The organism is Catellatospora sp. NPDC049133 (genome assembly GCF_040648455.1).
Classification (GTDB): Bacteria; Actinomycetota; Actinomycetes; order Mycobacteriales; family Micromonosporaceae; genus Catellatospora; species Catellatospora aurea.
In genome coordinates this window covers 1-111,902 of record NZ_JBEZDT010000008.1, presented here as the reverse complement: position 1 = coordinate 111,902, position 111,902 = coordinate 1, and the positions used below count along the sequence as shown (strand labels likewise).

At 71.1% G+C, this 111,902-nt stretch carries 113 protein-coding genes, 3 tRNA genes and 2 pseudogenes (1 of these 118 running past the window's edge); 76 read left to right on the top strand and 42 right to left on the bottom strand.

Annotation, left to right across the window (positions count from 1 at the left end; all coding sequences use genetic code 11):
* The 6 genes from AB0B35_RS11290 to thpR form a co-directional block, all read left to right on the top strand.
* Positions 1-966, top strand: partial view of an NCS2 family permease gene (locus AB0B35_RS11290; protein WP_361043602.1) — the 3' portion only. It extends 474 nt beyond the left edge of the window; the window shows 966 of its 1,440 coding nt (coding positions 475-1,440); its start codon lies beyond the left edge, outside the window; it ends in the stop codon at positions 964-966.
* Between the two features lie 85 nt (positions 967-1,051).
* Positions 1,052-1,483: a MarR family transcriptional regulator gene (locus tag AB0B35_RS11285; RefSeq protein ID WP_360538125.1), complete on the top strand. Its 432-nt coding sequence runs from the start codon at positions 1,052-1,054 to the stop codon at positions 1,481-1,483.
* Positions 1,484-1,655: 172 nt separating this feature from the next.
* Positions 1,656-2,951 carry an MFS transporter gene (locus AB0B35_RS11280; RefSeq protein ID WP_361043599.1) on the top strand — a complete coding sequence of 432 codons (1,296 nt, stop codon included), beginning with the start codon at positions 1,656-1,658 and terminating at the stop codon, positions 2,949-2,951.
* 167 nt (positions 2,952-3,118) lie between these two features.
* Positions 3,119-3,571 (top strand): RDD family protein, encoded by a 453-nt coding sequence (locus tag AB0B35_RS11275; RefSeq protein ID WP_361043596.1) that lies wholly within the window; start codon positions 3,119-3,121, stop codon positions 3,569-3,571.
* A gap of 95 nt (positions 3,572-3,666) precedes the next feature.
* On the top strand, positions 3,667-4,215 hold the full coding sequence (locus AB0B35_RS11270; protein ID WP_361043594.1) for a hypothetical protein: 549 nt from the start codon (positions 3,667-3,669) through the stop codon (positions 4,213-4,215).
* On the top strand, positions 4,215-4,757 hold the full coding sequence (gene thpR / locus AB0B35_RS11265; RefSeq protein ID WP_361043591.1) for an RNA 2',3'-cyclic phosphodiesterase: 543 nt from the start codon (positions 4,215-4,217) through the stop codon (positions 4,755-4,757). Before AB0B35_RS11270 ends, thpR begins: the two co-directional genes overlap by 1 nt.
* A gap of 111 nt (positions 4,758-4,868) precedes the next feature.
* Here the strand turns inward: thpR and AB0B35_RS11260 are convergent, their stop codons facing one another.
* The 5 genes from AB0B35_RS11260 to AB0B35_RS11240 form a co-directional block, all read right to left on the bottom strand.
* A complete protein-coding gene (locus AB0B35_RS11260) occupies positions 4,869-5,855 on the bottom strand; it encodes an aldo/keto reductase (RefSeq protein WP_361043588.1) in 987 nt (328 codons plus the stop codon).
* Between the two features lie 54 nt (positions 5,856-5,909).
* Complete coding sequence (gene sepH, locus AB0B35_RS11255; RefSeq protein ID WP_361043585.1) at positions 5,910-6,929, bottom strand: septation protein SepH; 1,020 nt, start codon at positions 6,927-6,929, stop codon at positions 5,910-5,912.
* A gap of 192 nt (positions 6,930-7,121) precedes the next feature.
* Positions 7,122-8,270, bottom strand: coding sequence for an acyltransferase family protein (locus AB0B35_RS11250; RefSeq protein ID WP_361043583.1), 1,149 nt, complete (start codon positions 8,268-8,270; stop codon positions 7,122-7,124).
* A 281-nt stretch (positions 8,271-8,551) separates the two neighbouring features.
* On the bottom strand, positions 8,552-9,676 hold the full coding sequence (gene serC, locus AB0B35_RS11245) for a phosphoserine transaminase (RefSeq protein ID WP_361043580.1): 1,125 nt from the start codon (positions 9,674-9,676) through the stop codon (positions 8,552-8,554).
* A gap of 319 nt (positions 9,677-9,995) precedes the next feature.
* Positions 9,996-11,099 (bottom strand): citrate synthase 2, encoded by a 1,104-nt coding sequence (locus tag AB0B35_RS11240; RefSeq protein ID WP_360538127.1) that lies wholly within the window; start codon positions 11,097-11,099, stop codon positions 9,996-9,998.
* Positions 11,100-11,361: 262 nt separating this feature from the next.
* On the opposite strand from AB0B35_RS11240, the gene pdxH reads away from it, so the two are divergent.
* From pdxH to AB0B35_RS11210, 6 genes are all read left to right on the top strand, one after another.
* Positions 11,362-12,027: a pyridoxamine 5'-phosphate oxidase gene (pdxH, locus tag AB0B35_RS11235; RefSeq protein WP_361043904.1), complete on the top strand. Its 666-nt coding sequence runs from the start codon at positions 11,362-11,364 to the stop codon at positions 12,025-12,027.
* Between the two features lie 23 nt (positions 12,028-12,050).
* Complete coding sequence (locus AB0B35_RS11230; protein WP_361043577.1) at positions 12,051-12,974, top strand: aldose 1-epimerase family protein; 924 nt, start codon at positions 12,051-12,053, stop codon at positions 12,972-12,974.
* A gap of 2 nt (positions 12,975-12,976) precedes the next feature.
* Positions 12,977-13,636 (top strand): nitroreductase family protein, encoded by a 660-nt coding sequence (locus tag AB0B35_RS11225; protein WP_361043576.1) that lies wholly within the window; start codon positions 12,977-12,979, stop codon positions 13,634-13,636.
* A gap of 38 nt (positions 13,637-13,674) precedes the next feature.
* On the top strand, positions 13,675-13,968 hold the full coding sequence (locus tag AB0B35_RS11220; RefSeq protein ID WP_203695662.1) for a type II toxin-antitoxin system VapB family antitoxin: 294 nt from the start codon (positions 13,675-13,677) through the stop codon (positions 13,966-13,968).
* Positions 13,969-14,000: 32 nt separating this feature from the next.
* Positions 14,001-15,161, top strand: coding sequence for an acyl-CoA dehydrogenase family protein (locus AB0B35_RS11215; RefSeq protein ID WP_361043901.1), 1,161 nt, complete (start codon positions 14,001-14,003; stop codon positions 15,159-15,161).
* A 108-nt stretch (positions 15,162-15,269) separates the two neighbouring features.
* The gene (locus AB0B35_RS11210) at positions 15,270-16,040 is read left to right on the top strand and encodes a DUF4230 domain-containing protein (RefSeq protein ID WP_361043573.1); all 771 of its coding nucleotides are present in this window, start codon (positions 15,270-15,272) and stop codon (positions 16,038-16,040) included.
* 2 nt (positions 16,041-16,042) lie between these two features.
* On the opposite strand, the gene AB0B35_RS11205 is transcribed toward AB0B35_RS11210, so the two are convergent.
* Positions 16,043-17,623: a N,N-dimethylformamidase beta subunit family domain-containing protein gene (locus AB0B35_RS11205; protein ID WP_361043570.1), complete on the bottom strand. Its 1,581-nt coding sequence runs from the start codon at positions 17,621-17,623 to the stop codon at positions 16,043-16,045.
* Between the two features lie 210 nt (positions 17,624-17,833).
* Between AB0B35_RS11205 and AB0B35_RS11200 the strand changes: the two genes are divergently transcribed.
* The 4 genes from AB0B35_RS11200 to AB0B35_RS11185 all read left to right on the top strand — a co-directional run bounded on the left by AB0B35_RS11200 (position 17,834) and on the right by AB0B35_RS11185 (position 23,693).
* Positions 17,834-19,192: an L-serine ammonia-lyase gene (locus AB0B35_RS11200; RefSeq protein ID WP_361043567.1), complete on the top strand. Its 1,359-nt coding sequence runs from the start codon at positions 17,834-17,836 to the stop codon at positions 19,190-19,192.
* 103 nt (positions 19,193-19,295) lie between these two features.
* Positions 19,296-21,476, top strand: a complete 2,181-nt coding sequence (locus AB0B35_RS11195) for a bifunctional glycosyltransferase family 2 protein/CDP-glycerol:glycerophosphate glycerophosphotransferase (RefSeq protein WP_361043565.1) — start codon at positions 19,296-19,298, stop codon at positions 21,474-21,476.
* Positions 21,477-21,771: 295 nt separating this feature from the next.
* On the top strand, positions 21,772-23,082 hold the full coding sequence (locus tag AB0B35_RS11190; protein WP_203695653.1) for an ABC transporter ATP-binding protein: 1,311 nt from the start codon (positions 21,772-21,774) through the stop codon (positions 23,080-23,082).
* Between the two features lie 146 nt (positions 23,083-23,228).
* Positions 23,229-23,693, top strand: coding sequence for a DUF4442 domain-containing protein (locus AB0B35_RS11185; RefSeq protein WP_361043562.1), 465 nt, complete (start codon positions 23,229-23,231; stop codon positions 23,691-23,693).
* Positions 23,694-23,887: 194 nt separating this feature from the next.
* Here the strand turns inward: AB0B35_RS11185 and AB0B35_RS11180 are convergent, their stop codons facing one another.
* Positions 23,888-25,135: an MFS transporter gene (locus AB0B35_RS11180; RefSeq protein WP_361043561.1), complete on the bottom strand. Its 1,248-nt coding sequence runs from the start codon at positions 25,133-25,135 to the stop codon at positions 23,888-23,890.
* A 132-nt stretch (positions 25,136-25,267) separates the two neighbouring features.
* Here AB0B35_RS11180 and AB0B35_RS11175 point away from each other — a divergent pair.
* Positions 25,268-25,340 (top strand) — tRNA-Arg (locus AB0B35_RS11175).
* A 142-nt stretch (positions 25,341-25,482) separates the two neighbouring features.
* Here the strand turns inward: AB0B35_RS11175 and AB0B35_RS11170 are convergent.
* A complete protein-coding gene (locus tag AB0B35_RS11170) occupies positions 25,483-26,481 on the bottom strand; it encodes a hypothetical protein (RefSeq protein WP_361043558.1) in 999 nt (332 codons plus the stop codon).
* Between the two features lie 225 nt (positions 26,482-26,706).
* Entirely contained in the window at positions 26,707-27,267 is a 561-nt protein-coding gene (locus AB0B35_RS11165; protein WP_361043555.1) for a barstar family protein, read from the bottom strand.
* A 159-nt stretch (positions 27,268-27,426) separates the two neighbouring features.
* Here AB0B35_RS11165 and AB0B35_RS11160 point away from each other — a divergent pair, with 159 nt between their 5' ends.
* Positions 27,427-27,957, top strand: a complete 531-nt coding sequence (locus AB0B35_RS11160) for a hypothetical protein (protein ID WP_361043552.1) — start codon at positions 27,427-27,429, stop codon at positions 27,955-27,957.
* On the opposite strand, the gene AB0B35_RS11155 is transcribed toward AB0B35_RS11160, so the two are convergent.
* The 3 genes from AB0B35_RS11155 to AB0B35_RS11145 form a co-directional block, all read right to left on the bottom strand.
* The gene (locus tag AB0B35_RS11155; RefSeq protein WP_361043550.1) at positions 27,883-28,503 is read right to left on the bottom strand and encodes a hypothetical protein; all 621 of its coding nucleotides are present in this window, start codon (positions 28,501-28,503) and stop codon (positions 27,883-27,885) included. The genes AB0B35_RS11160 and AB0B35_RS11155 overlap by 75 nt on opposite strands.
* Before the next feature lie 15 nt (positions 28,504-28,518).
* Positions 28,519-29,007 (bottom strand): hypothetical protein, encoded by a 489-nt coding sequence (locus AB0B35_RS11150; RefSeq protein WP_361043547.1) that lies wholly within the window; start codon positions 29,005-29,007, stop codon positions 28,519-28,521.
* Positions 29,008-29,099: 92 nt separating this feature from the next.
* Positions 29,100-29,654 (bottom strand): hypothetical protein, encoded by a 555-nt coding sequence (locus AB0B35_RS11145; protein ID WP_361043544.1) that lies wholly within the window; start codon positions 29,652-29,654, stop codon positions 29,100-29,102.
* A 135-nt stretch (positions 29,655-29,789) separates the two neighbouring features.
* On the opposite strand from AB0B35_RS11145, the gene AB0B35_RS11140 reads away from it, so the two are divergent.
* The gene (locus tag AB0B35_RS11140; protein ID WP_361043542.1) at positions 29,790-30,206 is read left to right on the top strand and encodes a hypothetical protein; all 417 of its coding nucleotides are present in this window, start codon (positions 29,790-29,792) and stop codon (positions 30,204-30,206) included.
* 48 nt (positions 30,207-30,254) lie between these two features.
* Here AB0B35_RS11140 and AB0B35_RS11135 read toward each other — a convergent pair whose 3' ends face one another.
* Entirely contained in the window at positions 30,255-31,346 is a 1,092-nt protein-coding gene (locus AB0B35_RS11135) for a sigma-70 family RNA polymerase sigma factor (RefSeq protein ID WP_361043539.1), read from the bottom strand.
* A 108-nt stretch (positions 31,347-31,454) separates the two neighbouring features.
* Here AB0B35_RS11135 and AB0B35_RS11130 point away from each other — a divergent pair.
* Both AB0B35_RS11130 and AB0B35_RS11125 read left to right on the top strand, forming a co-directional pair.
* Positions 31,455-31,649: pseudogene (locus AB0B35_RS11130) on the top strand (DUF5701 family protein); the annotation flags it as partial.
* A gap of 209 nt (positions 31,650-31,858) precedes the next feature.
* Positions 31,859-32,020, top strand: a pseudogene (locus tag AB0B35_RS11125) (DUF5701 family protein); the annotation flags it as partial.
* A 4-nt stretch (positions 32,021-32,024) separates the two neighbouring features.
* On the opposite strand, the gene AB0B35_RS11120 reads toward AB0B35_RS11125, so the two are convergent.
* Both AB0B35_RS11120 and galE read right to left on the bottom strand, forming a co-directional pair.
* Complete coding sequence (locus AB0B35_RS11120; protein ID WP_361043537.1) at positions 32,025-32,894, bottom strand: aldo/keto reductase; 870 nt, start codon at positions 32,892-32,894, stop codon at positions 32,025-32,027.
* 94 nt (positions 32,895-32,988) lie between these two features.
* A complete protein-coding gene (gene galE, locus AB0B35_RS11115) occupies positions 32,989-34,041 on the bottom strand; it encodes a UDP-glucose 4-epimerase GalE (protein WP_361043535.1) in 1,053 nt (350 codons plus the stop codon).
* Between the two features lie 202 nt (positions 34,042-34,243).
* On the opposite strand from galE, the gene AB0B35_RS11110 reads away from it, so the two are divergent.
* The gene (locus AB0B35_RS11110; protein WP_361043532.1) at positions 34,244-35,383 is read left to right on the top strand and encodes a glycosyltransferase family 2 protein; all 1,140 of its coding nucleotides are present in this window, start codon (positions 34,244-34,246) and stop codon (positions 35,381-35,383) included.
* Between the two features lie 148 nt (positions 35,384-35,531).
* Here the strand turns inward: AB0B35_RS11110 and AB0B35_RS11105 are convergent, their stop codons facing one another.
* Together AB0B35_RS11105 and AB0B35_RS11100 are read right to left on the bottom strand one after the other, a co-directional pair.
* Positions 35,532-36,815, bottom strand: a complete 1,284-nt coding sequence (locus AB0B35_RS11105) for a nucleotide sugar dehydrogenase (protein ID WP_361043529.1) — start codon at positions 36,813-36,815, stop codon at positions 35,532-35,534.
* 199 nt (positions 36,816-37,014) lie between these two features.
* Positions 37,015-38,478, bottom strand: coding sequence for a glycosyltransferase family 4 protein (locus AB0B35_RS11100; RefSeq protein WP_361043527.1), 1,464 nt, complete (start codon positions 38,476-38,478; stop codon positions 37,015-37,017).
* A 191-nt stretch (positions 38,479-38,669) separates the two neighbouring features.
* On the opposite strand from AB0B35_RS11100, the gene AB0B35_RS11095 reads away from it, so the two are divergent.
* Positions 38,670-39,779 carry an acyltransferase family protein gene (locus AB0B35_RS11095; protein ID WP_361043525.1) on the top strand — a complete coding sequence of 370 codons (1,110 nt, stop codon included), beginning with the start codon at positions 38,670-38,672 and terminating at the stop codon, positions 39,777-39,779.
* A 115-nt stretch (positions 39,780-39,894) separates the two neighbouring features.
* Here the strand turns inward: AB0B35_RS11095 and AB0B35_RS11090 are convergent, their stop codons facing one another.
* The 5 genes from AB0B35_RS11090 to AB0B35_RS11070 form a co-directional block, all read right to left on the bottom strand.
* On the bottom strand, positions 39,895-42,393 hold the full coding sequence (locus AB0B35_RS11090; RefSeq protein WP_361043522.1) for a glycosyltransferase: 2,499 nt from the start codon (positions 42,391-42,393) through the stop codon (positions 39,895-39,897).
* Between the two features lie 119 nt (positions 42,394-42,512).
* Positions 42,513-43,517 (bottom strand): Gfo/Idh/MocA family oxidoreductase, encoded by a 1,005-nt coding sequence (locus AB0B35_RS11085; protein WP_361043520.1) that lies wholly within the window; start codon positions 43,515-43,517, stop codon positions 42,513-42,515.
* Positions 43,514-44,620, bottom strand: a complete 1,107-nt coding sequence (locus AB0B35_RS11080) for a DegT/DnrJ/EryC1/StrS family aminotransferase (protein ID WP_360536920.1) — start codon at positions 44,618-44,620, stop codon at positions 43,514-43,516. The genes AB0B35_RS11085 and AB0B35_RS11080 overlap by 4 nt, the downstream gene beginning before the upstream one ends.
* An 82-nt stretch (positions 44,621-44,702) precedes the next feature.
* The gene (locus tag AB0B35_RS11075) at positions 44,703-45,470 is read right to left on the bottom strand and encodes an ABC transporter ATP-binding protein (protein ID WP_360536922.1); all 768 of its coding nucleotides are present in this window, start codon (positions 45,468-45,470) and stop codon (positions 44,703-44,705) included.
* A complete protein-coding gene (locus AB0B35_RS11070; RefSeq protein ID WP_361043517.1) occupies positions 45,463-46,362 on the bottom strand; it encodes an ABC transporter permease in 900 nt (299 codons plus the stop codon). The genes AB0B35_RS11075 and AB0B35_RS11070 overlap by 8 nt, the downstream gene beginning before the upstream one ends.
* A gap of 152 nt (positions 46,363-46,514) precedes the next feature.
* Between AB0B35_RS11070 and AB0B35_RS11065 the strand changes: the two genes are divergently transcribed.
* The gene (locus tag AB0B35_RS11065; protein ID WP_360536926.1) at positions 46,515-47,111 is read left to right on the top strand and encodes a TetR/AcrR family transcriptional regulator; all 597 of its coding nucleotides are present in this window, start codon (positions 46,515-46,517) and stop codon (positions 47,109-47,111) included.
* A gap of 76 nt (positions 47,112-47,187) precedes the next feature.
* Here the strand turns inward: AB0B35_RS11065 and AB0B35_RS11060 are convergent, their stop codons facing one another.
* On the bottom strand, positions 47,188-47,724 hold the full coding sequence (locus AB0B35_RS11060) for an acyltransferase (RefSeq protein WP_203698665.1): 537 nt from the start codon (positions 47,722-47,724) through the stop codon (positions 47,188-47,190).
* A 120-nt stretch (positions 47,725-47,844) separates the two neighbouring features.
* Positions 47,845-48,189 (bottom strand): hypothetical protein, encoded by a 345-nt coding sequence (locus AB0B35_RS11055; RefSeq protein WP_360536930.1) that lies wholly within the window; start codon positions 48,187-48,189, stop codon positions 47,845-47,847.
* A gap of 37 nt (positions 48,190-48,226) precedes the next feature.
* On the opposite strand from AB0B35_RS11055, the gene AB0B35_RS11050 reads away from it, so the two are divergent.
* The 7 genes from AB0B35_RS11050 to AB0B35_RS11020 all read left to right on the top strand — a co-directional run bounded on the left by AB0B35_RS11050 (position 48,227) and on the right by AB0B35_RS11020 (position 55,133).
* On the top strand, positions 48,227-49,021 hold the full coding sequence (locus AB0B35_RS11050) for an inositol monophosphatase family protein (RefSeq protein WP_361043514.1): 795 nt from the start codon (positions 48,227-48,229) through the stop codon (positions 49,019-49,021).
* 142 nt (positions 49,022-49,163) lie between these two features.
* Positions 49,164-50,201, top strand: a complete 1,038-nt coding sequence (locus AB0B35_RS11045) for a hypothetical protein (RefSeq protein ID WP_361043512.1) — start codon at positions 49,164-49,166, stop codon at positions 50,199-50,201.
* Positions 50,202-50,366: 165 nt separating this feature from the next.
* Positions 50,367-51,593, top strand: coding sequence for a substrate-binding domain-containing protein (locus AB0B35_RS11040; protein ID WP_361043509.1), 1,227 nt, complete (start codon positions 50,367-50,369; stop codon positions 51,591-51,593).
* Positions 51,594-51,686: 93 nt separating this feature from the next.
* Positions 51,687-52,430, top strand: coding sequence for an ABC transporter ATP-binding protein (locus AB0B35_RS11035; RefSeq protein WP_361043898.1), 744 nt, complete (start codon positions 51,687-51,689; stop codon positions 52,428-52,430).
* Positions 52,427-53,191, top strand: a complete 765-nt coding sequence (locus tag AB0B35_RS11030; RefSeq protein ID WP_361043507.1) for an ABC transporter ATP-binding protein — start codon at positions 52,427-52,429, stop codon at positions 53,189-53,191. Before AB0B35_RS11035 ends, AB0B35_RS11030 begins: the two co-directional genes overlap by 4 nt.
* On the top strand, positions 53,191-54,081 hold the full coding sequence (locus tag AB0B35_RS11025; RefSeq protein ID WP_361043504.1) for a branched-chain amino acid ABC transporter permease: 891 nt from the start codon (positions 53,191-53,193) through the stop codon (positions 54,079-54,081). The genes AB0B35_RS11030 and AB0B35_RS11025 overlap by 1 nt, the downstream gene beginning before the upstream one ends.
* Positions 54,078-55,133, top strand: a complete 1,056-nt coding sequence (locus tag AB0B35_RS11020) for a branched-chain amino acid ABC transporter permease (protein WP_361043501.1) — start codon at positions 54,078-54,080, stop codon at positions 55,131-55,133. The genes AB0B35_RS11025 and AB0B35_RS11020 overlap by 4 nt, the downstream gene beginning before the upstream one ends.
* 111 nt (positions 55,134-55,244) lie before the next feature.
* On the opposite strand, the gene AB0B35_RS11015 is transcribed toward AB0B35_RS11020, so the two are convergent.
* A complete protein-coding gene (locus tag AB0B35_RS11015) occupies positions 55,245-56,210 on the bottom strand; it encodes a C40 family peptidase (RefSeq protein WP_361043498.1) in 966 nt (321 codons plus the stop codon).
* 137 nt (positions 56,211-56,347) lie between these two features.
* On the opposite strand from AB0B35_RS11015, the gene AB0B35_RS11010 reads away from it, so the two are divergent.
* The 5 genes from AB0B35_RS11010 to ddaH all read left to right on the top strand — a co-directional run bounded on the left by AB0B35_RS11010 (position 56,348) and on the right by ddaH (position 61,147).
* The gene (locus tag AB0B35_RS11010) at positions 56,348-56,650 is read left to right on the top strand and encodes a metal-sensitive transcriptional regulator (RefSeq protein WP_361043495.1); all 303 of its coding nucleotides are present in this window, start codon (positions 56,348-56,350) and stop codon (positions 56,648-56,650) included.
* Positions 56,651-56,667: 17 nt separating this feature from the next.
* Positions 56,668-56,886 carry a heavy-metal-associated domain-containing protein gene (locus tag AB0B35_RS11005; protein WP_360536946.1) on the top strand — a complete coding sequence of 73 codons (219 nt, stop codon included), beginning with the start codon at positions 56,668-56,670 and terminating at the stop codon, positions 56,884-56,886.
* Positions 56,879-57,859, top strand: coding sequence for a hypothetical protein (locus tag AB0B35_RS11000; RefSeq protein WP_361043492.1), 981 nt, complete (start codon positions 56,879-56,881; stop codon positions 57,857-57,859). The genes AB0B35_RS11005 and AB0B35_RS11000 overlap by 8 nt, the downstream gene beginning before the upstream one ends.
* Positions 57,860-57,872: 13 nt before the next feature.
* Complete coding sequence (locus AB0B35_RS10995) at positions 57,873-60,149, top strand: heavy metal translocating P-type ATPase (protein ID WP_361043489.1); 2,277 nt, start codon at positions 57,873-57,875, stop codon at positions 60,147-60,149.
* Positions 60,150-60,319: 170 nt separating this feature from the next.
* Positions 60,320-61,147, top strand: coding sequence for a dimethylargininase (gene ddaH / locus AB0B35_RS10990; RefSeq protein ID WP_361043895.1), 828 nt, complete (start codon positions 60,320-60,322; stop codon positions 61,145-61,147).
* A 254-nt stretch (positions 61,148-61,401) separates the two neighbouring features.
* On the opposite strand, the gene AB0B35_RS10985 is transcribed toward ddaH, so the two are convergent.
* Positions 61,402-62,355 (bottom strand): CoA ester lyase, encoded by a 954-nt coding sequence (locus tag AB0B35_RS10985; protein WP_191840206.1) that lies wholly within the window; start codon positions 62,353-62,355, stop codon positions 61,402-61,404.
* Between the two features lie 101 nt (positions 62,356-62,456).
* Between AB0B35_RS10985 and AB0B35_RS10980 the strand changes: the two genes are divergently transcribed.
* Positions 62,457-63,269: an SDR family NAD(P)-dependent oxidoreductase gene (locus AB0B35_RS10980; protein ID WP_361043487.1), complete on the top strand. Its 813-nt coding sequence runs from the start codon at positions 62,457-62,459 to the stop codon at positions 63,267-63,269.
* A 100-nt stretch (positions 63,270-63,369) separates the two neighbouring features.
* Here AB0B35_RS10980 and AB0B35_RS10975 read toward each other — a convergent pair whose 3' ends face one another.
* Entirely contained in the window at positions 63,370-63,921 is a 552-nt protein-coding gene (locus AB0B35_RS10975; RefSeq protein WP_361043485.1) for a DUF4190 domain-containing protein, read from the bottom strand.
* Between the two features lie 12 nt (positions 63,922-63,933).
* A complete protein-coding gene (locus AB0B35_RS10970; protein WP_361043482.1) occupies positions 63,934-64,476 on the bottom strand; it encodes a DUF4190 domain-containing protein in 543 nt (180 codons plus the stop codon).
* Positions 64,477-64,638: 162 nt separating this feature from the next.
* Between AB0B35_RS10970 and AB0B35_RS10965 the strand changes: the two genes are divergently transcribed.
* On the top strand, positions 64,639-65,838 hold the full coding sequence (locus AB0B35_RS10965; protein WP_361043480.1) for an acyl-CoA dehydrogenase family protein: 1,200 nt from the start codon (positions 64,639-64,641) through the stop codon (positions 65,836-65,838).
* A 5-nt stretch (positions 65,839-65,843) separates the two neighbouring features.
* Here the strand turns inward: AB0B35_RS10965 and AB0B35_RS10960 are convergent, their stop codons facing one another.
* Positions 65,844-66,527: a hypothetical protein gene (locus tag AB0B35_RS10960; protein ID WP_361043477.1), complete on the bottom strand. Its 684-nt coding sequence runs from the start codon at positions 66,525-66,527 to the stop codon at positions 65,844-65,846.
* 79 nt (positions 66,528-66,606) lie between these two features.
* Between AB0B35_RS10960 and AB0B35_RS10955 the strand changes: the two genes are divergently transcribed.
* Entirely contained in the window at positions 66,607-67,014 is a 408-nt protein-coding gene (locus AB0B35_RS10955) for a hypothetical protein (RefSeq protein ID WP_360536962.1), read from the top strand.
* Entirely contained in the window at positions 67,011-67,334 is a 324-nt protein-coding gene (locus tag AB0B35_RS10950; protein ID WP_361043475.1) for a DUF3817 domain-containing protein, read from the top strand. Before AB0B35_RS10955 ends, AB0B35_RS10950 begins: the two co-directional genes overlap by 4 nt.
* Here AB0B35_RS10950 and AB0B35_RS10945 read toward each other — a convergent pair.
* On the bottom strand, positions 67,321-69,372 hold the full coding sequence (locus AB0B35_RS10945) for an intein-containing Rv2578c family radical SAM protein (RefSeq protein ID WP_361043472.1): 2,052 nt from the start codon (positions 69,370-69,372) through the stop codon (positions 67,321-67,323). The two genes, AB0B35_RS10950 and AB0B35_RS10945, sit on opposite strands and share 14 nt — an antisense overlap.
* A 27-nt stretch (positions 69,373-69,399) precedes the next feature.
* Positions 69,400-69,756 (bottom strand): thioredoxin domain-containing protein, encoded by a 357-nt coding sequence (locus AB0B35_RS10940; protein WP_360536966.1) that lies wholly within the window; start codon positions 69,754-69,756, stop codon positions 69,400-69,402.
* Between the two features lie 151 nt (positions 69,757-69,907).
* Between AB0B35_RS10940 and AB0B35_RS10935 the strand changes: the two genes are divergently transcribed.
* Entirely contained in the window at positions 69,908-70,288 is a 381-nt protein-coding gene (locus tag AB0B35_RS10935) for a DUF393 domain-containing protein (protein WP_361043470.1), read from the top strand.
* A gap of 97 nt (positions 70,289-70,385) precedes the next feature.
* Here the strand turns inward: AB0B35_RS10935 and AB0B35_RS10930 are convergent, their stop codons facing one another.
* Positions 70,386-70,850: a MaoC family dehydratase gene (locus AB0B35_RS10930; RefSeq protein ID WP_360536970.1), complete on the bottom strand. Its 465-nt coding sequence runs from the start codon at positions 70,848-70,850 to the stop codon at positions 70,386-70,388.
* A 218-nt stretch (positions 70,851-71,068) separates the two neighbouring features.
* Here AB0B35_RS10930 and AB0B35_RS10925 point away from each other — a divergent pair, with 218 nt between their 5' ends.
* The 10 genes from AB0B35_RS10925 (at position 71,069) to AB0B35_RS10880 (ending at position 78,955) form a co-directional block, all read left to right on the top strand.
* A complete protein-coding gene (locus tag AB0B35_RS10925) occupies positions 71,069-71,602 on the top strand; it encodes a hypothetical protein (protein ID WP_361043467.1) in 534 nt (177 codons plus the stop codon).
* Positions 71,603-71,628: 26 nt separating this feature from the next.
* Positions 71,629-72,267 carry an RNA methyltransferase gene (locus tag AB0B35_RS10920; RefSeq protein ID WP_361043892.1) on the top strand — a complete coding sequence of 213 codons (639 nt, stop codon included), beginning with the start codon at positions 71,629-71,631 and terminating at the stop codon, positions 72,265-72,267.
* A gap of 62 nt (positions 72,268-72,329) precedes the next feature.
* Positions 72,330-72,986 carry a DUF6758 family protein gene (locus AB0B35_RS10915; RefSeq protein WP_361043465.1) on the top strand — a complete coding sequence of 219 codons (657 nt, stop codon included), beginning with the start codon at positions 72,330-72,332 and terminating at the stop codon, positions 72,984-72,986.
* 155 nt (positions 72,987-73,141) lie between these two features.
* Positions 73,142-73,300: a hypothetical protein gene (locus tag AB0B35_RS10910; RefSeq protein WP_170213147.1), complete on the top strand. Its 159-nt coding sequence runs from the start codon at positions 73,142-73,144 to the stop codon at positions 73,298-73,300.
* A 5-nt stretch (positions 73,301-73,305) separates the two neighbouring features.
* The gene (locus AB0B35_RS10905) at positions 73,306-74,208 is read left to right on the top strand and encodes a PH domain-containing protein (protein ID WP_361043463.1); all 903 of its coding nucleotides are present in this window, start codon (positions 73,306-73,308) and stop codon (positions 74,206-74,208) included.
* A gap of 254 nt (positions 74,209-74,462) precedes the next feature.
* A complete protein-coding gene (locus AB0B35_RS10900; RefSeq protein WP_361043889.1) occupies positions 74,463-75,152 on the top strand; it encodes a SigE family RNA polymerase sigma factor in 690 nt (229 codons plus the stop codon).
* Between the two features lie 2 nt (positions 75,153-75,154).
* Complete coding sequence (locus tag AB0B35_RS10895; protein ID WP_361043461.1) at positions 75,155-76,375, top strand: hypothetical protein; 1,221 nt, start codon at positions 75,155-75,157, stop codon at positions 76,373-76,375.
* Entirely contained in the window at positions 76,372-77,238 is an 867-nt protein-coding gene (locus AB0B35_RS10890; RefSeq protein WP_361043458.1) for a PHP domain-containing protein, read from the top strand. The genes AB0B35_RS10895 and AB0B35_RS10890 overlap by 4 nt, the downstream gene beginning before the upstream one ends.
* Positions 77,239-77,266: 28 nt before the next feature.
* Entirely contained in the window at positions 77,267-77,884 is a 618-nt protein-coding gene (locus tag AB0B35_RS10885; protein ID WP_360536984.1) for a MarC family protein, read from the top strand.
* A gap of 240 nt (positions 77,885-78,124) precedes the next feature.
* Positions 78,125-78,955: a PD-(D/E)XK nuclease family protein gene (locus AB0B35_RS10880; RefSeq protein WP_361043886.1), complete on the top strand. Its 831-nt coding sequence runs from the start codon at positions 78,125-78,127 to the stop codon at positions 78,953-78,955.
* A gap of 97 nt (positions 78,956-79,052) precedes the next feature.
* Here AB0B35_RS10880 and AB0B35_RS10875 read toward each other — a convergent pair whose 3' ends face one another.
* Positions 79,053-79,517: a Fur family transcriptional regulator gene (locus tag AB0B35_RS10875; RefSeq protein ID WP_360536986.1), complete on the bottom strand. Its 465-nt coding sequence runs from the start codon at positions 79,515-79,517 to the stop codon at positions 79,053-79,055.
* Between the two features lie 148 nt (positions 79,518-79,665).
* Here AB0B35_RS10875 and AB0B35_RS10870 point away from each other — a divergent pair, with 148 nt between their 5' ends.
* Positions 79,666-80,151, top strand: coding sequence for a DUF2231 domain-containing protein (locus AB0B35_RS10870; RefSeq protein WP_361043456.1), 486 nt, complete (start codon positions 79,666-79,668; stop codon positions 80,149-80,151).
* Positions 80,152-80,155: 4 nt separating this feature from the next.
* Here AB0B35_RS10870 and AB0B35_RS10865 read toward each other — a convergent pair whose 3' ends face one another.
* On the bottom strand, positions 80,156-80,443 hold the full coding sequence (locus AB0B35_RS10865) for a translation initiation factor 2 (protein WP_361043453.1): 288 nt from the start codon (positions 80,441-80,443) through the stop codon (positions 80,156-80,158).
* Positions 80,444-80,505: 62 nt separating this feature from the next.
* Here AB0B35_RS10865 and AB0B35_RS10860 point away from each other — a divergent pair, with 62 nt between their 5' ends.
* On the top strand, positions 80,506-80,679 hold the full coding sequence (locus AB0B35_RS10860; protein WP_203698702.1) for a hypothetical protein: 174 nt from the start codon (positions 80,506-80,508) through the stop codon (positions 80,677-80,679).
* A gap of 73 nt (positions 80,680-80,752) precedes the next feature.
* Here AB0B35_RS10860 and AB0B35_RS10855 read toward each other — a convergent pair whose 3' ends face one another.
* Together AB0B35_RS10855 and AB0B35_RS10850 are read right to left on the bottom strand one after the other, a co-directional pair.
* Positions 80,753-81,067 carry an FmdB family zinc ribbon protein gene (locus AB0B35_RS10855; RefSeq protein ID WP_361043451.1) on the bottom strand — a complete coding sequence of 105 codons (315 nt, stop codon included), beginning with the start codon at positions 81,065-81,067 and terminating at the stop codon, positions 80,753-80,755.
* Between the two features lie 104 nt (positions 81,068-81,171).
* Positions 81,172-81,762 (bottom strand): 5-formyltetrahydrofolate cyclo-ligase, encoded by a 591-nt coding sequence (locus AB0B35_RS10850; protein ID WP_361043449.1) that lies wholly within the window; start codon positions 81,760-81,762, stop codon positions 81,172-81,174.
* 163 nt (positions 81,763-81,925) lie between these two features.
* On the opposite strand from AB0B35_RS10850, the gene AB0B35_RS10845 reads away from it, so the two are divergent.
* From AB0B35_RS10845 to AB0B35_RS10820, 6 genes are all read left to right on the top strand, one after another.
* Complete coding sequence (locus AB0B35_RS10845; protein WP_361043447.1) at positions 81,926-84,496, top strand: diguanylate cyclase; 2,571 nt, start codon at positions 81,926-81,928, stop codon at positions 84,494-84,496.
* A 9-nt stretch (positions 84,497-84,505) separates the two neighbouring features.
* On the top strand, positions 84,506-85,456 hold the full coding sequence (locus AB0B35_RS10840) for a UTP--glucose-1-phosphate uridylyltransferase (protein WP_361043445.1): 951 nt from the start codon (positions 84,506-84,508) through the stop codon (positions 85,454-85,456).
* Position 85,457: 1 nt separating this feature from the next.
* Positions 85,458-86,759 (top strand): gephyrin-like molybdotransferase Glp, encoded by a 1,302-nt coding sequence (gene glp / locus AB0B35_RS10835; protein ID WP_361043443.1) that lies wholly within the window; start codon positions 85,458-85,460, stop codon positions 86,757-86,759.
* Positions 86,760-86,826: 67 nt separating this feature from the next.
* Positions 86,827-87,450, top strand: a complete 624-nt coding sequence (locus AB0B35_RS10830; RefSeq protein WP_361043441.1) for a GNAT family protein — start codon at positions 86,827-86,829, stop codon at positions 87,448-87,450.
* Positions 87,451-87,579: 129 nt separating this feature from the next.
* Positions 87,580-88,344, top strand: coding sequence for a hypothetical protein (locus AB0B35_RS10825; protein WP_361043883.1), 765 nt, complete (start codon positions 87,580-87,582; stop codon positions 88,342-88,344).
* A gap of 237 nt (positions 88,345-88,581) precedes the next feature.
* Positions 88,582-88,655: transfer RNA gene (locus AB0B35_RS10820), tRNA-Ala, on the top strand.
* 115 nt (positions 88,656-88,770) lie between these two features.
* Here AB0B35_RS10820 and AB0B35_RS10815 read toward each other — a convergent pair.
* A complete protein-coding gene (locus tag AB0B35_RS10815) occupies positions 88,771-90,297 on the bottom strand; it encodes a phospholipid carrier-dependent glycosyltransferase (protein ID WP_361043438.1) in 1,527 nt (508 codons plus the stop codon).
* 85 nt (positions 90,298-90,382) lie between these two features.
* On the opposite strand from AB0B35_RS10815, the gene rsmI reads away from it, so the two are divergent.
* Positions 90,383-91,213 (top strand): 16S rRNA (cytidine(1402)-2'-O)-methyltransferase, encoded by an 831-nt coding sequence (gene rsmI / locus AB0B35_RS10810; protein WP_361043436.1) that lies wholly within the window; start codon positions 90,383-90,385, stop codon positions 91,211-91,213.
* Between the two features lie 39 nt (positions 91,214-91,252).
* On the opposite strand, the gene AB0B35_RS10805 is transcribed toward rsmI, so the two are convergent.
* On the bottom strand, positions 91,253-92,710 hold the full coding sequence (locus tag AB0B35_RS10805) for a hypothetical protein (protein WP_361043434.1): 1,458 nt from the start codon (positions 92,708-92,710) through the stop codon (positions 91,253-91,255).
* A gap of 112 nt (positions 92,711-92,822) precedes the next feature.
* Between AB0B35_RS10805 and metG the strand changes: the two genes are divergently transcribed.
* On the top strand, positions 92,823-94,598 hold the full coding sequence (gene metG / locus AB0B35_RS10800; RefSeq protein ID WP_361043432.1) for a methionine--tRNA ligase: 1,776 nt from the start codon (positions 92,823-92,825) through the stop codon (positions 94,596-94,598).
* Here metG and AB0B35_RS10795 read toward each other — a convergent pair.
* Positions 94,595-95,827 (bottom strand): hypothetical protein, encoded by a 1,233-nt coding sequence (locus tag AB0B35_RS10795; RefSeq protein ID WP_361043429.1) that lies wholly within the window; start codon positions 95,825-95,827, stop codon positions 94,595-94,597. The two genes, metG and AB0B35_RS10795, sit on opposite strands and share 4 nt — an antisense overlap.
* Before the next feature lie 133 nt (positions 95,828-95,960).
* On the opposite strand from AB0B35_RS10795, the gene AB0B35_RS10790 reads away from it, so the two are divergent.
* The 6 genes from AB0B35_RS10790 (at position 95,961) to AB0B35_RS10765 (ending at position 101,639) form a co-directional block, all read left to right on the top strand.
* A complete protein-coding gene (locus tag AB0B35_RS10790; RefSeq protein WP_361043426.1) occupies positions 95,961-96,815 on the top strand; it encodes a TatD family hydrolase in 855 nt (284 codons plus the stop codon).
* Between the two features lie 50 nt (positions 96,816-96,865).
* Entirely contained in the window at positions 96,866-97,723 is an 858-nt protein-coding gene (rsmA, locus tag AB0B35_RS10785) for a 16S rRNA (adenine(1518)-N(6)/adenine(1519)-N(6))-dimethyltransferase RsmA (RefSeq protein WP_361043424.1), read from the top strand.
* A 70-nt stretch (positions 97,724-97,793) separates the two neighbouring features.
* On the top strand, positions 97,794-98,750 hold the full coding sequence (locus AB0B35_RS10780) for a 4-(cytidine 5'-diphospho)-2-C-methyl-D-erythritol kinase (protein WP_361043422.1): 957 nt from the start codon (positions 97,794-97,796) through the stop codon (positions 98,748-98,750).
* Between the two features lie 7 nt (positions 98,751-98,757).
* A complete protein-coding gene (locus AB0B35_RS10775; protein WP_361043419.1) occupies positions 98,758-100,557 on the top strand; it encodes an ABC-F family ATP-binding cassette domain-containing protein in 1,800 nt (599 codons plus the stop codon).
* A gap of 76 nt (positions 100,558-100,633) precedes the next feature.
* A complete protein-coding gene (locus tag AB0B35_RS10770) occupies positions 100,634-101,095 on the top strand; it encodes a DUF4383 domain-containing protein (protein WP_361043417.1) in 462 nt (153 codons plus the stop codon).
* A 49-nt stretch (positions 101,096-101,144) separates the two neighbouring features.
* On the top strand, positions 101,145-101,639 hold the full coding sequence (locus tag AB0B35_RS10765; RefSeq protein WP_360537026.1) for a DUF4383 domain-containing protein: 495 nt from the start codon (positions 101,145-101,147) through the stop codon (positions 101,637-101,639).
* Between the two features lie 3 nt (positions 101,640-101,642).
* Here the strand turns inward: AB0B35_RS10765 and AB0B35_RS10760 are convergent, their stop codons facing one another.
* Together AB0B35_RS10760 and AB0B35_RS10755 are read right to left on the bottom strand one after the other, a co-directional pair.
* On the bottom strand, positions 101,643-102,248 hold the full coding sequence (locus AB0B35_RS10760; protein ID WP_360537056.1) for a TetR/AcrR family transcriptional regulator: 606 nt from the start codon (positions 102,246-102,248) through the stop codon (positions 101,643-101,645).
* 128 nt (positions 102,249-102,376) lie between these two features.
* Positions 102,377-103,366, bottom strand: coding sequence for an acyl-CoA desaturase (locus tag AB0B35_RS10755; protein WP_361043415.1), 990 nt, complete (start codon positions 103,364-103,366; stop codon positions 102,377-102,379).
* A 136-nt stretch (positions 103,367-103,502) separates the two neighbouring features.
* On the opposite strand from AB0B35_RS10755, the gene AB0B35_RS10750 reads away from it, so the two are divergent.
* From AB0B35_RS10750 to glmU, 3 genes are all read left to right on the top strand, one after another.
* Positions 103,503-104,213, top strand: a complete 711-nt coding sequence (locus tag AB0B35_RS10750; RefSeq protein WP_361043413.1) for a helix-turn-helix domain-containing protein — start codon at positions 103,503-103,505, stop codon at positions 104,211-104,213.
* Between the two features lie 14 nt (positions 104,214-104,227).
* Positions 104,228-104,299, top strand: a tRNA-Gln gene (locus AB0B35_RS10745).
* A gap of 31 nt (positions 104,300-104,330) precedes the next feature.
* Positions 104,331-105,770 (top strand): bifunctional UDP-N-acetylglucosamine diphosphorylase/glucosamine-1-phosphate N-acetyltransferase GlmU, encoded by a 1,440-nt coding sequence (gene glmU / locus AB0B35_RS10740; protein WP_361043412.1) that lies wholly within the window; start codon positions 104,331-104,333, stop codon positions 105,768-105,770.
* A 68-nt stretch (positions 105,771-105,838) separates the two neighbouring features.
* On the opposite strand, the gene AB0B35_RS10735 is transcribed toward glmU, so the two are convergent.
* Positions 105,839-106,078 carry a response regulator transcription factor gene (locus tag AB0B35_RS10735; RefSeq protein WP_203698612.1) on the bottom strand — a complete coding sequence of 80 codons (240 nt, stop codon included), beginning with the start codon at positions 106,076-106,078 and terminating at the stop codon, positions 105,839-105,841.
* Between the two features lie 227 nt (positions 106,079-106,305).
* Between AB0B35_RS10735 and AB0B35_RS10730 the strand changes: the two genes are divergently transcribed.
* The 6 genes from AB0B35_RS10730 to AB0B35_RS10705 all read left to right on the top strand — a co-directional run.
* The gene (locus AB0B35_RS10730; RefSeq protein ID WP_361043409.1) at positions 106,306-107,286 is read left to right on the top strand and encodes a ribose-phosphate diphosphokinase; all 981 of its coding nucleotides are present in this window, start codon (positions 106,306-106,308) and stop codon (positions 107,284-107,286) included.
* Positions 107,287-107,592: 306 nt separating this feature from the next.
* Positions 107,593-108,231, top strand: coding sequence for a 50S ribosomal protein L25/general stress protein Ctc (locus AB0B35_RS10725; protein WP_361043407.1), 639 nt, complete (start codon positions 107,593-107,595; stop codon positions 108,229-108,231).
* A gap of 71 nt (positions 108,232-108,302) precedes the next feature.
* Complete coding sequence (gene pth / locus AB0B35_RS10720) at positions 108,303-108,899, top strand: aminoacyl-tRNA hydrolase (protein WP_361043880.1); 597 nt, start codon at positions 108,303-108,305, stop codon at positions 108,897-108,899.
* A gap of 124 nt (positions 108,900-109,023) precedes the next feature.
* Positions 109,024-110,667 carry a sugar transferase gene (locus AB0B35_RS10715; RefSeq protein WP_361043405.1) on the top strand — a complete coding sequence of 548 codons (1,644 nt, stop codon included), beginning with the start codon at positions 109,024-109,026 and terminating at the stop codon, positions 110,665-110,667.
* Positions 110,667-111,446 (top strand): 3'(2'),5'-bisphosphate nucleotidase CysQ, encoded by a 780-nt coding sequence (locus AB0B35_RS10710; RefSeq protein ID WP_361043403.1) that lies wholly within the window; start codon positions 110,667-110,669, stop codon positions 111,444-111,446. Before AB0B35_RS10715 ends, AB0B35_RS10710 begins: the two co-directional genes overlap by 1 nt.
* 61 nt (positions 111,447-111,507) lie before the next feature.
* On the top strand, positions 111,508-111,902 hold a 395-nt coding region (locus tag AB0B35_RS10705), incomplete at its 3' end, for a phosphoadenosine phosphosulfate reductase family protein (RefSeq protein ID WP_361043400.1).

Below are 111,902 nucleotides of genomic sequence, written 5' to 3'. Positions count from 1 at the left end.
ATCATCGGCTTCGTCGACGCCGGCTTCGTACGCTCGACCGGCCAGGGTTCGCCGCCGATCGGGTTGGGCATCGGCGGCAAGATCGTGACCTGGCCGGGCCTGGTCTTCGTGATCGGCCTGCTGGTGACGATCGTGCTGGTGGCCCGCAAGGTCAAGGGCGCGATCCTGATCGGCATCATCGGCACGACCGTGCTGGCGATCATCGTCGAGGCGATCGCGAAGGTGGGCCCCGCGGGCGGCCCCACCGGCACCCCGGCCGGCTGGGCCCTGAACGTGCCGGTCGTCCCGGACAAGTGGGTCGGCACGCCCGACCTGTCACTGTTGGGCAACTTCAACGTGCTGGGCGGGTGGCGCAGCGCGGGCATCGTGGTCTGCGCGATGTTCGTCTTCACACTGCTGCTGACCGACTTCTTCGACACGATGGGCACCATGGTCGCCGTCGCCCAGGAGGGCGGCATGCTGACCGAGGACGGCATGGTCCCGCGTACCAAGGAGATCCTGCTGGTCGACTCGATCGCGGCGGCGGCGGGCGGCGCGGCGAGCACGTCGAGCAACACGTCGTACATCGAGAGCGCGGCGGGTGTCGCCGAGGGCGCGCGGACCGGTTTCGCCAACCTCGTCACCGGTGGCCTGTTCCTGCTGGCGATGTTCCTGGCCCCGCTGGTGACCGTCGTGCCGTTCGAGGCGGCCTCGGTGGCACTGGTGGTCGTCGGCTTCCTGATGATGACCGCGGTGCGCAACATCGACTGGACCGACTACGAGATCGGCATCCCGGCGTTCCTCACCATCGTGATCATGCCGTTCACGTACTCGATCTCGAACGGCATCGGCGCCGGCGTCATCACGTATGTCCTGATCAAGGCCAGTAAGGGCAAGCTGCGCGACGTGCACCTGCTGCTGTGGATCGTGGCACTGCTGTTCGTGGTGTATTTCGCCGTGGGCGCGCTGGAGAAGCTGGTTTTCTGAGAGCGTGACCGCTCTCACCTCGGTAAAGGGATATCGTTAGCCAGGCTTATTAGCTAAGCTAATAAGCGTGACGGAGCAGGTGGTGATGGTGACGCAAGCTTCTCCCGAGGAGCTGACCGAGCGGCTCCGCGACGCCATCACCCGGCTCAACCGTCGGCTGCGCCAGGAGCGCCCCGTCGGCGATCTCACCGTTACCCAGCTGTCCGCCCTCACCAGCCTGCGGATCGGCGGCGCGCTCACCCCGCGCGAGCTGTCCGAGGCCGAGCGGGTGCAACCGCCCACGATGACCAAGATCGTGGCGAAGCTGGAGGAACGCGGTCTGATCAGCCGGACGCCGCACCCCACCGACGGGCGGCAGGTTCTGCTGTCGCCCAGCGACCGGGGGCTCGCGGTGCTGGAGGACTACCAGCGGGTACGCGACGAATGGCTGGCCGGCAAGCTGGCGGGGTTCACCGCCCAGGAACGCGACACGGTGTCCCGTGCCGCGGCACTGCTGGAGCGGCTCGCGCGCGACTGACCGCTGGTGGAGAGTCCTCGGAGGTCCGCCGTCCAGGCGGGCCACCGGGACGAGCCACTAGCGGAGCGCGAGAAATCCGCGTTCAGGCGAGCGGAGGCCTGATCCGTCCGATCCGACCGGGACACCCCGGCCGGTGAGCGGCGGCAAGGCTATCCGAGGAGGCGCACTCCGCGTGCGGGCAAGACTGAGCACCACCTTCCGTTCCCTGACGGTTCGCAACTACCGGCTCTTCGCGGGCGGTCAGCTGGTCAAGCTGATCGGCGTGTGGATGATGTACGTCGCCCAGGACTGGCTGGTCCTGGAGCTGAGCAACGACTCCCCGACCGCGCTGGGCCTGGTCACCGCACTGCAGTTCGTCCCCGTCATGCTGCTCACCCTGTACGCGGGCACGCTCGCCGACCGCTTCGACAAGCGCACCCTGCTGATGGTCTCCAACGGGGCCTGGGCAGTGCTCGCCATCGCGCAGGCCGTGCTCATCGCCACCGGGGTCATCCAGCTGTGGCACATCATGGTGTTCGCGGGCCTGCTCGGCGTGGCCCAGGCCATCGAGACGCCGGTGCGCCAGGCGTTCGTCTCGGAGCTGGTCGGCAAGCCGCTGCTGCCCAACGCCCTGTCGCTGTCCGCCGCCACGTTCCAGACCGCCCGCATCACCGGCCCGGCGCTGGCCGGTGTCGCCATCGCCTGGCTCGGGACCGGCCCGGTGTTCCTGGTCAGCACCGTGATGGCGGTGGCCCCGGTGCTCATGCAGGCCCGGATGCGCCCCGCCGAGCTGCACCGCCCCGAGCTGCTGCCGCGCGACGAGCGCGCCGAGGCCAAGGTCGCCGACGGGCTGCGTTACGTGCGCACCCGGCACGACCTGCTGCTGCCGATGGCGATGATGCTGGTCATCGCGATGTTCGGGTACAACTTCCAGCTCACCCTGGCCCTGCTGGCCAAGACCGTGTTCGCCACCGGCGCGGCCACCTTCGGCCTGTTCAACACGGCGCTGGCGGTCGGCTCGCTGGCCGGTGCGCTGGCGGGCACCGCCCGCAAGGGCAGGCCGTCGGTGTACCTGCTGCTCGCCGCCGCGGTCGCGTTCGGCCTGCTGGCCATCGCGGTCGGCGTCGCGCCGACCAAGTGGCTGGTTCTGCTGCTGCTGGTGCCGACCGGGTTCAGCACCGTGTTCCTGGCCCAGGCCGCGAACCAGCGGGTGCAGCTCGGCGTCGACGGGGCGTTCCGGGGCCGGGTGATGGCGCTGTACGTACTGATCTTCCTGGGCACCGCGCCCATCGGGTCGATGGTCATCAGCTGGATCGCGGAGACCTTCGGCGCGGCGGCCGGCATCTGGCTCGGCGGCGCGGTGTCCCTGCTCGCGGCGCTGGGCGCGCTGGTGTGGCAGCTGCGGCACGCCGGGGACCGGCTGTCCTTCCAGGCCCGGCCCACGCCCCGGGTGCGCGTCGTGCACGCGGAGAGTGTCGCCGCCGCGTGATGGAATGCGGTCCGTGGACCGCGCACCGCGACCCGGTAGCGTCCCTCCCGCGCGGCGCGCCACCGGCCGCCCCAAGATCGCCGTTTCGGGTCAGAACCTCTGGTGGGCCACAGGTTCTGACCAGAAACAGCGATCATGCCGCCCCTCACCCCCCACCGGAGACCGGCTTGAAGCACGCTTCCTGGCTCAGGCGCGTCGGCGCGGCGGTGGTCGACCTGCTGGTCGCCGCCGTGTTCGTCGTGCTCGCCTACGTGATCGACGGGGCCGAGGTCGTCGCGCCGTCGCTCGACCCGCGGACCGGGCAGGTCGTGCCCGGCGCGCCGAGCGGAGGCGGCGTCGTCTACTGGACGTTGCTGCTGACCGGGCTCGCGGTCGTCGGATACAACCGGTGGATCCAGGCGGGGGACACCGGCTTCAGCTGGGGCCGCCGGGTGCTGGGAGTCAAGCTCGTCGGCGACGGCACCGGCACACCGGTCGGCGCGGGGCGGGCGTTCCTGCGCGATGTGGCCCACCTCGTCGACGCGCTCATCTGCTACCTGGGCTTCCTGTTCCCGCTGTGGGACGCCAAGCGGCAGACTCTCGCGGACAAGCTCGCCCGCACGGTCGTGGTCGAGGCCTGATCGCGCGAGCGCAGATTATTCCGGCCGCGCGGCCGATGATCGGTGACGTCAATCAACTGGCGAGGAAAGGGCAGGTAGGCATAGTGTCGTTCAATGTGGCGACCGACAGCGCTCTTCCGCTCACTCTCGGAGTGATCGCGCTGGTCGGTATGCCCGGCGCCATCGCCGCCGTGATCTGCGCGGATGACGTCGTCGCCCAGGTGCGCAGCCGGGCTGAGCAGGTCCGGGAGTCCTGGCACGAGCAGCGCACCCTCGACCGCCTGGAGCGCGCGTTCGCCCCGGCCCCGCCCGCCGGCCCGCCGTGGGTCGCCGCGGCACGGGTCGCCACGGACGCCATCGGCTCCGCCCGGGAGAGCATGGTCCAGTTCGCCGCCGAGCGGCTCAGCGCCGTCGGCCTCGCCCCCGCCTGGCTGCCGCAGCCCGCGCCGGACGGGCCGCCGCTGGTGCCGTTCGAGGAGATCGTCGACCGGCTGCGCGAGCTGCCCCGCGACGACGTCGGCTACGACCAGGCGCTGCGCGACGTTTGCCAGTGCCTCGGCATCGACGAGCACCTGACCGAGGTGGACGGCCTCGACCTGCAGATCGAACGGGTACGCGTCGAGGGCGCGCTCATCGCCGCAGGAGTCGTGCTCGCGGAGGCCTGATGCGCCTGTTCGTCGCCGTCTTCCCGCCGACAGAGGCGGTCGGCCACCTGGCCGCCGTGGTGGACTCTCTCGCTGTCAGCAGAGCCCATGCACGGGTCACACCCACCGAGCGGTGGCACCTGACACTGGCGTTCCTCGGCGAGGTGCCCGATGAGTCGGCCGGACCCGCCACGCTGGCCCTGTCCGCCGTGGACGGTCCCGTCGGCGAGCTGCGGATCCGGGGCGGCGGAAAGTTCGGCCACGGGCGGTCCACGGTGCTCTGGGCGGGCATCGAGGGCGACGTCGACGGCCTAACCCGGGTGGGCCGGGCGGTACGCCGCGAGCTGCGGGCGCGCCGCCTGCACCCCGACGACAAACGTTTTGCCCCGCACCTGACCATCGCCCGCCCCGGCGACCGGATCGGCCACCCCGAACTCGCCGGCGACCTGGCGACTCTGCACGACTACACCGGTCCGACCTGGCCGGTCACCGAACTCGTGCTGGTGCGCAGCCTGCTCGGCCCGCACCCGTCCTACACACCGCTGGCCCACCACCCGCTCTGAGCCCAACCGCCGCATGCCGGCGACTCCCCGCCGGGCGCGAGCGGCCAGGTGCGCGACGGTTCCGCCCCGTCCCCGCCCGGTGCGCGTGGCGGGGACGGCGGGCGGCCGGGTTCACCAGGCCCAGGCCTCGGGGCCGGGGCCGCCCTTGCCGATCGGCGGGAACAGCTCGTCGAGGCGGGTCAGCGTGTCCTCGTCGAGGGTGACGGTGAGCGCGCCGAGGGTCTTGTCGAGCTGCTCGGCGGTGCGCGGGCCGATGATCGGAGCGGTCACGCCGGGGCGGGACAGCAGCCAGGCCAGCGCGACGTCGGCCGGGTCGGCGTCGAGGGACTCGCAGAGCTTCTCGTACGCCTCGATGGTGCCGCGGTGCTCGGCCAGCGTGTCGTTCGCCCGGCCCTCGCCGGACCGGCCCGCCGTGCCGTCCTTGATCTTGCGGATCGCCCCGCTCAGCAGCCCGCCGTGCAGCGGCGACCACGGGATGATGCCGACGCCGTACTGCTGCGCCGCCGGGATCACCTCCAGCTCGACGTGGCGCGTCATGAGGTTGTAGATGCACTGCTCGGCGACCAGGCCCAGGAAGTGGCGACTGCGGGCGGCCTCCTGCGCCGCGGCGATGTGCCAGCCGGCGAAGTTCGACGAGCCGACGTAGAGCACCTTGCCGGCGGCGACGAGGGTCTCCATCGCCTGCCAGATCTCCTCCCACGGCGTCTTACGGTCCACGTGGTGCATCTGGTACAGGTCGATGTAGTCGGTCTGCAGGCGGCGCAGCGACGCGTCGGCGGCCTTGACGATGTGCCGGGCGGACAGGCCCTGCTCGTTGGGCCACTCGCCCATCTTCCCGTAGACCTTCGTGGCCAGCACGACCTTGTCGCGGCGGCCCCCGCCCTGCGCGAACCAGCGGCCGATGATGTGCTCGGTGATGCCCTCGCCGATCTTCCAGCCGTACACGTCGGCGGTGTCGAAGAAGTTGATGCCGTGCTCGAGGGCGCGGTCCATGATGGCGTGGCTGTCCGGTTCGGACGTCTGGGGACCGAAGTTCATGGTCCCGAGGCACAGCCTGCTGACGGTCAGGCCGGTGCGGCCGACAGTGGTGAACTCCATGAGCACCCACCCTATCCCCGCGGAACGGTGCCCGGCGGGACGAAAGGGACGGTCTCAGCTCTCCCGGGCCGCCGGGGCGCCGCCGAACAGCACGTCGTCCCAGCTCGGCAGGCGCTTGCGCGGCTTGTCTCCGGTGCCGGTCGTGTTGGCGGCGTCGGCAGGCTGCCGGCGCGGGCGTAGCACGGCCAGCGACGGCACGGCCGGCACCTCCTTGGGCGCGTCGGCGTCCTCGTCGAAGGCGCTGCTGTCCCGGCCGCCGGCCAGCACGGCGCTGGCCGGGCGCTGGCGCGGCGCGTCCGAGGGCACGTCGAGCCCGCGGCCGGGGCCGCTGCCCAGGGGCCGGTCCATCGCGGCGACCAGCGCGTCGCGGCCGGCCCGGATCGGGTCGCGGCCGGGGCGGCGCGCGGTGTCGGCCGCGCTGGGCAGGCCGTGGCCGCTGCGGCTGGGCGGCGGCGTCTGGCCCGCGGTCGGGTCCTGGCCCAGGATCTGGGTGGGACGCTCGGCGCACAGGTACTGCGCCATGTCGTCGTGCGGCGACACCGACTGCCGGTTGCGGTCGAGTTCCCAGATCGCCTGCGCGGTGGCCTTGCCCGACGGCCAGGTCGCCACGACGCGCCAGGTGCCGTCGTCGCGGCGGTACGCATCCCAGGAGATCTTCTCCGTGTCGATGCCGTGCTGGGCCAGCCGGCCGTCGACGACGTCGGCGAGGGTCGCGCCCTTGTCCGAGCTCTTCAGCCGGGTGCGCCGCGCGTGCTGGGCGAGCATGGCCCGCTCCTGCAGCACCGGGCCGGCGTAGCGCAGCACGCGGTCCACCGGCACGCCCGCGATGCGGGCCACGTCCTCGGCGCTCTCGCCGGAGCGGATGCGCGACTGGATGTCCCGCGGGGACAGCACGGTGGCCGCGTCGAAGGGCGACGCGGTGATGGTCATGGTGTGCGCGCCGGAGCCGCGGTCGGGGTGCGTCGCCGAGGCGACGCGATCGTCGATGGGCAGCGCGAGCAGACGACCGACCTCGTCCGCGAGCACGAGTGCCTGGCCGTCTTCGGAGAGAGCGACGAACCGTACGGGTCGCATCGTCAGCCTCCGTCCCCTGTGCCGGTCCATGCCGTGGCTGCCGGGGGGAGTTCCCGGCCACGGTATGACGTTCCCAAGAGAACACCGTACGCGGTGAAGGCACACCCGCGCACCCGCCACGCCGAGTCTGACGACACGCTCACATTCGCGTGCGGACATGTTCGGCGGTCCACCGTGGCCGGTCGGCCGCGTTCAGCCCCTGCGTACGGCCGCCAGCGAGGTGGCCAGACCGCGCTTGAGCCGCGCGCCGAGCGGACGCTCCACATAGCGGTGGATCAGCCAGGAGACGCCGAGCATCAGCGCGACGATCCCGGCCAGCAGCAGCCAGTGCGGCACCCGGTCGCGCAGCGCCACGATCAGCGTCTGCCCGATGGCCTGGTGGATCAGGTACAGCGGGTAGGTCAGCGCGCCCGCGACCGTCAGCCAGCGCCATCCGACCCGCTGGAACGCGCCGAGCGCGACCGCCGCCAGCAGGGCGAAGCAGCCGGTGACCAGGGCCGCCACGCTCCACCAGCTCTGCTGGAAGTGCTCCAGCGGGGGGTAGCCCTGCAGCCGGTACAGCGCGATCAGCCAGTTGACGCCGACCAGGCCCCACAGCAGCAGGTTCGAGCCGAACCGGTGGATCAGGAACAGCGCCACGCCCGCGACGAAGTACGGCGCGAACTGCGGCACGATCATGTTGTTGATCCAGCCCTGGTTCCAGGTGGTGGAGAAGACCGCGACCAGTGTCCACACGCCGCAGAAGTAGACGACGCGGCGGCAGGTCACGCCCAGCCAGACCACGATCGCGAAGAGCAGGTAGAAGCGCAGTTCCGCACCGAGCGACCAGTACGACCAGTCCTGGTCGGTCACGCCCAGCCCGCTCTGCAGCATGGTCAGGTTGACCAGCGACTCGGGCGCGGGCAGCGGCCCGCGCAGCGCCGGCCAGGCGGCGAGCACGGCGGTGGTCAGCACGACGCCGACCCAGTACGCGGGGAACAGCCGGACGGCCCGGGACGCGGCGAACTCGCCCAGGCTGCGGCCCCAGCTGCTCAGGCAGATGACGAAACCGCTGATGAGGAAGAACAGGTTGACGCCGAGCCAGCCGAAGGAGGCGACGGCGGCCAGCGGGCCGAACAGCGAGCCGGGGTCGACGCCCCACGGTCCGCGTACCAGATGATGGGCGACCACCAGCAGCGCCGCGGCCAGCCGCAGCCCGTCCAGGACCAGCAGCCGGGTCGGCGCGGGCGCGCCGTCGGGGCTCGCGGTCGGGGCGTCCGCGGGCGGGGCCACCGGCCGGCCGGCCGTCGGGGCGTGCGCCGGCACGGACCGCGGTGGCGCGTCCAGCGGGATGGCCTTCATGACTTTCAGAACACGGGGACCCCCCGCTCGGGTTGAGACGTCGGTCGTCTTCTTGTCGATCGGTTCCGTCTGCGTCGACACCAGTGGGACCCCTTGCGCTGGTCGGGTGGGCTCGCTCTGAAGGCGGTTGCCCAGCCGTGCCGCTGGCTACACCCGGCGGAAGGGGCGAGCCTATCCAAGACACCTGCTTATCCGGGCAAATGCCGCATACATTCACCGGTACGCGGACAAAAATGCGGCGGAGCCCTTCGGGCCCCGCCGCATCAGCTGCGTGAAACGGTCTACAGCTGCTCGATCACGTAGTCGATGCTCGCGGTCAGCGCCTGCACGTCCGACGGGTCGATGGCCGGGTAGAGCGCCACACGCAGCTGGTTGCGGCCCAGCTTGCGGTAGGGCTCGGTGTCGACCACGCCGTTGGCGCGCAGGGTCTTGGCGATCGCGGCCGCGTCGACGCCCTCGTTGAAGTCGATCGTGGCGACCACGTTGGAGCGCAGTCCTGGGTCGGTCACGAACGGCGTCGCCACCGGCGACTTCTCCGCCCAGCGGTACAGGATCTCGGCGCTCTCGGCGGTGCGCTGCGCCGCCCAGGACAGGCCGCCCTGCGCGTTCATCCAGTCCGTCTGCTCGGCGGCCAGGAAGATGGTGGCCAGCGCCGGGGTGTTCAGGGTCTGCTCCAGCCGCGAGTTCTCGATCGCGGTGACCAGGTCCAGGAACGCGGGGATGTACCGGCCGCCAGCCTTGATCTCCTCGGCGCGCGCGATGGCGGCCGGGGACAAGATGGCGATCCACAGGCCGCCGTCCGAGGCGAAGCACTTCTGCGGCGCGAAGTAGTAGACGTCGCTCTGGGTCAGGTCCACGTCCAGGCCGCCCGCCGCCGAGGTGGCGTCGTGCAGGATCAGCGCGCCCGGGTCGGCCCCGGCCACCCGCTGCACCGGCACCGCGACACCGGTCGACGTCTCGTTCTGCGGGATGCCGTACGCGTCCACGCCCTCCTCGGCGACCAGGAACGCCGCGCTGCCCGGCTCACCCTTGTGCACCGTCGGCGTGCCCAGGAACGGGGCGTCCTTGACGGCCTTGGCGAACTTCGCGCCGAACTCGCCGAACGTGGCGAACTGCGCCCGGTCCTTGATCAGGGAGAACGCGGCGACCTCCCAGAAGGCGGTGGTGCCACCGTTGCCGATGATCACCTCGTAGCCCTCGGGCAGGCCGAAGAAGTCGGCCAGGCCCTGGCGGAAGCGAGCGACCTGGTTCTTCACCGTCTTCTGCCGGTGCGAGGTGCCGAGGAAGGAACTGGAAACCGCGCTGAGCGCCTCCACCGCCTGGGGCCGTACCTTGGACGGGCCGCAGCAGAACCGGCCGTCGACAGGCAGGAGCTCGGCAGGGATGGTGATCGGCGTCTCGGCCATGACATCAGTCCTTCAGGCGTGTCAGATCGTGCGAGAAAGCATCGGCGACGCTGCCAATGCCGCATTCTCCCACGTCAACGAGCCACCCCAGGGCTCCGTCCCACCCTTTCCCCCGTGACGGTCCTCACGCACGAAGGGCGCCCGTCGTGCGGGCCCCTCGACCAAGATCGCCCGACTTGCCGGGCATCAAGATCGCCCGACTTGCCAGGCAGGTGGGCGAAAGCGCGATCAAGATACGCACAAGTGCCGGGCAACTCGGACGATCTTGGATGCGCGAAGGGCGCCCGCGGAGCGGGCGCCCTTCGCGGCAGTGATGGGGTCAGTGGTGGCTGATGGCGTTCCAGCCCTCGACTTCCTGGGCCTTGCGGGTGCCGGGGCCGACGTATGTCGCCGACGGGCGGACCAGGCGGCCCAGCTTCTTCTGCTCCAGGATGTGCGCGGACCAGCCGGCCACCCGGGCGCAGGTGAACATCGAGGTGAACATGTGTGCGGGCACCTCGGCGAAGTCGAGCACGACGGCCGACCAGAACTCGACGTTGGTCTCCAGGACCCGGTCGGGGCGGCGGGCACGCAGCTCGGCCAGCGCCGCCTTCTCCAGCGCCTCGGCCACCTCGTAGCGGGCCGCGCCCAGCTCCTTGGCGGTGCGGCGGAGCACGCGGGCGCGCGGGTCCTCGGCCCGGTAGACCCGGTGTCCGAAGCCCATCAGCCGCTCGCCGCGGTCGAGCACGCCCTTGACGTAGCCCTCGGCGTCGCCGGAGCGCTCCACGCCCTCGATCATGTGCAGCACCCGCGAGGGCGCGCCGCCGTGCAGCGGGCCGGACAGCGCGCCGATGCCGGAGGAGATGCAGGCCGCGGCGTCGGCGCCGGTGGAGGCGACGACCCGGGTGGTGAAGGTGGAGGCGTTCATGCCGTGCTCGGCGGCCGAGATGAAGTACGCGTCGACGGCCTTGACGTGCCGCGGGTCGGGCTCGCCGCGCCAGCGCTTCATGAAGCGCTCGACGATCGTCTGCGCCTTGTCGATCTCCTTCTGCGGCACGGCCGGCAGGCCCAGGCCGCGGGCCGACTGCGCCACGAACGACAGCGCGGTCACCGACACCCGGGCGAGGTCCTCGCGGGCCTGCTCGTCGGAGATGTCGAGCAGCTGGCCCAGGCCCCAGTACGGGGCGAGCATGGCGACCGCGGACTGCACGTCGACGCGGATGTCGCCGGAGTGCACGGGCACCGGGAACGGCTCGGCGGGCGGCAGGCCCGGCCCGAACTTGCCGTCCACCAGCAGTGCCCAGACGTTGCCGAAGGAGACCTGGCCGATCAGGTCCTCGATGTCGACGCCCCGGTAGCGCAGCGAACCGCCTTCCTTGTCGGGCTCGGCGATCTCGGTCTCGAAGGCGATCACGCCCTCCAGGCCCGGCTTGAAGTCGGACATGTCGTTCTCCCGGTTCATCGACCTGAGGTTAGGTTCAGTTCGAGCAACATCTTGCCCCGCGGGTAACCGTTTGGCGACCCGCCCCGCACGCGCGGGAAACGTCTTCTTCGGCTGACGGCGGTTCTGTCAACGGGATTTCCACCGGCGGCGAGCTGGCACGACATGATTTCCACTGCTGACACGCAGCGCGACAGGATGACTACGTGACTTGGAGCACATCTTGACCACCGGCCCCTCCGCCGCCCCGCACGATCTGGCGCGCATGCGCCGCGAGTACGAGCCCGCCGGCCCGCACCGCCCGGCCGTGCGCGAGGAACCCCTCGTCGAGGAGCACCTCGCCGCCGACTGGCCGACCCAGTTCGGCCGGTGGTTCGCCGAGGCGGTCGCCGCGCAGCTGCCCGAGCCGAACGCGATGATCGTGGCCACGGCCGACCCGGACGGGCGGCCCAGCAGCCGCACCGTGCTGCTCAAGGGCTACGACGAGCGCGGTTTCGTGTTCTTCACCAACTACGGGTCGCGCAAGGGGCGGGAGGCGCTGGCCAACCCGTACGCCAGCCTGCTCTTCCCCTGGTTCGCGATGGGCCGCCAGGTGGTGGTCTGCGGCCGGATCACGCCGGTGGACCGGCACGTGAGCGAGGAGTACTTCCGGGTCCGCCCGCGCGGGGCGCAGCTCGGCGCGTGGGCCAGCGCGCAGTCGTCGGTGCTGCCCGACCGGCAGGCGCTGGACGACGCGTACGCCGCCGCCGAGCAGTCGTTCCCGGCCGAGGCCGAGGTGCCGCTGCCCGAGCACTGGGGCGGTCTGCGGGTGGAGCCGGAGACCGTCGAGTTCTGGCAGGGCAGGCGCAGCCGGCTGCATGATCGGCTCCGTTTCCGCAGGGACACGGCCGCCGGTGCGGACAGGTGGATCGTGGAGCGCCTCGCGCCCTAGAAAGCCATGTAGGGTGCGGGATCGTGACCAACTTTGCGCCGTCCGGCACCCAATGGACAATCGGCCACGGTGACCAGACCGCTACCGTCGTCGAGGTCGGCGGCGGTCTGCGCAGCTACTCGGTGGGCGGGGCGGAGATCCTCGACGGGTACGCCGAGGAGGAGCTCTGCCCGGCGGGTGCCGGGCAGCTGCTGATGCCCTGGCCGAACCGGATCCGCGACGGCCACTACCGCCACGGCGGTCAGGCGCTGCAGCTGCCGCTGAGCGAGCCGAGCCTGCACAACGCCATCCACGGCCTGGTCCGCTGGCTGTCCTGGCACCCGGTGCGGCAGGAGGACGGCCTGCTCGTGGTCGAGTGCGTGCTGGAGCCGCAGCTCGGCTACCCGTGGCGGCTGGCGCTGCGGGTCGAGTACCGGCTGGACGAGCGCGGCCTGACCGTGACGCACCACGTCGCGAACCGCTCGGCCGACACCGCGCCGTTCGGCGTCGGCACCCACCCCTACCTGCGCATCCCCGGCCTGCCGGTGGACGAGCTGACGCTGACCGTGCCCGCCCGGACCCGGCTGCTGGTCGACGGCCGCATGCTGCCCATCGGCGCGGCCAAGGTGGCGGGCGGCGAGTTCGACTTCACCGAGCCGCGGCGCATCGGCGCGCTGGAGCTGGACACCGCGTTCGGCGACCTGGTGCGCGACGACGAGGGCGGCTCGACGGTCACCATCAGCGTCCCGGACGGGCGCGCGGTGCACGTCTGGGCGGACCGCAACTTCCACTGGTGGCAGCTGTTCACCGCGCACACGCTGACCGGCGAGCGGCACCGCCGCGCGGTCGCGATCGAGCCGATGACCTGCCCGCCGGACGCGATGCGCTCGGGCCGGGACCTGATCGAGCTGGCCCCCGACGCGACCTGGCAGGGCACCTGGGGGATCCGCGCCGACCTCGGGGCCTGAGCGTGGAGTTCGCCGACGTCGTGCGCCGCCGCCGGATGGTGCGCCGGTACGACGCCGACCGGCCGGTGCCGGCGCAGGCCGTGCACCGGCTGCTGAGCCATGCCGTCCGGGCCCCCTCGGCCGGCTTCGCCCAGGGCTGGGCGTTCCTGGTGCTGGAGACGGCGGACGAGCGCGAGCGCTTCTGGGCGGCGACGTCGCCGCAGCCCGGCGCGCGGACGCGCTGGCTGGTGAACATGCGCACCGCGCCGCTGATCATCGTGCCGCTGTCGAACAAGTCGGCGTACCTGGACCGGTACGCCGAGGCGGACAAGGGCTGGACGGATCGCGACGAGGCCCGCTGGCTGGTGCCGTACTGGCACGTCGACACCGGCATGGCCACGCTGTTGATGCTGCTCACCGCAGTGGACGAGGGCCTGGACGGGTGCTTCTTCGGCATCCCGCCGCAGCGGCTCGACGCGTTCCGGGAGGCGTTCGCGGTGCCGGCGGAGTACACCCCGATCGGGGCGGTGAGCGTGGGCTACCGGGCGGCCGACCACCGCTCGGCGTCACTCGCCCGGGGGCGCAGGTCACTCGACGAGGTGGTCCACCGCGGGACCTGGGGATCGACCATCGAAGAGGCGCAGGCGTCGCCGGGTGCGCGCAACGTCGCCGACGGCGGTTAGGCTGAGCGCACTCGGTTTCCGGAGGGAGGGCAGGGCGCGTGATTTTCAAGGCGGTGCGCGACGGGCAGCCGTACCCGGAGCACGGGTACACCCTCAAGCAGTGGGCCGAGATCCCGCCGCGGCCGGTGTCGCTGAACCAGCTCATCACGATCAAGCTGGAGATGGCACTGGACCGGGTGCTGGCGGAGGACTCGACGTTCTACGGGGACCTGTTCCCGCACGTCGTGCAGTGGAAGGGCGAGCTGTACCTGGAGGACGGCCTGCACCGGGCGCTGCGTGCGGCGCTCCAGCAGCGGCACCAGATCCACGTCCGTGTTCTGGTGCTTAGCTGAATTGCCGTTAAGGTGAGCCGGTGACGACTCCGGTGCTCCCCCTCGACCTGCTCGACCTGGACTCGCTGCTCACCGACGAGGAGCTGCAGATCCGCACCGTGGTGCGGCGCCTGGTCGACGACAAGGTGCGCCCGCATGTGGCGGGCTGGTACGAGACCGGCCACGTCCCGGTGCGCGAGCTGGCCCGCGACTTCGGCGCGCTGGGGTTGCTCGGCATGCACCTGGAGGGCTACGGCTGCGCCGGGTCGTCCGCGGTCGCATACGGGCTGGCCTGCCTGGAGCTGGAGGCGGCCGACTCGGGGGTGCGCTCGCTGGTGAGCGTGCAGGGCTCGCTGGCCATGTTCGCGATCTGGAAGTACGGCTCCGAGGAGCAGAAGCAGCGCTGGCTGCCCGGTATGGCCAAGGGTGAGCTGATCGGCTGTTTCGGGCTGACCGAGCCCGACCACGGCTCCGACCCGGCGAACATGGCCACCCGGGCCCGCCGCGACGGCGACGGCTGGGTGCTGCACGGCGGCAAGATGTGGATCACCAATGCGCCGGTGGCGGACGTGGCCGTGATCTGGGCCCGCACCGACGAGGGCGTACGCGGCTTCGCGGTGCCGATGGACACGCCCGGCGTGACCGCCAAGGAGATCACCGGCAAGCTCTCGCTGCGCGCCAGCGCCACCGGCGAGATCGTGCTGGACGAGGTGCGCCTGCCCGCCGACGCGATCCTGCCCGCCGCGGCCGGCCTGAAGGCCCCGCTGAGCTGCCTCACCGAGGCCCGCTACGGCATCGTCTGGGGTGCGCTGGGCGCGGCCCGCGACTGCCTGCACACCGCGATCGAGTACGCGGGCACCCGCACCCAGTTCGGCAAGCCGATCGCGGCCTTCCAGCTCACCCAGGCCAAGCTCGCCGACATGGCCCTTGAACTGCAGAAGGGCTTCCTGCTGGCGCTGCACCTGGGCCGGACGGCCGACCGGGGCGGGCTGCGTCCGGAGATGGTCAGCGCGGGCAAGCTCAACAACGTGCGCGAGGCCATCGCGATCGCCCGGCAGTGCCGCACCATCCTCGGCGCCAACGGCGTGTCCGGGGAGTACCCGGTGCTCCGCCACGCCAACAACCTGGAGAGCGTGCTGACCTACGAGGGCACCTCGGAGATCCACCAGCTGGTGCTCGGCCAGCGGCTCACCGGCATCGCCGCCTTCGCCTGACCCTTTCCCGGATATCGCGTATCGGTCCGACCGCAGAGGGTGCTTGTTGTCGGCGTCGGGTAATACCGTGGTGTCCGTACACCCCAGCGGTCAGACAGGAGACGTCACATGGGCGCCGCCGACGAGCCGACGCAGAACCTGCCGGAGTTCAAGCCCGGCCGGTCCCGGCCGACCGAACCGCTGCCCCGGCAGCGACCCGACGACGAGGACCACGAGCCGGTCGCGCCACCGCGCCGGTCGGGATTCGCCCGCGCGCTGCTGAGCCTGGTGGTCGTGCTCGGCCTGCTGGCCGGCGGCTACTTCGGGCTCACCGCGGCCGGGCTGATCCCGAAGTGGAGCAACCCGTTCGCGGAGCGCACGACGGACAACACGCAGCCGCCGCTGCTGCTGTCGATCAAGGACCTGAGCCGGTTCGTCGCCGCCGAGGGCAACTTCGAGGTCATCGTCGACCTCAAGCAGGACCGCAAGTTCATCCCGGACTGGCTGCTCAACCAGCGCACCCTGTTTGTGGCCGCGGGCACGGTCGAGGCGTACGTCGACTTCGCCAACGTGTCCGACGACAAGATCGTCGTGTCGCCGGACCGCAAGTCGGTGACGATCACGCTGCCGCCGCCGACGGTCGCCGAGCCGAAGCTCGACCTGGACCGCAGCTACGTCTTCGCCGAGGAGCGCGGCCTGATCAACCGGGTCGGCGAGTTCTTCGACGGCGACCCCAACCGTCAGCAGGAGACCCTGCTGAAGGCGGAGCAGGAGCTGGCCGACGCGGCGAAGAAGAGCACGCTGCAGCAGCGGGCCGAGGAGAACACCCGCAAGATGCTGGAGAGCATGATGCGCTCGCTGGGGTTCACCACGGTGACGGTGATCTTCGACGGGGCGTGATGTCAGGCCCGGTCGCCGGGTGCGCCCGCCGGGCCCAGTATGCGGTTCAGCAGGTTCGCGGTGGCGCGCTGGATTCGGGAGTCGCGGTAGCCCCGGCGGTTGAGCGCCAGCGGCCAGTTGAAGGTGCCCGCGCAGAACACCACCGCGCCTGAGGCGGCCTCGTACACGCTGGTGTTCTGCACGGCGGGCTTGCCCTTCGTGGTCATGTACGGCGAGGCGGTCAGCAGGGTCTGCACGCCGTCGGCGAACGGGAAGCGGGCGTCGCGGCCGTCCGCCTCGCCACCCACCAGCCTGCGGAGCGCCATCCCGTCCCGGACCCCCGTGCCCTGCCACATCCAGTGGTCGGCCTGCTGCACGATCAGCGGCGCGGTTTTCGCGACGACGCCGTTGTACTGCACACCGAGCAGCCGCTGCTCCGCGTCCTGCGGGCCGAGGGAGCGCCAGGTGACGGTCGCCTGGCGCGTCGGCGTGCTCGGATCCTCCTGCATGCTCTTGTAGCAGGTGATGGTCCGGTTCGGCCGTCCGTCGCCGGGTTCGTAGCGGATGTTCCAGTAGATGTTGTTGGCGGCGAGGAAGGCCAGGCTGGTCCCGCCGGCCACCGCGGTCTCGGTGACCGCTCGCATCTGCGCCGACCAGTACTCGTCGTGCCCTGGGAAGATCAGCCCCGCGTGCCGGAGCGGATCGACCCGCCCGAGATGCAGGTCCACGCTCGTGGCGTACGTCACGTCGTAGCCGCTGCGCTCGACCCACTGGATCAGGTCGTAGTCGGTGTCGAACAGGTAGGGCAGCCCGGAGCCGCTGTAGGGCCGGTCGAAGGAGACCTTGCGGGACCGCTCCTCGTTGCCGAGCACGCCGTCGAGCCGGTAGCCCTGGTAGAGGTTGCGCCCGAGGCGGCCGTCGCGCGGCCAGGGGTTGTAGGCCTGGTACGTGGAGAACGGCAGCACGACGCAGAGGTTGCCGCTGCGGCGTTCGTCGCGGACGACGAAGACGGTGTGGCTGCGGTGGTTCGAGGCGGTGGTGAACACCGCCACGTACATGCCGGAAACCCATTCGGCCGGCACCTTCAGGGTCCACGCCGCCGGCCAGTCGCAGTAGACGATGTTGGTCTTGACCGCGCGTTCCGCCTCCGGCTGCGGCCTGCCGTTCAGGACCGGGCTGCTCATCATGTGCCGGGCCCCGGTGCCCCCGTAGTGGCCCAGCCGGAACACCTCGATCCGGTACGGCTCGGCGTCGCCCACGTGGACGTGGAAGTCGATCGACTCGCCGAGGCCGACGCTGGTCTCCGAGGCGTAGGCCGCGATCTGCTGCTGCACGTCGTCGGCGCTGCGGAAACCGGGGTCGTCGGCGAGCCAGCGCTTGCCCACGGAGCGGCTGTTCTCGGCGGGGATCGGGTTGGCGGTGCGGGGCGCCTGGGTGCGGGTCGGGGCGGGCATCGGAACCGGGGGCGCGATCACGGGTTCGCCGGTGCGCTGCTGCGGCACCCCGGCGCCGTTGGGCTTGCCGGGGTTTTCGCTGCAGCCGGCCAGCACACCGGCGGCACCCGCGGCCAGCCCGATGGCGGCACGACGCGAGACAGAAGGCATGACGAAACTCCCCCGGGGCGACGTCACCGGGACCGTGCTCGGTGACCGTCCGCTCGGGTGGAGATGTTCGCCGATCATTTCGTCGGACGGGGGTGCCGAGGGGGAGGTCGGGGGGCGCGGAACCGGTTTCCGCGAAGAGTACTCGGCTGACGGCCCGCCCGGTAGTAGAGCTACTGTTGACCGTCCGTTCCAGCGTCGGAAGGCACCTCCGTGATCAGCGTGTTCGACCTCTTCAAGATCGGGATCGGGCCCTCCAGCTCGCACACGGTCGGGCCGATGCGCGCGGCGAACCGGTTCGCGACCGGCCTGAAGGCGGACGGGCTGCTCAGCGGCGTGGCCATGGTGCGCGCCGAACTCTTCGGCTCGCTGGGCGCGACCGGGCACGGGCACGGCAGCGACAAGGCGGTGCTGCTCGGGCTCGCCGGAGACGACCCGGAGACGGTCGACACCGCCACCGCCGACGCCCGGTTCCGTGAGATCAAGGCCGCGGGCCGGGTCCGGCTGCTCGACATCGAGGACGCGAGTTTCGAGCTGACCCTGCACCGCCGCCGCTCGCTGCCGTACCACCCGAACGGCATGACGTTCGCCGCGTTCGACGCGGCGGGGACGTGCGTGCGCGAGCGCACCTACTACTCGGTCGGCGGCGGCTTCGTGGTCGACGAGAACGCGGCCGGGGCAGACCGGATCAAGGTGGATGACACGCCGGTCCGCTTCCCGTTCCGGACGGGCGTCGAGCTGCTGCAGCTCGCCAAGGACACGGGCCTGCGCATCAGCGACATCGTGCTGGCCAACGAGCTGTCCTGGCGCTCTGAGGCCGACGTGCGGGCGGGGCTGCTGCACATCTGGCAGGTCATGCAGGACTGCGTGGAGACCGGCTGCACCGTCGAGGGCACCCTGCCCGGCGGGCTGAAGGTGCGCCGGCGCGCCGCCGAGCTGCACCGCACCCTGTCGAAGGAGCACTTCACCACCGACCCGCTGCGGGTCATGGACTGGATCACGCTGTTCGCGCTCGCCGTGAACGAGGAGAACGCCGCGGGCGGCCGGGTGGTCACCGCCCCGACCAACGGCGCGGCCGGCATCGTGCCCGCGGTGCTGCACTACTACGCGCGGTTCGTGCCGGGCGCGAACGACGACGGCGTGATCCGGTTCCTGCTGACCGCCGCCGCGATCGGCGTGCTGTTCAAGGAGAACGCGTCCATCTCCGGGGCCGAGGTCGGCTGCCAGGGCGAGGTCGGCTCGGCCTGCTCGATGGCGGCGGCCGGGCTGGCCGAGGTGCTCGGCGGCACGCCGGAGCAGGTGGAGAACGCGGCGGAGATCGCGATGGAGCACAACCTGGGGCTCACCTGCGACCCGGTGGGCGGCCTGGTGCAGATCCCGTGCATCGAGCGCAACGCGGTGGCCAGCGTCAAGGCGATCACCGCGGCCCGGATGGCGATGCGCGGCGACGGCAACCACTTCGTCTCCCTGGACAAGGTGATCAAGACGATGCGGGAGACCGGCGCCGACATGAAGGTCAAGTACAAGGAGACCGCACGCGGCGGCCTCGCCGTCAACGTGATCGAGTGCTGAGGAAGCCGCATTCACCCGTCTGAGCGCGGCCCGCGTTGTTAGCGTTGACGCGATACCGGACGCGGGCCCGCGCCGGCCCTGCCGCACGGGGGGCGATGCCGACGTGACGCTGCTCAGCCTGATCCTGCCCGCCTACAAGGTGCAGGGTTACCTGCGCGAGTGCCTCGATTCGATCCTGGACCAGGGCTTCGGCGACCTGGAGCTGATCGCGGTCGACGACCGGTCGCCCGACCACTGCGGCGAGATCCTCGACGAGTACGCGGCGCGGGACCCCCGGGTGAAGGTGCTGCACCTGGCGCAGAACGTCGGGCTGGGCGAGGCGCGCAACGCCGGGCTGGCGCGGGCGACCGGCGAGTACGTCTGGTTCGTCGACACCGACGACACGCTCACCCCGGGCTCGCTGGAGAAGGTCGCGCGGACGCTGCGCGAGCAGGCTCCGGACGTGCTGATCGTGGACTTCGAGCGCACCTACCCGATCGGCCGGCCGCGCCGCAGCAGGCTGCGCCGAACGCTCGCCGCCGCGGTCGGGCCCAACGGGGCCGATCTGCAGGCCCGCCCGGGGCTGATCAAGAGCATCCACACCGTATGGAACAAGATCGTCCGGCGGGACCTGCTGGCCAAGCTCGACCTGCGGTTCGCCCCCGGCTGGTACGAGGACGTCTCCTGGACGTACCCGCTGCTGGTCGGCGCGGAGCGGATCTACACGCTGGAGGAGGTCTGCTACGCCTACCGCCAGCGCCGCCAAGGCGCGATCACCCGCACCGTGAACCCCCGGCACCTGGAGGTCTTCACCCACTGGGAGCGGGCCTGGGAGCTGATCGACCGGCAGGGCGGCCGGGCCGACCCGGTGCGGCCGGTGCTGTTCGCGCGCATGATCTGGCACCTGATGCAGACCGTCGGCAACGCGGACCGGCTGCCGCCGAATCTGCGCAAGCACTCGTTCCTGCGCACCGCCGACATGTTCGCCCGCTACGTGCCCGCGGGCGGCTTCGCGCCACCGCGCGGCGCGGACGGGCTGCGCTACCGCCTGGTGTCGCGGCGAGCCTGGCGCTCCTACACGGCACTGCAGGCGGTGCGGCGCACTCAGTGCCGGGTGCGGGACGCGCTCACCGGGCGACGCGAGCGCCCAGGGCGCGGCGCCCTGGGCCTGCTCGCCCACGCCTACTACCGGCTGCAGCTGCGGCTGCCGCTCGACCCGAATCTGGCCGGGTACGCGGCGTACTGGTACCGCGAGGTCTCCTGCAACCCGGCAGCGGTCGAGCAGGCGGCCCGCGGCCTTGCCCCGCACATGCGCGGGGTGTGGGTGGTCGGCAGGGACGCGACCGGTGCGGTCCCCGCCGGCGCGGCGCACGTGGTCGAGGGCTCGCGGCCGTACTATCGGCTGCTCGCCCGGGCGAAGTACCTGGTCAACAACGTGAACTTCCCGGACTTCGTCCGCAAGCGGCCGGGCCAGGTGCACTTGCAGACGCACCACGGCACCCCGGTCAAGGCGATGGGCCTGGACGGGCAGCACTATCCGGCGGGCGCGCGGCACAACTTCGCGGCCCTGTTGCGCCGGTGCGACCGCTGGGACTTCAGCGTCAGCGCGAACGCGCACAGCACCGAGGTCTGGGACCGGGCGTATCCGTGCGCCTTCGAGGCGCTGGAGACCGGCTACCCCCGCAACGACCGGCTGGCCCTGGCCGGCGCGGCCGAGTCCGCGGCCGCGCGGGAGGCACTCGGCATCCCGGCCGACGAGACGGTCGTGCTGTACATGCCCACGTCCCGCCCGGAGCCGGGACGGCTGCCGGCGTTCGACGCGCCCGCACTGGCCGCGGCGCTGGGCCCGCACGGGCGGGTCCTGGTCCGCGGTCGGCACGTGGCCGCCGCGTCCGGTTCGAGCGACCAGGTGCAGGACGTGTCCGGACATCCCGCGGTGGAGGACCTCTACCTCGCCGCGGACATCATGGTCACCGACTACTCGTCGGCGATGTTCGACTTCGCGGTGCTGGACCGGCCGATCGTGCTCTATGCGCCCGACTGGGCGCAGTACCGGGCGGCCCGCGGCACCGAACTCGACGTGCTCGCCCACGCCCCGGGGCCGGTCGTCCGCAGCCTGCCGGAACTGCTGTCGCTGCTGCGCGACGGCCGCGCGGGCGAGCAGCGCGAACGCCGCAGGGCGTTCCGCGAGCGCTTCTGCGCCTGGGACGACGGGCACGCCGCCGAGCGGGTGGTGCGCCGGGTCTTCCTCGGCGAGCAGGTCACCCCGCCGCGACTCCCTGACCCCGTGCGGCACGTTCAGTAACTATTCAACTGCTGAAAGCGATTGTGTGGTCGCCTGGTGGCGGATGCGCCGCGCCGGGGATGACACCGGTCTTCCCGGATCTGGCTCGTGATCCGCTCCAGACCTCGCCGAATGCACCATCCGAAAAAGACACGGTGTGTTCGCGGACGATTTCGCAGCGTCGTGAACTGTGCGGTGGGCAAGGTAATACGTCCGTGACCGGCTGAACATGGAACGTTTACCCGATAGGAAGACGGGTTATTTTTCGAGAGTGTGTCCAGATTCGGGGCCGGATCGAGGGCTGTGGGAGGAGACGGTGACAACCGTCGCGCTCAAAGACGTCACCAAGGTTTTTCCAGATGGGACCGTAGCGGTCGACAACGTCAGCCTGGACGTGGCCGACGGGGAGTTCATGGTGCTGCTCGGCCCGTCGGGCTGCGGCAAGTCGACCGTGCTGCGCATGGTCGCCGGGCTTGAGGACCCCAGCAGCGGCGCCATCATGCTCGACGGCCAGCTGGCCAACCAGCTCCCGCCGCGCGACCGGCGCATCGCCATGGTCTTCCAGGACTTCGCGCTGTACCCGCACATGACCGTGGGCGAGAACATCGGCTTCCCGCTGCGGCTGTCCGGCATCGAGCCGGAGCCGCGGGCGGAGCGGGTCGCCGACGTGGCCAGCGCCCTGGGCATCGGGGACGTGCTCGGCCGCAAGCCGAGCCAGCTGTCCGGCGGCCAGCGCCAGCGGGTGGCCATGGGCCGTGCCATCGTGCGCCGCCCCGGCCTCTTCCTCATGGACGAGCCGCTGTCCAACCTCGACAGCGGCCTGCGTGCCGAACTGCGCGCCGAGATCTCCGGCCTGGTCCGCGAGCTGGGCGTGAGCACCGTGTACGTGACGCACGACCAGGCCGAGGCGCTGACCATGGCCGACCGGGTCGCCATCATGCGCAAGGGCGTGCTGCAGGACGTGGGCACCCCGACGCAGGTGTACGGCAAGCCGGCCACCCTCTATGTGGCGGCCTTCCTGGGCAGCCCGCGCATGAACCTGCTGGAGGCGTCGGTCTACGTGCACCTGGACCGCTACGTCCAGCTCAACCTGGGCGAGCAGTCGCTGTACCTGAAGTGGGACGACATCCGCGCCCGCGCCGTGTCGCACTTCCACGGCGAGCGCATCGTCATCGGCGTACGGGCCGAGGCCCTCACGCCGGTCGCCCCGGACACCCCGGGCGACGTGCTGCAGGGCCGCATCCGCTACCTGGAGCACCACGGTCACGAGTCGCTGGCCTTCGTGGACATCGGCGCCACCGCGGTCGTGGTCGACGAGATCGGCCGGTCCGCGGCCGAGGCCGAGGAGCACGGCTCCCGGCTGCGCCGCTTCGGCCACGTCATCAACCGGATGAAGGGCCGCTCCAACGGCGCGGCGACATCGGTGGTCGAGCGGCCGTCCCACCGCGAGCGGGAGAGCGTTCTCTCCGATCCGGGCCGCCACCACCGGCGGGCTGCCGAGCTGGCGGTGCGGCTCGCGCCGTACCCGCAGATCGCCTCGGGCCACCCGTTGTCCATCGCCGTGCGCATGGACGCGCTGCACTTCTTCGACGAGCGCGGTGACCGGATCGACGTCGGCTGGCGCTGACGGGTCACCCCGTTCCCGCCGGGGCGTCGCGGCTTCATGATCGCCGTTTCGAGTCCAAATCTGGGGTCTCACCGCAGATTTCGACCCGAGACGGCGATCTTTCTTTCCGCCTTGCCCGCATAGTTACCGATGGGTAACATGCGGGCATGACGATCGACGCCAACGCCGTCGCCGAGGGCCTGCTGGCCACCGTGCCGTTCGCGCGCACCATCGGCACCCGGTTCACCGAGATCACCGTGGACGCGGACGGCGTCCGCGCCGTCGCCACGCTGCCCGACGACCACGCCACGCACAACCATGTCGGCGGCCCGCACGCCGGCGCGATGTTCACCCTCGCCGAGACGGCCTCCGGTGCGATCGTGCTCGCCGCGTTCGGCGACCAGCTGCACCGGGCCACGCCGCTCGCGGTGCGCGCGGAGATCGCGTACAAGAAACTGGCGATAGGCGAGGTCAGCGCGACCGCCACCCTGTCACGGCCGCCCGCGGACGTGGTGTCCGAACTGGATGCCGGACTGCGGCCCGAGTTCGAGGTGAACATCGTCATCACCGACGCCGCAGGAGTGACCACCGGCGAGATGACCATTATCTGGACCCTGCGCCCGAACCGCTGAATCTCTCGGCTGGGCGCGCATCCCGTTCCCGGCCGAGCCTGGCATCCGGCCGGGTTGGTGTGGTCGCGCAGCGCACCAAGATCGTTCGACTTGCCGGGCAGGTGTGCGAATGGGCGGTCAAGATACGCACAGGTGCCAGGCAAGTCGAACGATCAAAGCGTGGTCGAGGCGGGTCGTGGCGGCGCGCGCCCGGATCACGTGACCGCGGGTACGGCCGGAACGGTGCCCGCCGAGGTGTGGCGGGTGGTGCTGCGCAGACCCCAGCGGATGACGTGTGGTGCGACCAGCCCCGCCGCCGCGAAGATCGCTGCCAGGGCAGTCCAGCCCGGCGCGCCCCAGCCGATGACCAGTGCCGTGATCAGCGGCGGCCCCACCATGTTGCCGATCTGCCGCCCCGTCTGGTGGACGCCCTGATACTGGCCCTGGGCCCAGTCCGGGGCGAGATCGAAGACGACCGCGAAGGTCGCACTCGACAGCCACAGCTCGCCCAGCACGTGCACCACCGACGCCCCCAGCACCAGCACCGTGACCAGCCATGACGGCCGCCCCGCGGACAGGCCGAACAGGACGCACGAGGCGGCCACGACCAGCGCCCCGCGGCGGGCCACGCCGACCGCGTCCGCCGCGGTGTGCGTGCCGCGCGACGCCCACACCTGCAGGGTCACGCAGCCGATCGTGTTGACCAGCAGCGCCGCGGAGACCAGCGCGACGGACGCGCTCGTGTACGCGACCAGCCACAGCGGCAGCGCCAGGCTCAGCACCTCGTTGTAGAGCGCCGCGACCACCCCGTCGAGCAGCGCGAACGTCAGGAACGGGCGATCGCGCAGGGCGACCATGCGCGGGCTGCCCGACGGGGCCGACGCGGGTGCCACGGCCGCGACGCGGGTGACGACGGCCGCAGCGAGCAGGAACGTCACCGCGTTGCCCAGCAGCACGGCCAGGTAGCCGGCGCGCACGTCGAGCAGCAGCGGCAGGCCGCCGGCGAGGGTGCCCAGCGCGATGCCGGCGTTGTTCGTGGATCTGATGAAGGCCCTGGTGCGCACCCGCTCGCCGGGCGGCACCGCGCCCGCGATCATCGCCCCGTTCGCCGCCTTCACCGTCGCGTCGGCGACGGCGATCACGCAGGCGATCAGCACGTACGACCAGAGGTGGTGGACCTGGGTCAGGCCGGTGAAGCAGGCGGCGAGCACGATCAGCGCCGCGATCTGCACCTGCTTCGGGCCTCGGCGGTCGGCGAGGTAGCCCATGGGGGTGGTCAGCACCATGCCGGCCAGGGCGGCGGCGCTCAGGCCGATCGCCACCTCGGCGGGGCTCAGGCCGACCGAGCGGGTGAGGAAGAGCGCGCTGGTGGTGAGGTAAGCGCCGTTGCCGAAGGTGTTCACCAGGGTGGCGAACATGAGGACGCGAGGGGTGCCCGGGGCGGGGAGGAGCTTGCTGATCACGCTCTGGATTCAACAGTACGTACGTACGGTTTGTAAAGCGGGAGGGGCTTGAGCAGGGTGGAGAACACGGCGGAGCGCCCCGACGACCTCGTACCGCGAGATGTCGCGCCAGTCGCTAGACTGTGCACTCGCGCCCTCGTAGCTCAGGGGATAGAGCAACGGTTTCCTAAACCGCAGGTCGCAGGTTCGATTCCTGCCGGGGGCACCTCGATGATCAGGCATTTCCCCTTCCGAACCGGGAAGACTCACGTCGGCCGATCGGCGACATGCGCAGCCGCGGGCCACCTGTGCCGCCGTTGTAGCTTTCGCGACGGATTTACAGATCGCCACCAAACCGTAGTAGCGGCTTAGTAGACGGCGTTGCGCTGCGCGTACGCGTAGACCGATATTGGGCTCGGCAGGTCTATGACAGTCGAAGCCTCCCGGTTGCGGCGCGCACTGCCGAGCCCGAGCGCGACGCGCTTCAGCCGCGGATGCCCGACCAGCGCTCTGAGCGCCGTCACCGGTATGCGTCCTTGGTACAGGCCGAGCTCTTCCAGGCCTTCTGCCCGAGCAAGGCCCGCCAGCGCATCCTCCGTGCGCATGCTGGACAGATTATCGAGATCGATTCGGAACAGGTTTCTTGAGGCTGAGAAGTTCGGCATTCGTTCCACTGCTTTGAGGGTGTCCAGCCAGAGCCATCTGAGTTCTGGCAGCCGCGCGAGCGCATCGAGATCGGCAACTCCGCGGACCCTCCAGAGCATGAGTTGTCTGAGGCCCTGGAATCGGCACACCCAGCTCAGCTCGTTGATCGAACCGAGTCTCAAGTTCAGCTCTTCAAGATTCGGCAGCTCCACGTCTCCCAGTAGTTGATCCACCGGGAGTCCTCGCAGCGACAACGATCGAAGATCCGGATTGCCGTTGACCAGCTCGGCGAGTCCTCTTCGATGCCCCGCCACTCCCAGTCTGCGCAGCCCACGCAGCCGGAGTGGGCGCAGATCGACCATCCCGTGCGTCTCGCCGAGGACGAGTGATTGGAGATCCGGCAGCAGTTCGCTCAGTGCTGAAACGTCGGTGAGACAGTGCTGGTCCAAGCTCAGGCGACGCAGATGGGGGAGGTGGCGGAGGAAATCGAGGCTCACCGGCCCGTAGACGCCGTAGGCCCGCAGTTCGACGTCGGGAAAGCTTCGCGTCAGCTCTCCCAGCGCCCCGAAGTCGTCATCTGTCAGGGGATCGTTGAACTGGATCAAGTGGGCGGCTGGAAGATCTTGTTTGAGGGCGGCGACATCGAGTGGCGAGCTGACCTCCACAACGCCGGATGCCTTCAGCAGGCCACCCACAGTCACATCAGCCGTGTCGCGTTCCACAGCGACAACCTAACGCGGCTGGCCGCGATACAGCAGCGGAGTACAGCAACGCAGCCAACCACCGTTGCCCTTCATCGCGCCGCGTCACGCGCCCGGGTTCGTAACCGCCCTTCCTCGACCGTACTGCCATTAGTCCGTAGGTTCAGAGCCAGGGCACTTCTCAGATCAATCTGCTGACGGCCCGCGACGCCAGCCTGATCATGCATCCGAAAGCAGCCGAACTGCCTAGTCGATGTCCGGGGTCGGCCAGTCTTCGCCGAGCGTCACGGTCAGGCGGCCGTTCTGAACGGTCACTCTGTTGTCTGGGTCGCTCGCCACAGCTTCAGCGAAGGCGTCGGGCTGGGTCTCGCCTAGGAGAAAGACGAAGTGCAGGGTGAACGGCGACCACCACTCGTTGGGGATTCCGTCGGAGTCGAGCTGATAGTTCGCCCTCCACGCCGCGTCGCAGAGCACGGCGACGAAGATGCCCAGGAAACTGACTCCGTGCAGATCGTCGGCGTTGTCGATGAGCACGGCGATGTCCCTCGTATCGCTGCCGTGGCCGTGCCAGTCGTGCAGACAGTCCACCAGCGCATGCCAGTTGTGGCCGAAGTATCCAGGAAAGGACAGCTCGCGAGCGAAGGCGGCGAAGAGCGAGGCCGGTTCTCGCAACTCGTGGCCGTCCAGCCGGAACACACGCCCGCCCTGCGCCTGAAGCTTGGCCGTTTCGACACCTACCCAGGGGTCGGCTTCGAGAGTGAAGACGACCCACGGCGGTCGGCGCTCGGTGAGCGTGAAGGCGTTCATACCCGGATCCTCACATGAGGCGTACTGGCCGTAGCCGGACCGCAGGTCGCGGGTTCGATTCCCGCCGGGGACACCGGGTCAGACCACTGATCAACGATCGCCACCTCTCGTCCCTTAATTCGCGTGCGGGTCGCCGGACCCGGCGGGCATCCTGTGCGGATGGCCGCCTTCGACCATGAGCGGGACAGGCACCGTCTCGACTACCGCCTGCTGACGCAGTCCCCCATCGCCCGGGTCGGTACCGCCGATGTGCTGGCGGACGTGATGGGCTGGCTGCGTGGCGAGGGATACCACCTCATCGAGATCGAGGCCTCTTGGCTGATCTCCGCACACATGTTCCGCGACCTGACCGCGATGTCATGGAACGACTGCCCGTCCGACAGCTGCTGGCAGTGCCTCGGCGGATCGGTGGGCGGGATCCTCGCAGACGCTCCTGTTGAGGCCACCGGGGTCGTCCTTGTGCTCAAGGCATTCGGCGTCTACGCCGCGCGCCGATACAGCGATGCCATGACCCTGCTCGACACAGTGGCGGACTGCGCCTGGCGCGCGATGACACACGGCCGCCGTGCGCTCTGCCTGGCCCACATCGAGGCGGCAGACATCCCGCTGCGGCGGTCAGGCTGGTTCATGGAGGGCAACGCCGAGTGGGCCTGGGGGGACCACCTCGCCAGGCTGAAGCAGCAGAACTGAACTGCTCGTGCCGTACTGGCCGAAAGGCATCGGCACGAGGTCGCGGAGGTAGGCGAGCGCCGGAATCCGCCCAGGAGCACCGCCGAGCACGTCCAGCAGCAGTTCGAGCATCCCGCCGTCGTAGCGCTCCACCGAGCGCATCGGGATGTCGGCCACGACGCAGGTCCAGGTGTCCGGGTCGGCGGCGGTGATCTCCCAGCACAGCTCGTACGCGCCGTTGACCGTGCCCCACGCGAACAGCTCGCCGGGCTGGTTGCCGAACCGGGGGAGATCCGGTTCGTCGTTCGCCGCATCGTTGCGGGCCATCAGTTGTTCGACGTAGGCGCGAGTGTCACAGAGGAGGAAGAACTCGGGGTCGAACGGGTGGAACACTTGCACCATGCCGAACGCGCCGGGCGGGAACAGCTCGGCGTAACTCTTGAAATCAGCTGGTAAGGCATGGCTGAAAGCGATCTCCAGCGCCCGCCAGTTCGGCAGGTGTGGCCAGTGACCTGTCCAGCCGGTCAACCCGGCCAGCTGAGCGGCGCGCGTGCGGTGGACGGTCACGTACGGCATCCGGGTTCAGGGCGTGGGCTGCGGTAGGGCCGCCCGTCGGGTCAACTCCGCGAGCAAGACGGTCATCTCGGCGTCGGTCAGCGCGATCATGCCCGTCCGGACGCCGGTGCCGACGAAGGCCGGAGTGGGATAGCGCCGTCCGTCTCGCAGGTCCACCCACAGCACCCGGGACTTCTCCCGGTGCGCCCGGATGGTGAATGCCTCCACGCGGTCGTACGGAATCTTCAGGGGCTGATTTCCCACGTGCAGATGGAGCGCCCTCTCGCCGGCGAAGACGCCCACGGACAACGCCTGCTGGGCGACCACCGCCATGACCACGAACGGGGTCATCATCCACGCCTCGGCGAGTTCCACCCCCGGATCGACCACCACGTTGATCCCCATCGCGACCGACAGCACGACACCGATCCAGTACGCCATCAACGTAAACAGCCGCTGCGGTGCGTCAGGTGTCAGGCGCTCGCTGCCTGCGGGAGTGAAAAGTGAGAACGCCACGGCCGAATTCTGGGCGACGAGGACACCAGGTGCCACAGCGATTGAGCCGTTGAGGCGGATTCGAGACCCGCTGTCGTCACCGGGTAATGCCCCTACAGCTCGTCCTTGATGGATTCGACAATCGTGTAGGTGGACTGTCCGCGGATCTTTCCGTCAGGTGTCACCTGCGTCGAGCTGCCGCGCCGTGGGCCGGCGGAAGACGCCGGCATCCGTTTCCCCGTCGCTCTGAGGTCCTGTGGGCGGACGGCGAAGCCCGCACCCAGGGCCTCGATCCAGACGCCGATGGCCGCCGACGGCGGGTCGCCGATCTCGCAGTGGCTGCCGTCGACCACGCCGATTCGGCCGGAGATCTCCGGATCGCCGCAGCCGGAAAGAACGGTCACTTCATCGCGGACCCGAAACGGCCCTGGGAGCGCGAAGTCCGCGAGCGCTGCCCGATCCCCCGTCGCCACGAGGAGCTCCTCGTCGTAGAGGCACGCGACCTCGTCGCCCGCGCTCCACACCGTGCATCGATAGCGCCCGTCCGGGTACTGGCGGACCTCCGTGACCGTCCCGCGCTGAGGTGCCTCCGGGAGGTCGTCCGCCGGGCGCGACGCCGGGATGCGAACCTCGACCACGTCAAGCACGCGAAGGCGTTGTTGTGGCACCGGATCTCCTGTCGTTCGTCATGGCACCAGCCATTGCAGCGGCAAAATACCGCAACACCGGAACATCAGAGCGGGGATTTCGGCTGTCGCTGGCACCCCCCCCGCAGCCGGATGGAAGGCGCTAGTGTCCCGCACGTGATCACCGTGGCCGAATGCATCAGCCGGAGTTGCACGACCGGATGGCTCGACAGGGTTCACGGCGAGCTGTGGTTGACGCCGGCAGGACTGGTGCGACGGCGTCTCAGCAAGGCGGCGTCGAGGGCGAACGGATTGGGGCCGACGGTCGCCGTGCCCCTGCCCCGCGCCGAGTTTCCCGAGGCCGCCCTCACCCGCGTCCTGGCCGAGCATGCGACGAACAAGGTCGTCACCTTCGAGTCCGTGGCCGGCGCACGCCTGGTCAGCGGGGTTACCGCAGACGGCCTGCGGCTGGTGCTGCGCGACGGGTCGCGCCACAAGCTGCTCTGGCTGACCCGGGACCCGGCGTACGGAATCCTCGCCGACGTTCTGCCGTCCGTACTCGGTGATCGCTTCGCCGGAACGCCGACCAATTGAGCCGGGGGAACACCTCCGGTGTTCCCCCGGCCGGGCGCGTACGTGTGGTCAGCGCTTGCAGGTGCCGGGTGGCAGGGTCGGCTGTCCCAGCTGCGCGATCTTTTGGCGCATCTCGGTCGGGGTCCCGAACTGCTTGAACTGCCCGCCCACCACGAGATCGACGTCGGCGGTCGCGCGCTGGGGGTCGAATTCGAGCTTGACGGGCTCCACGACCAGGTAAGCCCTCAGCAGCTGGGCCTCGCCGACGCTCTCCGGTCCGTACCGGAGGACGGCGACCAGGTCGCGGTACTCGGTCTCGTCGCCGACGGTGCCGACGGTGATCTTCCGGTTGCGGAGGTCGGCGGCGACGTTCTCGGCCAGGTCGGGCGTCTTGGTGCCGTTGAAGACGTTGACCAGCACCTGCGATTCCGAGACGGGAAGGGTGAGGTCGACCGGGATCTGACCGGGCAGGCAGCCGGGCGGCAGGGCCGCCGACGGGCTGGTCCCCAAGGCCGGCACGACCGGCGTGGCGGTGGGAGCGGTCACGGTGAGGACGGCCAGGACGAACGCCACCACGACGGCGGCGCCGGCGGTGACGGCGGCCAGCTGTACGCGGCGTCGGGCCTGCCCGCGGTCCCGGATCTCCTGCGCCGGCGGCGCGGTGACCTCGGGCGTCTCCAGCATGAGGGTGCCGGCCAGGGCGCTGCGGCCCCGGTGCAGCCACGATTTCACCGTGCCGACCGGGGCGTCGAGGTGCTGGGCGACGTCCTCGACCGACAGGTCCGCGAGGTAGTGCAGCACCAGCGCGGAACGCTGGTTCTTCGGCAGCCGCCGCAGGGCCGCCACGACCGCCACGTGGTCCGGGCTGACCTCTGCCGTGTGCTCCTCGCGCTGCCGTTCCAGGTAGGAGCGGGCGGTGCGCAGCCTGCGCCAGCGGGAGTTGGTCAGGTTGATGGAGACGCGGCGGATCCAGGCGAGCGGGTCGTGGTAGCCCGACACCTGGTGCCAGCGCTGCCAGGCCCGCGCGAACGCCTCCTGGGCGACGTCCTGGGCGGCCGGCATGTCCGCCGTGAAGGAGTAGACGAGCAGCACCGTGCCGGTGAAGTGGGCGTGGTAGAAGCCCTCGAACTCGGCTGCGGGGGTCGACGCCGTGGTGGTCATGTCCTGTACTCACTCCTCGGGGCGGCGGGAGGTTGCGCCGGTCGCCGACTTCCGTCAGTGGCACGCGGTTCTCGGGTACGTTCGCAGGGCTGACCGTAGGGGAGGTACGCCATGACCGCGCCGCAGTCGGCGCTGTACCTGGTGCACGGCGTCGATCGCGGGGAGGCCATGGCGAACTGGAGCCCCGATGAGGCGCTGCCCGCGATCGCGGGTGCGGGGCGTACCCCGCTGCTCCTCACCGAGGGCATCCTGTGGCTGCTGCAGCAGCCGGAGGCGCTGGAGCGCAACCGGTGCTTCTTGACATCTCCCCCAGCTGAAGCAGGGGGATTCGGCCCTCGCGGGTCGAACTTTCTGCTTCACAGCCCGTTGCCGACCTGGGTTACCAGCAAAGGGACGGTGTGCCGCCCATCGGTCTTACACAAGCTCCACAGACCTGACTTCCCGCCAGCCCGGCGGTAGGCCCGACCGGCTTGGTCTTCGCCAGCCAGGCCACAACAAATTAGCACACCTGTTCGCTGGGCGCGCGGACCCCGGCCCTGTGGATCAGCAACGGCACGGGCCGGGACGGCAGCGCTCGGCGGCACGCGCCGAAGGTCGGCTGGTGCTGGGCGGGCAACCGGCACACCTGGCTCGGCTTTGCCTCGGCGGCCGCGCGTACGCCACCGCCGGCCTGAGCCGTCAGACGGCCGCTTCGAGTTCGCGGTACTCGTTGTCGGTCAGGGTGATCTCGGCGGCCGCGATGTTCTCCTCCACGTGCGCCACGCTGGACGTGCCCGGGATCGGCAGCATCACCGGCGAGCGCCGCAGCAGCCAGGCCAGCGCGAGCTGGGCGGGGCTCGCCCCGTGCGCCTCGGCGGCCCGGTCGAGCGGGCCGCCGGGTTTGGCCAGCTCGCCGGTCGCCATCGGGAACCACGGGATGAAGGCGAGGTTCTGCTCCTCGCAGTGCCGCAGCACGTCCTCGGCGCTGCGGTTGGCGAGGTTGTACAGGTTCTGCACGGACACGATCGGCGCGAGTTCGCGGGACTGCACGATCTGCGGCACCGTCACCTCGGACAGCCCGATGTGCCGGATCAGGCCCTCCTGCTGCAGCAGCACCAGCTCACCGAGCTGGTCCTCCAGCGGCACCTTCGGGTCGATGCGGTGCAGCTGGTAGAGGTCGATGCGGTCCAGGCCCAGGTGACGCAGGCTCAGCATGCACTGCTGGCGCAGGTACTCGGGCCGCCCGACCGCTCGCCAGTCGCCGGGGCCCGCCCGGGTGAAGCCGCCCTTGGTCGCGATGACCAGGCCTTCCGGGTACGGGTGCAGCGCCTTCTTGATCAGCATCTCGCTGACGAAGGGGCCGTACGAGTCGGCGGTGTCGATGAAGTCGACGCCGAGCTCGACCGCGCGGCGCAGCACGCGGACGGCCTCGTCCGGGTCGGCCGGGTCGCCCCAGACGCCGGGGCCGGTGAGCTGCATCGCACCGTAACCGAGGCGGTTGACGGGCAGGTCGCCGCCGACGGAGAAGCGGCCCGAGGCCGCGGCGGGAAGGGTGCTCTGCGCCGCCATGAGTGCTCCTCGCCTGGTGATCGCGGGATGTCACGCCTTGACGATCAGCCTAGCCCGATCTGTTCCGGCAGGCCTGGCGAAGCGGGGAGCCCGGTCAGCCGCGGTCGGCCGGTGCGTCGAGCCGCTCGGCGCGGACGGCGGCCCATTCCAGGGCGTGCCGCACGCCGTCCTCGACGGTGTACTCGCAGCTGAAGTCGAGCAGCTTGCGGGCCCGGTCGACCCGGGTGTGCGCGCCGACGACGTCACCGGCGCGGCGGGGCGCGGCGACCGTCGGCAGGGGCACGCCGCGGACCGCGTCGAGCGCGTCGACCAGTTCGCGGACCGTGGTCCCTCGGCCGGTGCCGATGTTGACGGCCAGGTGCGACTCCGGCTCGCCGGCCAGCACCTCGTCGAACTGGACCAGCGCGGCGACGTGGGCGCGGGCCAGGTCCCACACGTGGATGTAGTCGCGGATGCCGGTGCCGTCGTGGCTCTCGAAGTCGGTGCCGGTGATCCGGAACGGTTCGCCGGTCTCCACGGCCTCGATCATCTTGCCGAGCGCGTGGGTGGGCCGCGGCAACTGCAGCCCGGTGCGCATCAGCGGGTCCGCGCCGATGGGGTTGAAGTAGCGCAGGGAGATCACGGCGAAGTCCTCGGCCGCGCACACGTCGGCCAGCACCGACTCGACCATGGCCTTGGTCCGGCCGTACGGGCTGACCGGGCCGATGGGCGAGTCCTCGTCGACGGTGAACTCGGGGCCGGGCTGGTAGATCGCCGCCGTGGAGCTGAAGATCAGGCGGCGGCAGCCGTTGCGCAGCAGGTGGTCGACGAAATCGACCGTCTTGGCGAGGTTCTCGCGGTAGTAGCGCAGCGGCTGGGCGACCGAGTCGGGCACGACGGTCAGGGCGGCGCAGTGCACCACGGCGAAGATGTCGGGGTGCTCGGCGAAGACACGGTCGACCAGGGTGCCGTCGGCGACGTCGCCTTCGAAGAACGCGCGGCCGGTGGTGAACTCACGCCGGCCGGTCGACAGGTTGTCCAGGATCACCGGGGTGATGCCGGAGTCGAGGCAGGCGGTGGCGATCGTGCTGCCGATGTAGCCGGCTCCACCGGTGATCAGCACCTTCAGGCCCCCGTGTGTGGGGGCACCCGGCACGCTGTCCGTCATCGTCTGTCCTGGCCCGTCGTCTCCCGCGGTCCGGCATGCCGGTGGCCGGCACCCGTGAACGCCGAAGTTAGCAGGCCCGTCACCGGCCAGGCAAACAGCTCGTGGAGCCATATCAGCGCCGGTCGATAGGGCTCGTCGGCGGGGATCTTGTGGCCATTTGGGGCTGGCGGCCGGTAGTGCGCGTCTGGCACCCTTTGCTGACGTGAGACATGAATCCCCCTCGCCCTCCCCTCGCATCTCGTTCGTCGTACCGGTGTACGGGGTGGAGAAGTTCCTGGGGGAATGCCTCGAATCGCTGCTCGCCCACCCCGGTGACGAGATCGAGGTCGTCGCCGTGAACGACGCCTCGCCGGACGGCTGCGGGGCGATCCTGGACGCGTTCGCGGCCCGCGACGCCCGGGTGCGGCCGGTGCACCTGACGGCCAACGTGGGCCTCGGGGGCGCGCGCAACGCGGGTCTGGCGCAGGCCAAGGGCGATTACGTCTGGTACATCGACTCCGACGACTGGGTGCCGGACGGGGCGGTCCGCGCGGTGCTCGACCGGCTCGCGCTGCACAACCCTGACGTGCTGATCGTCGACCACGCCGAGGTGTTCGGCGACGGGACCGTGGTGCCCCGGGTCTCGGCCGGCCTGCTGGGCGACGCCCCGACGCCGCTGCACCTGTCGCGGCGGCCGGAACTGCTGCGGCTGGCCCAGTCGGCCTGCACCAAGATCGCGCGGCGGAGCTTTCTGGAGGAGAACGGCCTGCGCTTCCACGCGGGCTGGTACGAGGACGCGGCGTACAGCCACCCGCTGCTGATGGCGGCGGGCACCATCGACGTGCTGGACGTGGTCTGCTACCTGTACCGCCAGCAGACGCCCGGGGCGATCACCGCCTCGGTGTCCGACCGCCATTTCGAGGTCTTCGGCCAGTACCAGCGGGTCTTCGACGTCATGGAGAAGTCCGGCGGCGCGCTGGAGCAGTTCCGCCCCGCGCTGTTCCGGATCATGCTCGACCACTACCTGGTGATCATCGGGCATGACCGGCGGCTCGGGCAGTCCATGCGCAAGGCCTTCTTCCGCCGCATCGTCGAGGACTACCGCCGCCGGCTGCCCGACGGCGGTTACCTGCCCCCGGGCGGCCTCGGCGGGCTGAAGCACCGGCTGGTCCGCTACGACGCCTACGGGGCGTACACCCTGCTGCGGCTGGCGCACCGGCTGACCTCGCAGCGGATCGCGGCGTTGCGCGGCTCGCGCACGGCTGCCCCGGCGCTGCGCCTGCCCGTGCCGACGGCAGGTGTCGTCAGCGTCCCGCGCCAGCGCGCCGAGACCGACGCCGCGGTGCTCGACTCGACCCGCTGACCCGAGCGCTTCCACGAAGGCCGCCGCACCCCGACGGGGGCGGCGGCCTCGTCGTGTCGGCCACGCGAAAACGGCCACCGGACCCGGAACGCGAACCGGCCGCCACACCCCCGGAGGGCGTGGCGGCCGGTTTCGTCGGACTGGCGGGTCAGCCGCCGATGACGACGCGGTCGGTGCCGGCCCAGCGGGCCGGGTCGGTGACGCGGCGGCCGTCGACCAGCACCCGGACACCCGGCAGCTCGGCGGGGCCGAGGTTGCGGTACTCGGCGTGGTCGGCCTGGATGATCGCGGCGGTGACGGCCTCGCCCTGGTGCGGCGGCAGGCCGTGCGCGGCCAGCTCCTCGGTGGTGTACATCGGGTCGCTGACGAGCGGGTTCGCACCCCGGGCGCGCAGCGCCTCGACGGTCGGGAAGACGCCGGAGAAGGCGGTCTCCTTCACGCCGCCGCGGTACGCCGCACCCAGCACGAGCACGTTCGCGCCGGTCAGGTCGCCGTACGCGTCGGCGAGCAGGTTGACGGCGTACTCCGGCATGGCGGCGTTGGCCTCGCGGGCGGCGCGTACGACGGTGGCGGCCGGGTCGTTCCACAGGTACATCCGCGGGTAGATCGGGATGCAGTGGCCGCCGACGGCGATGCCGGGCGAGTGGATGTGGCTGTACGGCTGGGTGTTGCAGGCCTCGATGACCTTGGTGACGTCGACGCCCACGGTGTCGGCGAAGCGGGCGAACTGGTTCGCCAGGCCGATGTTGACGTCGCGGTACGTGGTCTCGGCGAGCTTGGCCAGCTCGGACGCCTCGGCGGAGCCCAGGTCCCAGACGCCGTTGGGCTTGTCGAGGTCGGGCCGGTTGTCGAAGTCGAGCACGGCCTCGTAGAAGCGCACGCCGTGGGCGGCCGACGCCTCGTCGACGCCGCCGACGAGCTTCGGGTAGCGGCGCAGGTCGGCGAAGACGCGGCCGGTGAGCACCCGCTCGGGGCTGAACACCAGGGAGAAGTCGCGGCCGGCGGTCAGGCCGGAGCCCTCCTCCAGCATCGGGGCCCAGCGGTTGCGGGTGGTGCCGACGGGCAGCGTGGTCTCGTAGCTGACCAGGGTGCCCGGGCGCAGCCCGGCGGCGATGGCGCGGGTGGCGCTGTCCATCCAGCCGAAGTCCGGCACACCGTCGGCGTCGACGAACAGCGGCACGACCACGACGACGGCGTCGGACTCGGCCACCGCGGCGGTCGTGTCGGTGGTCGCGGACAGCAGCCCGGCCGCCACGGCCTCCTTCAGCTTGACGTCGAGATCGGTCTCGCCGGGGAAAGGCACCGCACCGTCGTTGACCAGGCTCACGACCCGCTCGGAGACGTCGGCGCCGATGACCTCATGGCCCTTGGCGGCGAACTGCACCGCGAGCGGAAGGCCGATCTTTCCCAGGGCTACCACACAGATCTTCATGCTGTCTTTCTTCCTCAAGGTCAACACGGCCGCAAACGGCGGATGAGCTGGTCCATCCTGACAGGGGCCGGGCTCGGCGGCAAACGGCCGGTGGCTGCTGCCGACCCGCGCACCAGCAACGTCCTTGGATTCCGCTGGAGTCTACGGTATGGCCCCGGAGCGGGTCCGACGTCCGCGGGCAGGCAGCGCAACGGGTGGTTCAGTTCCCGGCGGCCGGACGTCCCGGCACCAGCCTGGTGTAGATGCCGTCCAGGACCTGGGCCTGTGCCTCCCAGGTCCAGTTCTCCAGCAGGCTGGGCTTGTCGTAGGCGGCCCGGTAGCGCTGCGGATCCGCCAGCACCTCGCGGACCGCCCGGACGTAGTCGGCGAGATCCTCGGCGCGGAAGACCTCACCCTGACCCGTCGCGCGGGTGGTTTCGGCCATCATGCGCACATCGCTGACCACCAGCGGCAGCCGGGCGTGCGAGTACTCGAAGAACTTCGTGATCAGCGCGATCTCGTGGTTGGGGTAGTGCAGGATCGGGATCACGCCGACGTCGGCTCCCGCGAGGAACCGCACGACATGCTGGTGGTGCACGTACGGCAGGGCGTGCACCCGGTCGGCGACGCCGAGTTCCCGGGCGCGGGCCTTGAGCTGCTGCAGGTACGGCGCGTTGGGCCTGGGCACGACGAAGACCGCGTGAACTCCGGGCAGTTGCGGCAGCGCCTCCACCATGATGCCCAGGCCGCGCTGCGGAGCGGCGGCGCCGCTGTAGACGGCGACGGGGGCGGCCGGGTCGATGCCGCACGACTCGCGCAGCCCGGTCGGCACCTCCTCGGTGGATCCAGGCTCGTCGCCGCCCGGCGCGTTGAGCACCACCTCGGGCAGACGCGGCAGCTTGTGCTCCCGCTGCAGCAGCTCGGCGAGGCCCTCCGACACCGTCACCACGGCGTCGGCGTACGGGGCGTACGTGCGCTCGTGCGCGAGTTGTGCCGGATGCCAGCGCGGATTGTTCATCCAGGGGTTGATGCCGGGCAGGAACTCGTGCGCGTCCCAGACGAGCTTCACCGGGTGGCCCGAGGCGCGCAGCCGCCGGGCCGCCCGCGCGCCGACGCCCAGCATCCGGAAGTCGTTGGCGTGGATCAGATCGGGCCGCAGGGAGTCGATGACGTGGCCGAAGGCGACCTCGAACGCCCAGAGCTGCGGGTCGAGCCGGCGCCAGGCGCTGTCGCCGAGCACGTTCTTGTACACGACCAGGGCCGTGTTGTCCCAGCCGCGCCGCATCCCGCGACCGACCTTCTCACCGGCCGTGCGGATGCCGTCCAGCCGCCGCTTCTTCGGCGGGGCGGCGGGAGCGGCGGCGACGGGCGCCGTGGCGGGAGCGGCGGCCGGCACGGCGGCGGGCGGCGTCGCGCCGCGCAGGCGGCGCTTCGCGCCGGAGGCCTTGCGGCGCACCCAGCCGTTGGCCCGCTGGCTGAACTTGCGCGGCATCGGCACCAGGCGTACGTCGGCCTCGCCGAGCTTCCAGGTCACCGTCTTCAGGCCGGGCGCCACACCCAGGAGCACGACCTCCCAGCCTGCGTCGGCGGCGGAGCGGGCCTGCTTCTGCACCCGCGAGTCGCCCTTGACGCCGTTGTCGACCAGCATCACCACCCGGCCCCGGAAGGCTCCGTTTCGCGCCACGCCCTGCTCCATGATCGCCCTCGCCACCGCATCGCCTACAGGCCGCTGACGAGTGTAGGTTAACCGCCCTGTCGGCCAGCACGGGTGCGAGTGGATCAGGGCGGTCCGGGTCGGGCGGAATGCCGGTACAGTCCGGTTTTTCGTGATCGACATCTCTGGTCGCCCGGCCGGCCGGCCCATAGGATGCACCGGTGCAAACTCCCCTCGTCGATGCCTCGCCGGTCACCACCCCCGCGCCGGTGGCGCGCGTGGCCACTCGGAACCACGGTCTCGACGCCCTGCGCGTCGCCGCCATCCTCGGCGTCGTGGCGATCCACGTCTTCGGTCTGATCGTGGGCAACGACGATCTGCGCGGCACCCTGCCGTGGTGGATCGCGACCGCCATCGACATGGGGGCCGTCTGGTGTGTGCCGGTCTTCATCATGATCAGCGGGGCGCTCGTCCTCGCCCCGCGGGCGCACGCCGACGGACCGGCCCACTTCTACCGCAAGCGGTTCGCCCGGATCCTGCCCGCGCTGGTGTTCTGGCACCTGGTCTATCTGGTGCTGGTGCGCATGATGATCCAGGGCGAGCGCCCCGGCCTGGGCCGGCTGGCCATCAACGTCATCGACGGCAAGGTCTACACCGCGCTCTACTTCCTCTGGCTGATCGCCGGGCTGTACGTGATCGCGCCGGTGCTGGCCGCGTTCCTCAAGGACGGCGGCGACCGCCGGGCGCGGATCACCGCGGGCGTGGCCGTGTTCTGGACCGTGGTGGCGTACATGATCCCCGGGGTGACCCAGCTGCTCAACCAGAGCCGGGGCATCTCGCTGGGCGCCTGGAACCGCTGGTTCCCCTACGTCGGCTTCTTCCTGGCCGGCTGGGCGCTGCGCAACGTGCTGCTGAGCCGGCGCGGCATCGCGCTGGCCGCGGTGGTGGCCCTGGTGCTGCAGGCCGAGGTCGTCTGGCAGTACGGCATCCGCCCCGAGTACCCGTGGCTGCAGGCCCTGCTGCCGGTCAACGCCAGCGGCCTGGTCACCACGATCGTCTCCGGCCTGTTGTTCGTCATCGCCGTGAGCCTGGGCGCGCGCTGGACGCTGTCCGAACGCGCGGGCGACCGGCTCCGCAAGCTCTCCGACGCGACGTTCGGCGTCTTCCTGGTGCACCTGCTCGTGCTCAGGGTCCTGCAACTGCTGGTGCCGGAGATCGGGCAGGGCACGTCGCTGGCGTTGACGGCCGGGGCGTACGCGGTGGTGGTGGCGGTCTCGTTCGTGCTGTCGCACCTGGCCGGGAAGGTGCCCTACCTGCGCACGGTGGTGTGAGCGCGGTTCGGGGCCGGGGCAGCTGCCGCCCGGCCAACGCTCGGAATGTTGGCTCGCAGATGCGGCGCGGCCCGGGGCAGAAGTGCCACCGGGCCGCGCCGTTCCTATCGGAGAGCTAGCGCAGGAAGGTCGCCAGCGCGGCGGCGGTGCGCCGCCCGTCGTGGACCTCGCGCGCGAACCGGGCCGAGGCCGCACCGATCCGGGCCGTGCCGGCCCGGTCGTCCAGCATCGACTCCAGCACGCTGATCAGGTTGTTCGGGTTGGCCGAGACGATCGGCAGGTCGGGGCCCACCGCCTGGGACACCCGCTCGCTGATGTAGGCGACCACCGGCTTGCCGGCGGCCATCGCCTCGCAGCCGAGCGTGCCGTAGGCGCCCGTGGTGAACTGGTCGAGCACGATGTCGGACTCCTTGACCAGGTCCTTCATCTGCTCCCAGGGGATGCCCTCGGCGAGCCGCAGGTCGATGACGCCTCGTTTGTGCATCCGGGTGAGGCTGGGCAGGATCCGGTCCGTGCCCTTGGTCCAGCGCTTGGAAGGTGCGTGCATCACGATCGGCCGCTTGCGCTCCATCACCGGTCGGTCGCAGGCCCACAGGTCGATGTTGATGACCAGCGGTGCCCAGGTCGCCGTCGGGAGATCTTCGACCAGGTCGGGAGTGGTGACGAACAGCGGCAGCCCGCACGACTCGGCGATCTTCCGGTTGCGCTCGGCACGCTTGGCGAGCTGGGCGGCGATGCCGGCCGGCGCGTCGCGGAACAGCGAGAACTCGTGGTTCTTCAGGTGCCGGCGCGGGTCGCGGATCTCGCTGCCGTGGGCGAGGACGGCCACCTGCACCCCGGCGCGGCCGAGCATGGCGAGGTCGCCCTCGATCGTGGTGCCGTTGAGGTGCCCGAAGACCGGCATGAACGCGTCGACCAGCACGTGCGTGTAGCGGCCCAGCACCCGGTGGATCTGCTGCGACTGCACGTTGAAGTCGGCCAGGCGATTCGCGTCGATGTAGACGTTGGCCGGGAAGCCGAACGACTCCGGCTGGCGGATCATCACGACCTCGGCCGATACGTCGGTCATCTCCCGGCAGATCGCCTTGGCGAAGGCCGCGCCCTGCCCGGCGTAGTTGGCCGGGCCGAGACCCAGCCGGACCCTGGTGTCCCCGATCTCCCGCCAGTCGCCGACCAGCAGCGGATCCACCGGCGGCGGATCCTCCTGCACGTCCCACGGGATGTCGGCGGGCACGGTGGGCACCCGCGCCGACAGACTGCGGTACAGGCCCAGCAGCGCCTTGCTCTGGTGCTCCCAGGACAGATCGTCGAGGATCTCCTCGGTGATCCGCGCGGAGAGCACGGCACGCTGCTGGTACGCCTTCTCGGCGGCCACCGCGAAGGCATCGACGTCCTCGGACGGGAACACCTCGCCGATGCCGTGCTCCTCGACGAACGCGCGGACCACCTTGACGTCGCTGGTCACCAGAGGCAGCCGGGCGTGCAGGTATTCCGAGATCTTCGTGGGCAGCGAGATCTCGGTGTTGGGCACCCGCCGGAACGGGATCACACCGAGGTCGGCCGAGTGCAGGTAGGCGGCCACCTCGTGCTGCGGCACGTAGGGCAGCAGGTGGATGCGGTCCCGCACGCCCAGCGTCTCGGCCTGCTGGAGCAGCTGCTTGAGCAGCGGGTTGGTCCGGCCCACCACCAGCGCGAGGTGGTAGTCGGGCAGCTTCGGCATCGCGGCGACGACGGTGTCCAGGCCGCGCTCCTTGCCCAGCCATCCGGCGTACACCATGAGCGGCACGTCGTCGGCGAGGTTGCACAGCGCGCGGACCGACAGGCTCTTCGCGCTGGTCGGGGCGATGATCTCGCGTACCGGCGAGTTGCCCACCACCACGGGGCTGGTCGGGAGCTGGTAGTCGTCGCGCAGCATCTGCGCCAGCTGCGTCGAGACCGTCACCACGGCGTCGGCCGCGGAGATGAACTCGCGCTCGGCGCTGGTGTACGCGCTGGCCTGCTGCCGGGTCGGCCACTGCACGCCGCGGATGTACTCGTGGGCGTCGTAGATCCACGAGCAGGCCAGCCCGCGGGCCCTGAGCCGCTCGGCGCAGTGCGCGGCGATGACGATGGTCGCGATGTCGTTCGCGTGGATCAGGTCCGGCTCGAGCTCGTCGATCACCGGGCCGAACGTCTTGTCGAGCGATGCCAGCTGGGGCCAATCGCGGCGCCAGTCGCCGGACGGCGCGACCCGGGAGGTGCGGCGCGCGCGTAGCTCGCGGACCTCGTGGCGCACCTTGCCCACCACACGGCGGGCGAAGCGCATGCTCAGGTCGCCGACGAGGCCGATCCCGCGCGCGCGGGACCGGTTGTCGGCGTCCTTGCCGGTCTGGGCGAGCCGGTCCGCGGTGCGGCCCAGGCGGCTCTGCGACTTCGGCTTGGCCGCCGGCACTCGGATCACCTTCAGCCGGCCCATGGTCGTCTTCTCGAGGACGTGGGCATCGGTGCTACCCACCACCGTGACGTCCCAGCCGTCCCGTGCCGCGGCGATTGCCGTCTTCTGGACCCGCGAATCTCCTCTGATGTCGTTGGCGACGACCACGACCAGCCGCGGCTGCCTGACCTGGGATGTCATTCGGTCCTCCGTGAGCAGGAAATCATCAAGCCGATGGCCCGCCAACGCAGCCCTGACGGGCGGTTCGCTGGTGGGCCATCGGCGTCACTGTCGTTCAGCCAGTGGATTCACGCCACCGGTTACATGTTCTCCGGAAGTACGACTGTTGACTTGGTCTTTGCCGACTGCAGCACCGCCGAGGCCACCTCGACCGTACGCAGGCCCTGTCGCAGGGTCACGATGTCGCTGGGCTTGCCCTCCACCGCGTCGCGGAAGCGCTCGTGCTCGACGAGCAGCGGCTCCCGCTTCGGGATGGCGAATCGGATCATGTCACCCTCGGCCACGCCGCGGAAGGAGCGCAGCGCCTCCCACTCGGTGGTGATCGCGCCGTTGGCGTAGAAGGTCAGGTCAGCGGTGAGCGTGTCGGCGACGAAGCAGCCCTTCTCGCCGGTGATCACCGTGGACCGCTCCTTGAGCGGGCTCAGCCAGTTCACCAGGTGGTTGACCATGGAACCGTCGGCGAGCTGGCCCACCGCGGCGACCATGTCCTCGTGCGGGCGGCCGCTGCGGAACACCGTGTGCGCCGACACCGAGACGTACGACTGGCCGGTGACCCAGCTGGTCAGGTCGATGTCGTGGGTGGCCAGGTCCATCACCACGCCGACGTCGGCGATGCGGTGCGGGAACGGGCCCTGCCGGCGGGTGACCACCTGGAAGACCTCGCCCAGGTCGCCGGCCTCCAGCCGGGACCGCAGGTTCTGCAGCGCCGGGTTGTAGCGCTCGATGTGCCCGACGCCCGCGACCAGGCCGGCCTTCTCGAACGCGTCGACCAGCCGGCGGGCGCCGTCGATCGACGGGGCCAGCGGCTTCTCGATCAGCGCGCAGATGCCGTTGGCGGCCAGCTCCAGGCCGACCTCCTCGTGCAGCGCGGTCGGGCAGGCGATCACCGCGTAGTCGATGCCCAGCGCGATGAGCTCGGCGACCGTGGGGACCACGGGCGCCCGGAGCGTGCCGGTGCTGTCGCCCATCGGGTCGACGACCGCGACCAGCTCGACGCCGGCCAGGTTCGACAGCACGCGGGCGTGGTTGCGGCCCATCGCGCCGAGCCCGATGAGGCCGGCGCGCAGCTTGCGTTCGGTGCTCACAGCTTGCCCGCCACGGTGTTCACGCCGTCGGCGATGTACTCCAGCTCCTCCGCCGTCAGCGACGGGAAGACCGGCAGCGACAGCACCTCGGCGGCGGCCTTCTCGGTCTCCGGCAGGTCCCACGCCGGGTTGACCTTGCCCTCGGCGGTCAGGTACGGCTTGAGACGGTGGATCGGCGTCGGGTAGTACACCGCGCTGCCGATGCCCTTCTCGGTCAGGCCCTGCTGCACCGCGTCGCGGTTACCGCCCTGCACCCGGACCGTGTACTGGTGGTACACGTGCTTGGCGTTGTCCGCGACCGGCGGGGTCACCACGGCGGTGATCCGCGAGTCGAGGAACTTGGCGTTGGCCTGGCGCTGCTCGGTCCACTGCGGGAGCTGCTTGAACTGCTCCCGGCCGACCGCCGCGGCGACGTCGGTGAGCCGCATGTTCGCGCCGACGATCTCGTTGGCGTATCGCTGCTCCATGCCCTGGTTGCGCAGCAGGCGCAGGGTGCGGGCGAACTCGGCGTCGGCGGTGGTGATCATGCCGCCTTCGAGCGAGTGCATGTTCTTGGTGGGGTAGAAGCTGAACGTGCCGGCGATGCCGAACGCGCCGACCGGGGTGCCGTTCAGGGCCGCGCCGTGCGCCTGGCAGGCGTCCTCCAGGACGGCCAGGCCGTGCCGCTGCGCCAGCTCCATGATCCGGTCCATCGCGGCGGGGTGGCCGTACAGGTGCACCGGCATGATCGCCACGGTGCGGGGGGTGATCGCGGCGGCGGCGGCGTCGGGGTCCAGGCAGAAGCTGCCGGGCTCGATGTCGGCGAAGACCGGCTCGGCGCCGACCAGGCGGACCGCGTTGGCGGAGGCGGCGAAGGAGAACGACGGCACGATGACCTCGTCACCGGGACCGACGCCCATCGCGATCAGCGCCAGGTGCAGGGCGGACGTGCCCGAGTTCACCGCGACGCTGTGACGGCCGTCCACCAGGGTCGAGAACTCGTCCTCGAACGCCTTGACCTCCGGGCCCTGTACGACCATGCCGCTGCGCAGGACGCGCACGGCGGCTTCGATCTCGGCCTCACCGATCACCGGTCGTGCCGGGGGGATGGGCTTTCCGTTCAAGGGGTCCTCCTCGTTTCCTTTGCCGTGCTGTTCAACGGACCCGTACCGATGGCGAATCCGATTCTATATTCGCTGGTGAGACTCATTTGGCGGTGCTGAATTCCTCATAAGCGGCGAGCACCTCGTCGGTCGGCCCGTCCATCCGGATCACGCCCGACTCCAGCCAGATCGTCCGCTCGCAGGTGTCGCGAACGGAGCTGAGGGAGTGGCTGACCAGGAAGACCGTACCCGCGCCGGCCCGCAGTTCGCGGACGCGGTCCTCGCTGCGCTTGCGGAACTTGGCGTCACCGGTGGCCAGCGCCTCGTCGATGAGCAGCACTTCGTGCTTCTTGGCCGCCGCGATCGAGAACCGCAGGCGGGCCCCCATGCCGGAGGAGTACGTGCGCATGGGCAGCGAGCTGAAGTCGCCGCGCTCGTTGATGCCGGAGAAGTCGATGATCTCCTGCGTCTTGGTGCGCACCTCGCCCTTGGGCATGCCCATCGCCAGGCAGCCCAGCACCACGTTGCGCTCGCCGGACAGGTCGGCCATCATCGCCGCGTTCACGCCGAGCAGCGAGGGCTGGCCCTTGGTGTAGACCGCGCCCTTGGTTGCCGGCAGCAGCCCGGCGATCGCCCGCAGCAGGGTGGACTTGCCCGAGCCGTTGGTGCCGATCAGGCCCACGGCCTCGCCCTCGTGGGCGACGAAGCTGACGCCCTTGACCGCGTGCACCTCGCGCACGGTCGCCGACGGCCCGCGCGAGGCGATGCGGCGCAGCGCGCCCAGCGGAGAGTTGTCCTTCGCCGCGCCGTGCACCCGGTAGACGATGTGCACGTCGTCCACGACGACGGTGGGAACCCGGGTCTCAGCCACGGCCGTACTCCTTCTCGCCACGCCAGAAGTAGAAGAAACCGAGCGCGCCCATCACGACCGCCCAGCCGAGGGCGACGAGCCACATCGACTCGACCGAGAAGTGGGACGGCGGGGTGGTCGTGATCAGCGCCTCGCGGGCCAGCTCGATGAAGACCAGCATCGGGTTGAGGTGCAGCAGCGTCGAGGCCCAGGTCGGCATGTTGTCGGTCGCGGTGGTCAGGCTGTAGAACACACCCGAGCCGTACAGCCAGGTGCGCAGCACGAACGGCATGATCTGCTTCAGGTCGACGATCTTCGAGCCCAGCCGGGCCAGCAGCATGGCCAGGCCGCCGCTGAAGACGGTCTGCAGGAGCAGCAGCGGGATCAGGGTGAGCCAGGCCAGCCGCGGCGGCTCGCCGGTGACCAGCACGATCGCGATCAGCACCGCCATCGAGGCCAGCAGCTGCTGCAGCTGGGTGATGGTGACCGACAGCGGCAGGCTGGCCCGGGGGAACTGCAGCGCCCGGATCATGTTCAGGTTGGCGGTGATGGACACCGTTCCGGCCGAGGCCACCGCCGACGTGTAGCCGAAGATGAAGATGCCGCAGCACAGGTAGGCGACGAAGTTCTCGATGCGGTCGCTGGTGCCCAGGATCACGCCGAAGATGAGGTAGTAGACCGCGGCGTTGGTGAGCGGGGTCAGTACGTGCCAGAGCTGCCCGAGCCGTGCTGTGGTCAGCGTCGCGACGTTGCGTGCGTTCGCGAACGCGACGATGAAGTGCCGGTAGGCCCACAGCGAGCGGATGTACTCGCGGACGCCCGGCCGCTCACCCGCGGCGCGCAGGCCGTAACGGGCCGCGAGCTGGGCTGGTGCGACGGTGGGATAAGGCTCTGTCACCACAGCTTCTGCCATGGTACGGGCTCCGATCTCCAGACTGGGGATGAGTGGCGGTCACACACGGTAGCCGACGTCGAGGAAGAGACGCCACCGTATCGACGTAAACGTGATGCTAGTCGGCCGCGCGTCGCGACGCAACCGTTGCGTCGCTGCGCTATCGTATGCACGTGCTGGCAGAGAGTAGGCGCGTCCCCGCGGGGGCGGCCGTGTTGAGAGGGGATATCACCGAGGCGATCCAGGCCGCGGTGGTGGAGGAACTCGCCCAGGTCGGCTATGGCCGGCTGTCGATCGAGGCGGTGGCCAGGCGGGCCGGTGTGGCGAAGACGGCCGTGTACCGCCGGTGGGGCTCCAAGCTCGAGATGGTGCTGGAGATCGTGTCCGGCCTCGCGGGCCAGAAGCTGCCGCTGCCCGACACGGGGACGCTGCGTGGCGACCTCATGATCCTTCTGCAGATCCTGACCCGGGCGCTGCGGCACCCGCTGGCCTCGCAGGTGATCCCGGACCTGCTGGCCGAGGCGGCCCGCAACCCGCAGATCGGCGAGAAGCTGCAGCAGGCGCTGCGGGCCAACCAGCACGAGATCGGGGCGCTGCTGATCGGCCGCGCCGTCGAACGCGGCGAGCTGCCTGCGGACACCGATCCCGACCTGGCGGTGGACCTGATCGTCGGCCCCGTGTACTGGCACCTCGCGGTGACCCGCAACCCGGTGCCGGCCGACTACGTGCCGCGCCTGGTGTCGGCGATCATCGCGGGCCTGACCGGCTGATCCGGGCGCGCCGCGTGCCGCCGGCCACTGTCGTGGGCGGCGGCACGCGGCGCGGGCTGTCATGCTCCGGCCGCCGTCACAGGCCGGCGGGCCGCTCCGCGTCGCGGGACACGATCTGGCCCTTCTCGTCGACCCAGCCCAGGTGCCGGGCGGGGTTGCCGGCGACCAGCTGGTTCGGCGCGACGTTCTTGGTGACCACGGAACCGGCCGCGACCATGGCGTGCTCGCCGATCACGGTGCCGCAGACGATGGTGGCGTTGGCGCCGAGCGAGGCGCCGCGCTTGATCAGCGTCGGGGTGATCTGCCAGTCCGGGTTCTGCGCGCGCGGCCGCAGGTCGTTGGTGAACACCACGCACGGGCCGACGAAGACCTCGTCCTCGATGGTGACGCCGTGGTAGACCGACACGTTGTTCTGGACCTTCACGAGGTCGCCGATCACGACGTTGGCGTCGACGTACACGTTGCGCCCGATCACGCAGCCGGCACCGATGGTCGCGCTGTTGCGCACGTGCGCCAGGTGCCAGATCTTGGTGCCGGCGCCGACCTGGGCGCCTTCCTCGACATCGGCGCTGGGGTGCACGAAAACGGGGGGAGTGGAGGGGTTGCCAGTCATTGTCGACCACCGTGTTCCGGGGCGCTCCGCGCCGGGTTTGGGCTGCTGGCGCAGCCGGACGCGTACGAGATTAACCCGTGCGGACCCCGTCGCGGACAGGGGTCGCCGCAGGTGGCCCGGTCAGTTTCCGCCGCGGTCGACCTGGACCACGACCTGGCTGTCGGTGATCTCGGTGACCTTCACGGTGAAGTCGCCGACGGTCACGCCGTCGCCGCGCTGCACGGTGACCTCCTGACCGGCCACCTTGAGCGTCACCGAGTCCTGGTTGGCGCTGACGAGTTGCACCTCGACGCCGAGAATGGAGATCTTCGCATTGGTGACGTTGCGCTCGAACGTGATCGTGCAGCCGGTCGTGCTGCAGGTGCTGGTCGCGCCCTCGCCGCTGCAGCCGGCCAGCGCGCCGCCGGTGAGCGCGACCGCCAGCGCTGCGGTGGCGATGAGACGACTCGTCCTCCGTGCGAACATTAAGCGATCATAAACCCTTCGGGACGGGGGAACGGCGATGATTGACCAGATTGTGGACATTCTGCGCGAGACCGCCGAGGCGGTGGTCCTGCCGCGGTTCCGCAACCTGGCCGATGGGGAGATCATCGAGAAGAGCCCCGGCGACCTCGTCACGATCGCCGACCGCGAGTCCGAAGTCATGCTGACCGCGAAGCTCGCGGCGCTGCTGCCGGGCTCGCTGGTGGTCGGCGAGGAGGCCGTCGCGGCAGACCCGCACGTGCTGGCGCGGCTGGACGACGACGGTGCGGTGTGGCTGATCGACCCCATCGACGGCACCGGCAACTTCGCGAGCGGGCAGGAGCCGTTCGGCATGATGGTCGCCCTGATGCGCGGGGGCGTGCCGGTGCTCGCGGTGATCTACGAGCCGGTCCCGGGGACCGTCGCGGCAGCCGAGGCCGGTTCCGGCTCCTACGTCGACGGCGTGCGGATGGTGCTCGACCACACCCCGTTGGGCGAGGACCAGCTGCGCGGCGCGGTGATGACCAAATACCTGCCGCCGGAGCTGCGCGAGCAGGTGGTGTCCCGGCTGCCGAACCTGTCCGAGGCGATCCCCGGGCTGCGCTGCGCCGCCCGGGAGTATCCGGAGCTGCTGCGCCAGACGCGGCACTTCGCGCTGTTCTGGCGGGCCAAGCCGTGGGACCACGCGCCGGGGGCGCTGCTGATGCGCGAGGCGGGCGGGGTCGTCCGGCACTTCGACGGCGCGGACTACGACCCGGTGCACCCGCGCAACGGGCTCGTCGTGTGTCGTGACGATGCGGTGTTTGGGCTGGTACGGAGCGTGTTACTGGCATGAGCAACTTTCGGTTCGGCGTGGCGCTGCGGTAATCTGCGTCGCGGCCGTACGTCTGCGGGTGCCCCCGACACCCGTGGCGGCCGCCGCCGCGCGCACCTCCAGCCCCTTCCCTTCGCGGCGTGAGACGGAAGGATCCACGTCCGTGACCCTGACGGTGCGCCCTCGGCGCCGTTTCGTGCCGGCCATCGCCGCCGCCGTGGCGGTGGTGTTCCTGGTGACGTCGTTCCCGGCCGCCGCGAACGCCGAGCCCAACGAGATCTCCTCGACCAAGATCGCACAGCTGCGGCAGACCCTGGAGAGCGCCGCCGGTCAGTACCTGGAGGCCGACGGACTGCTCACGAAGGCTAAGACCGAGCAGGCCGCCCTCAACAAGTCGCTGGTCCTCGCGGAGAACCGCTACCTGCGGGCCAAGACCGGGGTGCAGAAGTACGCCGCCGAGGCATACAAGGCCGGCCGCCTGGGCGTCATCGGCGTCATGCTGAACGCCAACTCGCCCGACGACTTCATGGCCCGCTCCGCCGCGTTCGAGAAGATGACGGCCCGCGACGAGGCGAAGATCAGTGAGCTGGTCGCGGCCCGCAAGGAGATCGACACGACCAAGGCCGAGATCGACGCGCGGGTCCGCGAGCAGAACAAGCAGCTCGCCGAGATGAAGAAGTTGCGCGCGGCGACCGAGCGGGCGCTGTCGGCCGTCGGCGGTTACTCCATCAACGGCTGGGTCGACCCGTACGCGCCGACCGCCGCCCCGGCCAAGCGCAACGCCGACGGCAGCTGGCCCTCGCAGGGCTGCACCGTGGACGACCCGACCCCGGCCAACGGCTGCATCACGCCGCGCACGCTGCACGCCCTGCAGCAGGCGCAGCGGTGGTTCCACCACTACGTCTCCTGCTACCGCTCCGGCGACATGTACGAGCACCCGAAGGGCCGCGCCTGCGACTTCTCCTCGGAGCCGGACGGGTTCAAGAACTTCACATCCAAGGGCGAGAACAGGCTCTACGGCGACAAGCTGGCCTCCTTCTTCGTGAAGAACGCCAGCCGGCTCGGCGTCATGTACGTGATCTGGTATTGCAAGATCTGGCTGGCCGGATCGGGCTGGAAGACCTACCGCTCGGCGGGCGGCAAGTGCGGCGACGACCCGGCCGGCGACCACACCAACCACGTCCATCTGTCCGTGCTCTAGCTGCGCGCTACACCGCCTGGGCGGTCGTTGTGGGTTCCGCCCACATGGCCGCCTGTGAGGTGTCTCTCTAGCGTGGTCCGCGACCCCGAGGTGACTCGCTCCGGCAACACCGCATTAACAAGAGCGACCTCGCGGCATCGACAGATCACTCAATGAGGAGATGCAGTGAGCGAGCGCAGACTGCACGTATTTGCCGAGAATGCCGGTCTCTCCCGGCGCGTGTTCGTTGCCTCGACGGTCGCCGCCGCGTTGCTGGCCGCCGCCGGTTGCAGCAGCCCGCAGGAGGCCGCGCAGGGCACGGGCGGCGACGGGGCACCGGTCAAGGTCGGCCTGGTCTACTCCCAGTCCGGCGCCCTGGCCAGCTACGGCAAGCAGTACATCGACGGCTTCAAGGCCGGCCTGGCCCAGGCCACCAACGGCACCAACAAGGTCAACGGCCGGGCGATCGAGCTGCTGGAGGCCGACGACGCCGGTGACCCGGCCAAGGCCGTGTCCGCGGCGAAGGACTTCATCGGCAAGGGCGTCAAGATCCTCGCCGGGTCCGCCTCGTCAGGTGTCGCACTCCAGGTCGCGCCGGTCGCCGCGCAGGACAAGGTGCTGTTCATCTCCGGTCCCGCCGCCACCGACGGCGTCACCGGCGTGAACCGCTACACGTTCCGCTCCGGCCGGCAGTCGTACCAGGATGTGCTGGCCGCGAAGTCGTTCATCGGCGACGCCAAGGACAAGAAGGTCGTCGTCTTCGCCCAGGACAGCGCGTTCGGCAAGGCCAACGAGGCCGCGGTGACCGCGGTCATCGGCGGCGCGGGCGCGAAGGTGTCGGCGATCCTGGTCCCGGCCAGCGCGACGGACTTCACGCCGTTCGCCAGCCAGGTCAACGCCGCCAAGCCGGACCTGCTCTTCGTGGCCTGGGCGGGCACCACCGCCACCGCCATGTGGGGCGCGCTGGACCAGCAGGGCGTGCTCGGCAGCACCACCGTGGTGACCGGCCTGGACCAGAAGGCGTCGTACCCGGTGTTCGGCGCGGCCGGCGAGAAGATCTCCTTCCTGTCGCACTACTTCGACGGCGCTACCAGCAACGACGCCGCCAAGGCGGCGAGCGCGAAGATCACCGGCGGGCTCGACCTGTTCAGCCCGGACGGCTTCAACGCCGCGCAGATGGTGGTGCGGGCGATCGCGGAGGGCGGCGACGACATCGAGAAGATGGTCGGCGCGCTGGAGGGCTGGAGCTTCGACGGGGTCAAGGGCAAGATGACCATCCGCAAGGAGGACCACGCCATGATTCAGCCGATGTTCCAGGTCAAGCTCGTCGGTTCCGGCGCGGCCGCCAAGCCGCAGCTGGTCAAGGAGCTGGCCCCGGAAGAGGTCACCCCGCCCGCCGTAGCGATGAAGTGACCTGTGGACCACCCCGTAACGGGTACGACCGAGGCTCCGTCCGCGCCGCAGCAGCGGCCCGGCCGGAGCCTCGGCTCCCCACAAGCCCCCGCCGTGCTGGCGACCGACGCGCTGACCTGGCGCATCGGTGAGGTCGCCATCGTCGACGGCGTGTCATTGCAACTGCACCCCGGTGAGTTCCTCGGTGTGATCGGCCCCAACGGGGCCGGCAAGACCTCCCTGTTCAACCTCATCTCGGGCCTGCGCGCGGTCACCGCCGGCCGGGTGCTGCTGCACGGCGCGGACATCACCGCGCTGGCCCCGCACCGCCGGGCGCAGCGCGGCCTGGGTCGCACCTTCCAGTCCTCGTCGGTCTTCGGCAGCCTGTCGGTCCGCGAGAACGTCCGGCTCGCGGTGCAGGCGCACCGGGGGGGCTCGATGGCCCTGTGGCGGCGCGCCGCCACCTACCGCGAGGTTGGCGAACGCGCTGACGAGTGCCTGGCCGTCGTCGGGCTCGGCGCGCGCGGCGACGCGCTCGCGGGCACGCTGGCCCACGGCGAGAAGCGCAAGTTGGAGATCGCGCTGCTGCTGGCGGGCGAGCCGTCGGTGCTGCTGCTCGACGAGCCGATGGCCGGGGTGTCCGCGGAGGACGTGCCCGAGCTGGTCGAGGTGATCAGGGACCTGACCGCCCACAGTGGTCGCAGCGTGCTCATGGTGGAACACCACATGGACGTGATCCTGGAACTGGCCGACCGCATCGCCGTCATGCACCACGGCGCGCTGCTGGCCTGCGACACCCCCGACGCGGTGATGGCCAACGCCACCGTGCAGGAGGCATACCTGGGGGAGGGCCTATGACCGCCGCCGAAGAGCGGACGTCCGCGCCGGCCCCGGTCACAGCCGCGAGCCTGCTGCACGTGGAGAACCTGTCGGTGCGCATCGCCGGGCTGCACATCCTGCAGGGTGTGTCCTTCGAGGTCGCGGCCTCTGGCGTGACCGTGCTGCTCGGGCGCAACGGGGTCGGCAAGTCGACCACGCTGCGGGCGATCCTGGGGCTGACCCCGCGCAACGGCGCGGCGACCGGCTCGATCCGGCTGGGTGGCGACGAGATCCTCGGCAAGCCGACCCACGCCCTGGTCAAGGCCGGGCTGGGCTTCGTGCCCGAGGACCGGTGCGTGTTCGCGGGCCTGACCGTCGCGGAGAACCTGCGGCTGGCCGAGCGCACCGACACCCCCGACTACGACCTCGTCTTCGGGCTGTTCCCCGAGCTGTCCAAGCGGGCGAAGCAGCGGGCGGGTTCGCTGTCCGGCGGGCAGCAGCAGATGCTGTCGCTCGGCCGGGTGCTGCTCAACCCCAACAGGCTGCTGCTGATCGACGAGCCCACGAAGGGTCTCGCGCCGAAGGTGGTCACCGAGGTGGCCGAGGCGCTGGAGCGGGCCGCGCAGGCGGTGCCGGTGCTGCTCGTCGAGCAGAACCTCGCCGTCGTACGCAGACTCGCCGGTGACGCCGTCGTCATCGCCGCGGGCCAGGTCGCCTGGACCGGGCCGGGCGAGCGGCTGCTGGCCGACCCGGCGCTCACCAAGTCTCTGCTGGCCGTCAACGCTGCCGGGGGGCACTGATGTCGACGATCGTCCTGATGACCGTCACCGGGCTCGGCCTGGCGGCGCTGTACTTCCTCGTCGCGTCGGGCCTGTCGCTCGTGTTCGGGCTCGCCGACGTGCTCAACTTCGCGCACGGGCTGTTCCTGTCCGTCGGCGCGTATGCCACCTGGTGGGCCGCGGGCAACCTGCCCGGCGCGGGCCCCGACGGGTGGGGCTTCGTGCTCGCCGTGCTGTTCGGCGTGGTGGCCGGGACCGTGGTCGCGGCGCTGGTCGAGCTGGTCATGATCCGGCCGCTGTACTCGCGCACCATCGAGCAGGTCCTGGTCACCGTCGGCCTGTCGCTGGCCGGAGTGGCCGCGCTGCAGGCGGGCTTCGGCGCGGACCCGCGCCCCTTTCCTCGCCCCTCGTGGACCCAGCAGGTGGTCACCCTGGCCGGAGCCCGGGTGCCGCTGGACCGGCTGCTGCTGATCGTCGCCGCTCTGGTCGTGCTCGGCCTGCTGCTGGCCTTCCTGCGCTGGACCCGGTACGGCCTGATCATCCGGGCGGGGGTGGAGAACCGGGAGATGGTCACCGCGCTCGGCATCGACGTGCGCAAGGCGTTCACCCTGGTCTTCGCCATCGGCGGAGCCGCAGCGGCGCTCGCGGGCGCACTGTCCGGGGTGTACTTCGGCAGCGTCTCGCCGACCAGCGGGGCCTCGCTGCTGATCTTCGCGTTCATCGTCGTCGTGATCGGCGGCATGGGCTCGGTGCTGGGCTCGGCGGTCGCCGCGGTCGCGGTCGGCCTGCTCCAGCAGTTCGTCAACTACTACGGCACCTCGGGCGCCGGAGACATCTGCGTGGTCGCGCTGCTGGCCGTCGTGCTGCTGTGGCGTCCCGCGGGCCTGGCCGGAAAGGCGGCGACCGCATGACCCCGCTCACGCTGCTCAAGCGGTACTGGCCGGTGGCGGCCTTCGTGGCGCTGGCGCTGCTGCCGTACAGCGGGATCACCATTCCCGGGCTGTTCGACGGGCCGCTCAACTCACCCGGGGCACTGCAGGTGCTCGCGCTGTGCCTGGTCTTCGGCGGCCTCGCGGCCGGTTACGACCTGCTGTTCGGGCGCACCGGCCTGCTCTCCTTCGGGCACGCGCTCTACTTCGCGCTCGGCGTCTACGGCACCGACATCCTCGTCACCAAGTACGGCTACCCGCTGCCGCTGGCCGCGCTGCTCGCGGTGCTGTTCGCGACCACCGTCGCCACCGCGCTGGGCGCGGTCGCGCTGCGGGTGCACGGCATCGCGTTCTCCATGGTCACCCTGGCGTTCGGGCAGGTCGGCGCGATTCTGGTGGCCCGCGACCCGGGCGGCCTGACCGGCGGCGAGGAGGGCCTGGCGCTGAACGCCGCCGGGTTGCCCGACATGTTCGTCGGCGTCGTCAACACCGTGAACCTGTACTGGCTCGCGCTGGCGTACCTCGGCCTGGTCGTGGTGGTGCTGCACCGGGTGGCGCAGTCGCCGACCGGGCGGGTGTTCGCGGGACTGCGCGACGACGAGCGGCGCGTCGGGGTGCTCGGCCTCGACCCGTACCGCTTCAAGCTGGTGTCGTTCACCCTGTCCAGCTCGCTGGCCGCGCTCGGCGGGGTGGTGTACCTGCTGCTCGCGGCCGGTGCGTCGCCGCACGTCGCGTCGTCGGACCTGACGCTGACGCTGCTGGTGATGGTGGTGCTCGGCGGGCCCGGCACCCGGTTCGGGCCGGTGCTCGGCGGGGTGCTGTTCACCTACCTGGACCACCGGCTGACCGATTTCGGCGGCTCCGACGCGGTGGACTCGCTGCCCGGCGTGCTCGCCGGTCCGCTGTCCCAGCCGCTGTTCGTGTTGGGCACCATCTTCATCCTGGCCGTCTACTTCTTCCCCGGCGGCCTCGCCGGCCTCGGCACCCGCCTTACGGCGCTGCGCCGCACCGTCACCCCACCCCCTCGCCCCTGACGACCCCTACTCCCACCACCTGCCGCAACTCTTAAGAGTCGCGGCCTCGGCACCCGTCTGAGGCCGCAAGTCTTCAAGAGTTGCGGCACGGGTGGGGCGGGCGGTTGGGGGTCAGCGGGTGGAGAGGACTACGCGGCCGAAGCTGTTGATGGGGAGGGAGTCGATGGGGTCGACTCGGACGCGTTCGCCGAACTGGGGGGCGTGGACCATCTTGTCGTCGCCCAGGTAGATGCCTACGTGGTGGACGTCGCGGTAGAAGAAGATCAGATCGCCGGGGACGAGCTGGCCGCGGGAGATGGTGCGGGCGCGCTGCTGCTGGCGGCCGGAGCTGTGCGGCAGCTGGATGCCGATGGTGCGGAACGTGGCGGCGACCAGCCCTGAGCAGTCGAAGCCGCCGGGGCCTTCCCCAGCCCATTTGTAGTCCTTGCCGATCTGGGCGAGTGCGTACTTGAGGACCTTCTCGCTGGCGCCGGCCAGCCGGGGCACGGCCGGTTTCGCCCGATCCTCGGTGCGGGAGGCCATCCGGCCGGTGGGGCCGTACGCCTTGGTCCGCAGCCTCTTGAGCTCCTTGATCGCTGATTCGATCGTGGCCTGCTGACGGCTGAGCTGCTTCTGCTGGTCCTTCTGCTGGTCAAGCAGCGCGCCCAGGGTGCGCTGCGCGGTGGCGTACCGCTCCGAGGTGAGCGCCAGCTCCTCGATCTCGCGCTGCTGGTGCTGCGTGTACGACTTCATGAGCAGCAGCCGGTCCACGACGTCGCGGGTGGTGCCCGCGTCGAGCAGCAGTGACAGTGACATCGACCGGCTGGACCGGTAACCGGCGGCCGCGAGCCGGCCGACGGCGCCCCTGCGGTGCGTGATCTGCTCCTTCAGCGGGTCGATCTGACGCTGCAGGACCCCGGTCTGGGCGGCCGTCGTCTTGAGGTCTTCGCGCAGGTCGTGATATTTCTCCACGACGACCTCGAGCTGGTCCGACTTCGCGCGGATCTGGCGGTCGAGCTCGGCGCTCGACGGTTCGGCGTGCGCGGCGCCCGAGATGAGCACGGTCGACGCGATCAGCGTCGCGCCTGCCCATAACACGAGGCGCCGCGTGGCGGAGTTCGACACGTGGTTATAACGACAAAAGTGCATGATCGGTGCACCACCGGTCCGTTCGACATGTCCGGCGACACTCCGCGAGGGTTGGCGGTGGTACCCCCAGGGGGTATGGTGAAATCGTGGAGAGCACGGAGAAGACCCCGGTCGGCTACGCCCACGACGACGACAAGCAGGCGCTGCTCGCGCGGCTGAAGCGGGTCGAGGGGCAGGTCCGCGGGCTGCAGCGGATGGTCGAGCAGGACACTTACTGCGTCGACGTCCTCACGCAGATCTCGGCCGCCACCCGGGCGCTGCAAGCGGTGGCGCTCGGCCTGCTGGAGGGCCATCTCAACCACTGCGTGGTGGACGCCGCCCGGCAGGGCGACCCCGCCGCCAAAGTCAAGGAAGCCACCGAGGCGATCGCTCGCCTGGTCCGGTCATAGGTCGTAGGGAGACCGCGATGTCCGTTCGGACGACATACCAGATCACCGGCATGACCTGCGGTCACTGCGTCAGCGCGGTGACCGCCGAGCTGACCGGGCTGCCCGGCGTGAAGGCGGTCGAGATCGACCTCGCCGCGGGCCGCGCCGTGGTCACCAGCGATTCCGTGCTGCCGCTCGACGAGGTGCGCAACGCGGTCGACGAGGCGGGCTACCAGTTGGCCGGCGTCGATGCCTGAGCAGCGGGCGACGGCGGCCGAGCCCGAGGTCCCGGCGCAGCCCGGCGTGGTCCGCGCACAGGCCGCCGGCCGTTCCGGCGACCCGGCGGGCACCAGGCTCGGCATGTTCGTCGGCGGGCTGATCGTGGCCCTGGTCGTCGGTTTCACCCTCGGCAAGGTGCTCGGCCCGGCGGAGAGCCCGACCCAGGGCGCGACCACCGGGGCCCCGGCGGCCTCGACGGACGCCATGGGCGGCGCGCACACGCACGCCCCGGGCGCCAGCGCCGGTTCCGAGGTCGGCGGACTGTCGGTGAGCAGCGGCGGCTACACGCTGGCCCCCGCGGCGGCGGTGTTCGCCGCGCCCGGCCCGCAGCAGCTCACGTTCACGGTCAACGGGGCCGACGGCAAGGCGGTGACGAACTTCGCCGTGGTGCACGAGAAGCCGCTGCACCTCGTCGTGGTCCGCCGGGACATGACCGGCTACCAGCACCTGCACCCGACCATGGCCGCCGACGGCACCTGGACGGTGCGGGCCGACCTGTCCACACCGGGCCCGTGGCGGGCGTACGCCGACTTCACCGCGATCAGCGCGGGCGGCACGCAGACCGCGATCGCGCTCGGCACCGACCTCACCGTCGCCGGTGACTACCGCCCGCAGGCGCTGCCCGCGGCGGCCCGCGAGGCGGCCGTAGACGGCCTGACCGCGGCGTACGAGGGCACCCCGGTCATCGGGGCCAGCCAGCCGCTGCTGTTCACGGTGAAGCAGGGCGGCGCCGTCGCGGCGCTGGAGCCGTACCTCGGCTCGTTCGGTCATCTGGTGGTGCTGCGCGAGCTGGACCTGGCCTACGTGCACGTGCACCCGGAGCCCGCACTGGTCAACGGGGGCGTGAAGTTCTGGCTGGCGGCCCCGAGCCCGGGGCGCTACCGGATGTTCTTCGACCACTCCGTGGGCGGCAAGGTGCGTACGGCGCAGTTCACGCTGGAAGTGAAGTAAGGGGCAAGGGGTCATGGACCTGCGGCAGGCGAACGTCATCGAGCTGAACATCGGCGGGATGACCTGCGCCACCTGTGCCGGCCGGGTGGAGAAGAAGCTGAACCGGGTGGACGGCGTGTCCGCCACCGTCAATTTCGCCACCGAGACCGCGCACGTGACCTACCCGGAGACCGTCTCCGTCGATGACCTGATCAAGGTCGTCGAGGCCACCGGGTACACGGCCGCCGTGCCGCAGGCCACTCCCTCCGCCGACGAGGCCGCCCGGCCCGAGCCCGACCCGCTGGGGCAGCGGCTGCTGGTCAGCGGGCTGCTGACCGTGCCGGTGGTGCTGCTCAGCATGATCCCGGCGCTGCAGTTCACCAACTGGCAGTGGCTGGCGTTCACGCTGGCGACCCCGGTCGCGGTGTGGGGCGCGTGGCCGTTCCACCGGGCCGCCGCGCTCAACGCCCGCCATGGCGCGGCCACCATGGACACGCTGATCAGCCTCGGCGTGCTGGTGTCGTACGGCTGGAGCGCCTGGGCGCTGTTCCTCGGCAGCGCGGGTTTGCCCGGCATGACCATGTCGCTGAGCTGGCTGGCCACCCGGGGCGAGGACCCGGGGATGCACCTCTACCTGGAGGTGACCACCACCCTGACCACGTTCCTGCTGGCCGGGCGCTGGTTCGAGCACCGGGCCAAGCGCCGGGCGGGCTCGGCCCTGCGAGCCCTGCTGGACCTGGGCGCGAAGGACGCGGTGCTGCTGCGCAACGGCGTCGAGCAGCGGGTCCCGGTGGACCGGCTCGCGGTCGGCGACCTGTTCGTGGTGCGCCCCGGCGAGAAGATCGCCACCGACGGGGTGATCGTGGAGGGCAGCAGCGCGGTGGACACCGCCCTGCTGACCGGCGAGAGCATGCCGGTCGAGGTCGGCGTCGGTGACGCGGTCGTCGGCGCGACCGTGAACGCGGGCGGCCGGCTGGTGGTGCGGGCGACCCGGGTCGGCGCGGACACCCAGCTCGCCCAGATGGCGAAGCTGGTCACCGAGGCCCAGTCGGGCAAGGCCCCCGTGCAGCGGCTGGCCGACCGGATCTCCAGCGTGTTCGTCCCGGTGGTGATCGCGCTGTCGGTGGGCACGTTCGCGTTCTGGACGGCGTACGACGGCGGGGTCAGCTCGGCCGCGGTCACCGCGGCGGTGGCCGTGCTGATCGTGGCCTGCCCCTGCGCGCTGGGCCTGGCCACGCCGACGGCGCTGCTGGTGGGCACCGGCCGGGGCGCGCAGCTCGGCATCCTGATCAAGGGCCCCGAGGTGCTCGAATCGACCCGCCGGGTGGACACGATCGTGCTCGACAAGACGGGCACGGTCACCACCGGCATCATGGCGCTGGCCGACGTGCGCCCGGCCGCCGGGGTCGAAGAGCAGGACCTGCTGCGGTACGCCGCAGCGGTGGAGCACGCTTCCGAGCACCCGATCGCGCGGGCTGTCGTCACCGGCGCGGCCGCGCGCGGCATCGCCCCCGGCGCGGTGCGTGACTTCCAGTCCCTGCCCGGTCTGGGTGCACAGGGCGTCGTCGAAGGCCGCAAGGTGCTGGTCGGGCGTGCCGCACTGCTTGCTGAACAAGGCGTGGCCCTCGACCCCGCACCTGTCGCGAACGCCGTGGGCGGCGTGACCGGGTCGGTGGCAGCGTACGGCGGGAAGCGGGCGGAAGGAGTCCCGGCCGATGAGGCGCGGACCGCGGTGGCGGTGGCGCTGGACGGCGAGTTCGCGGGCTGGCTGCTCGTTGCGGACACGGTCAAGCCTGGCTCGGCCGCGGCGGTGGCCGAGTTCAAGCGGCTCGGGCTGCGCCCGGTGCTGCTGACCGGTGACGCCGAGGGCCCGGCGCGGGCGGTGGCGGCCGAGGTGGGCATCGACGAGGTGATCGCGGGAGTGCTCCCGGCCGGCAAGGTCGACGCCGTACGCCGGCTGCAGGAGCAGGGGCACACGGTGGCGATGGTCGGCGACGGGGTGAACGACGCGGCCGCGCTGGCCGCCGCGGACCTGGGCCTGGCGATGGGCACCGGCACCGATGCCGCGATCGAGGCGGCCGACCTGACGCTGGTCCGCGGGGAGCTGACCGTCGCGGCCGACGCGATCCGGCTGTCGCGGGTCACCCTGCGCACGATCAAGGGCAACCTGTTCTGGGCGTTCGCCTACAACGTGGCCGCGCTGCCGCTGGCCGCGGCGGGCCTGGTCACGCCCGTGCTGGCCGCCGCCGCGATGGCGCTGAGCAGTATCTTCGTAGTGACGAATTCGCTCCGGCTGTTCCGTTTCCGCTGATCCGTCACGCTGGGTGTGCTCGGATCCGTAAACGAACCTGCCCTTTCACGCAACAGACCGCCGGTCGACAGGGCGAAGACGCAACAGACCAGCACAAGGACGCAATCCTTCCCGCTACTGAGCGGCGGCTCAGGTGCGTAACCTTGCTGATCGTGACAGAGCGTGACTTGATCCCCACTGCCCGGCGGCCCCGTCCGCGTACCTACCTCATGTGCGCCCCGGAGCACTTCGTCGTGGAGTACGCCATCAACCCGTGGATGGACACCACCGCGCCGGTGGACACCGCCCTGGCGGTCAAGCAGTGGGACGTGCTGCGGCAGACCATGGTCGACCTCGGCCACACGGTGCACGTGCTCACCCCGCAGGCCGGCCTGCCGGACATGGTCTTCGCGGCCAACGGCGGGTTCGTCGTCGACGGCGTCGCGTACGGCGCGAAGTTCCGTTACCCGCAGCGCGCCGACGAGGCCGCCGCGCACCGGGCCTTCTACGAGTCCCGCGCCGAATACACCTTCGTTGCGCCGACCCAGATCAACGAGGGTGAGGGCGATTTCGCCTACCTGCCCGACGCCCACGGCGGCATCGCGCTCGCCGGGTACGGCTTCCGCACCGAGCCCGCCGCGCACGCCGAGGCCGCCGAGGCCCTGGGCCGCCCGGTGATCTCGCTGAAGCTGGTCGACCCGCGCTTCTACCACCTCGACGTCGCGCTGACCGTGCTCGACGACGAGAACATCGCCTACTACCCGGGCGCGTTCTCCGAGGCGTCGCAGAAGGTCATCACGCAGCTGTTCCCGAACGCGGTGATCGCCGACGAGGCCGACGCGCTCGCCTTCGCGCTGAACCTGGTCAGCGACGGCCGCAACGTCGTCATCAACACCGAGTCGACCGCGTTCGCGGACAAGCTCACCGCCGCCGGCTACCACCCGGTGCTGGTCGACCTCGCCGAGCTGAAGAAGGGCGGCGGCAGCGTGAAGTGCTGCATCGCCGAACTCCGCGACTGACGGTGTACCCCTGATCGAAAGCTGCGGCCGGGACCTACAGGTCCCGGCCGCATTTGCTCTGCACCCAAAAGCTTGCTCTGCACCCCTTGGCGCAACCCCCTAGGCACCGCAGCGGCGGCCGCCGAGCGAGCCCCCTGCGCCGTTGCGTCCGCGGGTGCAGAGCAAGGAAATGGGTGCAGAGCAAATGCGTTCGAGCGCGATATCCCCGTGGCCGGAGGCGCGTCGCCGGGCCGGCGGGTGAGTCGCGGCGAAGGTCAGGCGGGGGGCGTGAACGACGTGGTGCGGGTCATGCCGGCCGCGCGGCCCTTGGCGGAGATGACCAGGGCCATCTTGCGGGAGGCCTCGTCGATCATCTCGTCGCCGAGCATCACCGCGCCGAGGCGGCCGCCCTGCTCCGAGGTGTAGTAGTCGTACGCGTCGAGGATCAGTTCGGCGTGGTCGTAGTCGGACTGGGCCGGCGAGTAGACCTCGTTGGCGGCGTCGATCTGGCCCGGGTGCAGCACCCACTTGCCGTCGAAGCCGAGCGCGGCCGAGCGGCGGGCCACCTCGGTGAATCCGTCGACGTCCTTGATCTGCAGGTACGGCCCGTCGATGGCCTGCTTGTCGTGCATACGGGCGGCCATCAGGATGCGCATCAGGATGTAGTGGTAAGGGTCGCCCGGGTAGCCGGGGATGAGCGAGCCGACGACCAGCGACTTCATGTTGATCGAGGCCATGAAGTCGGCGGGGCCGAAGATGATGGTCTCGACGCGGGGCGACGCGGCGGCGATGGCGTCCACGTTGACCAGTCCGGCGGCGTTCTCGATCTGGGCCTCGATGCCGATCGCGCCGACCGGCAGGCCGAGCGACTTCTCCAGTTGGGTCAGCGTCAGGTCGAGCCACTCCACGTGCGACGCGCTCTGCACCTTGGGCAGCATGATCGCGTCCAGGTTGGCGCCAGCGCCCTCGACGATCTCGATGACGTCGGTGTACGTCCACGGCGTGGTCAGGTCGTTGACCCGTACCACGCGGGTCTTGCCGGCCCAGTCGCCCTCGTTGAGCGCGGCGACGATGTTCTTGCGGGCCTCAGGCTTGGCCAGCGGGGCCACCGCGTCCTCCAGGTCCAGGAAGACCTGGTCGGCCGGCAGGCCCTGGGCCTTGCCGAGCATCTTGACGCTGGAACCCGGCACGGCCAGGCAGGACCTGCGGGAACGCCCGAGAGCGGCCATCGATACTCCTTAGGCTTCGCTGCCTGCCCGTGACTTCGTCACGGGGTGTTCAGTAGTTGACGCCACGGTAACCTCACTCCCGTCGAGAGGAGAACGGGACTGTGGAAGATCTCACGCGGCACGCGGTGATCACCGGAGCCACGTCCGGCATCGGGCAGGCGGCGGCGGTCGCACTGGTGCGGCAGGGCTGGCTGGTCACCCTCGTCGGGCGCGATCCGGGACGGCTGGACGCGGCACTGGGCGCGGTCCGCGAGGCCGCGGCGGGCCCCGAGCCGGTCGGCCTGCTGGCCGACTTCGCGCAGCTGTCGCAGGTGCGCGACCTCGCCGCCAAGCTCTCCGGCCAGCGCGTCGACGTGCTGGCCAACAACGCCGGCCTCGTCGCCAACCGGCGCACCACCACCGTGGACGGTCACGAGCTGACCATCCAGACCAACCACCTGGCCCCGTTCCTGCTGGCGAACCTGCTACGCGACCAGCTGGCACCGGGTGCCCGCATCGTGAACACGGCATCGATGGCGCACTCGTTCGGCACCCTCGATCCGGACAACCTGGACCGGCGCGGCGGGATCTACAGCGCCTGGCTGGCCTACGGCGGCTCGAAGCGGGCCAACATCCTGTTCGCGGCCGAGGCCGCCCGGCGCTGGCCGGACCTGCTCAGCTTCTCGTTCCACCCGGGCGTGGTACGCACCCGGTTCGGCACCCCCGCCGCCCGGCTGTTCTACAAGATCGGTCCCGGGATCGCCACCCCCGAGCAGGGCGCCGACCAGCTGGTCTGGCTGGCCACGGAGGACCCGGCCCAACTGAGCAACGGGGCGTACTACGTGCTGCGCAAGCCGACCAGCCCGCACCCGAGCGCCCGCGACCCGCAGTTCGCCGCCCGGTTGTGGGACGCGAGCGCCGCCGCCGTGCTCTGACGAGACGGTCAACTGAGTCGAGGCTCCGGCCTGCTGTCACAGCAGGCCGGAGCCTCGATCGCTTGCGTCGGCATGCCCGGTTGTCCCGAGCGGGCCGGGGTCAGTTGTAGGTGCTCGCGCCGCTCACGCCGATCATGGCCAGGAACGGCAGGCCGAAGGCGCAGAGGCAGCCGACGATGCCGAGACCCGTGATGATCCAGCCGACGATGATGGCCGCCTTGGCCATGCCCTCGCCGTCCTCGCCGGTCTGGCGGATCTGCTTCATCGCCGAGTGGCCGATGATCGCGCCGATCGGGGCGGTGATCCAGGTCATCAGGCCGACGAGGGACAGGATCAGCGCGACCAGGGCCATGCTGTTCTGCTGCCGCGGCGGCGGGTAGCCACCGTACGGCTGCTGCCCGTACGGAGCCTGCCCGTACTGCGGCTGCGGCGCGGCGTACGGGTCCCCGGACTTGTAGGGGTCGCCGTAGGGCTGCGGTGCGGCCGGCGGCGCGCTCATCGGCGGCACGCTCGCGGGCGGCGCGCTCATCGGCGGCGTCACCGGGGAACCGGGCCCGGCCGGCGCTCCGTACGGGTTGGGGGTGGGCGGTGGCGCGTAGGGGTCCGGCTGGGCCGCGTACGGGTCCGGGCCGGCGGGCGGCGGATACGTCATGGCTGTCTCCTGTCAGTCCCAGTCGCTGCTGCTGCTGCCGTTTTGCACCGCGTCCCAGAAGGTCGGGTCGTTGGCGATGATGATGGCGATGATCGCGACGCCGATGACGGTCAGCGCGACGGCCGACCAGCCGGTGATGATGCCGGCGATGGCCATGCCTCGGCCCTCCTGCTGGCGCTCCCGGATCTGCTTCTGGCTGACGTGGCCGAGGATCGCGCCGACGAGGCCGGGCAGCGCGCCGATGCCGTAGCACCAGCACAGCAGCAGGCCCACGATGCCGAGCACCATCGACGCGATCGCCATGCCGTTGGTGCCGGGCGTGGCCGGACCCGCCGCCGGGTACGGGGTGTAGGGCACGCCGTACGCGCCGGTCGGCTGCGGGGAGTACGGCGCACCGCTGACGGCCGGCGCCGCGTACGGGTCCGCGCTGACCGGCGGCGCCGCATAGGGGTCGGCCGCGGGCGGCGGGGAGTACGGGTTCGGGGTGGCGGGTGCGGCGTACGGATCAGGCTGCTGGCTGAAGGGATCCGGGCTCGCGGGCGGCGGGTAGGTCATGGGGGGCTGGTGCCTCGTCTCTCGGATGTGGGTTCAGGGCACGGTAGCGAACCCGGTGAACCTTTTCACAGTGACGGTGCTGTCAAGCGCCTTGGATGGGACGGTGGCCCGGCTCATACTCAGCTCACCTGAAGGTTCGTTCAGTGCCCAGGAGGCTGACATATGGCTCGTCTCGCCCGTACTCCCGGCTTGTCCGATGTGCAGACCGCCATTCTCGAAACGGTACGCGAATTCGCGGACAAGGAGATCATTCCGCGCGCGCAGCGGCTGGAGCACGCCGACGAGTACCCCGAGGAGATCCTCGCCGGGATGAAGGAGATGGGCCTGTTCGGCCTGACCATCCCCGAGGAGTACGGCGGCCTCGGCGAGTCGCTGCTGACCTACGCGCTGGTCGTGGAGGAGCTGTCCCGCGGCTGGATGTCGGTGTCCGGCATCGTCAACACCCACTTCATCGTGGCCTACCTGATCGGCCAGCACGGCTCGGAAGAGCAGAAGCAGCGGCTGCTGCCCCGGATGGCGACCGGCGAGGTGCGCGGCGCGTTCAGCATGTCCGAGCCGGAGACCGGCTCCGACGTCTCCGCGATCAAGACGCGCGCCGTGCGCGACGGCGACACGTACGTGCTCAACGGCCAGAAGATGTGGCTCACGAACGGGGCGTACTCGTCCGTGGTGGCCACGCTGGTCAAGACCGACCAGGGCGCGGACAGCGTCTACGGCAACATGACCACGTTCCTGCTGGAGAAGGAGCCCGGCTTCGGCGAGACCGCGCCCGGCCTGACCATCCCCGGCAAGATCGAGAAGATGGGTTACAAGGGCGTCGAGACCACCGAGATGGTGCTGGACGGCCACCGGGTGCCCGAGTCGGCGATCCTCGGCGGCGCGGAGCAGGCCGGTCGCGGCTTCTACCAGATGATGGACGGCATCGAGGTGGGCCGCGTCAACGTGGCCGCCCGCGCCTGCGGCATCTCGATCCGCGCGTTCGAGCTGGCGGTGGCGTACGCCCAGCAGCGCTCGACGTTCGGCAAGCCGATCGCCCAGCACCAGGCCATCGCGTTCAAGCTGGCCGAGATGGGCACCAAGATCGAGGCATCGCACGCGCTGATGGTCAACGCGGCCCGGCTGAAGGACTCCGGCGAGCGCAACGACGTCGAGGCGGGCATGGCCAAGCTGCTGGCCAGCGAGTACTGCCACGAGATCGTCACCGAGTCGTTCCGCATCCACGGCGGCTACGGCTTCTCCAAGGAGTACGAGATCGAGCGCCTCATGCGCGAGGCCCCGTTCCTGCTCATCGGCGAAGGCACCAGCGAAATCCAGAAGACCATCATCTCCCGCGGCCTGCTCAAGGAGTACCGCGCCCGCTGAGCACGTCAGTGGGAGCGGAGTTCCGGTGGGGCGGCCGTGAGGTGGGCCAGGTCGCCGCGGCGTTCGGGGTGGTCCAGGTAGTACTGGAGGACGGCGGCTATGTCGGTGTCGCGCATGCGGTATTCGGCTCCGCGCAGGCGCAGGGTGCTGTCGGTGGTTTCGAGGCGTAGGCCCGACCCGCTGTTGAGGCGGGCTGAGCGGAGCTGCGACCAGGGGAAGTGGCGGCGGTGCACGCGGACCCCGCTCGCGTTGAGCACGATCTGGCGGGCGCTGCCGTGAGCGGGGCGCACGACGATCCAGAGCAGCCCCAGCGTGAGGAGCGTCCATACGATCGCGAAGGCCAGTTCGCGGCCGTCGTTCAGCCGCGCCCAGCGGGCGATGATCGGCAGCTGCACGGCGAACCAGATCCCGGTCAGCACCCGGTCGGACACCGGGGTGAGGACGAGGCCGGGTTCGCCGTCGGCGGCGCCCTGCCGCCACTGCCCGGTCGGGTGGCGGCTGAGGTGGAACGAGCGGGCGAGCGCGGCCCCGACGCCGATGACGACCAGCCAGAGGGTCCCCGCCTCGTCCTGGGACAGCGGGTGGATGGGCGTGGTGCGCCCGTACCACCACGCGCCGGCGATGAGCAGCAGCCCGGCCGCGGTCAGGTAGGCGGAGCGGGCGCGCGGGGTCGTCGGCACGGCGATCACCCGGAAAGGCTACGAGACCACCTCACCTCCACCAACGGCGCGGCCGGTGTCGATTTCGGGGCAGGCTATTCTGGCCGACGTGCGACGACTGCTCACCCCCGGCTGGCTGGCCGGTCATGCGCTGGCGCTGCTGGCCGTCGTCACATGTCTGGCCCTCGGCTGGTGGCAGGCGGGCCGTGCCGCCGAGGGAAACACCTTGAGCTGGGCGTACACCTTCGAGTGGCCGATCTTCGCGATCTTCGTGGTGGTGATCTGGGTCCGGGAGATCCGGCTCACCCTGCGCAAGGGCCGTGCCGAGCCGGCGGCCGCGGCCGTTGACCCGGTGGACCGGCCGCGGCCGGTCATCACGCGGCGGGTGAACCAGCCCACTGCCGCGGACGACGACTCCGGTGATCCGCAGCTGGCCGAGTACAACCGATACCTGGCGTGGCTGAACGAGAACCCCGAGGCACGACCCAGCGACTATCCCGCTAAGGAGTATCGATGAACGGCGCACTCACCCGGTATCGCGTCATCGCCTGGATCGTGGGCGTCATGCTGCTGCTGCTGACGCTCGTCGCCATGCCGATGAAGTACTTCGGCGACAACAACCTCGGTGTCGTGATCATCGCCCCGGTGCACGGCTGGCTGTACGTGGTCTACCTCGCCGCGGTCGGCGACCTGGCTCGCCGGGTGCAGTGGCCGGTCACCCGCATCCTGCTGGTGGCGCTGGCCGGCACCGTCCCGTTCCTGTCGTTCGTGATGGAGCGGCGCACGGTCGCCTGGATCCAGGGCAACGACCGGCAGCCGTCGTTCACAGAAGCGTGAGCTGGACGCCCGCCGCCTGCCCGGCGGCGGGCTCCGCCGGTTCCTCCCCGGTCAGCACCAGGTCGCGCGCCGGCGTGTCGCGCGCGGGCAGCCCGTGCCGCCGGCAGGCCCGGCGCACCTTCGCAGTGACCAGTCGCTGGTAGTCGGCGCTCACGTAGGCCCGCCCGCGCGGGTAGAGCCGCTCGTAGAACGGCACCAGGTCCGGATGGTTGGCGGCGAGCCAGCCCAGATACCACTCCCGGGCGCCGGGCCGCAGGTGCAGCACCAGCGGCGTGATGCTGGCCGCGCCCGCGGCGACGAGCGCGCCGACCGTCGCGTCGAGCTGCTCCTCGCTGTCGGACAGCCCCGGCAGGATCGGCGCCATCAGCACCCCGACCCGCAGCCCCGCGTCGCTCATCCGGCGCACCGCGTCCAGCCGCCGCGACGGGCTCGGCGTGCCCGACTCCACGCTGCGCCACAGCTGTTCGTCGAGGAAGCCGATCGAGAACGCCGCCGACACCCTCGTGCGCCGCGCCGCCCGCTCCAGCAGCGGTAGGTCGCGCAGGATCAGCGTGCCCTTGGTGAGGATCGAGAACGGGTTCGACCAGTCCGACAGCGCCTCGATGATGCCCGGCATCAGCCGGTAGCGGCCCTCCGCGCGCTGGTAGCAGTCGACGTTGGTGCCCATGGCGATCGGCTGGCCGTCCCAGCGGGACGAGCCCAGCTCGTGGCGCAGCAACTCGGGCGCGTTCACCTTGACCACGATCTTCGAGTCGAAGTCGTGCCCGGTGTCCAGGTCGAGGTAGCTGTGCGTGTTGCGGGCGAAGCAGTTGTGGCTGACCACGCCGTTGGCGATGAAGTCGCCGGTGCCGGTGGTGATGTCCCACAGCGGCAGTTCCAGGCCGAGCGGCTCGATCGAGGTGACGTGCAGCGGCACGGCGCCCTTGACCGCGATGCCCTGCACCGCGCGCCGCCGGGTGACCGCGGGGTCGGTCAGGTGGAAGAAGCGCAGCTTCTCCGGCAGCCCGCCGAGCAGCCGCAGGCTGAGCAGCCCGATCGGGTCGCGCCGGTCCTCGATCACGAACTCGAAGCCGAACGCCCGCAGCGCCGCCCGGGTGGGCTCGACCAGCTCCGGGTCGGTGTGCACGATGCGCCACAGGCCCTGGGTGTGGCTGCCCTCGGCGTCGAAGACGCCGGCCAGGAAACCCTTGTCCCATTCGGCGTCGCGCTCGTCGGGCCGCTCCAGCAGGCTGCTCACCAGGTCGAGATCACGCCGGGCGTACGTGCGCAGCCCGGTCCGCTGGCCCAGCGGGGCGAACTCGGCGGTGTGCGCGCCCGACTCGCGCAGATACCCGATGGTGCGGCTGAGCACCTGCGGCTCGGCGCCGGCCAGCCGGAACCGGGGCACGGTGCCGTACGGGTCGCGGTAGCCGGTGTCCGGCTCCGGGCGCAGCACCGCGTGCAGGTAGCCGCGGCGGTATTCCGGCGACTCCTTGGGCTGCTCGGCGAAGCGGCCGGTGCCCATCAGCTTGTTGCCGGTGGTCAGGTGCGGCCGCTGGTCGGCCCCCGACCGTGCTCCGGTGACGTGCTTCCAGCCCCGGTCGGTCAGGAAGCGGTGGTCGCCGCTGGCCACCAGCTCGGTGCCGTCGCGCAGGGTCAGCCGGTAGGCCGGCTTCACGGTGGACCACTTGTCGCGCACGTGGGTCACCGCGTAACGCCGGTAGGAGCCCTCGCGGACCGTGCCGATGATCGCGTCGCCGATCCGCAGCTCGGCGATGGGTTTGGTGCGCCCGTCGGCCATCAGCACCGGCGTGTCCCCGGCGAGGCAGTACGAGCAGGCGTGGGTGCAGCCGCGATACGGGTTGATCGTGTATTCGAACGGCACGCCGCGCGGCTCGCCCGCCACTTTGTTGATCAGTGACTTGGCGCGTACCTCGTAGAACGTCATCCCGGCGAAGCCGGGAGTGTCGAACGTACGCACGACCGCGCCGGGCAGCGGCTGCTGCACCGGCGCGGTCGCGTCCGGCGGGGTGCTCTCGGTGAGATGACTCCAGCGCACCCCGCTATTCAAACATATGTTCGAAGACTAGGCAGCCGTCGCGTCCGCCTTGACCTTCTCCATGTCGAGCTCGCGCACCTTCTGGATCAGGTCCAGGAACGCCGCCTCGGGCAGCGCGCCAGGCTGGGCGTACACGATCACGCCGTCGCGGACCGCCATGATCGTGGGGATCGACTGGATGTTGAACTGCATGGCCAGCTCCTGCTGGGCCTCGGTGTCCACCTTGCCGAAGGTGACGTCCGGGTTCGCCTCCGCGGCCCGCTCGTAGACGGGCGCGAAACGGACACACGGACCACACCAGCTCGCCCAGAAGTCGATGAAGGTGATGCCGTCCCCGCTCGTCTTCTCGCCGAAGTTGGCGGTCGTGAACTCCACGGTGCCCATTGTCGTGCTCCTCATTCCGATCGAGTGACCAACGTCCATGTAAACCGCTGCGCCACCTTGCACATTCCCGTCTTGTCCACGGTACCGACGGTGACGTGACACACAGGCCATCCCGCTATATGGCGGGCGAGTTGCGGACGACGATGTAAGGGTGTCCGCGACCTTCGTGTACGACGGCGACTGCGCGTTCTGCACCCGGTGCGCCGAGTTCCTCCGCCGGCGGGTGCCCACCGACGCGGAGATCGTGCCCTGGCAGCGTGCCGACCTGCCCGCCCTGGGCCTGACCCGGGAGCGGTGCGGCGAGGCGGTGCAGTATGCGGTGCCCGGCCGGCCCGTGCTGGCGGGGCCCGACGCGATCGCGGCGCTGCTGCTCGCGAGCCGGTCGGCGTGGCGTCCGGTGGGTCGCGTGCTGGGGCTGCCCGGCGTCGGCGCGGTGTCCTGGCCCGTGTACCGCCTGATTGCCCGCCACCGTCACAGGCTCCCCGGCGGCACCGCGGCCTGCGCGCTGCCCCCGCCGCCGCCCCGCCCTTGAATCGACGTCGGCCTACATCGACTCCGGTTCGCGGGAACTCGACGTAATAGGCCAACGCCTGTGGAAAACGGAGCGCGGCGAGGCGCTCGCCGGATGGCTACTCGGCAGTGTCGGGGCGCTTGGGGACCATGACCTTGCGCTTGAAGATGCAGACCAGGGTGCCGTCCTGGTTGTAGCCGCGGGTCTCGACGCTGACCACGCCGCGGTCGGGCTTCGAGCCGGACTCGCGCTTGTCGAGCACCGTGGTCTCGCCGTAGATGGTGTCGCCGTGGAAGGTCGGCGCGACATGGCGCAGGCTCTCGACCTCCAGGTTGGCGATGGCCTTGCCGCTGACGTCGGGCACTGACATGCCGAGCAGCAGCGAGTAGATGTAGTTGCCGACCACCACGTTGCGCTTGAAGTCGGTCTGCGTCGCCGCGTAGTGGGCGTCCAGGTGCAGCGGGTGGTGGTTCATCGTCAGCAGGCAGAAGAGGTGGTCGTCGTACTCGGTGACCGTCTTGCCGGGCCAGTGCTTGTAGATCGCCCCGACCTCGAACTCTTCGAAGTAGCGCCCGAACTGCATTGTCCGTCTCCCGCCCCTGGATGCAGCGAACGGCGGGGCCCTCCCCGGCACCCGCCGCCCGCGCTTGTGAAAAGGAGTCTGCACGAGCGTTACCGGCGAGTACATAGGCCGCGCCGAGAACTACATCACAGACAACGGCCTCCGGTCCGTCAGGGTGATTGGCACGCTTCACGGCAAGCGTGCGCGCTTGCGGCATATGCTGACGGCAGGAGGTCGCCATGCCGAGCAATTCCGCAGCGGATCACCTGATCTCGCGCCAGCTGTACCGGCGGGAGATCGCTCCCCTCACCTTCGAACCACACGAGTGGGAGCTGCTGACCCGGCTCCCGGCCCGTGTCATGATCGCCGCCACCTCCGCCGAACCCGACAGCGACCGCCGTACGGTCGACGAGGGCCTGGCCGGCATCAACGCCATCGCCGCCGGAGCCGACGTCGACTCCGAGCTGGTGAAAGCCATCGTCGGCGCGATCTACGCGGAGGCGGACCCCGATCCGCCCGCCGCGGAGCAGTTCCGCGACCCGCACGCCGCCATCACCGAGGTGCTGGTCGGCTGCCGCGCGGCGGCGATCGTGCTCGACGCGCGGGCCACGCCGGCCGACGGCCAGGCGTACCGCCGCTGGCTGGAGTCGATCGCGGACCAGGTCTGCGGCGCGGCCCGGACCGGCGGCCTGCTGGGCATCGGCGGGGTCACCCGCAGCCCGGCCGAGCAGCGCTTCCTGACCGACCTGGTGGACGCGCTGCGCAACGTGTGACCAGCTAAAATCCTTCACTTGTGACCATCGAACGCGAACGGGTCGTAGACGACGAACTGGAGGTCGGTGTCGGTCCCTGGGCCGGTGCCTGGCCCGAGGGTGCGCACTACGACCCCGAGCTGCTGGCCGCGGGCGACCGGCGCAACGTGGTGGACCGCTACCGGTACTGGCGGCACGAGGCGATCGTGGCCGACCTGGACACCCGGCGGCACGACTTCCACGTCGCCATCGAGAACTGGCAGCACGACTTCAACATCGGCACGGTGGTGCGCACCGCGAACGCGTTCCTGGCCGCCGAGGTGCACATCGTGGGCCGCCGCCGCTGGAACCGGCGCGGCGCGATGGTGACCGACCGCTACCAGCACGTACGCCACCACGACTCGGTCGAGGCCTTCGCCTCCTGGGCGCGCGGGGCAGGCGTGGCCGTCATCGGCATCGACAACCTTCCCGGCAGCGTGCCGCTGGAGACGACGACGCTGCCGCGGCACTGCGTGCTGCTGTTCGGCCAGGAGGGGCCGGGGCTGTCCGAGGCGGCCAGGGCGGCCTGCGACCGGATGTACTCGATCGCCCAGTACGGCTCGACCCGGTCCGTCAACGCCGGGGTGGCCTCCGCGGTGGCCATGCACGCCTGGATCCGCGCGTACGCCGGGCCGCCCCCCGCGTGACGACGCGCCGATCTTGGCGAGTGGCTTGACGTGCTCCGACGACGGGGCGGACAGTGGTGGGCATGGGGCTCGCGGTGTCATGTCCGCGGTGCGGTGGCGATCTGCGGCCGCCCGGTCTTGCGCACTCCGACTGGGTCTGCGAGCGCGACGGGCCGGTCCCGCCGCTGCACACCGCCCAGCATGTCAACCATGACGTCTTCGTCTGCGCCACCAAGCGCGCGGCCGAGTCGGGGGTCCCGCTGTGGTGCCCCTGGCCGCTGCCGACCGGCTGGACCGTCACCGGCGTGGCGTGGGCGGGCGACGACCGGTCCGGAGTGTCCGCCACGGCACTGGCGTGCAGCGGGCCGACACCGTTCAGCGACGGCCCGGCCGATGTGCTGATCGTGGCCGAGGAGCCGGGCGTAGGGCTGGGGGCGCATTTCGCGGGCCTGTCCGGCCCGGACCCCGGCCCGGCCCTGCTCGACCGGGAGGGCGGGCACGGCGCGCACGCGAAGGTGAAGGCCGACGGGCACCCCACTCCACTGTGGGCGGTGTCCACGCCCGACGACCGCAGCGCGTACGCCGGCGAGGCCCGGGGCCGCTGGCTGTACGCCGTGACCTGGCCCGCGCAGGCCGGCTACCTCCTGTCGGAGGAGGTCGTGCTGCAGGACCTGACCGACTGGCTGCCGCCGGAACTGGTGTTCGGAGCGCTGTCGCCGCGGCTGCGTCCCACCCGTTGAGTCGACTTCCTTACTTTCCTCATCGGACGCTGCTCAAGGCGCTGGCACGGATATGCGCTAATGATTCTCGGCAGGCACCGTTACTGATACGCTGAGTCTCGCCACGGCCACCAGTTGTCGAGTGGACACGGCCAGGCGGAGGGGGATAGCCCGACATGCTCAAGAAGATCCTCACGTGGGGCGGCATCGCCTTTTTGATCTTCTTCGTGGCGTTCCGGCCCGATTCTGCGGCGAACGTCGTGAAGACGCTGGGCGGCACTGTCATGGACATCGCCCAGGGTTTCGGTGACTTCTTCGGCAGCCTGGTCGCTTAGCTCACATGATCGGCGGTCTCGGGCCGGACGAGCCAAGCGAGGAGCGCACTCCGGGGCCTGACGGTCCGGAGTGGTCCGGTCGCCGTGAACGCGACACGGAGCCCATCCCGCGGACGCGAGCGGAGTCTCAGCCACCGGCTGAGAGCGAGCTGCACGCCGATCCGGGCGACCACGCACACTTCATCGGCAAGGCCACTGTGGGGGCGAGCGCCGGCACCGCTTCGGGCGGCGCCGGAGGCAGACCCCCCGGTGACAACGCCACCACGGCGCCACTCGGTGACGAGCTTCCGAACTTCACCGAGGAGGAGCTCGCCGGGCTGCGGTTCGACGCGTCCGGTGTGCCGCTGGGGCCGCGCCGGGTGCTCCCGCTCGAAGACGAGCCGAGCGCCATGGTCGCGCGCTACCTGTTCCCCACCGAGCGTTATCGCGGGGAGTGGAAGCGGCACTGGGTGCACCTCACCAACCCGCTGCTGATCGGCGTGTTCGCCACGTTCGCGCTCGGCTACCTGTCGGGCTTCCTGGCGAAGTCCGACATCGCCGGCATGTGGGTGATCGCCGTGGTGGTCTGGGCGCTGGTGATGAGCTGGGTCGCCTGGACCGTCGCCGACTGGTACTTCGACCGGTTCATCCTGACCAACAAGCGGCTGATGCTCGTCAACGGGCTCATCACCCGCAAGGTGGCGATGATGCCGCTGTTGAAGGTCACCGACATGAAGTACGAGCAGTCGCCGCTGGGCCGCATGCTCAACTACGGCACCTTCGTGCTCGAGTCCGCCGGTCAGGACCAGGCGCTCAGCAAGGTCGAGCACATGCCGAACCCGAACGAGCTCTACCTGCGCATCGTCGAGGAGATGTACGAGCCCGCGGCAGTGGAGGCGCGGCTCGGGCGCGAGGCGGAAGAGGAGTAGTCGCCACTATTCGGCCACCGCCGAAATGCCCGATCGGCGACAGGAAAGTTCTCTACCAGATCTAGATCCGCTAGCGCGAGTGTGCCAGTCTGTCCGTTGAGGTTGACGCATACGGGGTATCCACCCGACACCGGGAACCGAACGGCGTGCGAAAGCCTCTTACACGGGGTGATGGGCGCGTCCGACGCGCCTCGGTCAGGCGTCCGCGACGTACGCCTGCGATGGGAGGTGCGTCTGTGAGCCACCGGTCGGCCATGGAGGACGAGTTCCGCGAGTTCGTGACCGCACGTTCGGCTGCCCTGCTGCGCACGGCATACCTGCTGGCCGGTGACTGGGCCACCGCGGAGGACCTGCTGCAGACGGCGCTCACCAAGACGTACCTGGCGTGGAAGCGCCTGGGCCAGATCGAGGCGGTGGAGCCGTACGCCCGCCGGGTGCTCGTCAACACCGCGACCAGCTGGTGGCGGCGACGCTGGCACGGCGAGCGACCCACCGAATTCCTACCGGAACGGGCCGCACCGGACAATCTCGAAGAGCAGCTCGAGCGCGATGTGATGTGGAAACATGTCAAAGCTCTTCCGGCACGACAACGCGCCGTGCTGGTCCTGCGTTTCTACGAGGACATGTCTGAGGCGCAGACAGCCGCGATGCTGCAGATCTCGCCCGGGACCGTGAAGAGCCAGACCTCACGGGCGCTCGGGACGCTGCGGTCGCGGCTGGCAGCCGAGGGAATCACCGGCAGGCTGCCGGCCGCGCAGGCGGCGGCGGAGCCGGCGGTCCCGAAGCAGCGGGCGGGCACGGTCGCCACGGAACCGCTCGACCTGCCGGTCGGCGAGGTCACCCTGACGGCCGAGCCCACCCCGGTCGCGGCACCCGTGGTGCCGTCGCCTCGGCGGGAAGCTGTTCGACCGGCCCGCGTGCCGGTCGGCCAACCTGGGCGGTGACCATGCTTGAGGACGAGCTGCGTGAGATGTTCGCGGCTCGCGCGCAGACCCTGCCTGCCGCCGCCGACCCGGCCGGCCGCGCCATCCGACAGGCGCGCCGGACGACCCGGCGACGGCGCACGGCGACCGGCACGATGACGGTGTTCGCCTTCGCGACCGTGCTCGGCGGCGCCGTGGCGGCGCAGGGGCTCGGCGCCGCGGCGACGACGGCCGCGGACCCGAACCGGGTCACCTTCCAGAACCTCTTCGGCGGCGAGGCTCCCGTCGCCGCCCGCCAGACCCAGCTGCCGACCATGGACCTGCCGGTCGACCTGCTCGTCGGCCAACAGCTGTGGACCGCCGACGGGCAGCGGGTGGACCTCGACCACGACGGCGACGTCTCCATGATCGCCAAGGTGCCGGACGGCTGGGTGTACTCCGACTCCAGCACCGTGCGCCTGCTCCCCAACAGCGCCGGTGGGACGGTCACGCTGTCCGGCCAGGGCGAGTGGGCGGTGAGCCACGACGGCACCCGGGTCGCCACCAACGACCAGGGCACGCTGGCGGTCACCAAGGTGAGCGGCGACGACCGGGGCACCACGCTCGCGTCGACGCCGGTGCCCGAGACCGCCGCCCCGGTCACCTTCTTCGGCGACCGCGTAGTCGTCTCCAGCGAGAAGGGCTTCGACTACTGGAGCGCCGAGGCGCCTTCGAAGTACAAGGACACCTGGAACGCCGAGCTGCTCGCCGTGTTCGGCGGCGCCGCGGCCAACGTGGCCGTCGGCATCGTGCGCGGCAAGGGCGAGCTGCTGTGCCTGGTCGACGTCACCGCGGTCAAGAACGGTCTGAAGATCGGCGCACAGCTGGGCTGCGGCGACCTGGTCGGCAAAGCGCTGGTAAAGCTCCACGCGGCGCTCTCGCCTGACGGCCGGCTGCTCGCCGTGGCTTCGCCGAGCGGTCTGCAGATGATCGACCTGGACCGGGCGCGCATCGACGCCGCGGCGAACAGCGGCAAGAAACAAGCGCAAGCGCAGGCGCAGGTCCAGGCGCTGGTGCTCCGGGCGGACTGCCCGATCACCGCCGTGGACGCCGTGGTCTGGTCGGACAACACGACCGTGGTGACGCAGACCGAGGGCGGCGGCATCTTCGCCTGCAAGAGCGACGGCACCAAGCTGCAGGTGGCACTGCCCCCGGACGTCCAGCCCGGCTGGACGATGATCCCTTCGTACGGCACCGGCAAGTGACGATCGACCTGCACCTGCACTCCACCGCGAGTGACGGCACCACTCCTCCAGGCGAGCTGATGCGTCTGGCCGGCGCGGCGGGGCTGCGGGTGGCCGCGCTCACCGACCACGACACCACCGCAGGCTGGGCGGCCGCCGCCCAGGCGCTGCCGCCCGGCCTGACCCTCATCCGGGGGGCCGAGCTGAGCTGCCGCTGGCACGGCGAGGGCGAGTCCATCGCCCTGCACATGCTGGCCTACCTGTTCGACCCGGTCCATCCCGCGCTGGTCGCGGCACTGGCCCGGGTCCGCGAGTCGCGGCTGGGGCGTGCCGAGCGCATGGTCGCGCTGATGCGGGCCGACGGTATCGACGTGGACTGGGCCGACATCCTGGCCCACGCCGACGGCGGCACCATCGGTCGGCCCCACCTGGCCGCCGCGCTGATCCGGGCCGGGCTCGTGGCCGACACGCAGGAGGCGTTCGGCCCGCGCTGGCTCGGCAACGGCAGCCCGTACCGGCTGCCGAAGGAGGACCTGGACGTTTTCGAGGCGCTGCGCCTGGTCCAGGCTGCGGGCGGGGTGACCGTGGTCGCCCACCCGCGCGCCTCGGTTCGCGGGCGGGTCGTGCCGGAACAGCTGTTCGGGCAGCTCGCGGCCGCCGGGCTGGACGGCCTGGAGGCCGACCATCACGACCACAGCCCGGCCGAACGCGCCGAGGTGCACCGCATCGCGGCCGAGCTGGGCCTGTTCACCACCGGCAGTTCGGACTTCCACGGCACCCACAAGAAGGTGCGCATCGGCGAGTTCACCACGGCCCCCGAGGCGCTGGAGCGGATCGTCGCCGGTGCGACGGGCGCCACCCCCGTCACGGGAGTCGCCGGATAACCCTTGCCAGTCGTGCTATGCATCCGGTGTGGATTGGAAGTTCTTCGGCGAGGTCTTCGTCACCCTGCTCGTCATCACCGACCCGCCGGGAATGGTGCCCATCTTTCTCGCGCTGACCGGGGCATTGCCCGCCCGGGACCGGCACAAGGCCGCCACGCATGCGGTCGCGCTGGCCCTCGGCGTCATCGCCGTCTTCGCGGTGGCCGGCCAGACCATCCTGGACTACCTGCACATCCAGCTGCCCGCGCTGCAGGGCGCGGGTGGCCTGCTGCTGGTCCTGGTCGCGCTGGAACTGCTGACCGGCAAGGCCGACGACCCCGACCAGCAGTCGACCTCGAACATCGCCCTGGTGCCGCTCGGCACGCCGCTGCTGGCCGGCCCCGGTGCGATCGTGGCGACGATGCTGTTCGTGCAGCGGGCCGACAGCACCGCGCAGTACGTGGCGATCGGTCTGGGCATCGTGGCGGTCATGGTCGCGGTGTGGCTGGTGCTGCGCTACTCCGGGATCATCGTGAAGGTGCTGCGGCCCGGCGGTATCGAGGTGCTCACCCGCATCGCCGGTCTGCTGCTCGCCGCGATCGCGGTCCAGCTGATGGCCGATTCGATCGGCGCCTTCGTCGAGCTGTTCACCACCGCGCATCCCTGACCGGGGCCGGTCGGGCGGTGCGGGGCACATTCCGTTCGGAATATACGCCGGCCCATCTCGTCGACTTCGATCTCGTGGGAGTCGACGAGATAGGCCAACGTCTGTGAAGAACGGGTTCTCGGGCGAGCGGGCGGGCGGGTCGGCTCGCGCGTGTCCGACCGGGCTGGCACGATCTGCCAGGTGAGCCGAACCCCCAGCCCCCGCCGCGGCAAGGACGTCCCGGAGCAGCTCGGCTTCGACATGATGCCCGAGCGCCTGTTCGTGTGCACCCCGAGCAAGCTCTCGTCGTACGCCGACTGCCCGCGCCGTTACCGGCACACCTACCTCGACCGGCCCGCGCCGCAGAAGGGGCCCGCCTGGGCGCACAACTCGCTCGGCGCGAGCGTGCACACGGCGCTGCGCAACTGGTGGGACCTGCCCGTGGAGCGGCGGGACAGCGCTGCGCTGCCGCGGCTGCTGAGGGCGACCTGGGTGCGTGAGGGCTACCGCGACGACGAGCAGGAGCGGGCGGTCTACGAGCGGGCGCTGGGCTGGCTGGAGGCGTACACCGCCGATCTGGACCCGGAGCTGGAACTGCTGGGCGTCGAGCGCACGGTGGCCGCGAAGACGGCGGTGCTGGCACTGAGCGGCCGGGCGGACCGGATCGACGCACGCGGCGGCGAAGCCGTGATCGTCGACTACAAGACCGGCCGCACCGGTCTGGACGCCGACGACGCACGCGGCTCGCTGGCGCTGGCGTTGTACGCGTTCGCCGCCGAGCGGGTGTTCCGCCGCCCGTGCCGCAAGGTCGAGTTGCATCACCTGCCGACCGGCACGGTGGCCGCGCACGAGCACACCCCGGAGTCGATCGCCCGGCACGTGTCCCGGGCCGAGGACACCGCGCGTGACATCGTGGCGGCGGAGAAGGCGCTCGCCGACGGCACGCCCCCGGACGAGGCCTTCCCGACCCGGCCGGGCAGCCTGTGCAGTTGGTGCGACTTCCGCCGGGTGTGCCCGGCGGGCGCGCAAGCTCCGATCAAGGAGACCTGGGCCGCCGTGGAGACGACCCCGACCGGCCCCGTTCCCGCCTAGATCACTCGACTTGCCTGGCACCTGGGCGAATGGCGTTCCAAGATACGCACAGGTGCCGGGCAAGTAGGACGATCTTGACGGCGCTGGCCGGTTCGGGTCAGGCCGGGGTGTCGGGGGTGCGGTCCTCGGCGGCGAGTTGCTGGCAGGACGGGCACAGGCCCCAGTAGGTGACCTCGGCCTCGTCGAGGGCGAAGCCGTGCGTCTGGCTCGGATCGAGGCAGGGTGCCGCGCCGACGGCGCAGTCCACGTCGGCGATCGCGCCGCAGCCGCGGCAGACGATGTGGTGGTGGTTGTCGCCGGAGCGGGCCTCGTAACGGGCGGGGGAGCCGGCGGGCTCGATGCGCCGGGCCAGGCCCGCGCGGGCGAGCGCCCCGAGCACGTCGTAGACCGCCTGGGTGGAGACCGAGTCGAGGCGCTGCCGGGCCTGCCGCGTGATCTCCTCGACCTCGAGGTGGCCACCCTGCCCGAGGATGTCGAGCACGGCGAGCCGCGGCCGGGTCACCCGCAGGCCCCGCGCGCGAAGGAGAGCCTGCGGCTCGATGTCGCCGTACATGAACACCATTTCAGCAGCTAACTTGGATCTCCTCAAGAAAAGGTCCGATATACGTGCTCTGCGACACGGGCCATTCCCCCTCTGTCCCATCGACGTGGGCGGGTCTAGGCTCACCTTGACCTTGGGTACGCACCCCCGGAATCCACGTGGAGGCACAGTGTTCGAGGAACTTCTCGGCCTGCCGGCTCACCCCCTGCTCGTGCACGCCGCAGTCGTGTTCGCCCCGCTGCTGATCGCCGGCGTGGTGGTCTATTCGTTCGTGCCATCCGTGCGCCGCTACATCGGCTGGGCGGTGCTGCTGCTCGGCGTCGCCGCGCCGATCGCGCTGTGGTTCGCGCGCCAGAGCGGCGAGGCCCTGTTCACGACGCTCGTCGAGAAGGGCTACCCGCCGCAGATCCTCGCCCAGGTGGACCTGCACAAGGACTTCGGCGACGCGGCGGCCTGGGCGGGTACCCTGCTCGGCGTGCTGGCGATCGCGCTGGTGCTGTTCACGCACTCGGCCGCGAAGAAGCCGGCGACCAGTGGTTCGCGTGCCGCGGGCTGGGCGCTGGTCGCGCTGAACCTGCTGGCCGCCGGAGCCACCGCCTACTACGTCTTCAAGACCGGCGACACCGGAGCGCAGGCGGTCTGGAGCAACATCTGACGGGTCAGGTCCGCCACTGCAGGCATGCGACCAGGATCAGCACGACGCCCGCGGCGATGCCGAGCGCGTTGGTGAACCGGTCCGCGCGCTCCTCCGCGAGGTCGATCGCGTCGTGGTCCAGTTCGGGCAGCCGCCGCGGGGGCACGACGCGCGGGGCGACCTCCGGGTGCCAGCCCGGCGGGGGTGGCACGGCGGGCGGCGGGCCGGGGTACGCCGCGGCGGCCTGCACGGCGTCGGCCCCGTCCGCGGACGGCGTGGGCCGGCGCCACTGATCGTCGGCGGGCCGGTTCACGAGGGCCGACCCACTGGCAGGCGGCGGGACCAGCCGATCCCGGCTGGTCCTATGCTGCGATGGTGAGCAGTGACGCTGTCCCCGGCGGTCGCGACGACGACCGCGTGGTGGAGTTCGACGACGAGAGTCCGGTGCTGCCGGAGCAGACCCGTGACGACACGGACCGGGGCTGGGGCGAGCGGTCGTGGAGCAACGACGACCGGCTGCGCGACGAGCGCCCGCCGCACTGGGACTGACCGCCGGCCACAGCGATGGCGGGGCTGACGCACCGCCGTACTATAGCGCGGAACCGGACATTGCGGACGTAGCTCAGGAAGCGCTGCTGCTCGCGGTCGACGACGAGGTGCTCGACGACGGCGTGCTGCTGCTCGACGAGGAGCTGCCGCCATTGGCCGAACTGCCGGACGACGAGCTGCTCGATGCCGCGGGGGCCGTGCCGGAGCCGCTGCCGCGCGAGTCGGTGCGGTAGAAGCCGGATCCCTTGAAGACCACGCCGACCGAGGAGAACAGCTTGCGCAGGGTGCCCTCGCACGTCGGGCACTCGGTCAGCGGCTCGTCCGCGAACGACTGCACGGCCTCCAGCTGGTGACCGCAAGCGGTGCAGGCGTACTGGTAGGTGGGCACGTTCCCCTCCATGATCATTGCTGGCACTCGGGTATACCGAGTGCTAATAGTGCCTGACCGCCCCGCGACGTGCCAAGTGGCTGTCGCCGATCACACTGTGCGGGTCAGCCGGGAATGCGCCGCAGGCCGCTCGGCATGAGCACCCCGTCAACCCGCTGGTCGTGCGCCTCGGTGGGGATCTCGTCGAGCAGTTCGCCGTCGTACAGCAGCGCGATCACCGGCGTGTCGCCGTGTATCCGGGCCAGGGCGCGGTCGTAGCTGCCCCCGCCGCGGCCGAGCCGCGTGCCGCTCCGGTCGACCGCGACCGCCGGGACCAGCACCAGATCGGCCGTGGTGATCCCCGTCACGCCGTGGCGCGGACCGGCGGGCTCGCGCAGCCCGAAGGCAGCGGGCAGCAGCGACTCCGGCCCGGCGTAGGCGGCCCAGTCGAGATCGCGGTCGGGCCGCAGCACCGGCAGCAGCACCCGGGTCACGCCGGGCGTGGCGGCCAGCCGGTCGGGCAGTCCGGGGCCGCCGGGTTCGCCGGCCATCGGCACGTACGCGCAGACGGTCAGCGCCGCACCGGGCTCGACCAGCTCCGGCAGCCGCGCGGCCAAGGCCGTGTCCGCCTCGTCGAGCGCGGCCGGGGTCAGCGCACGGCGGGCCGCCAGCACCGCGGCGCGCAGTTCGCGCTTGGTGGGCACGGGCGTCGTCACCGGGGGGAGCCCGCCCGGATCTGACGTCGTTCAGGGTTCGCCGCGGCGGTTACTGACAAAACGGAATATTCACTCATAACGTCCTCAGGTTGTACAAGCGACGCATCCTAGTTCGACGTTCGCCGTTGACCCCGGTGACTTCACCGCCGCCGAGGGGGAAAGTGTGACACTGCGCGCCCGGCTCACCACCGCCTTCCTGGCGGTGGTCCTCAGTCCCGTCCTGCTCGGCGCTTTCTTCGTCGGCACGATGGTCAGCAAGCTGTCCCACGAGCGCGCCACCGAACGGCTGGCCGTCGCCGCCGGCTCGGTGCGCACCTCCGTCGGCTCGCTCTGCGGTCAGCTGCGCGCCGTCGCCGAGGGCGTCGCCGCCGCGCCGGCCGACCAGCGCCTGGCCACCGCCGAACGCATGGTCGCCGCGGGCCTCGCCGGCGGTGTGCACATCGACACCGGCGTCGACGGCGTCACCACCGCCCAGGCCCCGGCCCCGCCGTGGGCCGACTGCGCCGGGCCCGACCCGCAGGTGCGACCGGACGCGGTGGCCGGGTTCGAGGCGCTGTCGGCCCGGGTGCCGCTGGCCGGCCCGAACGGCGAGCCGACCGGCACCGTCTCGGCCGCCCTCACCGTCGACGGCGACCTGATCCGCCGCCTGGCCCAGGCCAGCGGCGCGCAGCTGACTCTGCTGCCCGGGGCCGGTGTCCCGGCGGGCGCGTCCGCCGCCGACCCCGACCTGGCGGCCGACCCCGACGGCACCCTCGGTGAACCGGCCGACACCGCCGACGACATGGATGACACCGAGAACGATGCGGGGGCCATCGGCGGCATGCCCGGGGCTGTCCCGGGCGGTATCGGCGCGATCGGCACGGGTCCGGGCGCCACCGGAACGAATGGCGCCCCCGCCGGCACCGCAACGAACGGCCAGGCCCTCGCGGGTGCCGGGGCCGATGGCGTAGCAGCAGGCGTGCCGGCGGGGCAGCCCGGCGACCTCACGGGCGGCGCGCTGCCCGTCGACCCGACGGCCGACGGGCCCGGCAGCGCCGATGCCGCCGCTCCAGGCGGCCCGGCGGTCGGGCCGGACGCGGCGCAGGGCACCGGCGTGGCCGGGGACGAGCCGGTCGGCGGTGACTTCGGCCGCGAGGTCGACCTCGCTCCCGCTCCGGAGGAGACCGCCCCGGGCGGGCCGGTGCACACCACGATGCTCGGTGCGGATGCGGCCACCATCAGCGGGTACGCGGGCAGGCTGGGCGACGGCGCGACCGGCTCGGCCGACAACGGCCACCTGGTGGCCCGGATCGGGCCGGTGGCCGGGGAGCCGCTGCCGCTGGCCGTGTCGCTGCCCGCCCGCCCGCCGACCGGTCTCTACCTGCTGCTCACCCTCGTCGTTCTGATCACCGCCGGGGTGGCCGTGACGGTGGCCTGGTGGCTGGCGAAGACCGCGACCGAACCCGTGGTCGAGCTGGCCGCGGCCGCCGACCGGGTGGCCGGGGGCGACCTGGATGCCCGGGTGCCGGTCCGCGGCAACGACGAGATCGGCCGGATGGCCACCGCGTTCAACCACATGACCCGGGAGCTGCACACCTACGTGGCGGCGTTGACGGCCAGCCGGGACCAGCTGCGCGGGCACCTGGGCGTGCTCGGCGACACCCTGTCCAGCACCCACGACCTGGACCGCATCCTGCGGGTCATCCTGCAGACCGCGCGGCACGCCACCGGCGCGTCGGCCGGCATGGTGCTGCTGGCCGACCCGGCCACCGGCGCGCTGGTCGGCCAGTGCACCGAGGGCCTGCCCGAGCAGTGGACGACCGGCGAGCGGGGCACCCTGCGGGTGCCGTACGGGCTGGGCCTGACCGGTTCCGTCGCCGCCACCGGGGTGCCCCGGCTGGGCCGCGTCGAGCGGGACGGGCCGCGGCTGGACCCGGGCGAGCCGGACTGCCGTACGTACATGGTGGTGCCGTTCTCCGCGCCGGGGCTGGGTGAGGCGAGTTCGTTCCCGCAGCCGGGGGCGCTGCCCGCGGCACGCGGCGTGCTGGCCCTCTACGACCGGCTCGGCCGCGACGAGTTCGACGACTCCGATCTGGTCACCCTGCGCACCTTCGCCGGGCAGGCCGCGGTCGCGGTGGACAACGTGCGGGTGCACGAGGAGGCGCAGCGGCTGTCGGTGACCGACCCGCTGACCGGGCTGTTCAACTACCGCTCGCTGCGCGAGTCGCTGCGCCGGGAGTCCGAACGGGCGGTGCGCTTCGGCCGGCGGCTGTGCGTGCTGGCCCTGGACCTGGACCGGTTCAAGGAGATCAACGACACCTACGGCCACGCCGCCGGGGACGCCGTGCTGGCCGAGTTCGCCCAGCGCATCCGGTACGAGATCCGCGAGGTCGACGTGGCCTTCCGGCACGGCGGCGAGGAGTTCGTGGTGCTGCTGCCGGAGACCGACGAGGTGGGCGGCGTCGCCGTCGCGGAGCGGTTGTGCGACGCGGTGCGCCGTGAGCCGATCATCGTGCCGGCCCGGGACGGCGGCGCAGACCTCTACGTCAATGTCACGGTCTCCATCGGACTGGCCGTGCTGCCCGACCACGGGTCGCAGGGCGCCGGGGTGCTCCAGGCGGCCGACGAGGCCCTGTACGCCGCCAAGGCGGCCGGGCGCGACACCTTCCAGGTCGCGCTGCCCGGCGGGATCCTGTGCCCATCCGGCGGCGCGTCGAGCAGCCCACAAGCCCCTCGACAGGCTCGGGGCCGTTAGTCTCGCGACATGTCGGAGCACACCCCCCACGCACAAGCGCACGGTCAGCGGGCCACCAAGGCGGTCATCCCGGCCGCCGGACTGGCGACCCGGTTCCTACCGGCCACCAAGGCGGTGCCCAAGGAGTTGCTGCCGGTCGTCGACCGGCCGGTTCTGCAGTACATCGTGGAGGAGGCGTCGCGGTCGGGCATCAACGACGTCCTGCTCATCACGGGTCGCGGCAAGACCAGCATGGTCGACCACTTCGACCGACAGCCCTACCTGGAGGCGCGGCTGGAGGCCAAGGGCGACCTGGAGCGCCTGGCCGCCGTCCGCGGGACCTCGGAGCTGGCCGAGATCTACACCTGCCGCCAGGGCGAGCCGCTGGGCCTGGGCCACGCGGTCTCCTACGCCGAGTCCCACGTGGGCGACGCCCCGTTCGCGGTGCTGCTCGGTGACGAGTTCACCGAGGAGTCGCAGCCGCTGCTGCCGCAGATGATCGAGCTGCAGTCGCGCACCGGCGGCATCGTGCTGGCCTTCATCGAGATTCCGCAGGACCAGGTCAACCGGTACGGCATCGCGTCGGTCGCCGACGCCGGTCCCGAGTACGCCGATGTGGACAACGTCGTGCGGGTCACCGGGCTCGTGGAGAAGCCCGCCGTTGACGAGGCCCCGAGCAACCTGGCGGTCGTCGGCCGGTACGTGCTGCCCGGCACGATCTTCGACGCGATCCGGCGCACCAAGCCGGGCAGCGGCGGCGAGATCCAGCTCACCGACGCGATGGCGCTGCTGCTCGCGGAGGGCACGCCCGTGCACGGCATCGTGTACCGCGGGCACCGCTACGACACCGGCATGCCGCTCGGCTACCTCCAGGCCGTCGTGCAACTGGCCAGCGAACGCGACGACCTCGGCCCCGCCTTCACGGCGTGGCTGAAGTCCTTCGTCGCGGGCCTCGACCGCAATGCGGGGAAGGCCTCCTGACATGACCGCCACGGTCAGGTCCACTCCGGACCCCGTCCATCTCGACGCGGCAGCCGCGGCCGAGCTGACGCCACTCGCCGACTACCTGGGCAGCGTGCTGCGCAGGCTGCGGGCGCTGCCGGCGTTGGATCTGGACCTGACCCAGGCGCACGGCAACGTGCTGGCCGACAACGTGGTGGCGAGCCACCCGTACCCGGCCTTCGACCAGGCCGCGATCGACGGTTACGCGGCCCGGTCCGAGGACGTCGCCGCGGCGGCCGCGGGCCGGCCCGCCCGGCTGAACGTGGTGGGCGACCTCGCCGCGTCCAGCTGGCGGCCGGCCAGGCTCACGCCAGGCACCTGCTTCTCCGTCGCCGCCGGGGCGGCCCTGCCGCAGGCCGCCGACGTGGTGGTGCCGATCCGCTGGACCGACCAGGGCATGGCCTCGGTCGAGGTCTACCACCCGGTCAAGCGCGGTCTGGGCGTACGCCGCACCGGCGAGATCGTCGCCGAGGGCATGGTGCTGGCCCGCGCCGGGACCACGGTCACTCCCGCACTGGTCGGGGCGCTGGCCGCCAGCGGGATCGGGCACGTCGTGGTGCGGCCCAGCCCGCGTGTCGTGATCGTGTCCACGGGCGACGAACTCGTCGAGGCGGGTCGGGTCTCCCAGGCCGGGCAGGTCGTCGACGTCAACTCGCACGCGCTGACCGCGGCCACCGCGGAGGCGGGCGCGCACGCGTACCGCGTGGGGATCTGCGACGACGACCCGGAGGCGCTGCGCGCGCTGCTGGAGGACCAGACGCTGCGCGCCGATCTGATCATCACCACCGGCGGGTCCGGCACCGGGCCGGGCGACATGGTGCGGCGCATCCTGTCGCGCCGCGACGGCAGCCGCGCGGGCATGGTGACCTTCACCGACGTGTCGCTGTACCCGTGCGGCACGCTCGGCTTCGGCACCGTCGGCAGCGCCGAGGAGGTGCCGATCGTGTGCCTGCCCGGCGAGCCCGGGGCCGCGCTGATCGGCTTCGAGGTGCTGGCCCGGCCCGTGATCCAGGTGCTGGCCGGGGCCGAGCCGGTGTTCCGGCCCTCGGTGCGCGGCCACCTGCTGGAGACCGTCGCCTCGCCGGGCGGGCTGCGCGAGTTCCGGCCCGCACTGGTCGCCGAGCGCCGCGGGGGCGGCTACACCGTGCAACCCCTGGCGGGCGGTGCCCGTACCCTGGCCGGTATGGCGGAGGCGAACGGACTTCTGGTGCTGGGTGAGCGGGTGACCAGCGCGGCCGCGGGGTCCACCGTTGACGTGCTGCTGCTGGACCGCAGGCGATGAGCGAGCATCGCGAGCGAATCATGATGACGGCTCCTCATGCCGCCGACGAGCGCAGCGAGGAGAAGGCATGACCTCGGTGGGGTATCCGGCGGTGCTCAGCGACGGGAACGTCGTGCTGCGGCCGTACCGGCGCGGCGACGCCGGGCAGTGGGTCGAGGTGCGCACCTACAACGAGGCCTGGCTGCGGCAGTGGGAGGCCACCCCGCCCGCGCCCTGGGCCGAGCTGAACTCGACCGCCGCGTTCCACATGATCCGGCGGGCCATGCGCAAGGGCGCCCGCCAGGGCGAGTCGATGCCGTTCGCGATCTGCGTACGCGAGCAGGGCCGTGAACGCCTCGTCGGGCACATCAACCTGGGCAGCATCGTGCGCCGGGCGTTCTCGTCGGCGTACTGCGGCTACTGGATCGACTCGCGGGTGGCCGGGCGCGGCATCATGCCCACCGCGCTCGCGCTCGTCGTCGACCACGCGTTCGGGCCGGGCCGCCTGCACCGGGTCGAGGTCAACATCCGGCCGGAGAACAAGCCCAGCCGCCGCGTGGTGGAGAAGCTCGGCTTCCGCGAGGAGGGCTACCACCCTCACTACATGTTCATCGACGGCGCTTGGCGTGATCACATCGGATACGCGCTGACCTGGGAGGACGTCGCCACCGACGGCGGCCTGATGGCCCGGTGGCGGCGTCGGCGCGGCTGAACCCGACTTCACCTTCGTACGGTGTGGCGTTACGCGATCACGTGATCACGAACGTAGGCTCCCCTCACTGGAAGTCTTACGGTGGCCGATCGATGGGCCGGTCGCCGCACTACGGGTGTGACGGGAGGGGTGAGGGTGCCGACCTCGGTGCTCCTCGCCGTCCTCGCCGCTGCGGGCCTGCTCGCTCTCGCCCCGGCGCTGGTGCGCCGGTACGACGCCACCGAGCGGCTGGTGGCGGAGCGGGCGATCTCTACCGCGCGGGTGCTGTCGCGCCGGCGCCGCCGCCGCACGGTGCCCGGCCGCCGCCCGATCCGGCCGCCCCGGGCACTGTGCACCGCCCCCGTGTCCGCCCCGCCCTCCTCCGGCAAAGGCCCGTCCCGCACCCCGCTGCGGCTCGTCGGCCAGGGCGAGCGGGCCAAGGCCAAGCCCCGCCGACGGCACCGCCCCGCCGTGTACCGCCGCCGGCGGCTGCTCGCCGGGCTGGTGCTGCTGAACCTGGTGCAGCTGGCCGGCGTCGCGCTGGTCAGCCCCGGCTTCCTGATCAGCGTGTCGGTGACCGGCTCGATGCTGCTGCTGTACGTCGCCCACCTGCGTGGGCAGGCCCTGCGTACGGCGCGCCGCCGCCGGGCCGAGGAGCGGCAGGCGCAGTGGCTCGCCGAGCAGCAGGCGCAGGTGCGCCTCGCCCAGCGACGGCGCGCCGAGGCCCGCCGCGAGGCCGCCCGGCTGCTCCAGGAGGAGCTGCTGCGGGCCCAGGAGCAGCTGGCGGCCCTGCAGGCCCAGGCGGAGTCCCTGGCCGCCGAGGCGCCCCCGCCGCCGCGCGTGGCCACCATCTCCTACCGCGGCCGCCAGGGCGGCGTACGCGGCAAGCCGTACCACGCGGGCCCCGCCGCCTGAGGCCGTGCCGCGGGCCGGCGCCGCGGGCCGGTGCAGCGGCAAGATCGCTGTTTGCGGTCAGGATGTGGGGTCCGACCCGAGGTTCTGCCCTCAAACGGCGATCTTCAGCGGCGACGCCGCGCGCCGGACGGAGTGGGGACGCGGCAGGCGGGACGTGACGCGCGACGCACGGGGTATGGATTCGCGATCGTCCGGCGGACCTGCTAACCTTGGCCGGTCCGTGAAACGGACCAACTCGGGGACGTGGCGCAGCCCGGTAGCGCACCTCGTTCGCATCGAGGGGGTCAGGGGTTCGAATCCCCTCGTCTCCACCCGAGAAAGCCCAGCTCCTTCGAGCTGGGCTTTCGTCATTTCCGGGTGTGGTGGAGCCGGAAACGCCGAAGGCCCGCGGCGGCTCGCCACGGGCCTTCGGGAGGCGCTCCGCCGTCAGATCCAGCGGTTGCCCAGGAACATGCGGTGCTGCCAGTCCACGTACGGGATCGACTGGCCCGTGTAGATCGGGTAGAAGAACGCGAACATGATCACGACGAGCAGCACGTACGCGCCGAGTGCGATCGAACCGATGAGCTGCCTGTTCTCGTCCTGCGGCAGGCCCGGTGGAGAGGCGATGATCGCCCCGAAGACGAACACCACGGCCAGGATCAGGAACGGCTCGGCCGGCATGGCGTAGAAGTAGAACATCGTGCGGTTCGGGAAGAAGAACCACGGGATCAGCGCGGCGGCCGTCATCGCCAGGATCGCCCCGGCCCGCCAGTCGCGGCGCGCGATGCCGAACCACAGCGTCGCGCCCAGCGCGGGCAGGAAACTCCACCACAGCAGCGGCGTGCCCAGCAGCAGCACCTCGGCCGCGCACTGGTCCACCCCGCAGCCCGGGTCCCCGGACCAGTAGAAGGCCACCGGGCGGCCCAGCAGCAGCCACTGGATGGGCGCCCACGCCCCCTCGGACTGGTAGGTGTGCTCCGAGCTGAGGCCTTCGTGGAAGTTCAGCGCCTCCTGGTGGTAGTGCACCAGGCTGCTGAACCAGTTCGGCGACCAGGTCCGGTAGTAGCCCCCGTCGGTGAGGATCCAGCCGCTCCAGCTCGCCAGGTACACGCCCAGCACGACCGGGATGCAGGCGAGGATCCACAGGCCCTCGTCGAGGATGGTGTCGCGGATCGGGTGGCGCACCCCGGCACTGCGCCGGGCGCCCACCTCCCACCAGATCACCAGCAGCACGACCACCGGCAGGAACGCCAGCGCCGACCACTTCACGGCCAGGGCGCAGCCCAGCAGGGCCGCCGCCGCCAGCCGCCACCACGGCACCGCGAACGGCGGCCGGCTGTCCCGGCCCCGCCCGTGCGGGTCGCCGCCGCCCTCGACGAAGCGCAGCCAGCGCAGGCGGCGCTGATCACGGTCGAGGACCAGCGCGCCGAACGCGGCCAGCAGGAAGAACATCAGGAACAGGTCCAGCAGCGCGGTGCGCGACAGCACGAAGTGCATGCCGTCGAACGCCATCAGCAGGCCCGCCGCGCAGCCCAGCACCACCGAGCCGAACATGCGCATGGCGATGCGGGTGAACATCAGCACCGAGATGGTGCCGAACACCGCCGCCGACAGCCGCCAGCCCGCCTCGTTGTAGCCGAGGACCTGCTCACCCAGTCCGATGATCCACTTGCCGAGCGGCGGGTGCACGACGTAGCCGGCGGTGCCGTTCTTCTCGTCCCACTCGAACCCCTTCTCCCACAGCCAGTGGGCGTCGGTGGCGTAGTAGGTCTCGTCGAAGATCTTGCCGGGCGGCTTCGCCAGGTTGTAGAGGCGCAGCACGCCCGCGAGGAAGGTGACCGCCAGCGCGGCCAGCCACGCGTACGGGTTCAGCCGCTGCTCCAAGGGCAGCAGCCGACGCCGAACGACATTGAGCACGTGCGGCTCGGAAGTGGTGGGCGCCTGCGGGGGCGCCGTCGCCGTCTGGGTCACGCCAAGGATCGTAGGCTGAAAAACTCGGAATCCGTCGCCTCAGTTCGCGGTGATCGGCAAAAGAACGCATCGAAGGCAGGGACAGATGGCGGAACTCACCGGGCTGGTGCTGTGCGGCGCGCCGCTGGGCAACCCCGCGGACGCCTCGGCGCGGCTGCGCCAGGTGCTCACCGAGGTGGACCTGGTCGCGGCCGAGGACACCCGGCGGCTGCTCCGGCTGGCCCGCGACCTCGACATCGTGATCCCCGGCAAGATCGTCTCGTACTTCGAGGGCAACGAGGAGCGGCGTACCCCCGAACTGGTCGAGGCGATGCGCGACGGGCAGCGGGTGGCGCTGGTGACCGACGGCGGCATGCCGAGCGTCAGCGACCCCGGCTACCGGCTCGTCGCGGCGGCGCTCGCGGCCGGGCTGCCGGTCACCTGCGCCCCCGGCCCCAGCGCGGTCACCACGGCGCTGGCGCTGTCCGGGCTGCCCTGCGACCGGTTCTGCTTCGAGGGCTTCCTGCCGCGCAAGGGCGGCGAGCGGCGCGCCCGGCTGGCCGCGCTCGCGGCCGAGGAGCGCACCCTGGTCTTCTTCGAGTCCACCCACCGCGTCCAGGACACCCTCACCGACCTGGTGGCGGCCTTCGGCGGCGACCGGGCCGCCGCCCTGTGCCGCGAACTGACCAAGACCTACGAGGAGGTACGCCGCGCGCCGCTGGCCGCCCTCGCCGAGCTGGAAGAGTTTCGGGGCGAGATCACCCTGGTCGTCGCGGGCGCGGTGCCCGACACCACCCGCCCGACCGACGAGCAGCTCATCGCCGAGGTCGCCGCGCACGTGGCCGAGGGCATGTCCCGCCGCGACGCCGCCGCCGCCGTGGCCGCCGCCCACCGCCTCCCCAAACGCGACGTCTACGACCTATCCACCCGCCGCTGACCCCGCGCACCCGGAGGCGGCGGGGTCAGCGGCCGCGGGTCAGAAGGTGGCGGCGAGGAAGCCGATGGTGACGAGGAGGGGGCCGGCGAAGGCGAGGCCGACGGCGGCGAGCCGTTCGCGGGGCTCCGGCAGGCGCAGGGCGCCGGTGGCGAAGACGATGGCGACCGAGCAGAGCAGCACGATCGACAGCCCGACGATCCAGCGCAGGTGCAGGCCGCCGGTGCCGTTGGTGACGTACGCCCGGTGGCTGTTCGCCCCGACGATGCGCGCCGGGGCGCTCAGGCCCTCGGCCTGGCCGGGCGGGCCGAACACGTCGACCGGTACGGCGGTGAAGTCGCGCGCCGGGGTGGCGAACTCGCCCACGCAGCGCTGCAGCAGCCCGCTGCCCGCGCAGCCGGTGACGGTCAGGGTGCCGGTCTTGCCGTGACCCATCGCGAGCCACAGCGGCTCCGCGCTGACCCAGCTGAAGAACGCCGCGACCAGCGCGAACAGGATCAGCAGCGGCATCGCGACGACGGTGCGCCGGGGCGCGCGCGGCGGCCGCGCCCGCTTGCGTTTCGGGGCGTCCTCCGGCCGGGCGCGACGGCCGCCGCGCAGCCGAGGGTCGATCCAGCTCTCCCGGGGGACCTCCTGCACCGGCATGGTGAACGCCTCGGTGGGCGCGGAGTACCCGGCGGCCTGTGCCTGAACGGCTCCGGCCGACACCGGCCGGTGCGCCCCGGGCGGCGCGGGGATGGTGGGCACGGGAACGCCGGGCACGGCCTCGCCGACGGCGTCCGGCAGGTCGGCGTGCCAGTCGTCCTCGGCCAGGTCGATCGTCACGGCGTTCCGCGCGGTCCGCGCCGGCCGGCCGTGAGCCACGGTGTCGCCGCCCCGGCCGAACGCGGACGGGGGCGGGTCGTCGTCCAGGGCGTACTGGTCGAACGGCTCGTCGGGGTCGGGGCGGCGGGTGGGCTCGCCGAGCCAGGACGGGTTCGTGCGGCCGTGTTCGGGCAGGTCGAGGTCGAAGCGACCGGTCGGCTCGCCGAGCCAGGCGGGATGCTCGCGCTCCGCGGGCTCCGGGGCCGGCGCGGATTCCGTGGCGCGGGCGGGCTCGACAGCCTGGGCAGGCTCGACGGCCTGCGCGGGCGTCGCGGGTGGCGCGGGCTTCGCGTCGGCGGCCGGGGCGGGATCCGGCTCCGCGGGTGCGCTGTCCACGTGCTGCGGCGCTGCCTCGCAGCCCGGCTGTTCCGCGTCGGCCGCCTGCTGCACCGGGTCGGCCGGCTGCGGTGCCGGGTCGGGCGTGGCGGCCCGACGCGACGGGGGCGCTTCGTCGGGGCGGCGCCACGGGGCGTCCAGGTCGGTCGGCAGGGCCACCAGGCCGGGCGGGGGCGGCGCGATGAGCGTGCCGGACCGTACGGGCCGGGAGGGGTGGGGTTCGTCGCGGCCGGGGGCCGTGCCGGGCTCGACCCGCTGGGTGGGCTCTTCGTGCGCGAGGCTGTCCACGTTATCCCTCATACCTGGTCATTTCACTCCAGTCGGACACCCGACAAGCGGATTTGCCGCGCGTGTCGTACTAGGTGACAACCGGTGCATCGGCCAGCGGCGGCCTTCACTACGCTGGTTAGTCATGAGTCACGTTCTCGCCGCGGTCGCCTGGCCTTATGCCAACGGCCCGCGCCACATCGGTCATGTCTCCGGTTTCGGAGTGCCCTCCGACGTCTTCAGCCGGTACATGCGCATGGCGGGCCACGACGTGCTCATGGTGTCGGGCACCGACGAGCACGGCACGCCGATCCAGGTGCAGGCCGACGCCGAGGGCATCACGCCCCGCGAAGCGGTCGACAAGTACAACCGCATGATCGTCGAGGATCTGCACGGCCTGGGCCTGGCCTACGACCTGTTCACTCGGACCACCACCCGCAACCACTACGCCGTGGTGCAGGAGCTGTTCACCGCCCTGTTCGACAACGGGTACGTGATCGCGAAGACCACCCAGGCCGCGATCTCCCCGTCGACCGGCCGCGGCCTGCCCGACCGGTACATCGAGGGCACCTGCCCGATCTGCGGGTACACCAGCGCCCGCGGTGACCAGTGCGACAATTGCGGCAACCAGCTGGACCCGATCGACCTGATCAACCCCAAGTCGAAGATCAACGGCGAGACGCCGGAGTTCGTCGACTCGGAGCACTACTTCCTCGACCTGTCGGCGTTCGCCGAGGCGCTGGGCGCGTGGCTGGACACCCGGGAGGGCTGGCGGCCCAACGTGCTGCGCTTCTCCAAGAACCTGGTGGCCGACCTGCGCCCCCGCGCGATCACCCGCGACCTGGACTGGGGTGTGCCGATCCCGAAGGAGGGCTGGGACACCAAGCGCTTCTACGTCTGGTTCGACGCGGTCATCGGCTACCTGTCGGCCTCGATCGAGTGGGCCCGCCGCTCCGGCGACCCGGAGGCGTGGCGCAAGTGGTGGCAGTCCGAGGACGGCCGCTCGTACTACTTCATGGGCAAGGACAACATCGTCTTCCACTCGCTGATCTGGCCGGCGATCCTGCTCGGCTACGACGGCAAGGGCGACAAGGGCGGCAAGCCGGGCGAGCTCGGCGAGCTGGGCCTGCCCACCGAGGTGGTGTCCAGCGAGTACCTGACGATGGAGGGCCGCAAGTTCTCCTCCTCGCGCCGGGTCGTCATCTACGTGCGCGACTTCCTGGCCCGCTACGACGCCGACGCGCTGCGCTACTACATCGCGGTGGCCGGTCCGGAGACCACCGACACCGACTTCACCTGGGCGGAGTTCCTGCGCCGCAACAACGACGAGCTGGTCGCGGGCTGGGGCAACCTGGTCAACCGCACCATCTCGATGGCGGCGAAGAACTTCGGCGCGGTGCCGATGGCCAGCAACCTGACCGCCGAGGACACCGCGCTGCTGGAGACGGTGCGCGGCGGCTTCACGACGGTCGGCAACCTGCTGGAGAACCACAAGCAGAAGGCCGCGATCAACGAGGCGATGCGGATCGTCGGCGAGGCCAACAAGTACCTGTCGGACCAGTCGCCGTGGAAGATCAAGGCGGAGGAGGACCGGCCCCGGCTGGCCACCATCCTGCACACCGCACTGCAGGCGATCACGGACTGCAACACGCTGCTGACGCCGTTCCTGCCGCACGCCGCGCAGAAGATCCACACGCTGCTCGGCGGCGAGGGCGTGCACGCGCCGATGCCCGAGATCGTCGAGGTGTCCGATCTCGACGGCGGCCCCGGCTACCCGGTGCTCACCGGCGACTACACCGTCGGGGCGAAGTGGGAGCCGCGCGAGCTGCGCGCCGGCACGCCGCTGAGCGCACCGACGCCGGTGTTCAAGAAGCTGGACCCGTCCATCGTGGACGAGGAACTGGCCCGGCTCGAAGGCTAGAGCGGGTACGGGATGTTGACGTCCTGGGCGTCGGTGACCTCGGTCGCCGGCGCCCAGGCCTCGTAGATGCCCCGTTCGTAGCACTGCGCGCCCAGCGCGGCCACGTTCTGCGGGTCGGGGCGGCACAGGCGCAGCCGCACCCAGGTGCTGTCGGCCGCGAGCACGGTGCAGGGCGCGCCGCGCCAGTGCGCGTACCGGGTACGCCGCTGCAGCGACTCGACCGGGTAGCGGGCGGCCCGGCTCATCGCCAGGACCCGGAACTCCTCCGGCGGGTCGGCGACGGCCTCGTACTCCTCACCCCGGAACGTGCCGATCAGTCGGCTGAACACCGTCTCCGTACGCGGGATCGGCAGGTACTCCTGATCCGCGCTGATCTCGCGCAGCGGGTGCAGCAGCCGCCGCCACTGCGGGCCGACCAGGCGCAGCCAGCCCCGCTGCTCGGGCTGGAAGGTGTACAGCACGATCTCGGTGCCGTCGGGCACGTACGCGACCAGCGCCGCGTGCGCGGGCAGCGGCAGGTCGGCGAAGTCCGCCGTGACCCACTCGGGGATCAGCTCGCTGCTGCTCGGCGCGAACCCGGTGCCCAGCACCGCCGCGCCGACCCGGTCGTGCGGCGGCATGGCCACCAGCCCGGCCACCGCGTCCCCGATCGACGGCATGTAGTCACGCGGGTCGACGGCCCGCCAGCGCAGCACGTACGCGATCTCGTCCGCCGGGTCCTGGGCCCCCGTGCCGCCCGCGCCCAGGACGGCGAGTTCGGCGGGAGTGCGCAGGTGGGCGATGTCCCACTCGCGATAGCAGAATCCGTGCGGCAACCGGCCGCGCAGCAGGGCGGTGACGCCGGTGGGGTTCAGCGGCATGATCATCCGGGTGCCGCGGCGCACCGTCGCGCTGGCCCGCACGGTGCCGACCAGTTCGGCGGCCTGCCGGTCACGGGGTGGGCGCTGGCTCAGCCGGTGCACGTGCTCCCAGCTCACCGCGCGCGACAGCGGCGCGCACAGCGGCGACTCCGGGTGCGACGCGGCCAGCGCCTGCGCGCCCGCGGTGACCTCGGCGGCCGGCACGAACCGGTGGTACGCCCACCGGGCCGGGTTGTCCAGGCGCAGGAAGCCCGGCGCGGGCATCTCACTGAACAGCTCGTACGCGGCGCCGCCGGCGATCGCGTCCGCGGCGTAGGCGCGGCCGTCCACGAGGACCGTGCCGCGCTCGGTGTCATTGACGGTCGTCACGAACTCCGACGCTAATCTCCGTGCGTGCCGCCCAGGTGAACACGGCCTGAACAGAAGGCCGCGCGCAGGGTGATCGACCTCGCAGCGGGACGGTCCGCTCACCGACGGCAGCACCGGGTGGGATCATGGCCGGGTGACGAACGATCGCGCCGCGCGGGCCGCCGAACGCCGCTGGGAGTCCTTCCCGCCCGCCCCGGAGCCGCTGCCCCACCCGGTGCTGGACAGCCACACCCACCTCGACATCGTCGCCGAGGACGGCGGCGACCCGGCCACCCAGATCGACGCCGCCGCCAACGTCGGCGTGGACCGGCTGGTGCAGGTCGGTGTCGACGTGGCCTCGTCGCGCTGGGGCGCGGCCTGCGCCGCCGAGCACCCCGCCGTCGTCGCCACCGTGGCGCTGCACCCGAACGAGGCTCCCCGCCTGTCCGATCTGGACGCGGCGCTCGCCGAGATCGCGGCGCTCGCCGAGGACCCGCGGGTGCGCGGCATCGGCGAGACGGGCCTGGACTTCTTCCGTACCAAGGAAGAAGGGTTGAAGCCGCAGGAGCGCAGCTTCCGCGCGCACATCGCGCTGGCCAAACGCGTCGGCAAGCCGCTGGTGATCCACGACCGCGACGCCCACGCCGACATCCTGCGGGTGCTCGACGACGAGGGCGCCCCCGAGACGGTGGTGATGCACTGCTTCTCCGGCGACGAGGCGTTCGCCGCCGAGTGCGTGCGGCGCGGCTTCGTGCTGTCCTTCGCCGGCACGGTCACCTTCAAGAACGCCCCGCAGTTGCGGGCCGCCGCCGCACTGACCCCGCCCGGCCAGATCCTGGTCGAGACCGACGCGCCCTACCTGACGCCGATGCCGCACAGGGGCAGGCCCAACGCCTCCTACCTGATCCCGCTGACCGTGCGGGCCCTCGCCGAGGCCAAGGGCATGCCGCTGGCCGAGATGTGCGAGGCGATCTCGGACAACGGGAACCGGATCTTCGGGCCCTGGTGAGTGTCGCCAGGCATGTCCAACCCGCGCGGACCGCCCGATAGCCTGATGGTGTGACCGTTGAACAGGCAAGACTGCTCGGCCCGGCGGAGATCCGGGAGCTGGCCGCGCGGCTCGGCGTCGCGCCGACCAAGAAGCTCGGGCAGAACTTCCTGCACGACCCCAACACCATCCGGCGCATCGTGGCCGCCGCCGAACTCGACCCGGCCGACGTCGCCGTCGAGGTCGGGCCCGGCCTGGGCTCGCTGACCCTGGGCCTGCTGAGCGCCGCCGCGCACGTGCACGCGGTCGAGATCGACCCGCCGCTGGCCGCCGCGCTCGGCGCGACCGCCGCCGAACGCGCCCCCGGGCTCGCCGACCGGCTCACCATCCACAATGGCGACGCCATGCGGGTCACCGCCGCCGAGTTCGACCCGCCGCCCACGGCGCTGGTGGCGAACCTGCCGTACAACGTCGCCGTGCCCGTGGTGCTGCACCTGCTCGCCGAGCTGCCGAGCATCCGGCACGGGCTGGTCATGGTGCAGAAGGAGGTCGCCGACCGGCTCACCGCCCAGCCCGGCAACAAGATCTACGGTATCCCGTCGGTGAAGCTCGCCTGGTACGCCTCCTCCCGGCAGGCCGGGAAGGTGCCGCCCGCGGTGTTCTGGCCGGTGCCCAACGTGGACTCGGGCCTGGTCTCGTTCACCCGCCGCGAACCGCCCCGCGACGACGTCAGCCGCGACGCGGTGTTCGCGGTCGTCGATGCGGCGTTCGCGCAGCGCCGCAAGACGTTGCGGGCCGCGCTGGCCGGTTGGGCCGGGGGTGCCCCGGCCGCGGAGGCGCTGCTGCGCCAGGCGGGCATCGACCCGTCCACCCGCGGCGAGCAGCTCGACGTGCACGCGTTCGCCGCCCTGGCCGCCGTGAAGGGCTGACCGGAGCGGGGCGTGGGAGCGGGGTGCCGCCCCGCCGGGTGATCCGGGCGGGGCCAGTACGCTGGTCGGCGTGACAGAGGCATGGACGCTCGGCGACGACGACGATGACCTGGCGGGAGCCTCGTCAGGACCGGTCCGGGTGAGAGTGCCCGCGAAGATCAACCTGCACCTCGGGGTCGGGCCGCTGCGCTCCGACGGCTACCACGAGCTGCACACCGTCTACCACGCCATCTCGGTGTACGACGAGGTCACCGCGCGGTCCGGGGACACCCTCAGCCTCACCATGCAGGGCGAGGGCGTCGGCGAGCTGGAACTCGACGACAGCAACCTGGTCATCCGCGCCGCGCACGCGCTCGCCGCGGCCGCCAAGGTGCCCGCGCACGCCCGCCTGCACCTGCGCAAGACCATCCCGCTCGCGGGCGGCCTGGCCGGCGGCTCCGCCGACGCCGCCGCGACCCTGGTCGCGCTCGACGTGCTGTGGGGCACCGGCCTGGGCCGCGACGAACTGGCCCGGATCGCCGCGACGCTCGGCTCCGACGTGCCGTTCCTGCTGTACGGCGGCACCGCGCTGGGCACCGGCCACGGCGAGGCGGTCAGCCCCGTGCTGGCCCGCGCCAACAAGTGGCACTGGGTGGTGGCGTTCGCCGACGGCGGCCTGTCCACCCCGCAGGTCTACGGCGAACTGGACCGGATGCGCGCCGCCGGCACCGCGCCCGCCCCATTGGGCAGCAGCGACGACCTGCTCAGCGCACTGCGCCAGCGCGACCCGGCCGTGCTCGGCGCGGCGCTCGGCAACGACCTGCAGGCGGCGGCGCTGTCGCTGCGGCCCTCGCTGGCCGACACGCTCGACGTCGGGGACAAGGCGGGCGCGCTCGCCAGTCTCGTCTCCGGCAGCGGCCCGACCTGCGTCTTCCTGGCCCGTGACGAACCTCATGGGGCAGACCTCGCCCAGGCGCTGCGCGAGTCGGGCCTGTGCCGCGGCGTGCAGCAGGCGTACGGAGCCGTGCACGGCGCCCGGATAGGCTGATCGGATCATGGCCAACATCATCAATCTCGACCGGGTGAGCAAGGGTTACGGCCCGACCGGCCCGCTGCTCACCGACGTCTCCCTAGGGTTGGACGACGCGGACCGGATCGGCGTGGTCGGCCTCAACGGCGCGGGCAAGTCGACCCTGCTGCGGATGCTGACCAAGACCGAGGACCCCGACTCGGGGCGCGTCACCCACCGCCGCGACCTGCGCGTGTCCGCCCTGCCGCAGGCGCTCGACCTGGCCCCCGACCTGACCGTGCGCGACGTGGTGCTCGGCGACGCCTGGCTGCCCGCCGCGTTCCAGGCCGAGCACGAATGGGCCGGCGACGCGGGCGTCCGCAACATCCTCGACGGCCTCGGCATGCCCGGCCTCGGGCTGGACCAGCCCGTCGGGCCGATGTCCGGCGGCGAACGGCGGCGCATCGCGCTGGCCGCCCTGCTGGTGCGCCCGACCGACCTGCTGATCCTCGACGAGCCCACCAACCACCTCGACATCGCGGGCGTCAACTGGCTGGCCCGCTACCTCAACGAGAGCCTGCGCGGCGCGCTGGTCGTGGTCACCCACGACCGGTGGTTCCTCGACGCGGTCTGCAACCGCATCTGGGAGGTCGCCGACCAGCAGGTGCGGGCGTACGACGGCGGCTTCGCCGCGTGGATCCTGGCCCGCGCCGAGCGGGAGCGGGTCGCCGCGGTGACCGAGTCCCGCCGCCAGAACCTGCTCCGCAAGGAGATCGCCTGGCTGCGCCGCGGCCCGCCGGCCCGCACCTCCAAGCCGAAGTTCCGCATCGACGCCGCGAACGCGCTCATCGCCGACGTGCCCGAGGCCCGCGACCAGGTCACCCTGGCCAAACTGGCCACCGCCCGGCTCGGCCGCCAGGTGTACGACCTGGAGAACGTCACCCTGTACGCCGGGCCGAAACTGATCCTCGACGACGTGACCTGGCACGTCGGCCCCGGCGACCGGATCGCGCTGCTCGGCGCGAACGGCGCGGGCAAGTCGACGCTGCTGCGGCTGCTGGCCAGGGTCACCGACGCGGCCGGGTTCCGCGCGGGTCAGACCGTGCGCCCCGCGTTCCTGTCCCAGGAGCTCGCGGAGCTGCCCGGTGAGCTGCGGCTGCTGGAAGCCGTCGAGCAGGTCGCCCGGCGGGTCAAGCTCGGCGACCGGGAACTGTCCGCGTCGCAGTTGGCCGAGATCTTCGGCTTCACCGACCGCCGGGTGTGGACCCCGGTGGCCGACCTGTCCGGCGGCGAACGCCGGCGGCTGCAACTGCTGCGCCTGCTCGCCGGCGAGCCGAACGTGCTGATCCTCGACGAACCCACCAACGACCTCGACACCGACACCCTGGCCTCGCTGGAGGACCTGCTCGACACCTGGCCCGGCACGATGATCGTGGCCAGCCACGACCGCTACCTGGTCGAGCGCGTCTGCGACAAGGTGTACGGCCTGCTCGGCGACGGGAAGATCCGGCACCTGCCCGGCGGTGTCGACGAGTACCTGCAGCGCGTCGACCACGAGGCGGCGCAGGCGGGCGGCGGCACCGCGCCGGTCAAGGAACAGAAGGCGGAGCGCACCGGCGGGCCGAGCGCGGCCGAGGTGCGCGCGGCGAAGAAGGAAGTCTCGCGCGTCGAGCGGCAGATCGACAAACTCGACCAGCGCGTGGAGAAGCTGCACGCGCAGATGGCCGAGCACGCCACCGACTTCGCGAAGATCGCCGAACTGGACGCGAGCCTCAAGGCGCTGCAGGACGAGCGCGGGCTGCTGGAAGACGAGTGGCTCAACCTCGCGGAGCTGATCTCCGAGTAGCTGGCGGGAAACGGGTCAGGGGAGGCCTGATAGCCTCACGCCGCCCCTGACCCCTCGTTTCCGCCGGAGCTGCGACATGGCTTCCCACATGCCCGTCAACCACTCCCTGCGCCCGCTGTACCGCGCGCTGGCCCTGTTCGCCGGGCTGTTCGTGCTGGCGTTCGGGCTGCTCGGCTACCTCGACAGCCAGGGTGAGCCGCTGTTCTACCAGGGCGAGTCCAGCGCCCTCGGGCTGAAGACGAACCCCGCCTTCTCGTACGCGAGCATCGCCGCCGGCGCCGCCGTGCTGCTCGCCACGCTGGTCGGCCGCAACCTGGACCGCTTCGTCGACATGTGGGTCGGCGTCGGCTTCATGCTCGCGGGCACCGCGATGCTGGCCCTGATGCACACCGACTCGAACGTGCTCAACTTCGAGATGGCGACCTGCATCGTCTCGTACCTCATCGGCTCGGTCCTGTTCACTGCCGGCATGTACGTCAAGGTCGGCCCCGCCGCGAAGGCCGCCGCCGAGGAGAAGCACCGCCTCAGCCAGGCCTGATTGCTGCGAATCGGTCCCGCCGGGACACTCCCGGCGGGACACTGGGGTCATGCATATCCCGGTCAATCACCGACTAAGGCCCCAGTGGCGCTTCCTGGCGGGACTGTCGGGTGCGTATCTGCTGACCTTCGGCATCGTCGGCGCCATCCGCACCGCCGGTGAACCGTTCTTCAGCCGCGAGGACACCGAGGCGCTCGGCCTGAAGACCAACCCCGCGTTCGCCTGGCTGTCGATCATCGTCGGCGCGATCGTGCTCGTCGGCGCGATCATCGGCCGCAACATCGACCACTTCATCAACATCTGGGGCGGCGCGGTCTTCCTGCTGGCAGGGCTCATCATGCTCACCGTCATGCAGACGCCGCTGAACAAGCTCAACTACGAGATCTCCACCTGCGTGGTCTCGTTCATCATCGGCACGATCATGCTGATCGCCGGGCTGTACGGCAAGGTCGGCACCCCGGCCGAGTCCATCGCCGAAGAGGTGCTGCGCCACAGCACCCGCCCCGGCGACAAGTTCGCCGTCAAACCGCACGCCAACAAGTAAGGGTTACTTGTTGCCCTTGCGGGTCAGCAGGACGGGCTTGGCCTCCAGCTGCGCCAGCCCGTTCCAGCACAGGTTCACCAGGTGCGCGGCCACCGTCTCCTTGCGCGGCTTGCGCACCTCCAGCCACCAGCGGCCGGTCAGCGCCACCATGCCCACCAGCGCCTGCGAGTACAGCTCTGCGAGCTTCGGGTCGTACCCACGCGCCTTGAACTCGGCGCCGAGGATGTGCTCGACCTGGTGCGCGACATCGTTGAGCACCGACGAGAAGTTGCCCGAAGAGGACATCACCGGCGACTCGCGCACCAGCACGCGGAAGCCGTTGGTCTCCTCCTCGATGTAGTCCAGCAGCGCCAGCGCCGCCTGCTCCAGCAGCTCGCGGGGGTGGCCCGCAGTCAGCGCCGAGGTGACCCGGGTCAGCAGGGAGGTGACCTCGCGGTCCACCACCACGGCGTACAGGCCTTCCTTGCCGCCGAAGTGCTCGTACACCACAGGTTTGGAGACCTTGGCGCGGGAGGCGATCTCCTCGATCGAGGTCGCGTCGAAACCGCGCTCGGCGAACAGCTGCCGGCCGACGGCGATCAGCTGCTCGCGGCGCTGGGAGAAACTCATCCGCACCCGTGAGCCGGTCTTCGGGGCGGCAGCCTGCCGGGCCGGCCGGGCGTCACGGGAGTCGTCTGCCACGCCCCCATCCTGCCAGGAGGACGGGGGCGGTGTGGGAGTGCCGGTCGTGTCGACAGTCACCGGGCGAGCTTGAGCTCGGCGTCGCGGTCGATCATCTTCGCCTGGAGCCGGTCGGCCTTGGGCCACTTGACGTTCGTCGCCCAGCCGAACTTCTCGAAGAACCAGATCACCCGGGCCGAGATGTCGATCTGGCCGCGCATCACACCGTGCCGGGCACAGGTCGGGTCCGAGTGGTGCAGGTTGTGCCAGCTCTCGCCGAACGACATGATCGCCAGCGGCCAGAAGTTCGACGCCTTGTCACCCTCGCGCATCTCGAACGGGCGCTCGCCGTACACGTGGCAGACCGAGTTGATGGCCCAGGTGACGTGGTGCAGCAGGCCGATGCGGATCAGGCCGGCCCAGAAGAACGCGGTCAGCGCGCCCTGCCACGACATGGTCACCAGGCCGCCGACGACGGCCGGTGCGAACGCGGTGGTCAGCGACAGCAGGCCGAACATCTTGTCGACCTTGGCGATGTCCTTGTCGGCCAGCAGGTCCGGCGCGAAACGCTTGCGGTTGGACAGCTCGCGGGCGAACAGCCAGCCCACGTGGGCGTGGAACATGCCCTTGGTCAGGCCCTTGAACGAGTTGCCGAAGCGCCACGGCGAGTGCGGGTCGTCCTCGAGGTCGGAGTACTGGTGGTGGCGGCGGTGGTCGGCGACCCACTGGGTCGGCGAGCCCTGCACGGCCATCGCGCCGGCGACCGCCAGCGTCACGCGCAGCCAGCGCGTCGCCTTGAACGAGCTGTGCGTCAGGTAGCGGTGGTAGCCGACCGTGATACCGAGGCCCGTCACCACGTACATCACCGCGAAGATCACCACGTCGGTGACGTTCAGCCAGCCGCCCCAGGCGACCGGGACCACAGCGAACAGCGCCAGGAACGGCAGGACCACGAAGGCCCAGAGCCCGATCAAGGTGCCCCTGGACTGGGCTCCCTCGGTCAGCGGCTTCTGCCCGCGTGCAGTCGCCGCGGTGCCGGTAGGCGTGTCGATGGCTGTCGTGGTCATGGCACCTCGCTGGAGCTGGTGGAAGGCATATTTTGTGCTACCTACGACACCGTAACCTACGGGACCGTAGTTTGACAGATCCCGTCCCTGTGAATTTCCCGCACAAAGGGTCGTACGCCCGTTCTAACGTCATCGGGTGGCCAAGCCGGAACTTCGTGAACAGGCCGTGGTGCTGCGCCAGGCAGGGTGCTCGGTGCCGGACATCGCGTCAAGGCTGGGCGTCGCTCGGTCCACCGCCTTCCAGTGGGTTCGTCACATCCCGCTCGACTCGGATGTCGCGGCAGCCGAGCGCCGCCGTGCCCACTCGCGTGCCATGACCGACGCGCGCTGGGGAAGGCACCGGGTGCAGACCGCGCAGCGCAGGCAGGATGCGCAGGGCGTCGGGCAGGCGGTCGTCGAGAAGCTGACCGAGCGGGATCTCGCACTGCTGGGCGCGGTGATCTTCTGGTGCGAGGGGACCAAGGAGAAGCCCTGGCGGGCCAACGACGGCCGCGTGACGATCACCAACACGGATCCCCGCCTGCTGCGGATCTTCATCCGGTTCCTGGAGTCGGTCGGCGTCAGCCGCAGCGAACTCAGCTACCGCGTGAGCATCCACGAGACGGCCGATCCGGACGAGGCGGCGCGCTGGTGGGCCGCTCAGCTCGACGTGCCGCTGGAGTGTTTTCGCAGAGCGACCCTGAAGCGGCACCGTCCCACCAGCACACGACACAACCAGGGAGAGGGATACCACGGCTGCCTCGTGGTGACCGCACGGCGCAGGCGGGAACTCTATTGGCGGATCGAGGGGATCATCGACGAACTCGATCGCCGCACCGGTGCAGCGTCCGCGGACGAACCACGATAAGCTTTGGCGCCGGATGGGGCGTGGAGTAATGGCAGCTCACCAGACTTTGAATCTGGAAGGTCCTGGTTCGAATCCAGGCGCCCCAGCTAGCAAGCCAAGTAAGGAGATGGGCAGCTCGTGACTCGTACGGTGATCGTCCTCGCAGCGGGCGAGGGTAAGCGGATGAAGTCGGATCTGCCGAAGATGCTGCATCCATTGCTCGGCCGCTCCCTGGTCGGCCACGTGCTGGCGGCCGCCGCGCCGCTCGCGGCGGAGCGCACCCTGGCCGTGGTCGGCAACCGCGCCGACCAGGTCACCGCACACCTCGCCGAGATCGCGCCGGACGTGGCGACCGCGCTGCAGGCCCAGCAGAACGGCACGGGCCACGCGGTGCGCATCGCGATCGAGGCGCTCGGCGAGCTGGACGGCACGGTCGTCGTGCTCAACGGCGACGTGCCGCTGCTGCGGGCGCAGACGCTGCGGGACCTGGTCGAGGCGCACGAGTCGGCGGGCGCGGCGGCGACCGTGCTGGGCGCGTCGGTGCCGGACCCGACCGGTCTGGGCCGGCTGGTCCGCGACGCCGACGGCGGACTGTCCCGCATCGTCGAGGAGCGTGACGCGACGCCGGAGCAGCGGGCGATCCGCGAGATCAACGCGGGCATCTACGCCTTCGACGCGGCCGCGCTGCGGACCGCGCTGGCGAAGCTGACCACCGACAACGACCAGGGCGAGGAGTACCTCACCGACGTCTTCGAGCTGTTCGTCACGGAGGGCTCGCCGGTGCGCGTGCACCTGGCCGGTGACGCGACCGAGACGCTGGGCTGCAACGACCGGGCCGAGCTGGCCTCGCTGCGGGCACTGCTGCGCGACCGGATCAACCTCGGCCTGATGCGCGACGGGGTGACCATCGTCGACCCGGCCACGACCTGGGTCGACGCCACGGTGACCGTGGAGCGCGACGCGCTGCTGGAGCCGAACGTGCAGCTGCGCGGCGCGACCAGCGTCGGCACGGGCGCGGTGGTCGGCCCGGACGTGACGCTGATCGACACGATCGTGGGCGAGCAGGCCCAGGTGGTGCGGGCGCACGCGGTGCAGGCCGAGATCGGCCCGAACGTGTCCGTGGGCCCGTACGCGTACCTGCGTCCGGGGGCGCGGATCGGGCGCAAGGGCAAGGTCGGCACGTTCGTCGAGATCAAGAACGCGTCGCTGGGCGAGGGCACCAAGGTCCCGCACCTGACGTACGTGGGTGACGCGACGATCGGCGAGCAGACCAACATCGGCGCGGGCAACCTGTTCGCGAACTACAGCGGCAGCACCAAGAGCCACACCGTGATCGGCTCGCACGTGAAGACGAGCTGTGACACGACGTTCGTGGCGCCGGTGCAGGTCGGCGACGGCGCGTACACGGCGGCCGGTTCGGTGATCGACAAGGACGTGCCGCCGGGGGCGCTGGCCGTGGCGCGGGCGCACCAGCGCAACATCGAGGGCTGGGTGCGCCGGTCCCGTCCGGGCAGCGCGGCGGCGGAGGCGGCCGAGCGGGCCGAGTCGGCGCGGCAGAACGCCCCCGAAGAGGGCTGACCCGCACGAGTGTGAGAAAAGGCGCGGCCCTCGGGGGTCGCGCCTTCTTCGTCTGCGGAGTGGGCCGGTCAGCGGCGGCCGGGCTGCTCGTCCTCGTCCTCGAGCCAGCCGCGTTTGGCGGCCTCGGCCCCGAGGGAGAACTGGTTCTTCGCACCGGTGGTCTGCTTGAGGCTGGCGATGTGGTCGTGCACGGCACGCTCGCTGAGGAAGACCAGTTTGGTGATGGTCTGCACGGTGAAGCCCGCGGCGAGCAGCAGGAGGATCCGGCGCTGAACGAGCGTCGGTTCTCCGGACCGGTCCCTGGCCATCGAGCGCAGCCTTTCTGTACGGGCACTTGTGCTTAACGAAGGTAGCGCCCGCCGTCGGGGGCGGGCAAGGCACCCCGGTGTCACCTGCGTGAACTCCGAGGCAAGCGGTCTGTCCGTGATCTGTCGCACCCGGGAACGGGCTTGCTGGCCGGTTGGCGAACCGCCGGGAGAGGATGAACCGAAAAGGTGATACTGACCGCAGACCATCGTGAAGGGGCGGCAAGCCGATGGGCAGCATCGTCACTGAGAACCGCAAGAACCTGATGCTTTTCTCGGGCCGGGCCTACCCCGAGCTCGCGAAGGAGATCGGCGAGGTGCTGGGCGTGGGGGTGACCCCGACGACGGCATACGACTTCGCCAGCGGTGAGACGTTTGTCCGTTACAAGGAGTCCGTCCGTGGTTCGGACGCCTTCATCGTGCAGTCCATGACCCAGCCGGTGAACAACTGGATCATGGAAACCCTGCTGATGATCGACGCGGCGAAGCGTGGTTCGGCCAAGCGCATCACCGTGGTGCTGCCGTTCTATCCGTACGCCCGCCAGGACAAGAAGCACCGCGGCCGGGAGCCGATCTCCGCCCGCCTCATCGCGGACCTGCTCAAGACGGCCGGCGCGAACCGCATCCTGACGGTCGACCTGCACACCGCCCAGATCCAGGGCTTCTTCGACGGCCCGGTGGACCACCTGTTCGCGATGGACGTGCTGGCCGACTACGTGCAGGCCAACTACGGCCACCGCGAGCTGACCGTGGTGTCGCCGGACTCGGGCCGGGTGCGCGTCGGCGAGCGCTGGACCGACCGCCTCGGCGGCTGTCCGCTGGCGTTCATCCACAAGACCCGCGACCCGCTCAAGCCGAACCAGGTGGTGGCGAACCGGGTCATCGGCGAGGTCGCCGGGCGCACCTGCATCCTGGTCGACGACATGATCGACACTGCGGGCACGATCTGCAAGGCCGCGGACATCCTGTTCGACAACGGCGCCGCGGACGTCATCGTGACCACCACGCACGCCGTGCACTCCGACCCGGCCACCGAGCGCTTGAAGAACAGCCGGATCAGCGAGGTCATCGTGACCAACACGCTGCCGCTGGGTTCGGACAAGCAGTTCGACAAGCTGACCGTGCTGTCCATCGCGCCGCTGCTGGCCCGCGCGATCCGCGAGGTCTTCGACGACGGCTCGGTCACGACCCTCTTCGGCGGCCTCAGCTGACCCGCCCTCCGGCTTGATCTCTCGACTTGCCTGGCAGATGTGCGTATCGCACCGCAAGATACGCCCGTTTGCCAGGCAAGTCCGACGATCACGGTCAGGCCTGCGCAGGCCGGGTGACATGGGTCGCCCCGCCGGGGATCACCGAAAGTGATCGGGTACAGTAATCGGGTTGCCACGGCGAGGGTGCCCTGCGGGTCGAAAAGCCTGTTGATGGCGCCGTGATCGACGCGGTGCTCCGGGTCATGGTTACCCCGCGCGCCCTCGTTCGCTCGGCCTGACAGAGACCCGTTGAGCAGGAGAAGAATCGTGTCTGAAGTAAAGATCAGCGCCGAGCCGCGTACCGAGTTCGGCAAGGGCGGCGCGCGCCGCACCCGCCGCGCGGGCCTCGTGCCCGCCGTCATCTACGGTCACGGTGAGGCCCCGCGCCACATCGCCGTCCCGGCCCGTGAGTTCGCCGCCGCGATCCGCCACGGTGGCATCAACACCGTCTTCGAGCTGGTCGGCCCCGACGGCACCAAGACCCTGGCCCTGCCGAAGGCCATCCAGCGCGACCCGCTGAAGGACACCTTCGAGCACATCGACCTGATCATCGTCAAGCGCGGCGAGCAGGTCACCGTCGACGTTCCGGTGCACCTGGTCGGCGAGGCCGCCAAGGGCACGCTGGTCATGCACGAGCACGACAAGATCTCGATCATCGCCGAGGCGCTGCACCTGCCGGAGTTCGTCGAGGCCTCGATCGAGGGCCTGGAGGCCGGCTCGCACGTCACCGCCGGTGACATCAAGCTGCCGAAGGGCGCGCAGCTGGCCGTCGAGGCCGACACCATGGTCGCCGTGGTGACGCAGGCCCCGACCGCCGAGCAGCTCGAGGGCGAGACCGCCGAGGCTCCGGAGGCCGCCGAGGCCGAGGCCGCCGAGGCTGCCGAGACCGTGGCCGCCGAGGCCTGATCCACGTTCGCCCGTGGCGTCCTTCATGCTGTAGAAGCGTGAAGGACGCCACGAGTGTATTCAGGGGAGTGTTGATGGAGCAGGCCGCACCGTGGCTGATCGTGGGCCTGGGCAATCCGGGGCCGCAGTATGCCGGCAACCGGCACAACGTCGGGTTCTTCATCGCCGACCTGCTGGCCGATCGCACCGGCGTGAAGTTCGGCCGGCACCGCAAGGCCGTCGCCGACGTGGCCGAGGCGCGGCTGGGCTACGGCGTGGACGCGCCGCGGCTGGTGCTGGTGAAGCCGTTGACCTACATGAACCTGTCCGGCGGGCCCGCCGCGGCGCTGAGCCAGTTCTACAAGGTGCCGGTCGAGCAGATCATCGCGGTGCACGACGAGCTGGACATCCCGTACGGGCAGTTGCGGTTGAAGGTGGGCGGCGGCGAGGGCGGCCACAACGGGCTGCGTTCGATGAGCAAGTCGCTGGCCACCAAGGAGTACCTGCGGGTGCGGTTCGGGGTGGGCCGGCCGCCCGGCCGCCAGGACCCGGCGGACTTCGTGCTGTCCGACTTCTCCACCGTGGAGCGCAAGGAGCTGGACTTCCTGGTGGACCGGGCGGCGGACGCGGTCGAAGCGATCGTCAAGGGCGGCCTGGCCGCCGCTCAGCAGACGTACCACACCGCCTGATCCCGGACAGTTTTCCGCCGTCACATTTGCCCCTTTCTCGCGTTGTAACCGTCAGGCGCATCTGCCACAGACCAGTTTCCGCAGGTCATTCGCAGGTGCCGCCGGGTCGTGACGGGGGGCATTCATGGAGCAGCGCCGAGACGACGATCGGCGCGGCCCGCGGCCCTACCCGCAGCGCCACCGGCACATCGACGCGTCCGGGGCGCTGTCCTATACCGCCACGCCGACCCCGGCGGGTCCGGCGCCGTTCAGCCCCGCGCCGGTGGGCCTGGTCGCGGTACGCCCGCAGACGCCCCAGCACCGGCCCCCGGCGGGACGCCGGCCGCTGCACCGGGGCAGCACCCACATCGGCACGCCGGTGCGCGTGCTCGACCGCCGCAAGGGCTGGGAGCAGCGCTACCTGCGTACGCTGCTCGGCTCCGATCTGCTCGTCGGCGCGGCCGCGGGCGTGCTCGTCTACATGCTGCGCTTCGGCACCTCGATCACGCCGTACACCAGCACCTACGTCCTGCTGTCGCTGGCGCTGCCGTTCGCGCTCGTCGCGTCGCTGGCGCTGACCAGGGCCTACGACAAGCGTTACCTGTACGTCGGCACGCAGGAGTACGACCGGGTCATGCGCGGCGGGCTGTGGCTGATCGCGACCGCGGCCGTCGGCTCGTACGCCCTCGAACTGCCCACCGCCCGCTCGTACGTGCTGATCGCGCTGCCCGCCGCCACCGGCACGCTGGTGCTGACCCGGTTCCTGATCCGCAAGTCGCTGCACCGGCGGCGTGAGCGCGGCGACTGCCTGCGCCGGGTCGTCGTGGTCGGGCACGAACTGGCCATCATCGGCCTGACCCGGCAACTGTGCCGCGAGCGTTTCCACGGGCTGGAGGTCGTCGGGGCGTGCGTGCCGCGCGGCAGCGACGGCCGCGTCGGCCTGCCCGTGTACGGCACGTTCGAGGACGTCGCGCCGGCCGTGCGGGCCGCGGGCGCGGACACCGTGATCGTGCTCAGCTGCCCAGAGCTCGACGGGCACGCGCTGCGCCGGATGGCCTGGCAGCTGGAGCGCGACGAGACCGACCTGATCGTGGCCAGCTCCCTGATCGACGTCGCCGGCGGGCGCACGACCATTCGCCCGGTCGACGGGCTGCCGATGTTGCACGTGGAACATCCGCGGCTGTCCGGCGGCAGCCGGGTGATGAAGGAGCTGATGGACCGGGTCGGCGCGGCGCTGCTGCTGGTGCTGTCCGCGCCGCTGCTCGTGGTGATCGCGATGGCGCTGCGCATCGACTCGCCCGGACCGGCCCTGTTCAAGCAGGTACGGGTCGGCAGGGACGGCCGCGAGTTCGTCATCTACAAGTTCCGTACCATGTACACCGACGCCGAGGCACGGCTTGCCGAGCTGAAGCATCTCAACGAGCACGACGGAGTGCTGTTCAAGATCCGGGACGATCCGCGGGTGACCGCGATGGGCCGCTGGATGCGCCGCTACTCGCTGGACGAGCTGCCGCAGTTGCTGAACGTGCTGCTGGGGCAGATGTCGCTGGTGGGGCCGCGGCCGCCACTGCCCCGCGAGGTTGCCGAATACGCCGCCGACGTGTGGCGCAGGCTGGCGGTGAAGCCCGGCATGACAGGACTCTGGCAGGTCTCCGGGCGATCCGACCTGCCGTGGGAGGAGGCGGTCCGTTTGGACCTCCGCTATGTCGAGAACTGGTCAATGTCCATGGACCTGCTCATACTCCTGCGTACGCTGACCGCCGTTGCCCGTAGCTCTGGAGCGTACTGATGCCCCCGGTGGAAGACGGCGCCTTCGCCGTATGGCTGGCCCGACAGGCCGGCGACCTGCTGCTCGCCCTGCGCGACGAACTTGGTTTCGACGACCCGGCCGGCCTGCGCGCCGCCGGTGACAAGCGCTCGCACGACCTGCTCATGACCGAGCTGGGCCGCTGGCGGCCCGCCGACGCGGTGCTGAGCGAGGAGGGCGTCGACGACCCCGCCCGGCTCACCGCCAACCGGCTGTGGATCATCGACCCGCTGGACGGCACCCGCGAGTTCGGCGAGCAGGGCCGCGCCGACTGGGCCGTGCACGTGGCGCTGTGGCGGCGTACCGGCGAGAGCACCGGCGTGCTCGCCGCGGGGGCCGTCGGCCTGCCCGCGCAGCAGCGGGTGCTCGGCAGCGAGCCGGCCGCACCGTACCCGCCGCTGTCCCCCGAGGTCGCCGCCGGCGGCCCGATCCGCATCGCGACCAGCCGCACCCGCCCGCCGTACTTCCTGGCCGCCGTCGCCGAGCAGGTCGGCGCCCAGCTGGTGCCGATGGGCTCGGCCGGCGCGAAGATCGCCGCCGTGGTCACCGGTGAGGTCGACGCCTACATCCACGGCGGGGGCCAGTACGAGTGGGACTCGGCCGCTCCGGTCGCCGTCGCTGCTGCGGCGGGACTGCACACCTCGCGCATCGACGGCTCGCCGCTGATCTACAACCAGTCGGACGCGAGCCTGCCCGATCTCCTCGTCTGCCGCCGCGATCTGGCCGCTGACCTGCTGTCGGCCGTGTCACAGCATTCTTGATCGGTAAGCGCGACCGCGTGTAGGGTTAATTCCCGAGTAATTCACTAGGAAAGGTCTGGATATGATCCAGCCTGCGTCTGAGCAGCCGGCTGCGTACCGGGTCTCCCACCTCGACGCTCTCGAAGCAGAGAGCGTCTTCGTGATGCGGGAGGTGGTGGCGGAGTTCGAGCGTCCGGTGCTGCTGTTCTCGGGTGGCAAGGATTCGATCGTGATGCTGCGCCTGGCGCAGAAGGCGTTCGCCCCGGGCCGGATTCCTTTCCCGGTGATGCACGTGGACACGGGGCACAACTTCCCCGAGGTCCTCGAATACCGGGACCGGCGGGTGGACGAGCTCGGCCTGCAGCTGATCGTGGCGTCGGTGCCGGAGGCGATCGCGCGTGGTCTGGTGACCGAGCCTGCTGGTGGTTCGCGGAACCGGATCCAGACGCCGGTGCTGTTGGACGCGGTGGACAAGTA

What these genes read in the sequence shown, in the direction of transcription:
- AB0B35_RS11285 (WP_360538125.1), top strand. Translation starts at nt 1,052, where the DNA reads ATGGTGACGCAAGCTTCTCCCGAGGAGCTGACCGAGCGGCTCCGCGAC.
- thpR (WP_361043591.1), top strand. Translation starts at nt 4,215, where the DNA reads ATGCGCCTGTTCGTCGCCGTCTTCCCGCCGACAGAGGCGGTCGGCCAC.
- AB0B35_RS11260 (WP_361043588.1), bottom strand. Translation starts at nt 5,855, where the DNA reads ATGGAGTTCACCACTGTCGGCCGCACCGGCCTGACCGTCAGCAGGCTG.
- sepH (WP_361043585.1), bottom strand. Translation starts at nt 6,929, where the DNA reads ATGCGACCCGTACGGTTCGTCGCTCTCTCCGAAGACGGCCAGGCACTC.
- AB0B35_RS11250 (WP_361043583.1), bottom strand. Translation starts at nt 8,270, where the DNA reads ATGAAGGCCATCCCGCTGGACGCGCCACCGCGGTCCGTGCCGGCGCAC.
- serC (WP_361043580.1), bottom strand. Translation starts at nt 9,676, where the DNA reads ATGGCCGAGACGCCGATCACCATCCCTGCCGAGCTCCTGCCTGTCGAC.
- AB0B35_RS11240 (WP_360538127.1), bottom strand. Translation starts at nt 11,099, where the DNA reads ATGTCCGACTTCAAGCCGGGCCTGGAGGGCGTGATCGCCTTCGAGACC.
- pdxH (WP_361043904.1), top strand. Translation starts at nt 11,362, where the DNA reads ATGCGCCGCGAGTACGAGCCCGCCGGCCCGCACCGCCCGGCCGTGCGC.
- AB0B35_RS11210 (WP_361043573.1), top strand. Translation starts at nt 15,270, where the DNA reads ATGGGCGCCGCCGACGAGCCGACGCAGAACCTGCCGGAGTTCAAGCCC.
- AB0B35_RS11205 (WP_361043570.1), bottom strand. Translation starts at nt 17,623, where the DNA reads ATGCCTTCTGTCTCGCGTCGTGCCGCCATCGGGCTGGCCGCGGGTGCC.
- AB0B35_RS11185 (WP_361043562.1), top strand. Translation starts at nt 23,229, where the DNA reads ATGACGATCGACGCCAACGCCGTCGCCGAGGGCCTGCTGGCCACCGTG.
- AB0B35_RS11165 (WP_361043555.1), bottom strand. Translation starts at nt 27,267, where the DNA reads ATGAACGCCTTCACGCTCACCGAGCGCCGACCGCCGTGGGTCGTCTTC.
- AB0B35_RS11160 (WP_361043552.1), top strand. Translation starts at nt 27,427, where the DNA reads ATGGCCGCCTTCGACCATGAGCGGGACAGGCACCGTCTCGACTACCGC.
- AB0B35_RS11135 (WP_361043539.1), bottom strand. Translation starts at nt 31,346, where the DNA reads ATGACCACCACGGCGTCGACCCCCGCAGCCGAGTTCGAGGGCTTCTAC.
- AB0B35_RS11120 (WP_361043537.1), bottom strand. Translation starts at nt 32,894, where the DNA reads ATGGCGGCGCAGAGCACCCTTCCCGCCGCGGCCTCGGGCCGCTTCTCC.
- galE (WP_361043535.1), bottom strand. Translation starts at nt 34,041, where the DNA reads ATGACGGACAGCGTGCCGGGTGCCCCCACACACGGGGGCCTGAAGGTG.
- AB0B35_RS11105 (WP_361043529.1), bottom strand. Translation starts at nt 36,815, where the DNA reads ATGAAGATCTGTGTGGTAGCCCTGGGAAAGATCGGCCTTCCGCTCGCG.
- AB0B35_RS11090 (WP_361043522.1), bottom strand. Translation starts at nt 42,393, where the DNA reads ATGACATCCCAGGTCAGGCAGCCGCGGCTGGTCGTGGTCGTCGCCAAC.
- AB0B35_RS11070 (WP_361043517.1), bottom strand. Translation starts at nt 46,362, where the DNA reads ATGGCAGAAGCTGTGGTGACAGAGCCTTATCCCACCGTCGCACCAGCC.
- AB0B35_RS11060 (WP_203698665.1), bottom strand. Translation starts at nt 47,724, where the DNA reads ATGACTGGCAACCCCTCCACTCCCCCCGTTTTCGTGCACCCCAGCGCC.
- AB0B35_RS11055 (WP_360536930.1), bottom strand. Translation starts at nt 48,189, where the DNA reads ATGTTCGCACGGAGGACGAGTCGTCTCATCGCCACCGCAGCGCTGGCG.
- AB0B35_RS11050 (WP_361043514.1), top strand. Translation starts at nt 48,227, where the DNA reads ATGATTGACCAGATTGTGGACATTCTGCGCGAGACCGCCGAGGCGGTG.
- AB0B35_RS11030 (WP_361043507.1), top strand. Translation starts at nt 52,427, where the DNA reads ATGACCGCCGCCGAAGAGCGGACGTCCGCGCCGGCCCCGGTCACAGCC.
- AB0B35_RS11025 (WP_361043504.1), top strand. Translation starts at nt 53,191, where the DNA reads ATGTCGACGATCGTCCTGATGACCGTCACCGGGCTCGGCCTGGCGGCG.
- AB0B35_RS11020 (WP_361043501.1), top strand. Translation starts at nt 54,078, where the DNA reads ATGACCCCGCTCACGCTGCTCAAGCGGTACTGGCCGGTGGCGGCCTTC.
- AB0B35_RS11005 (WP_360536946.1), top strand. Translation starts at nt 56,668, where the DNA reads ATGTCCGTTCGGACGACATACCAGATCACCGGCATGACCTGCGGTCAC.
- AB0B35_RS11000 (WP_361043492.1), top strand. Translation starts at nt 56,879, where the DNA reads ATGCCTGAGCAGCGGGCGACGGCGGCCGAGCCCGAGGTCCCGGCGCAG.
- AB0B35_RS10995 (WP_361043489.1), top strand. Translation starts at nt 57,873, where the DNA reads ATGGACCTGCGGCAGGCGAACGTCATCGAGCTGAACATCGGCGGGATG.
- AB0B35_RS10985 (WP_191840206.1), bottom strand. Translation starts at nt 62,355, where the DNA reads ATGGCCGCTCTCGGGCGTTCCCGCAGGTCCTGCCTGGCCGTGCCGGGT.
- AB0B35_RS10975 (WP_361043485.1), bottom strand. Translation starts at nt 63,921, where the DNA reads ATGACGTATCCGCCGCCCGCCGGCCCGGACCCGTACGCGGCCCAGCCG.
- AB0B35_RS10970 (WP_361043482.1), bottom strand. Translation starts at nt 64,476, where the DNA reads ATGACCTACCCGCCGCCCGCGAGCCCGGATCCCTTCAGCCAGCAGCCT.
- AB0B35_RS10965 (WP_361043480.1), top strand. Translation starts at nt 64,639, where the DNA reads ATGGCTCGTCTCGCCCGTACTCCCGGCTTGTCCGATGTGCAGACCGCC.
- AB0B35_RS10950 (WP_361043475.1), top strand. Translation starts at nt 67,011, where the DNA reads ATGAACGGCGCACTCACCCGGTATCGCGTCATCGCCTGGATCGTGGGC.
- AB0B35_RS10940 (WP_360536966.1), bottom strand. Translation starts at nt 69,756, where the DNA reads ATGGGCACCGTGGAGTTCACGACCGCCAACTTCGGCGAGAAGACGAGC.
- AB0B35_RS10930 (WP_360536970.1), bottom strand. Translation starts at nt 70,850, where the DNA reads ATGCAGTTCGGGCGCTACTTCGAAGAGTTCGAGGTCGGGGCGATCTAC.
- AB0B35_RS10925 (WP_361043467.1), top strand. Translation starts at nt 71,069, where the DNA reads ATGCCGAGCAATTCCGCAGCGGATCACCTGATCTCGCGCCAGCTGTAC.
- AB0B35_RS10915 (WP_361043465.1), top strand. Translation starts at nt 72,330, where the DNA reads ATGGGGCTCGCGGTGTCATGTCCGCGGTGCGGTGGCGATCTGCGGCCG.
- AB0B35_RS10910 (WP_170213147.1), top strand. Translation starts at nt 73,142, where the DNA reads ATGCTCAAGAAGATCCTCACGTGGGGCGGCATCGCCTTTTTGATCTTC.
- AB0B35_RS10905 (WP_361043463.1), top strand. Translation starts at nt 73,306, where the DNA reads ATGATCGGCGGTCTCGGGCCGGACGAGCCAAGCGAGGAGCGCACTCCG.
- AB0B35_RS10900 (WP_361043889.1), top strand. Translation starts at nt 74,463, where the DNA reads ATGGAGGACGAGTTCCGCGAGTTCGTGACCGCACGTTCGGCTGCCCTG.
- AB0B35_RS10895 (WP_361043461.1), top strand. Translation starts at nt 75,155, where the DNA reads ATGCTTGAGGACGAGCTGCGTGAGATGTTCGCGGCTCGCGCGCAGACC.
- AB0B35_RS10880 (WP_361043886.1), top strand. Translation starts at nt 78,125, where the DNA reads ATGATGCCCGAGCGCCTGTTCGTGTGCACCCCGAGCAAGCTCTCGTCG.
- AB0B35_RS10875 (WP_360536986.1), bottom strand. Translation starts at nt 79,517, where the DNA reads ATGGTGTTCATGTACGGCGACATCGAGCCGCAGGCTCTCCTTCGCGCG.
- AB0B35_RS10840 (WP_361043445.1), top strand. Translation starts at nt 84,506, where the DNA reads ATGTCGGAGCACACCCCCCACGCACAAGCGCACGGTCAGCGGGCCACC.
- glp (WP_361043443.1), top strand. Translation starts at nt 85,458, where the DNA reads ATGACCGCCACGGTCAGGTCCACTCCGGACCCCGTCCATCTCGACGCG.
- AB0B35_RS10830 (WP_361043441.1), top strand. Translation starts at nt 86,827, where the DNA reads ATGACCTCGGTGGGGTATCCGGCGGTGCTCAGCGACGGGAACGTCGTG.
- rsmI (WP_361043436.1), top strand. Translation starts at nt 90,383, where the DNA reads ATGGCGGAACTCACCGGGCTGGTGCTGTGCGGCGCGCCGCTGGGCAAC.
- AB0B35_RS10805 (WP_361043434.1), bottom strand. Translation starts at nt 92,710, where the DNA reads ATGAGGGATAACGTGGACAGCCTCGCGCACGAAGAGCCCACCCAGCGG.
- metG (WP_361043432.1), top strand. Translation starts at nt 92,823, where the DNA reads ATGAGTCACGTTCTCGCCGCGGTCGCCTGGCCTTATGCCAACGGCCCG.
- AB0B35_RS10775 (WP_361043419.1), top strand. Translation starts at nt 98,758, where the DNA reads ATGGCCAACATCATCAATCTCGACCGGGTGAGCAAGGGTTACGGCCCG.
- AB0B35_RS10770 (WP_361043417.1), top strand. Translation starts at nt 100,634, where the DNA reads ATGGCTTCCCACATGCCCGTCAACCACTCCCTGCGCCCGCTGTACCGC.
- AB0B35_RS10765 (WP_360537026.1), top strand. Translation starts at nt 101,145, where the DNA reads ATGCATATCCCGGTCAATCACCGACTAAGGCCCCAGTGGCGCTTCCTG.
- AB0B35_RS10760 (WP_360537056.1), bottom strand. Translation starts at nt 102,248, where the DNA reads ATGAGTTTCTCCCAGCGCCGCGAGCAGCTGATCGCCGTCGGCCGGCAG.
- AB0B35_RS10755 (WP_361043415.1), bottom strand. Translation starts at nt 103,366, where the DNA reads ATGACCACGACAGCCATCGACACGCCTACCGGCACCGCGGCGACTGCA.
- AB0B35_RS10735 (WP_203698612.1), bottom strand. Translation starts at nt 106,078, where the DNA reads ATGGCCAGGGACCGGTCCGGAGAACCGACGCTCGTTCAGCGCCGGATC.
- AB0B35_RS10730 (WP_361043409.1), top strand. Translation starts at nt 106,306, where the DNA reads ATGGGCAGCATCGTCACTGAGAACCGCAAGAACCTGATGCTTTTCTCG.
- AB0B35_RS10715 (WP_361043405.1), top strand. Translation starts at nt 109,024, where the DNA reads ATGGAGCAGCGCCGAGACGACGATCGGCGCGGCCCGCGGCCCTACCCG.
- AB0B35_RS10710 (WP_361043403.1), top strand. Translation starts at nt 110,667, where the DNA reads ATGCCCCCGGTGGAAGACGGCGCCTTCGCCGTATGGCTGGCCCGACAG.